General features: G+C 45.0%; 95 protein-coding genes and 2 tRNA genes (2 of these 97 running past the window's edge). 56 read left to right on the top strand and 41 right to left on the bottom strand.

The window, feature by feature from the left end; translation table 11 throughout:
* Together IQP38_RS25060 and IQP38_RS25055 are read right to left on the bottom strand one after the other, a co-directional pair.
* Nucleotides 1–658, bottom strand: partial view of an HlyC/CorC family transporter gene (locus tag IQP38_RS25060; RefSeq protein ID WP_005379948.1) — the 5' portion only. It extends 623 nt beyond the left edge of the window; 658 of the gene's 1,281 nt are visible here — the first part of the coding sequence; the start codon lies at nt 656–658; the stop codon falls past the left edge of the window.
* Between the two features lie 124 nt (nt 659–782).
* Nucleotides 783–1,577 (bottom strand): cytochrome C assembly family protein, encoded by a 795-nt coding sequence (locus IQP38_RS25055; RefSeq protein WP_005379950.1) that lies wholly within the window; start codon nt 1,575–1,577, stop codon nt 783–785.
* Nucleotides 1,578–1,801: 224 nt separating this feature from the next.
* On the opposite strand from IQP38_RS25055, the gene ffh reads away from it, so the two are divergent.
* The 5 genes from ffh to rplS all read left to right on the top strand — a co-directional run bounded on the left by ffh (nt 1,802) and on the right by rplS (nt 5,404).
* Nucleotides 1,802–3,184, top strand: coding sequence for a signal recognition particle protein (ffh, locus tag IQP38_RS25050; protein ID WP_005385423.1), 1,383 nt, complete (start codon nt 1,802–1,804; stop codon nt 3,182–3,184).
* Between the two features lie 209 nt (nt 3,185–3,393).
* Nucleotides 3,394–3,642 carry a 30S ribosomal protein S16 gene (gene rpsP / locus IQP38_RS25045; protein WP_005379962.1) on the top strand — a complete coding sequence of 83 codons (249 nt, stop codon included), beginning with the start codon at nt 3,394–3,396 and terminating at the stop codon, nt 3,640–3,642.
* A gap of 29 nt (nt 3,643–3,671) precedes the next feature.
* Entirely contained in the window at nt 3,672–4,220 is a 549-nt protein-coding gene (gene rimM, locus IQP38_RS25040) for a ribosome maturation factor RimM (RefSeq protein WP_005379964.1), read from the top strand.
* Between the two features lie 27 nt (nt 4,221–4,247).
* A complete protein-coding gene (trmD, locus tag IQP38_RS25035) occupies nt 4,248–5,009 on the top strand; it encodes a tRNA (guanosine(37)-N1)-methyltransferase TrmD (protein ID WP_017635923.1) in 762 nt (253 codons plus the stop codon).
* Nucleotides 5,010–5,050: 41 nt separating this feature from the next.
* Nucleotides 5,051–5,404: a 50S ribosomal protein L19 gene (gene rplS, locus IQP38_RS25030; protein WP_005379971.1), complete on the top strand. Its 354-nt coding sequence runs from the start codon at nt 5,051–5,053 to the stop codon at nt 5,402–5,404.
* 312 nt (nt 5,405–5,716) lie between these two features.
* Here the strand turns inward: rplS and yacG are convergent, their stop codons facing one another.
* The 8 genes from yacG to nadC form a co-directional block, all read right to left on the bottom strand.
* Nucleotides 5,717–5,911, bottom strand: coding sequence for a DNA gyrase inhibitor YacG (yacG, locus tag IQP38_RS25025; protein WP_017635922.1), 195 nt, complete (start codon nt 5,909–5,911; stop codon nt 5,717–5,719).
* Between the two features lie 158 nt (nt 5,912–6,069).
* Nucleotides 6,070–6,810, bottom strand: coding sequence for a cell division protein ZapD (zapD, locus tag IQP38_RS25020; protein WP_005373086.1), 741 nt, complete (start codon nt 6,808–6,810; stop codon nt 6,070–6,072).
* A gap of 27 nt (nt 6,811–6,837) precedes the next feature.
* Complete coding sequence (coaE, locus tag IQP38_RS25015) at nt 6,838–7,452, bottom strand: dephospho-CoA kinase (protein ID WP_193838127.1); 615 nt, start codon at nt 7,450–7,452, stop codon at nt 6,838–6,840.
* Nucleotides 7,453–8,322 (bottom strand): prepilin peptidase, encoded by an 870-nt coding sequence (locus IQP38_RS25010; RefSeq protein WP_193838126.1) that lies wholly within the window; start codon nt 8,320–8,322, stop codon nt 7,453–7,455.
* A gap of 64 nt (nt 8,323–8,386) precedes the next feature.
* Nucleotides 8,387–9,610 (bottom strand): type II secretion system F family protein, encoded by a 1,224-nt coding sequence (locus IQP38_RS25005; RefSeq protein ID WP_193838125.1) that lies wholly within the window; start codon nt 9,608–9,610, stop codon nt 8,387–8,389.
* Between the two features lie 23 nt (nt 9,611–9,633).
* Nucleotides 9,634–11,319, bottom strand: a complete 1,686-nt coding sequence (gene pilB / locus IQP38_RS25000; protein ID WP_064354290.1) for a type IV-A pilus assembly ATPase PilB — start codon at nt 11,317–11,319, stop codon at nt 9,634–9,636.
* Nucleotides 11,320–11,325: 6 nt separating this feature from the next.
* Nucleotides 11,326–11,769, bottom strand: a complete 444-nt coding sequence (locus IQP38_RS24995) for a pilin (RefSeq protein ID WP_064354289.1) — start codon at nt 11,767–11,769, stop codon at nt 11,326–11,328.
* A gap of 261 nt (nt 11,770–12,030) precedes the next feature.
* Nucleotides 12,031–12,918, bottom strand: coding sequence for a carboxylating nicotinate-nucleotide diphosphorylase (nadC, locus tag IQP38_RS24990; RefSeq protein ID WP_064354288.1), 888 nt, complete (start codon nt 12,916–12,918; stop codon nt 12,031–12,033).
* A gap of 92 nt (nt 12,919–13,010) precedes the next feature.
* Here nadC and ampD point away from each other — a divergent pair, with 92 nt between their 5' ends.
* The 5 genes from ampD to lpdA all read left to right on the top strand — a co-directional run bounded on the left by ampD (nt 13,011) and on the right by lpdA (nt 21,072).
* Nucleotides 13,011–13,562, top strand: coding sequence for a 1,6-anhydro-N-acetylmuramyl-L-alanine amidase AmpD (ampD, locus tag IQP38_RS24985; protein ID WP_042521337.1), 552 nt, complete (start codon nt 13,011–13,013; stop codon nt 13,560–13,562).
* Between the two features lie 405 nt (nt 13,563–13,967).
* Nucleotides 13,968–14,735 carry a pyruvate dehydrogenase complex transcriptional repressor PdhR gene (gene pdhR / locus IQP38_RS24980; protein WP_005379989.1) on the top strand — a complete coding sequence of 256 codons (768 nt, stop codon included), beginning with the start codon at nt 13,968–13,970 and terminating at the stop codon, nt 14,733–14,735.
* Nucleotides 14,736–14,783: 48 nt separating this feature from the next.
* The gene (gene aceE / locus IQP38_RS24975; RefSeq protein WP_005386612.1) at nt 14,784–17,447 is read left to right on the top strand and encodes a pyruvate dehydrogenase (acetyl-transferring), homodimeric type; all 2,664 of its coding nucleotides are present in this window, start codon (nt 14,784–14,786) and stop codon (nt 17,445–17,447) included.
* Between the two features lie 19 nt (nt 17,448–17,466).
* Nucleotides 17,467–19,377, top strand: a complete 1,911-nt coding sequence (aceF, locus tag IQP38_RS24970; protein WP_193838124.1) for a pyruvate dehydrogenase complex dihydrolipoyllysine-residue acetyltransferase — start codon at nt 17,467–17,469, stop codon at nt 19,375–19,377.
* 267 nt (nt 19,378–19,644) lie between these two features.
* Nucleotides 19,645–21,072 carry a dihydrolipoyl dehydrogenase gene (gene lpdA, locus IQP38_RS24965; protein ID WP_005379993.1) on the top strand — a complete coding sequence of 476 codons (1,428 nt, stop codon included), beginning with the start codon at nt 19,645–19,647 and terminating at the stop codon, nt 21,070–21,072.
* A 145-nt stretch (nt 21,073–21,217) separates the two neighbouring features.
* Here the strand turns inward: lpdA and opaR are convergent, their stop codons facing one another.
* Entirely contained in the window at nt 21,218–21,832 is a 615-nt protein-coding gene (gene opaR / locus IQP38_RS24960; RefSeq protein ID WP_005379994.1) for a transcriptional regulator OpaR, read from the bottom strand.
* A gap of 319 nt (nt 21,833–22,151) precedes the next feature.
* Between opaR and hpt the strand changes: the two genes are divergently transcribed.
* Nucleotides 22,152–22,682, top strand: a complete 531-nt coding sequence (gene hpt, locus IQP38_RS24955; protein ID WP_005379995.1) for a hypoxanthine phosphoribosyltransferase — start codon at nt 22,152–22,154, stop codon at nt 22,680–22,682.
* Between the two features lie 76 nt (nt 22,683–22,758).
* On the opposite strand, the gene can is transcribed toward hpt, so the two are convergent.
* Nucleotides 22,759–23,427 (bottom strand): carbonate dehydratase, encoded by a 669-nt coding sequence (can, locus tag IQP38_RS24950; RefSeq protein ID WP_005379996.1) that lies wholly within the window; start codon nt 23,425–23,427, stop codon nt 22,759–22,761.
* Between the two features lie 281 nt (nt 23,428–23,708).
* Here can and IQP38_RS24945 point away from each other — a divergent pair, with 281 nt between their 5' ends.
* The 4 genes from IQP38_RS24945 (at nt 23,709) to IQP38_RS24930 (ending at nt 28,375) form a co-directional block, all read left to right on the top strand.
* A complete protein-coding gene (locus tag IQP38_RS24945; protein WP_005379997.1) occupies nt 23,709–25,379 on the top strand; it encodes a SulP family inorganic anion transporter in 1,671 nt (556 codons plus the stop codon).
* 250 nt (nt 25,380–25,629) lie between these two features.
* A complete protein-coding gene (locus tag IQP38_RS24940) occupies nt 25,630–26,547 on the top strand; it encodes an ABC transporter ATP-binding protein (protein ID WP_005380000.1) in 918 nt (305 codons plus the stop codon).
* Nucleotides 26,548–27,318 (top strand): ABC transporter permease, encoded by a 771-nt coding sequence (locus tag IQP38_RS24935; protein ID WP_005386598.1) that lies wholly within the window; start codon nt 26,548–26,550, stop codon nt 27,316–27,318.
* Nucleotides 27,319–27,445: 127 nt separating this feature from the next.
* Nucleotides 27,446–28,375 carry a Kdo(2)-lipid IV(A) acyltransferase gene (locus IQP38_RS24930; RefSeq protein WP_047102654.1) on the top strand — a complete coding sequence of 310 codons (930 nt, stop codon included), beginning with the start codon at nt 27,446–27,448 and terminating at the stop codon, nt 28,373–28,375.
* Between the two features lie 53 nt (nt 28,376–28,428).
* Here IQP38_RS24930 and panC read toward each other — a convergent pair whose 3' ends face one another.
* From panC to sfsA, 7 genes are all read right to left on the bottom strand, one after another.
* Nucleotides 28,429–29,334 (bottom strand): pantoate--beta-alanine ligase, encoded by a 906-nt coding sequence (gene panC, locus IQP38_RS24925; protein ID WP_005380005.1) that lies wholly within the window; start codon nt 29,332–29,334, stop codon nt 28,429–28,431.
* A gap of 11 nt (nt 29,335–29,345) precedes the next feature.
* Nucleotides 29,346–30,140 (bottom strand): 3-methyl-2-oxobutanoate hydroxymethyltransferase, encoded by a 795-nt coding sequence (panB, locus tag IQP38_RS24920; protein ID WP_005386592.1) that lies wholly within the window; start codon nt 30,138–30,140, stop codon nt 29,346–29,348.
* Between the two features lie 24 nt (nt 30,141–30,164).
* The gene (folK, locus tag IQP38_RS24915) at nt 30,165–30,650 is read right to left on the bottom strand and encodes a 2-amino-4-hydroxy-6-hydroxymethyldihydropteridine diphosphokinase (protein ID WP_017635910.1); all 486 of its coding nucleotides are present in this window, start codon (nt 30,648–30,650) and stop codon (nt 30,165–30,167) included.
* The gene (pcnB, locus tag IQP38_RS24910; RefSeq protein ID WP_005386589.1) at nt 30,647–32,014 is read right to left on the bottom strand and encodes a polynucleotide adenylyltransferase PcnB; all 1,368 of its coding nucleotides are present in this window, start codon (nt 32,012–32,014) and stop codon (nt 30,647–30,649) included. Before pcnB ends, folK begins: the two co-directional genes overlap by 4 nt.
* 102 nt (nt 32,015–32,116) lie before the next feature.
* A complete protein-coding gene (gene gluQRS, locus IQP38_RS24905) occupies nt 32,117–32,980 on the bottom strand; it encodes a tRNA glutamyl-Q(34) synthetase GluQRS (protein ID WP_005386586.1) in 864 nt (287 codons plus the stop codon).
* Between the two features lie 95 nt (nt 32,981–33,075).
* On the bottom strand, nt 33,076–33,522 hold the full coding sequence (dksA, locus tag IQP38_RS24900; protein WP_005386584.1) for an RNA polymerase-binding protein DksA: 447 nt from the start codon (nt 33,520–33,522) through the stop codon (nt 33,076–33,078).
* Nucleotides 33,523–33,658: 136 nt separating this feature from the next.
* Nucleotides 33,659–34,375 (bottom strand): DNA/RNA nuclease SfsA, encoded by a 717-nt coding sequence (gene sfsA, locus IQP38_RS24895; protein WP_017635909.1) that lies wholly within the window; start codon nt 34,373–34,375, stop codon nt 33,659–33,661.
* 66 nt (nt 34,376–34,441) lie between these two features.
* Here sfsA and hrpB point away from each other — a divergent pair, with 66 nt between their 5' ends.
* From hrpB to IQP38_RS24845, 10 genes are all read left to right on the top strand, one after another.
* Nucleotides 34,442–36,910: an ATP-dependent helicase HrpB gene (gene hrpB / locus IQP38_RS24890; protein WP_193838123.1), complete on the top strand. Its 2,469-nt coding sequence runs from the start codon at nt 34,442–34,444 to the stop codon at nt 36,908–36,910.
* Nucleotides 36,903–39,275 (top strand): penicillin-binding protein 1B, encoded by a 2,373-nt coding sequence (gene mrcB / locus IQP38_RS24885; RefSeq protein ID WP_005380020.1) that lies wholly within the window; start codon nt 36,903–36,905, stop codon nt 39,273–39,275. The genes hrpB and mrcB overlap by 8 nt, the downstream gene beginning before the upstream one ends.
* Nucleotides 39,276–39,397: 122 nt before the next feature.
* Nucleotides 39,398–41,728 (top strand): patatin-like phospholipase family protein, encoded by a 2,331-nt coding sequence (locus tag IQP38_RS24880; RefSeq protein WP_064376528.1) that lies wholly within the window; start codon nt 39,398–39,400, stop codon nt 41,726–41,728.
* 268 nt (nt 41,729–41,996) lie between these two features.
* The gene (gene acnB, locus IQP38_RS24875) at nt 41,997–44,594 is read left to right on the top strand and encodes a bifunctional aconitate hydratase 2/2-methylisocitrate dehydratase (RefSeq protein WP_005380009.1); all 2,598 of its coding nucleotides are present in this window, start codon (nt 41,997–41,999) and stop codon (nt 44,592–44,594) included.
* Nucleotides 44,595–44,693: 99 nt separating this feature from the next.
* The gene (locus tag IQP38_RS24870; RefSeq protein ID WP_017635908.1) at nt 44,694–45,062 is read left to right on the top strand and encodes a YacL family protein; all 369 of its coding nucleotides are present in this window, start codon (nt 44,694–44,696) and stop codon (nt 45,060–45,062) included.
* Between the two features lie 188 nt (nt 45,063–45,250).
* Nucleotides 45,251–45,589 (top strand): P-II family nitrogen regulator, encoded by a 339-nt coding sequence (locus tag IQP38_RS24865; RefSeq protein WP_005386570.1) that lies wholly within the window; start codon nt 45,251–45,253, stop codon nt 45,587–45,589.
* A 27-nt stretch (nt 45,590–45,616) separates the two neighbouring features.
* Nucleotides 45,617–46,846 (top strand): ammonium transporter, encoded by a 1,230-nt coding sequence (locus IQP38_RS24860; RefSeq protein WP_047102648.1) that lies wholly within the window; start codon nt 45,617–45,619, stop codon nt 46,844–46,846.
* 152 nt (nt 46,847–46,998) lie between these two features.
* Nucleotides 46,999–48,012, top strand: a complete 1,014-nt coding sequence (locus tag IQP38_RS24855; protein ID WP_005386566.1) for a Fe(3+) ABC transporter substrate-binding protein — start codon at nt 46,999–47,001, stop codon at nt 48,010–48,012.
* Between the two features lie 99 nt (nt 48,013–48,111).
* A complete protein-coding gene (locus IQP38_RS24850; RefSeq protein ID WP_025768193.1) occupies nt 48,112–49,737 on the top strand; it encodes an ABC transporter permease in 1,626 nt (541 codons plus the stop codon).
* On the top strand, nt 49,737–50,768 hold the full coding sequence (locus IQP38_RS24845; RefSeq protein WP_193838122.1) for an ABC transporter ATP-binding protein: 1,032 nt from the start codon (nt 49,737–49,739) through the stop codon (nt 50,766–50,768). Before IQP38_RS24850 ends, IQP38_RS24845 begins: the two co-directional genes overlap by 1 nt.
* Nucleotides 50,769–50,925: 157 nt before the next feature.
* Here IQP38_RS24845 and IQP38_RS24840 read toward each other — a convergent pair whose 3' ends face one another.
* The 14 genes from IQP38_RS24840 to hemL all read right to left on the bottom strand — a co-directional run bounded on the left by IQP38_RS24840 (nt 50,926) and on the right by hemL (nt 73,700).
* On the bottom strand, nt 50,926–52,338 hold the full coding sequence (locus tag IQP38_RS24840; protein ID WP_005380053.1) for a phosphoglucomutase/phosphomannomutase family protein: 1,413 nt from the start codon (nt 52,336–52,338) through the stop codon (nt 50,926–50,928).
* Between the two features lie 125 nt (nt 52,339–52,463).
* A complete protein-coding gene (locus IQP38_RS24835; RefSeq protein WP_193838121.1) occupies nt 52,464–54,872 on the bottom strand; it encodes a GH36-type glycosyl hydrolase domain-containing protein in 2,409 nt (802 codons plus the stop codon).
* 84 nt (nt 54,873–54,956) lie between these two features.
* On the bottom strand, nt 54,957–56,876 hold the full coding sequence (locus tag IQP38_RS24830; protein WP_193838120.1) for a beta-N-acetylhexosaminidase: 1,920 nt from the start codon (nt 56,874–56,876) through the stop codon (nt 54,957–54,959).
* An 8-nt stretch (nt 56,877–56,884) separates the two neighbouring features.
* Nucleotides 56,885–57,775, bottom strand: a complete 891-nt coding sequence (locus IQP38_RS24825) for an N-acetylglucosamine kinase (protein WP_005380046.1) — start codon at nt 57,773–57,775, stop codon at nt 56,885–56,887.
* Between the two features lie 2 nt (nt 57,776–57,777).
* On the bottom strand, nt 57,778–59,517 hold the full coding sequence (locus IQP38_RS24820) for a glycoside hydrolase family 9 protein (protein ID WP_053349851.1): 1,740 nt from the start codon (nt 59,515–59,517) through the stop codon (nt 57,778–57,780).
* 63 nt (nt 59,518–59,580) lie between these two features.
* On the bottom strand, nt 59,581–60,576 hold the full coding sequence (locus tag IQP38_RS24815) for an ABC transporter ATP-binding protein (protein ID WP_053304111.1): 996 nt from the start codon (nt 60,574–60,576) through the stop codon (nt 59,581–59,583).
* Between the two features lie 47 nt (nt 60,577–60,623).
* Nucleotides 60,624–61,607, bottom strand: a complete 984-nt coding sequence (locus IQP38_RS24810) for an ABC transporter ATP-binding protein (RefSeq protein WP_005380040.1) — start codon at nt 61,605–61,607, stop codon at nt 60,624–60,626.
* Between the two features lie 2 nt (nt 61,608–61,609).
* A complete protein-coding gene (locus IQP38_RS24805) occupies nt 61,610–62,635 on the bottom strand; it encodes an ABC transporter permease (protein ID WP_025768199.1) in 1,026 nt (341 codons plus the stop codon).
* A gap of 2 nt (nt 62,636–62,637) precedes the next feature.
* Nucleotides 62,638–63,624 (bottom strand): ABC transporter permease, encoded by a 987-nt coding sequence (locus tag IQP38_RS24800; protein WP_005380038.1) that lies wholly within the window; start codon nt 63,622–63,624, stop codon nt 62,638–62,640.
* A gap of 170 nt (nt 63,625–63,794) precedes the next feature.
* Complete coding sequence (locus IQP38_RS24795; protein ID WP_005380037.1) at nt 63,795–65,477, bottom strand: ABC transporter substrate-binding protein; 1,683 nt, start codon at nt 65,475–65,477, stop codon at nt 63,795–63,797.
* 781 nt (nt 65,478–66,258) lie between these two features.
* Nucleotides 66,259–69,645 (bottom strand): response regulator, encoded by a 3,387-nt coding sequence (locus IQP38_RS24790; protein ID WP_005380036.1) that lies wholly within the window; start codon nt 69,643–69,645, stop codon nt 66,259–66,261.
* A 226-nt stretch (nt 69,646–69,871) separates the two neighbouring features.
* Entirely contained in the window at nt 69,872–70,897 is a 1,026-nt protein-coding gene (rsmC, locus tag IQP38_RS24785; RefSeq protein ID WP_005380034.1) for a 16S rRNA (guanine(1207)-N(2))-methyltransferase RsmC, read from the bottom strand.
* A 76-nt stretch (nt 70,898–70,973) separates the two neighbouring features.
* A complete protein-coding gene (locus IQP38_RS24780; protein ID WP_005386541.1) occupies nt 70,974–72,059 on the bottom strand; it encodes an AI-2E family transporter in 1,086 nt (361 codons plus the stop codon).
* A 345-nt stretch (nt 72,060–72,404) separates the two neighbouring features.
* The gene (gene hemL / locus IQP38_RS24775) at nt 72,405–73,700 is read right to left on the bottom strand and encodes a glutamate-1-semialdehyde 2,1-aminomutase (RefSeq protein WP_086047025.1); all 1,296 of its coding nucleotides are present in this window, start codon (nt 73,698–73,700) and stop codon (nt 72,405–72,407) included.
* Nucleotides 73,701–73,946: 246 nt separating this feature from the next.
* On the opposite strand from hemL, the gene erpA reads away from it, so the two are divergent.
* The 3 genes from erpA to vmeK all read left to right on the top strand — a co-directional run bounded on the left by erpA (nt 73,947) and on the right by vmeK (nt 78,623).
* Nucleotides 73,947–74,288 (top strand): iron-sulfur cluster insertion protein ErpA, encoded by a 342-nt coding sequence (gene erpA / locus IQP38_RS24770; RefSeq protein ID WP_005380031.1) that lies wholly within the window; start codon nt 73,947–73,949, stop codon nt 74,286–74,288.
* A gap of 105 nt (nt 74,289–74,393) precedes the next feature.
* The gene (locus IQP38_RS24765; RefSeq protein WP_193838119.1) at nt 74,394–75,509 is read left to right on the top strand and encodes an efflux RND transporter periplasmic adaptor subunit; all 1,116 of its coding nucleotides are present in this window, start codon (nt 74,394–74,396) and stop codon (nt 75,507–75,509) included.
* Between the two features lie 9 nt (nt 75,510–75,518).
* Entirely contained in the window at nt 75,519–78,623 is a 3,105-nt protein-coding gene (vmeK, locus tag IQP38_RS24760; RefSeq protein WP_042521357.1) for a multidrug efflux RND transporter permease subunit VmeK, read from the top strand.
* A gap of 64 nt (nt 78,624–78,687) precedes the next feature.
* Here the strand turns inward: vmeK and IQP38_RS24755 are convergent, their stop codons facing one another.
* Complete coding sequence (locus IQP38_RS24755) at nt 78,688–79,980, bottom strand: peptidoglycan DD-metalloendopeptidase family protein (protein ID WP_005386530.1); 1,293 nt, start codon at nt 79,978–79,980, stop codon at nt 78,688–78,690.
* A gap of 130 nt (nt 79,981–80,110) precedes the next feature.
* Between IQP38_RS24755 and tyrS the strand changes: the two genes are divergently transcribed.
* Nucleotides 80,111–81,298, top strand: a complete 1,188-nt coding sequence (gene tyrS / locus IQP38_RS24750; protein ID WP_193838118.1) for a tyrosine--tRNA ligase — start codon at nt 80,111–80,113, stop codon at nt 81,296–81,298.
* Nucleotides 81,299–81,716: 418 nt separating this feature from the next.
* Nucleotides 81,717–82,562: a magnesium transporter gene (locus tag IQP38_RS24745; protein ID WP_005380062.1), complete on the top strand. Its 846-nt coding sequence runs from the start codon at nt 81,717–81,719 to the stop codon at nt 82,560–82,562.
* Here IQP38_RS24745 and dacB read toward each other — a convergent pair.
* Nucleotides 82,541–83,962 carry a serine-type D-Ala-D-Ala carboxypeptidase gene (dacB, locus tag IQP38_RS24740; RefSeq protein WP_025768205.1) on the bottom strand — a complete coding sequence of 474 codons (1,422 nt, stop codon included), beginning with the start codon at nt 83,960–83,962 and terminating at the stop codon, nt 82,541–82,543. The genes IQP38_RS24745 and dacB overlap by 22 nt on opposite strands.
* Nucleotides 83,963–84,148: 186 nt before the next feature.
* Nucleotides 84,149–85,171 (bottom strand): porin, encoded by a 1,023-nt coding sequence (locus IQP38_RS24735; protein WP_005380064.1) that lies wholly within the window; start codon nt 85,169–85,171, stop codon nt 84,149–84,151.
* A gap of 545 nt (nt 85,172–85,716) precedes the next feature.
* On the opposite strand from IQP38_RS24735, the gene greA reads away from it, so the two are divergent.
* Nucleotides 85,717–86,190, top strand: coding sequence for a transcription elongation factor GreA (gene greA / locus IQP38_RS24730; protein WP_005380065.1), 474 nt, complete (start codon nt 85,717–85,719; stop codon nt 86,188–86,190).
* Nucleotides 86,191–86,274: 84 nt separating this feature from the next.
* Here greA and yhbY read toward each other — a convergent pair whose 3' ends face one another.
* Nucleotides 86,275–86,571 (bottom strand): ribosome assembly RNA-binding protein YhbY, encoded by a 297-nt coding sequence (yhbY, locus tag IQP38_RS24725; protein WP_005380066.1) that lies wholly within the window; start codon nt 86,569–86,571, stop codon nt 86,275–86,277.
* Between the two features lie 138 nt (nt 86,572–86,709).
* Here yhbY and rlmE point away from each other — a divergent pair, with 138 nt between their 5' ends.
* The 17 genes from rlmE (at nt 86,710) to IQP38_RS24640 (ending at nt 104,768) form a co-directional block, all read left to right on the top strand.
* Nucleotides 86,710–87,339, top strand: a complete 630-nt coding sequence (rlmE, locus tag IQP38_RS24720; protein ID WP_005388985.1) for a 23S rRNA (uridine(2552)-2'-O)-methyltransferase RlmE — start codon at nt 86,710–86,712, stop codon at nt 87,337–87,339.
* Between the two features lie 108 nt (nt 87,340–87,447).
* On the top strand, nt 87,448–89,421 hold the full coding sequence (ftsH, locus tag IQP38_RS24715; protein ID WP_017635895.1) for an ATP-dependent zinc metalloprotease FtsH: 1,974 nt from the start codon (nt 87,448–87,450) through the stop codon (nt 89,419–89,421).
* A 52-nt stretch (nt 89,422–89,473) separates the two neighbouring features.
* On the top strand, nt 89,474–90,304 hold the full coding sequence (gene folP, locus IQP38_RS24710; protein ID WP_017635894.1) for a dihydropteroate synthase: 831 nt from the start codon (nt 89,474–89,476) through the stop codon (nt 90,302–90,304).
* A 19-nt stretch (nt 90,305–90,323) separates the two neighbouring features.
* Complete coding sequence (gene glmM / locus IQP38_RS24705) at nt 90,324–91,664, top strand: phosphoglucosamine mutase (RefSeq protein WP_005388992.1); 1,341 nt, start codon at nt 90,324–90,326, stop codon at nt 91,662–91,664.
* Nucleotides 91,665–91,884: 220 nt separating this feature from the next.
* The gene (secG, locus tag IQP38_RS24700; protein ID WP_005380080.1) at nt 91,885–92,223 is read left to right on the top strand and encodes a preprotein translocase subunit SecG; all 339 of its coding nucleotides are present in this window, start codon (nt 91,885–91,887) and stop codon (nt 92,221–92,223) included.
* A gap of 16 nt (nt 92,224–92,239) precedes the next feature.
* A tRNA-Leu gene (locus IQP38_RS24695) sits at nt 92,240–92,323 on the top strand.
* Between the two features lie 56 nt (nt 92,324–92,379).
* Nucleotides 92,380–92,456, top strand: a tRNA-Met gene (locus tag IQP38_RS24690).
* Nucleotides 92,457–92,681: 225 nt separating this feature from the next.
* The gene (gene rimP / locus IQP38_RS24685; protein ID WP_005386424.1) at nt 92,682–93,137 is read left to right on the top strand and encodes a ribosome maturation factor RimP; all 456 of its coding nucleotides are present in this window, start codon (nt 92,682–92,684) and stop codon (nt 93,135–93,137) included.
* 36 nt (nt 93,138–93,173) lie between these two features.
* Nucleotides 93,174–94,661: a transcription termination factor NusA gene (gene nusA / locus IQP38_RS24680; protein WP_005380084.1), complete on the top strand. Its 1,488-nt coding sequence runs from the start codon at nt 93,174–93,176 to the stop codon at nt 94,659–94,661.
* A gap of 22 nt (nt 94,662–94,683) precedes the next feature.
* Nucleotides 94,684–97,395: a translation initiation factor IF-2 gene (gene infB, locus IQP38_RS24675; RefSeq protein WP_005380086.1), complete on the top strand. Its 2,712-nt coding sequence runs from the start codon at nt 94,684–94,686 to the stop codon at nt 97,393–97,395.
* A gap of 114 nt (nt 97,396–97,509) precedes the next feature.
* Nucleotides 97,510–97,905, top strand: a complete 396-nt coding sequence (gene rbfA / locus IQP38_RS24670) for a 30S ribosome-binding factor RbfA (protein WP_005380087.1) — start codon at nt 97,510–97,512, stop codon at nt 97,903–97,905.
* Nucleotides 97,905–98,858, top strand: coding sequence for a tRNA pseudouridine(55) synthase TruB (truB, locus tag IQP38_RS24665; RefSeq protein WP_017635892.1), 954 nt, complete (start codon nt 97,905–97,907; stop codon nt 98,856–98,858). Before rbfA ends, truB begins: the two co-directional genes overlap by 1 nt.
* A gap of 141 nt (nt 98,859–98,999) precedes the next feature.
* On the top strand, nt 99,000–99,269 hold the full coding sequence (gene rpsO, locus IQP38_RS24660; RefSeq protein ID WP_005380094.1) for a 30S ribosomal protein S15: 270 nt from the start codon (nt 99,000–99,002) through the stop codon (nt 99,267–99,269).
* 292 nt (nt 99,270–99,561) lie between these two features.
* Complete coding sequence (gene pnp / locus IQP38_RS24655) at nt 99,562–101,697, top strand: polyribonucleotide nucleotidyltransferase (protein ID WP_005380098.1); 2,136 nt, start codon at nt 99,562–99,564, stop codon at nt 101,695–101,697.
* A gap of 178 nt (nt 101,698–101,875) precedes the next feature.
* Entirely contained in the window at nt 101,876–102,796 is a 921-nt protein-coding gene (gene nlpI, locus IQP38_RS24650) for a lipoprotein NlpI (RefSeq protein WP_005380101.1), read from the top strand.
* Between the two features lie 99 nt (nt 102,797–102,895).
* The gene (locus IQP38_RS24645) at nt 102,896–103,318 is read left to right on the top strand and encodes a MarR family winged helix-turn-helix transcriptional regulator (protein WP_005380103.1); all 423 of its coding nucleotides are present in this window, start codon (nt 102,896–102,898) and stop codon (nt 103,316–103,318) included.
* Between the two features lie 103 nt (nt 103,319–103,421).
* A complete protein-coding gene (locus IQP38_RS24640; RefSeq protein ID WP_193838117.1) occupies nt 103,422–104,768 on the top strand; it encodes an MATE family efflux transporter in 1,347 nt (448 codons plus the stop codon).
* Between the two features lie 51 nt (nt 104,769–104,819).
* On the opposite strand, the gene IQP38_RS24635 is transcribed toward IQP38_RS24640, so the two are convergent.
* The 3 genes from IQP38_RS24635 to IQP38_RS24625 all read right to left on the bottom strand — a co-directional run bounded on the left by IQP38_RS24635 (nt 104,820) and on the right by IQP38_RS24625 (nt 108,905).
* Entirely contained in the window at nt 104,820–105,698 is an 879-nt protein-coding gene (locus IQP38_RS24635) for a U32 family peptidase (protein WP_193838130.1), read from the bottom strand.
* Nucleotides 105,699–105,718: 20 nt separating this feature from the next.
* A complete protein-coding gene (gene ubiU, locus IQP38_RS24630; protein ID WP_005386427.1) occupies nt 105,719–106,732 on the bottom strand; it encodes a ubiquinone anaerobic biosynthesis protein UbiU in 1,014 nt (337 codons plus the stop codon).
* 133 nt (nt 106,733–106,865) lie between these two features.
* Complete coding sequence (locus tag IQP38_RS24625) at nt 106,866–108,905, bottom strand: bifunctional diguanylate cyclase/phosphodiesterase (protein WP_005380112.1); 2,040 nt, start codon at nt 108,903–108,905, stop codon at nt 106,866–106,868.
* 363 nt (nt 108,906–109,268) lie between these two features.
* Between IQP38_RS24625 and ubiT the strand changes: the two genes are divergently transcribed.
* Nucleotides 109,269–109,796, top strand: a complete 528-nt coding sequence (ubiT, locus tag IQP38_RS24620; RefSeq protein WP_005394645.1) for a ubiquinone anaerobic biosynthesis accessory factor UbiT — start codon at nt 109,269–109,271, stop codon at nt 109,794–109,796.
* Entirely contained in the window at nt 109,780–110,283 is a 504-nt protein-coding gene (locus tag IQP38_RS24615) for a GNAT family N-acetyltransferase (protein ID WP_005380119.1), read from the top strand. The genes ubiT and IQP38_RS24615 overlap by 17 nt, the downstream gene beginning before the upstream one ends.
* A 62-nt stretch (nt 110,284–110,345) precedes the next feature.
* Here the strand turns inward: IQP38_RS24615 and IQP38_RS24610 are convergent, their stop codons facing one another.
* Nucleotides 110,346–110,792 carry a hypothetical protein gene (locus tag IQP38_RS24610; RefSeq protein ID WP_017635886.1) on the bottom strand — a complete coding sequence of 149 codons (447 nt, stop codon included), beginning with the start codon at nt 110,790–110,792 and terminating at the stop codon, nt 110,346–110,348.
* A 159-nt stretch (nt 110,793–110,951) separates the two neighbouring features.
* On the opposite strand from IQP38_RS24610, the gene IQP38_RS24605 reads away from it, so the two are divergent.
* The 6 genes from IQP38_RS24605 to IQP38_RS24580 all read left to right on the top strand — a co-directional run.
* Nucleotides 110,952–111,350: a DNA polymerase III subunit psi gene (locus IQP38_RS24605; protein ID WP_017635885.1), complete on the top strand. Its 399-nt coding sequence runs from the start codon at nt 110,952–110,954 to the stop codon at nt 111,348–111,350.
* 12 nt (nt 111,351–111,362) lie between these two features.
* Nucleotides 111,363–111,818, top strand: coding sequence for a ribosomal protein S18-alanine N-acetyltransferase (gene rimI / locus IQP38_RS24600; RefSeq protein WP_005386430.1), 456 nt, complete (start codon nt 111,363–111,365; stop codon nt 111,816–111,818).
* 285 nt (nt 111,819–112,103) lie between these two features.
* Entirely contained in the window at nt 112,104–113,693 is a 1,590-nt protein-coding gene (prfC, locus tag IQP38_RS24595; protein WP_005380123.1) for a peptide chain release factor 3, read from the top strand.
* A gap of 95 nt (nt 113,694–113,788) precedes the next feature.
* Nucleotides 113,789–113,986 carry a DUF5363 family protein gene (locus IQP38_RS24590; protein ID WP_017635884.1) on the top strand — a complete coding sequence of 66 codons (198 nt, stop codon included), beginning with the start codon at nt 113,789–113,791 and terminating at the stop codon, nt 113,984–113,986.
* Nucleotides 113,973–114,746, top strand: a complete 774-nt coding sequence (locus tag IQP38_RS24585) for a TatD family hydrolase (protein WP_193838116.1) — start codon at nt 113,973–113,975, stop codon at nt 114,744–114,746. The genes IQP38_RS24590 and IQP38_RS24585 overlap by 14 nt, the downstream gene beginning before the upstream one ends.
* 204 nt (nt 114,747–114,950) lie before the next feature.
* Nucleotides 114,951–115,343: the 5' portion of a NupC/NupG family nucleoside CNT transporter gene (locus IQP38_RS24580; RefSeq protein WP_005380131.1), read on the top strand. 891 nt of this gene lie beyond the right edge of the window; only the first 393 of its 1,284 coding nucleotides appear in the window; the start codon lies at nt 114,951–114,953; its stop codon lies beyond the right edge, outside the window.

Here is a 115,343-nt window from a genome sequence, read left to right as displayed (position 1 = left end):
TAATATCGATACCAGTAATTTCATTGCGTGGGACCATAATGTCGTTCACGGTGACGTGCTCAAGATCCAAAATAGACACTAGCATGTCTTGGTGTCGGCGAGGGATCAAACCGCCAGCTTCATTTACCACCGTACGCAGCTCATCGGAGCTAAGATGATCTTCTGCTGAGTGATCCGCTCTTACGCCAAGTAAGCGGATAAAGCCATTCGTAATAAAGTTAACAAGCATCACTAAAGGCGACAGTAACTTCATCAGTATGGTCAATAATATACTGCTCGCGTAGGACACACGTTCAGGGTAAAGCGCTGCAATTGTTTTAGGGGTAACCTCGGCAAAAACCAATACAACCATAGTTAGTGCACCGGTTGCGATAGCGACACCTAAATCACCATACAAACGCATACCAATAATGGTCGCGATAGCAGACGCGAGAATATTAACGAGGTTGTTGCCGATAAGAATAAGACCAATCAAACGATCTGGACGGTCTAATAGTCTTTCGACTCGCTTAGCACCCTTATGCCCGTTTTTGGCTAAGTGTTTTAAGCGATAACGATTCAGAGACATCATCCCTGTTTCTGAACCGGAAAAGTAACCTGATATGACGATAAGACACGCGAGTAGCGCAAACAAGATACCCGTAGAGATGTCGTCCAAAACGTTGCTGTTCCTTGTAAGTATTGGGTTATATAACGGTTGAGTAAGTCCGTTAAGTCAAAGAGTTAAGGCGTACTGTATTTTATCTAGCCTAAAATATAAAGGATAGGAGCCCTAGAGCTCCTTAATTCAAGATGATTTCTTTTACAAAGCGACTGCCAAAATATGCCAGAGTTAACAGTGTTGCTCCTGCAACAGCGAACCATGTGACTTTTCTACCACGCCAGCCTTTTTGATAGTGACCCCAAAGCAGTATTGAGTACACCACCCAAGCGATGAAAGAAAGAATGCCCTTATGTGCCTTACCTTGGGCAAACATATCCTGCACAAAGACAAAGCCAGTAATGAGCGTGGCAGTTAACAATAAGTTACCGATCAAAATAATTTTGAAGAGTTGACGCTCCACCATTAATAGAGGCGGCAGGTTTGGGTTAATCGCCAAAGATTTTTTTGCTTTCAGTTTGTGATCCAGCCAAGCCAACTGAAGCGCATAGAGTGCCCCGATAGTTAAAGTCGCGTATGAGAAGAGCGCAAATGAAATATGAATGAGTAGCTTAGGGTCATTCTCTAGGTGCTTTATAAACGTGCTTGGCAAAAATGTGGCTGCAGATAAATTGATGGCAGCAAAGCTATAAACGACAGGCAATAAAAACCACAGTCGGTTTTTCAACATAGCAAGGCTCATGACCAGAGAAATAATAAAACTGATCAAAGAAGCCACGTTGAGAATACTCAGGTTTTGACCTGAACCATCAAAGATCAGATCACTCAAAATCCACGCATGAAAAACAAGCGCACAGGCAGCACTAGCAAACACTGTTTTTGCTTTGATTCCTGACTGTTGTGAGAGTCCGGGTATGATGGTCGCAATCGCCAAGACATAAAGTATGGCGGCCGCGATGGCTATTAAGCTATCCATGAATCCTAAATATTATTGTGCACGATGGAGAAATTATACCTTGCATTACACTTTGGGGCTACGTTATATCCGACATCAATCGTGAGAGATGAGATATTGAAATTAATAAGTTACCGCACCATATATAAATAGAGACAAGAATAGGACAGCGGTACGGGTATGACTCAGACCTTGGCTAATGTATACTCACACTAATTAATCGCCATTTTAGCGAAGAGACAAAGATGTTTGAGAATTTAACGGATCGATTATCCAAAACGCTGAAAAATATCAGTGGTAAAGGTCGTCTGACCGAAGACAACATTAAAGAAACCCTACGTGAAGTCCGAATGGCTCTACTTGAAGCTGACGTTGCGCTTCCGGTCGTTCGTGAATTTGTGAACCGCGTTAAAGAAAAAGCGGTGGGCGTAGAAGTTTCTAAATCTCTGACTCCAGGTCAGGAATTTATCAAGATCGTTCAAACAGAACTTGAAGCCGTAATGGGTGAGTCGAATGAGGCGCTAAACCTTGCTGCTCAACCACCTGCTGTGCTTCTTATGGCTGGTCTACAAGGTGCGGGTAAAACCACATCGGTAGGTAAGTTATCTAAGCTTCTAAAAGAACGTGACAAGAAGAAAGTCTTGGTTGTGTCTGCCGACGTTTACCGTCCTGCGGCAATCAAGCAGCTTGAAACACTGGCATCAGACATCGGTGTTGACTTCTTCCCATCATCACCAGACCAAAAGCCTATTGATATCGCCAATGCAGCGATTGACCATGCGAAGAAAAAATTCTACGACGTATTGATTGTCGATACCGCAGGTCGTTTGGCAATTGATGAAGAGATGATGGGGGAGATCAAAGATCTTCACGCAGCTATCAACCCAGTAGAAACGCTATTTGTTGTTGACGCCATGACGGGTCAAGACGCAGCAAATACAGCAAAAGCCTTTGGCGATGCGCTACCTCTTACCGGTGTAGTTCTAACTAAGGTTGATGGTGATGCTCGTGGTGGTGCGGCACTTTCAGTACGCCATGTCACGGGCAAACCAATCAAATTCTTGGGTGTCGGTGAAAAAACTGACGCGCTAGAACCGTTCCACCCAGATCGTGTTGCTTCACGTATTCTTGGCATGGGTGACGTTCTGTCTTTGATTGAAGACCTACAACGCAACGTTGACCAAGAAAAGGCAGAAAAGTTAGCGAAGAAGTTCAAAGAGAAGAAAGGTTTCGACCTTGAAGATTTCCGTGAACAGCTAGGCCAGATGCAAAACATGGGCGGCATGATGGGGATGATGGATAAGCTTCCAGGAATGTCCCAGCTACCAGACAATGTGAAAGACAAAGTCGATGACAAGATGTTCAAACAGATGGAAGCGATCATCAGCTCCATGACAATGAAAGAACGTCAACGCCCAGAAATTATCAAGGGCTCGCGCAAGAAGCGTATCGCGGCTGGTTCTGGTGTGCAGGTTCAAGATGTAAACCGCTTACTAAAACAGTTCACCCAAATGCAGAAAATGATGAAAAAGATGCAAAAAGGTGGCATGAAAGGCATGATGCGCAACATGCAAGGCATGATGGGCGGCATGGGTGGCGGCGGTGGCTTCAACCCATTTGGTCGTTAATTAATCGATCACGCATAGATTCAGGGTGTTAGGTTCGTCACAAACTTTAAATTCAATTTATGTTGGTGAAAAAGTAACTAAACTCCTTGCATTGCTCCGGGAGAAGAGTAAAATTCCGGAGCTTTATTTTGGCACGAGACCCCAAACTGTTTAATTTCTTGAATGGTTTTTGGGGTTAATTTTATTTTTGAGAAAGCAAAGAGGACGACATGGTAACCATTCGTTTGGCACGTCACGGCGCTAAAAAGCGTCCATTTTATCAAATCGTAGTAGCGGACAGCCGCAACGCTGCAACTGGCCGTTTCATCGAGAAAGTTGGTTTCTTCAACCCAACTGCTAAAGGTCAAGAAGAAGGTCTACGTCTAGACCTAGACCGCGTTAACCACTGGGTTGGTCAAGGCGCGTCAGTATCTGACCGTGTTGCTAAGCTAGTTAAAGACGCTCAAAAAGCGGCTTAATTTTTTACTTGAAAAGTAGAAACTAGTTTATGTCGATGAAAGGTAAAGAAACAATGAGCAACGAAAAGATTGTTGTAGGCAAGTTTGGTGCTACTTACGGCATTCGTGGTTGGCTTAAGGTTTTTTCCTACACAGACAATGCTGAAAGCATTTTCGATTACAGCCCTTGGTACATTAACCAAAAGGGCAAGTGGGTTGAGTACAAAGTAGAAAGCTGGAAGCGCCATAACAAAGGTATGGTGGCTAAGCTGGAAGGCATGGATGTTCGTGAAGACGCGCATCTAATGACGAACTTTGAAATTGCTATTGACCCTGCGGTACTTCCTGAATTGTCAGAAGATGAGTTCTACTGGCGCGAATTGTTTGGGATGCAAGTTGTAACTACTAAAGGTTACGATCTAGGTGTTGTTACTGACATGCTAGAAACTGGCTCAAACGATGTTCTGGTTGTTAAAGCAAATCTTAAAGATGCTTTCGGGCAGAAGGAACGATTAATCCCGTTCCTTGAAGAGCAAGTGATCATTAATGTTGATCGCGAAGCTCAACGGATCGAAGTTGACTGGGATCCTGGATTCTAATCTCCAAAATTACAGAGCGAGATAAACATGTGGGTTGGCGTTATTAGCCTTTTTCCAGAAATGTTCCGTTCTGTTACTGATTTTGGAGTAACAGGTCAAGCGGTTAAAAAAGGTCTTTTGTCGATTGAAACTTGGAATCCTAGAGATTTCACTCACGACAAACATCGCACAGTCGATGACCGACCTTACGGTGGTGGCCCTGGTATGTTAATGATGGTTCAGCCTTTGCGCGATGCCATTCATACCGCGAAAGCAGCCTCACCGGGCAAGACGAAAGTCATCTACCTTTCTCCTCAAGGTCGCAAGCTCGACCAGAAAGGAGTGGAAGAACTGGCAACGAATGAGAACTTGCTTCTGATTTGTGGTCGTTATGAAGGGGTAGATGAGCGCATCATTCAATCTGAAGTCGACGAAGAATGGTCGATTGGTGATTTTGTGATGACGGGTGGTGAGATACCAGCCATGACGTTAATCGACGCTGTCTCTCGGTTTGTTCCGGGTGTACTAGGGGATTTCGCGTCAGCAGAAGAAGACTCTTTTGCAAATGGCTTGTTAGATTGCCCTCACTATACGCGTCCAGAAGTATTGGATGACAAAGAGGTACCAGCGGTACTGATGTCAGGCAATCACAAGGATATTCGTCAATGGCGACTCAAGCAGTCGTTGGGCCGTACTTGGCTAAGAAGACCAGAGCTCCTGGAAAACCTAGCTCTGACTGACGAACAGGAACAATTACTTGCTGAGTTTGTTAATGAGCATAAAGCCATTAAAGAACATAACGCAAAGTAACCTAATTTATTTAGTATCAGTTTATTCTAGGAATTTAAAAAATGAGTAACATCATCAAAGCTCTTGAAGAAGAGCAAATGAAATCAGACCTACCTAAATTTGCACCAGGTGACACTGTTGTAGTTCAAGTTAAGGTAAAAGAAGGTGACCGTGAGCGTCTACAGGCTTTCGAAGGCGTTGTAATCGCAATCCGTAACCGTGGTCTACACTCTGCTTTCACTGTACGTAAGATCTCTAACGGTGAAGGTGTTGAGCGTACGTTCCAAACACACTCTCCAATCGTTGATAGCATCGAAGTTAAACGCCGTGGTGCAGTACGTCGTGCCAAGTTGTACTACCTACGTGAGCGTTCTGGTAAGTCTGCTCGTATCAAAGAGAAACTTGCTAAGAAGTAATGCTATAACTAGCGTTCTCATCTTAAACGGAGTCCTTTTAGGGCTCCGTTTTTTTATTTGTGTAATTAGCTTGCTCGTTTCTTTTCTCCCGACCTGCACTGTCGATGCTCATGCACTGACGTACACTCCACGCCTCTACCTTGCTGTGAATAGATTCCTGATGCCGCTATGGCTCCTCGGAATGACAGGAAATGATGGTCAAAGATTATATAGCACTGAGGTTAAAATTCGTCATTCTGGACAGCGACGAAGGAGCGTGATTCAGATTCCCCAAGAAGGAACCTAGGGTATTCCTTTACCCTAGGTCTTAATTTAATACTGGTCTTCAGACCAGCCATCACTGTCGGACATATCGGGTGCGCCTGGGATGGTGTTTTCTTCATCTGCCCATTCACCAAAATCAATCATTTGGCATTGTTTACTGCAGAAAGGGCGATGAGGACTTTGTTCTCCCCATTCTACGTCGGCGCCACATTGTGGGCATTGAACGATGGTAACTTTAGACATAGTTGAGCGTCCCATTACTAATTGGTGTTAAAGGGTAGTATACCTAAACGAATTAAAGATGGCTTATTCAACGCGCTATTGCTGCTACGAAATTTTATCAAATATAAGCGCAATAAAGCGTTGAATTTTAGATTATGGAGGCGAGGCGTAGTGTCGTCTTAGCTGCAAACAGCAAGTTCAAATTCAATATCTTGTGTGCATGCTTGACCGTTTTCAAACGACATGAACTTGATCGCAAAGCGGTTTTTATGGCCTGAAATCATAGGATACACGCCATATTCCATTGGGATGTGAAGTCTTAGAATGTTGGCTTCATCAGCGTCACTTTGGAAGAAACCTGCACGACCGATTTGAGCTTTGAAATGTCCGGTCTCTCTAGTGAGCTTTAACCATAACGAAAGCGCATCAGATAAGGGCTTTAAGCTTGCTTGCCACTGTTGTGCATCACGCTTTTTACGTTCAATAGGTAGATGAAGCCAGTAGTGTAATGCTGGCAGATCAAAACAGCATGAACCACCCGGTAGATTAAAGCGTTGACGGATAGAGCTTAGGAAGCGATCTTCTTTTAATGCTTGGCCAAAACGTTCAGCACCCATTAGTTGGCTATGAACGACATCTATCTCTTGTAGTAGGGTATTTAATGCGTCTTGATCGACACCATCAACATTGAGCCAATGGCGGTACGACAGCCGCTGCTTCTCAAGATCTTTAGCCAGTTCACTTTTCAGTTGGATTTGTTCGAAGATCTCAACCATATCGAATAACGCACGGAAAAACAGTTGATACTGATGATTTTCGCTAAACCCAGAGGCCAAGTGAGCCTGACGCAGCAGAGACTCTACTCTTAGATAAATACGAGTTTTCTCATTTAACGGATGTTCAAATTTGTGCGTGGTCATCGACATAAGCCTTTGTGAGTTTCGTTCCTATTTTCGCAGATTTTTCTTACACATGGCTAGGTACTTTTCGTGCAAATCTGTGATTTGAAGCAAAAGATCAGGGTCACTTGGATTATTCTTAACCACATCGTCTGCAAGCGCGAGCCTTTGCTCTCTTGATGCTTGAGAGGCAAGGATGGCGCGAACTTGATCTTCACTCACATTGTCTCGTTTCATCGTGCGAGATATCTGTGTATTCGGTTCTACATCGACGACAAGAACGCGATCACACAAACTATCTAGCTTGTTTTCTACGAGCAACGGCACCACAAGTAACGCATACTCTGAAGTGACTTGCTGCAAATCTTCGATCATCTTTTCACGAATTATCGGGTGCAACAGTGCGTTGAGCCATGCTTTTTCATCTGAACTCGAAAAGATTTTTTCTCTCAGCTTTGCGCGATCTAAAGTTTGGTCTTCACGAACGATATCGTGACCAAAATGTTCAATAATCGCGTTTAGGCCGGGAGTACCTGGCTCGACAACTTCTCTTGCTACAATGTCGGCATCGACGATATCGATTTTAAATTGTTGTTTGAACAGATTCGCGACGGTTGTTTTTCCACTAGCGATACCACCTGTTAAACCAATAACCAAAGCCATTTACACTCCTAGAACTGAAGTAAAGTACCAGTTTAAAATCTGGTCGCCCCAAATTAAGCTTATCCAACCAGCAATTGCTAAGTAAGGACCGAAAGGGAAAGCTTTTTCAATTCCCTGCTTTTGCAAGCGTAGTTGAATGATGCCAAATACGATGCCAACCACAGAAGAAAGTAGAATGATCATCGGCAGTGACTGCCAACCTAGCCAAGCTCCTAGTGCCGCTAGTAGTTTAAAATCACCATACCCCATTCCTTCTTTACCAGTAAGTAACTTAAAGCCCCAGTAAACGGACCAGAGACATAGGTAACCAGCAATAGCACCAATGACAGAATCTTGTAGAGTAACAGGACTTATTTCGACTAATGCTAAGGCAATGCCAGCCCAAGTTAATGGTAATGTTAATTGGTCAGGTAACAACATAGTATCGAGATCGATAAATGTTGCGGCGATTAAGATAAAAGTGAAAAAGAGTAGTGCAACGGTAAAGTAACTAAAACCAAAGTAATAAGCGATAAAGCCTGAGCAGAATGCAGTGAGCAGTTCAATCAGTAGATAGCGTGCACTAATGGTTGCCTGACAGCTGTGACATTTACCTTTTAAGAGCAGCCAGCTAATCACAGGAATGTTGTCTCGAATACGTATCGATGTTGCGCATTTCTGGCAGGAGGAGCGTGGAACGCTCAAGGTCAGCACTTCTTTAGGAGGTTCTATTTTGTATTCAGGAAATGACTCGGCACATTCGCGTCGCCATTCTAGTTCCATGATTTTAGGTAGTCGATAAATAACCACATTGAGGAAGCTACCCACGATCAGACCGAAGATGGTGGCAAACACAACGAATAGCCAAGGGTAGTACTGGAATACTTCCATATTTGTCTCTTGAGCGATGAGTGAAATCAGCAAGATGCTGTTTTAAAGGAGTTAACAGCTCATTCTAGCCCAATACACTCATTAAGTTAAAGATTGGCAAGTACATTGCTGTCACTAATCCGCCAACAACGATACCTAAAAAAACGATAATTAGTGGCTCTAGAATTTTACTAAGGTTGTCGACGGTGTTATCGACTTCAAACTCGTAGATCGTTGCAACTTTATTGAGCATGTCGTCAAGTCGACCAGACTCTTCACCGATCATGACCATTTGTAACACTAATTCAGGGAACACATTACAGTTACGCATGGCAACATACATTGGCATACCTGCGGCGGTATCACGGTAAACTTCTTCTATGGCGAGTTGATAGTGTAAGTTTCCTGAGGTTTTTGATGTGGTTTTTAAACTGGTTAGAATTGGAATACCCGCTGTAAAGCTTGTGGCGAGTGTTCGACTAAATTTGGCGATAGCGGCTTTTGATAATACGGGCCCGAGGACAGGAAATTTAAGCACAGAGCGATTGAGCATTAAGCGAAAAGAATCTGAACGCTTAGAGAGGATTCTCGCTGAGATGAATAGACTGATAGAGCCTAGTGCTATAAATGGGCTCCAGTTTTGTGTCCAGGCGGAAAGATCTAACACTTGCCTGGTAAACCACGGTAAGTCAGCACCAAAACCAACAAACATTTTTTCAAACTCGGGAATGACTTTGGTGAGCATGATAAACGACACTCCTAACGCGACTAGCACTACCATGGCTGGGTAAATCAGTGCTTTGATCACTTTCGCACGAAGCTGCTCATTTTTTTCTCGGTAGGTGGCTAAGCGCTCGAACACTTCCGCTAAGTTACCGGATTGCTCACCTGTTGCGATAAGGTCGGTATAGAGTGGGTCAAAGTGTTCACTTGCAGTGCGCATTGCTTTTGACATGGGCGTCCCTGCTTCAACGGCGCGTGTCACACTCATCAAAATGGATTTCATCTCTGCTTTTTTGTGATTTTCTGATACCAATTTTAAAGCCTGAACTAAGGGTACACCGGTTATCAACATCGTCGAAATCTGACGGGTAAACACCGTGATGTCTCTGGCTTTCACGCGATGGCTGAGTTTAGTGAGAAACGAAATACTGCTTTTCTTTAACTTCTTGATCTTGATGTGCTGTGCGTCTAGACGCTCGCGTACTTCAATTTCTGTCATCGCGAGGGTTTGTCCAGACGTCTTTTTGCCAGAACTGTTGATGCCTTTCCAGCGGAAGTTTTTAAGTTGTGGTGTAGTGCTTTTCATGGATGTGACTGCTGATTAAAGGATTAAAAATAAAGTACGCGCTGTAGTTCACTAAAACTTGTGATTCCTTGTTTGAGTTTTTCTATGCCCGACATTTGTAACGTGCTCATACCATTTGCGATGGCGAGTTTTTCTAGTTCATGTACCGAGGCGCCTTTAATAAGCGCTTCGGAAAGAAATTCATCAAAGCGCATCACTTCATAAATCCCCGTTCGGCCGGAATAACCATGGGTACACTCATTACATCCATCGGGATTGGCTTTAAAAATGTTGTCGCTTGCTTGAATTCCAAGGTGTTGTAGCTGAACGGTAAGCTCTTGTGATTGTTTACAGTGCGAGCACAGTTTACGGGCCAAGCGCTGGGCAATAATCAAATTAAGAGATGAGGCCAAGTTAAAGCTTTCTACGCCCATGTTTGATAAACGAATAACCGTTTCAGCCGCAGAATTGGTATGCAAGGTTGAAAGTACTAAGTGACCGGTTTGCGATGCTTTTATAGCGATTTCGGCGGTGTCTAAGTCACGAATCTCACCGACCATTACCACATCCGGGTCTTGACGTAAGAAAGAGCGCAGGGCTTCGGCAAAACCAAAACCAATCTTAGGCTGAACTTGAACTTGGTTAATGCCCGATAAGTTAATTTCTACTGGGTCTTCTGCCGTGGAAATGTTGATTTCTGGCTTATTGAGGATACTTAGCCCAGTGTATAGAGAAACGGTTTTACCGCTCCCTGTTGGGCCTGTCATCAGAATCATGCCTTGTGGGCGACGCAGCGCATCCAAGTACAATTGTTTTTGTTGTTCGCTATAACCAAGCTTGTCGATATCCAATGACGCAGAGCTGCTGTCGAGCAGTCGTAGTACAATTTTCTCTCCGAATAGAGTCGGTAGCGTGGATACACGCATATCAATTGCGGTGTCTTGATTCAACTTGAGCTTAATACGCCCATCTTGTGGTAAACGTCGCTCTGCAATATCAAGTTTAGAGAGGATTTTGATACGAGCGGATAAGCGGCGACTTAAGTGGCTTGGTGGCTGCTGTGTTTCAATTAAGATGCCATCACAGCGTAGGCGCACGCGGTACATCTTTTCATAAGGCTCAAAGTGGATATCGGATGCGCCTTTGCGCACAGCGTCCAACAGAATTTGGTTGATGTAACGGCTAACAGGAGACTCATCTTGGCTCAAGTCTTCAATGTTGTCGATTTCATCTGCGCCCACGTCAACCAGATTGGCTAACTCTTCTTGGTTGATCTCTTTTAACCCGGACTTCTCATGACTCAATGAACGACCATACAAGCGTCGAATTGCCGCGCTGAGTTGACTAAAATCCCCCAAGACCAATTCAACCTGTAAACCAGTGGCAAAGCGAAAATCATCTTCTGCTTGTTGGTTGGTGGGGTCGGCAACGGCGAGTAATAACGTTGAAGACGTACGCTGGAGTGGGAGTGCGTTATGTCGTGTGATTAATTCACGTAGACCGAGTTGTTGACAAAGCGAAGCGTACTCGTACTGAGATAACTCGGGCTGATTTAAACCAAAGAGAGAACTTAAGTGATCAGCGAGCTCACTTGACGTGAAGAATCCAGAACTGAGTAAAGCTTCCGGCATCGAAATGCCAGAAGCTTTGACTTGCTCTATTAACGATTCTTCTTGGGAAAAGGTCAGTACTCCTTTTTGACGAAGAATGGTTGAGAGGTTTGTTAACATTAGGTTTTATCTACAAGCTTTTGGTACTTCATTGCTTGTTAATTTGCTATTAGTTGTAAATGTACATGCCCACCCACTATTTGACTTGGCAATTTCTACAAAGGCCGTGCTTATAGAAGAAGTATTACCAAATAGGAACTTAATGGTTCCATTTGCACCGCTGATACTCTCGAATGATAGAGTGCCAAGTTTGTTCATTCCTGACGTTGCACCAACAGCAGTAAAGCCCGCGGAATCATTAGTCGGGAAAGCACCGACTTCTTGAATATGCATATCTATATTAGTGATAAGAGATTTAGCGGTTGCTAACCCAGTAGCTGCTTCTGACTTTTTTACATAGTTTTGATAAGCAGGGATCGCGATAGCTGATAGCACCCCAATAATTGCTACCACAATCATCAATTCAATTAGCGTAAAACCTTGCTGTTTTTTCTGTTTACTGTTTTTCATTTTTAACCCTTTCCTAAAAATTAATAATGCTCTTGCATTGGCGAAAGATTATGGAGAGTTAAGGTGGGTTGAAAATGGGGAAGAGATGGGCTCTCGAGTGAGATAAAACTCTTTGGTGAAAAGTTGCATATCGCATGCAGGGTTTTGCGAGTAGTACTATTTTTTTAGTGGATAAAAAGAAAGGGCCAATTGGCCCTTTTAAATGATGAGTTACTCACAACTCACTGAGTTAGTTGAAGTAATTGAGATTTGTTGCTTTTATTATTTGAAGCGCATCGAAAGATCCATCGCTTTTAAATGCTTAGTCAACGCGCCTACCGAAATGTAATCGACACCGGTTTCTGCGTATTCTGCGATGGTCTCTAGCGTAATGTTGCCGGAGTTCTCTAAAGCGGCACGACCTGCGTTAATCGCTACGGCTTCACGCATCATTTCTTTTGTGAAGTTATCGAGCATGATGATGTCGGCACCAACCTCTATCGCTTGTTTCAACTCTTCTAAGCTTTCCGTTTCTACTTCTACCGGTTTGCCTGGGTTAAGCTCTTTCGCTTTTTGGATGGCTTGGGTGATGCCACCACAAGCAATAATGTGGTTTTCTTTAATGAGGTAAGCGTCGAACACGCCGATGCGATGGTTAAAGCCACCACCACACGTCACGGCGTATTTTAATGCGCTACGCAGACCAGGAATGGTTTTGCGTGTATCTAGTAGACGACACTCAGTATGCGCGATTTTTTCAGCGTACTCTGCGGTAACTGTTGCGCAGCCAGACAGCGTTTGGATGAAATTCATTGCGTTACGCTCACCAGTCAACAAGTCACGAGCAGGGCCTGTCAGCGTGCAAAGGGTTTGGTTAGGTTCGACTTTATCGCCGTCCTTCACGTGCCATTCAATGCTGACCTTACCACCGAGCTGTTTAAAAACTTCATCAGCCCATGCTTGACCACAGAACACACCATGCTCACGAGTAATAATCGTTGCGGTATTAACCGCCTCGGCAGGGATCAAAGATGCAGTAATGTCGTTATCTGCGTCTACACTGACACCTAGATCTTCTTTTAAGGTATCAGCGACAGAGCGAGTGATCTCTAAAGGGAGTTGTTGTTTAAGGTATTCTAGGCGTTCTTGAATGTTGTGTGTGTTCTTCATCGCAAATCTTGTCTTGAAAGGGAGATGGCAACGAATGATACTCTCCGGTGTCAATAATTTCAGCAGTTAATTTGCAAAGTAGAGAGGTTGATATGCGCCCAATTATCGAGAATGGCTGGCTGACACAAGCAAAGCATGTTCCGTCACCATTTTTTGATGCCCGCTCTGATATAAACGACATCTCTCTGCTGGTGGTACACAATATCAGTTTGCCTCCTGGGCAGTTTGGTGGACCATATATAGAGGACTTCTTCACTGGCAAGCTAGACCCAAATGAACATCCATTTTTTGAAGTCATTCACAAAATGGGCGTTTCTGCACATTGCTTGATTAAAAGAAACGGCGAGGTTGTTCAATTTGTTTCTTTTCTTGATAGAGCATGGCATGCCGGTCAATCCAGTTTCGCAGGCAGGGAGCGTTGTAATGACTATTCCATTGGTATCGAGCTTGAAGGGACAGAATTTACTGCCTACACAGAAGCGCAATATCAATCACTTGCAGAGATCACTGAGGTGATTATGCAGTCTTATCCTCAAATCACCCCGCCACGAATTACCGGTCATCAATATATTGCGCCCTTGAGAAAAAGCGATCCTGGTCTAAGCTTTGATTGGGTGAAATATAGACTGCTTATACAGCGTTGATTTGTAGCGAAAGTGTAAATTCAAAAAAGCGAAATAAATAAGGCATACGATCAGGTATGCCTTTTTTTGATACCAGAAATATTAATGATTGTTAAAAGTTAACTACATTTTTACGCTCGTACATGCCGTTTTGGTGAATAAATAGACTGATAATTTTGTCATTTTCTGTATTTCTTTTCCAAAACTGCTAGCACGTCGACTTCCCATTTGTATGCTTTATGTAATTGGTCATACCAATTCTATTGCTGTTTTAACAGTCGATTGTTATCAGAGTGTTGGAAGTAAGCTCGTTCTATGATTTAGGTCAATTTTCGGCTGGACAGTGGCGTTTTAATTATGTTAATTTCTGCACCAACTTAAAATTGGTATTACCAATTACCTGCAAGAGTAGAAGAACAATAAATTATGGCTTATCAAAGGATTCGTCAGCCAAAACTCTCTGATGTTATAGAACAAGAGTTAGAAAGGTTGATAGTGGAAGGAACATTGTCTCCGGGGCAACAACTGCCTCCAGAGCGTGAACTGGCAAAACAGTTCGATGTGTCTCGTCCTTCAGTCCGAGAAGCCATTCAACGCTTGGAAGCGAAGCGTTTGTTGACTCGTCGCCAAGGTGGCGGAACATTCGTAAGTGAGAATATCTGGAAGAGCTTTTCAGATCCCTTGTTGAATTTGTTGTCTAGTCATTCTGAAACCCAGCTTGATGTGCTTGAGTCTCGTCATGCAATGGAAGGAATTTCAGCTTACTTTGCAGCTTTACGTGGTACCGAAGAAGATTTTGCGCGTATTCAAGGTTGCCTTGAACGCATTAGCCAAGAGCAAGCAAACAACGATATCGAAGCTGAATCTGCGGAAGTGATGCAATTTTTGATCGCTTTGACAGAAGCCGCGCACAACGTGGTTTTGTTGCACATTGTTCGAAGCTTAGCACCTTTGCTTGAGCAAAATATTCTACAAAATTTTAAATTACTACGTCGCCGCCCAGAAGCGGTCGAGAAAGTCAGTAAACACCGAGCCAATATCGTGGATGCGATTGTTTCTGGTCAGCCTGAAAAGGCGCGAGAAATGTCCCACTCGCACTTGGCTTACATCGAAGAAACATTGTTGGATTTGACTCGAGAAGAGTCTCGACGAGAGCGTTCTCTACGTCGAATTCAGCAGGGTAATGACTCGTAAGAGCGTTACTTAAATAAGTAGATCCAACCAACAGAAGGATAGATCGCCATGTCTGATATGAAGCATGACGTAGATGCACTGGAAACTCAAGAATGGCTACAAGCGCTTGAGTCAGTTGTACGTGAAGAAGGTCTAGAGCGTGCTCAATTCCTATTAGAGCAAGTTCTAGATAAAGCACGTCTAGACGGTGTTGATATGCCAACAGGTATCACAACTAACTACATCAACACGATTCCTGCAGACCAAGAACCAGCATACCCAGGTGACACAACACTTGAGCGTCGTATTCGCTCAATTATTCGTTGGAACGCTATCATGATCGTTCTACGTGCATCTAAGAAAGACCTAGAGCTAGGCGGCCACATGGCGTCTTTCCAGTCTTCTGCTGCGTTCTACGAGACATGTTTCAACCACTTCTTCCGTGCACCAAACGAGAAGGATGGTGGCGACCTAGTTTACTACCAAGGTCACATTTCACCAGGTATCTACTCACGTGCATTCGTTGAAGGTCGTCTAACTGAAGAGCAGCTAGACAACTTCCGTCAAGAAGTAGACGGCAAAGGTATTCCTTCATACCCGCACCCTAAACTGATGCCTGAATTCTGGCAGTTCCCGACAGTATCGATGGGCCTAGGTCCAATCGCTTCTATCTACCAAGCTCGTTTCCTTAAGTACCTAGAAGGCCGTGGTCTTAAAGATACTTCAGAGCAGCGCGTTTACGCGTTCCTAGGTGACGGTGAGATGGATGAGCCAGAATCACGTGGTGCTATCTCTTTTGCTGCGCGTGAGAAACTAGATAACCTATGCTTCCTAATCAACTGTAACCTACAGCGTCTAGATGGCCCTGTAATGGGTAACGGTAAGATCATTCAAGAACTTGAAGGTCTGTTCAAAGGTGCTGGTTGGAACGTAGTGAAAGTAATCTGGGGTAACAACTGGGATTCACTACTAGCTAAAGATACGACTGGTAAGCTTCTACAGCTTATGAATGAAACGATCGACGGCGACTACCAAACATTCAAATCAAAAGATGGCGCGTACGTACGTGAGCACTTCTTTGGTAAGTACCCAGAGACAGCTGCACTTGTTGCTGACATGACTGATGACGAAATCTTCGCACTTAAGCGTGGTGGTCACGAGTCTTCTAAGCTATACGCGGCATACAAAAACGCGGCAGAAACTAAAGGTCGTCCAACAGTAATCCTAGCTAAGACTGTTAAAGGTTACGGCATGGGTGAAGCGGCTGAAGGTAAGAACATCGCGCACCAAGTTAAGAAGATGGACATGACTCACGTACTACACCTACGTGATCGTCTAGGTCTTCAAGACATCCTAACTGACGAAGCAGTGAAAGAACTTCCGTACCTGAAACTTGAAGAAGGTTCAAAAGAGTACGAATACCTACACGCTCGTCGTAAAGCGCTACACGGCTACACGCCACAGCGTCTACCAAAATTCACTCAAGAATTCATCGTTCCTGAGCTAGAAGAATTCAAGCCACTACTAGAAGAACAGAAGCGTGATATCTCTTCTACTATGGCATTCGTACGTGCACTAAACGTTCTACTTAAGAACAAGAACATTGGTAAGAACATCGTTCCTATCATTGCTGACGAAGCACGTACATTCGGTATGGAAGGTCTGTTCCGTCAAATCGGTATCTACAACCCGCACGGCCAAACATACACACCAGAAGACCGTGGCGTTGTTTCTTACTACAAAGAAGCGACTTCAGGTCAGGTTCTACAAGAAGGTATCAACGAGCTAGGTGCTATGTCTTCATGGGTTGCTGCTGCGACTTCATACTCGACAAACGACCTACCAATGATTCCGTTCTACATCTACTACTCAATGTTCGGCTTCCAACGTGTTGGCGACATGGCGTGGATGGCTGGTGACCAACAAGCACGTGGTTTCCTACTAGGTGCAACTGCGGGTCGTACAACGTTGAACGGTGAAGGTCTACAGCACGAAGACGGCCACTCGCACATTTTGGCGGGTACGGTTCCTAACTGTATTTCTTACGACCCAACGTTCGCGTACGAAGTAGCTGTAATCATGCAAGACGGTATCCGTCGCATGTACGGTCCAGAACAAGAAAACGTGTTCTACTACCTAACGCTAATGAACGAAAACTACGCAATGCCAGCAATGCCAGAAGGCGCTGAAGAAGGCATCCGTAAAGGTATCTACAAGCTAGAAACTTACACGGGCGACAAAGCGAAAGTTCAGCTAATGAGTTCTGGTACTATCATGAATGAAGTACGTAAAGCAGCTCAAATCCTAAGCGAAGATTACGGTGTTGCTTCTGATGTTTACTCTGTAACGTCATTCAACGAACTAACTCGCGATGGCCAAGATGCAGAGCGTTTCAACATGCTTCACCCAGAAGCGGAAGCGAAAGTACCTTACATCCAAACAGTAATGGGTACTGAACCTGCTATCGCAGCAACTGACTACATGAAGAACTACGCAGAGCAGGTTCGTGCATACATTCCTGCTGAGTCTTTCAAAGTTCTTGGTACTGATGGCTTCGGTCGTTCAGACAGCCGTGAAAACCTACGTCGTCACTTCGAAGTGAACGCAGGTTACGTAGTAGTAGCAGCGCTAACTGAACTAGCGAAACGTGGCGAAGTTGAGAAATCTGTAGTTGCAGAAGCAATTAAGAAATTCGACATCGACACAGAGAAAACAAACCCGCTATACGCTTAATTAAGAAGGTAGATAAGAAATGGCAATCGAAATTAATGTACCAGACATCGGTGCGGATGAGGTTGAAGTTACTGAGATTCTTGTAAGCGTTGGCGACAAGGTTGAAGAAGAGCAGTCTCTGATCACAGTTGAAGGCGATAAAGCTTCTATGGAAGTTCCTGCTTCTCAAGCGGGTATCGTTAAAGAAATCAAAGTTGCAGAAGGCGACAAGGTTTCTACTGGTTCTCTAATCATGATTTTCGAAGCCGAGGGTGCAGCTGACGCTGCACCTGCTCCTGCGGCAGAAGCAGCTCCAGCAGCAGCTCCAGCTCCAGCAGCAGCGGCAGAACTAAAAGAAGTTCACGTACCAGACATCGGTGGTGATGAAGTAGAAGTTACTGAAATCATGGTTGCCGTTGGCGACAGCATCGAAGAAGAGCAATCTCTTCTAACTGTTGAAGGCGACAAAGCTTCTATGGAAGTTCCAGCGCCATTCGCAGGTACTCTAAAAGAGATCAAAGTTGCAGCAGGCGATAAAGTATCGACTGGCTCACTTATCATGGTATTCGAAACAGCAGGTTCAGGCGCTCCAGCAGCACCAGCGGCAGCTGAAGCTCCTGCGGCAGCAGCTCCAGCAGCGTCTGCGGCAAAAGAAGTGAACGTTCCAGATATCGGCGGCGACGAAGTTGAAGTTACTGAGATCATGGTTGCGGTTGGCGACACAGTGGAAGAAGAGCAATCTCTAATCACTGTTGAAGGTGACAAAGCTTCTATGGAAGTTCCTGCACCATTCGCTGGCACAGTTAAAGAAATCAAGATTGCAGCTGGCGACAAAGTGTCTACTGGCTCACTAATCATGGTATTCGAAGTGGCGGGTGCAGCACCTGCTCCTGCAGCAGCTCCAGCTCCAGCTCCAGTTCCAGCTCAAGCGGCAGCACCTGCAGCTCCGGCTCCTAAAGCAGAAGCTCCGGCGGCAGCAGCTCCAGCAGCGACTGGCGATTTCAAAGAAAACGATGAGTACGCTCACGCGTCTCCAGTTGTTCGTCGTCTAGCGCGTGAATTTGGCGTTAATCTTTCTAAGGTTAAAGGTTCTGGTCGTAAGAGCCGTATCCTAAAAGAAGACGTTCAAGCTTACGTGAAAGATGCACTTAAGCGTCTTGAGTCTGGCGCAGGTGCAGCAGCATCTGGCAAAGGCGACGGCGCGGCTCTTGGTCTACTACCATGGCCAAAAGTGGACTTCAGCAAGTTTGGTGAGACAGAAGTTCAACCGCTATCTCGCATTAAGAAGATCTCTGGCGCAAACCTACACCGTAACTGGGTAATGATCCCGCACGTTACACAGTGGGATAACGCAGACATCACGGCTCTTGAAGCATTCCGTAAAGAGCAAAACGCGATTGAAGCGAAGAAAGACACTGGCATGAAGATCACACCACTTGTGTTCATCATGAAAGCGGTAGCTAAAGCGCTTGAAGCGTTCCCAGCGTTCAACTCTTCTCTATCAGAAGACGGTGAGAGCCTAATTCTGAAGAAATACGTGAATGTTGGTATCGCGGTAGATACACCAAACGGTCTAGTTGTTCCTGTATTTAAAGACGTGAACAAGAAAGGCATCTACGAGCTATCTGAAGAGCTAATGGCGGTTTCTAAGAAAGCACGTGCTGGTAAGCTAACTGCGGCTGACATGCAAGGTGGCTGTTTCACTATCTCTAGCCTAGGCGGTATCGGCGGTACAGCGTTTACTCCAATCGTAAACGCACCAGAAGTTGGTATCCTAGGTGTGTCTAAGTCAGAAATGAAACCGGTATGGAACGGTAAAGAGTTCGAACCGCGTCTACAACTTCCACTGTCTCTATCATACGACCACCGTGTGATCGATGGTGCTGAAGGTGCGCGCTTCATCACTTACCTAAACTCATGTCTATCTGACATTCGTCGTCTAGTTCTGTAATAGAAATTAGATGAATGAGAGGCGGCAACTTAGCCGCCTCTGCTAATCATAATTACCGACAATTTGGTTATCAGCCTTGCTTCGTTCAGGGTTTTCACAATCGAATTGTTGTCTAGCTCACAGGCTAAATTGATTTACTTTTCACACCATTAACATCTCTGTAAACTGTTAGCGGTCTGAAAATAACTGTTTAAAACAAATCTCTCTTAAACATAAAAAATCGATACCCACTCAGCCTGTTAGGGATAATGACTACAAGAGGTCAAAATGAGCAAAGAAATTAAAGCCCAAGTTGTTGTACTTGGTTCTGGTCCTGCTGGTTACTCCGCTGCATTCCGTTGTGCGGACTTAGGTCTTGAAACTGTACTAGTTGAACGTTACAGCACGCTTGGCGGTGTATGTCTGAACGTGGGTTGTATCCCATCTAAAGCACTGCTTCACGTTTCTAAAGTAATTGAAGAAGCGAAAGCGATGGCTGACCACGGCGTTGTGTTCGGTGAGCCTCAAACAGACATCAGCAAAATCCGCATCTGGAAAGAAAAAGTTGTTAACCAACTAACTGGCGGCCTAAGCGGTATGGCTAAGATGCGTAACGTAACAGTAGTTAACGGTTACGGTAAGTTCACTGGCCCTAACTCTATCCTTGTAGAAGGCGAAGGTGAGCCAACAGTTGTTAACTTTGACAACGCAATCGTTGCGGCTGGTTCTCGTCCAATCAAACTGCCATTTATCCCGCATGAAGACCCACGTATTTGGGACTCTACTGACGCTCTTGAACTAAAAGAAGTGCCAGAAAAACTGCTTATCATGGGCGGTGGTATCATCGGTCTAGAAATGGGTACGGTTTACCACTCTCTAGGTTCTAAAGTTGAAGTTGTTGAAATGTTTGACCAGGTAATTCCTGCAGCAGACAAAGATATCGTGAAAGTATTTACTAAGCGTATCAAAGACAAGTTCAAGCTAATGCTAGAAACGAAAGTAACAGCAGTTGAAGCAAAAGAAGACGGTATCTACGTTTCAATGGAAGGCAAGAAAGCGCCAGCTGAAGCTGAGCGTTACGATGCGGTTCTAGTTGCTATCGGTCGTGTACCAAATGGTAAGCTAATCGACGGTGAAAAAGCGGGTCTAGAAATTGACGAGCGCGGCTTCATCAACGTTGATAAGCAAATGCGTACTAACGTTCCTCACATCTTCGCGATCGGTGATATCGTTGGTCAACCAATGCTTGCTCACAAAGGTGTGCATGAAGGTCACGTAGCTGCTGAAGTTATCTCTGGTAAGAAGCACTACTTCGACCCTAAAGTTATCCCTTCAATTGCGTACACTGAGCCAGAAGTGGCTTGGGTTGGTAAGACTGAAAAAGAAGCGAAAGAAGAAGGCATCAAGTACGAAGTAGCAACATTCCCATGGGCAGCATCAGGTCGTGCAATCGCATCTGACTGTGCAGACGGTATGACTAAGCTAATCTTCGACAAAGAAACTCACCGCGTAATCGGTGGTGCTATCGTTGGTACTAACGGTGGTGAACTACTTGGTGAAATCGGCCTTGCAATTGAGATGGGCTGTGATGCAGAAGATATCGCTCTGACTATCCACGCTCACCCAACTCTACACGAGTCTGTAGGTCTGGCTGCTGAAGTATTTGAAGGTTCAATCACTGACCTGCCAAACAAAAAAGCAGTTAAGAAGAAGTAAGCTTTTTCTGACTGAATGATAGAAGCCGCTGCATTGCAGCGGTTTTTTTATGCTTGTTATATAGAAATATAAATGTGTGCTTAGCTGACAGCAGACAATAAAAAGCCCACCAAACGGTGGGCTGACATATATTACGAGCTAAGCTTTAGTGTTCACGGTTGTAAATGCAAAGCATATCTAAGTATGAATTCACTAGATGTTTCAGCTCCGCTTCACCTTTAGCGCGGTTCGCTTGGACAAACAGTGAGTAACAAATACCGTGGAACAGGTTTGCCAAGTGTTCTGAATCGTGCTGGTCACACACTTCGCCACGTTCAATTGCTTTAATGAACATGTTTTGTACCAGCAACTGGTTAGTACGGTTAGTTGAAACAAACAATGGCCATACTTCGTCACGTGTTGAAGCACTCCACTCGAACCATACTTTTAGCCAGTGACAATCTTGGCTGACAAGCTCGATCATCGCATTAGTAATATTGGCGATGTTTTCACGTGCATGTAAGTCTAGGTCTATGTTATCCGATAGGAAGTTTGAGAACTGACGTACGACGTGATTGAGAACTTCATCCACCAAGTCTTCGCGTGTAGGGAAGTAGTTAAAAACAGTCGCTACAGAAACTTGAGCAATTTCTGCGATATCTGCGTGACCACCACGACCGATGCCGCGGCGCGCAAATACTTCCAATGCGATTTCCATTAACTGTTGCTTACGCTTAATTGGAGAAAGCCTAGTTCTAGGTCTCTTTGCAATTGAGTCCATATCCATTTTCCTTGCCATTTGAGTTGATATTGGGGGTAACCCCCTAATTGATTATTTTAATAGTTGCTTAAAGCAGTGATGAGTGTAATGGTGCATATGCACAAGGTCAACATCTGTAGAACAATTTATATACAGTAATGTCATTATTATTGATAAATTTAGCTATGAACTTTATAAAACTAAGACCTTCTTCCAAGATTTTTTGGCAACAGGATGCGACTTTCAACCCAATGAACGTGGTGATACACTACACGCCGTAAGATTAGGTGATCGTTTGCGTGCGACTTACCTCAACCCACAAATTTAGATTGAGCACAGTATGAAACATACAATAGAAGTCATGATTTCTGAGCAAGAAGTTCAGGAGCGAGTTCGTGAATTAGGCAAACAAATTACAGAGCGTTATCAAGGTAGTGAAGATCTTGTGTTGGTAGGCTTATTGCGTGGCTCATTTGTATTTATGGCAGACTTGGCACGTGCTATCGAACTGACTCACCAAGTTGATTTTATGACTGCGTCAAGCTACGGCAATACGATGGAAAGCTCACGTGACGTTCGTATCTTGAAAGATTTGGATGATGACATCAAAGGTAAAGACATTCTGCTTGTTGAAGACATCATTGACACTGGTAACACACTAAATAAAATCCGTGAGATTCTTTCGCTACGTGAGCCGAAGTCTATCGCTATTTGTACGCTCCTAGATAAGCCATCTCGTCGTGAAGTGAATGTTCCTGTGGATTGGATTGGTTTCGAAATTCCAGATGAATTTGTCGTTGGGGTGGGTATTGATTACGCGCAGAAATACCGCCACTTACCATACATCGGTAAAGTTGTACCTCAAGAATAATCATTGAGTTCAGCATTAAAAATATAAAAAACGCCCATCTAAGATGGGCGTTTTTCGTTCAACTTTTAGATATGACTTAGCGACAAAGGAGCTTGTTGTCTGTATTTAGAATCGTCGAAAGAGCTTTCTGGTAAGACGCTTCTACGGTTTCCTTAGAGTTAGAACGAATGCCTAAGTACTCTAAGCGACCATCTTCAATTCCGTATACCACACCATGAATTTCAACATCTTGCCCACGCTCCCAAGCGTTTTGCAGGATGGTTGAGTTACCCAAGTTGTACACTTGCTCTGCAACATTAAGCTCGCCTAGTTTATCCGCTCGATCTTGTTGCGGCATTTGATCTAGGTATGTGCGGTGTTTGAAATAGATATCTCTGATATGTAACAGCCAATTATTAATAAGACCTAGCTTAGGGTTATCAATGGCTGCATTTACGCCACCACATCCATAGTGTCCACAGACAATGATGTGTTTAACCTTAAGAACGTCTACGGCGTACTGGACGACAGATAGACAGTTGAGATCAGTATGGATAACTTGGTTTGCAACATTCCGATGAACAAAGAGTTCACCTGAGTATAGCCCGGTTAGTCGCTCGGCAGGAACGCGGCTATCAGAGCAGCCAATCCAAAGAAAATCAGGCTTTTGCCCCTCAGCGAGTTTTGCGAAGTATTCAGGTCGATCAGATTTGATCTCTTGAGACCATTTCGAATTGTTTTCAAATAACTGTTTTATTTCCGGCATTTTGCAAACTACTTCCCTTAAAAGACAAAATCGCTGCTGCTGTTTGTGTGCACATGCAAGCGATCAGTGTTGTAACTATACACAATGTTACAATTTCGATCTCGTTAAATATTCGTCAGATAGGACTCATCTGACTAGTTTTCATTAAGAAAAAAGTAAAATCTGGTGAAACTATTTGTGGTGTGAATTTAGCCTTAATCTATTTATGGTTTAAATTTTCGCCTAGCTCGTTAAAGTAGTGATATTTTACTTTTTAAAATTGAATGCAGGGAAAATCAGCAGTGTTCGGTAGTCGTTTTGAAGATATCAATTTCAAAGGGGATGTATTTGGCGGGGTAACCACGGCGATTATCTCTCTCCCTCTGGCGTTAGCGTTTGGTGTTGCATCCGGAGCCGGGGCTGAGGCCGGCCTTTGGGGGGCAATAATGGTCGGTTTGTTTGCCTCGTTATTTGGTGGTTCTAATACGTTAATATCAGAACCGACAGGGCCAATGACGGTAATCATGACCGCAGTATTAACCAGTATGATGGCGAAATACCCAGAAACGGGCATGGCTATGACTTTCACGGTTGTCATGATGGCTGGCGCGTTCCAAATCCTATTGGGGACATTAAAACTGGGTAAATACGTTACCTTGATGCCTTACAGCGTTATTTCCGGTTTTATGTCTGGCATAGGTGTGATTCTTATCATTCTGCAGTTATCGCCTTTGATGGGGCATGCTGCGCCTTCAGGGGGAGTACTCGGAACGTTATCTGCTTTGCCGGAGACCATTTCTAACCTTAAGTTCAGTGAGTTGTTTTTGGGACTACTGACTTTGGGGATTCTTTTTTTCTTCCCTAAGCAATATCGTAAATACGTTCCTGCACAGCTCGTGGCATTGGTCGCGGTGACTTTATTGTCTGTGATTCTCTTTGATACAGAAGATATTCGTCGTATCGGTGAAATTCCTGCTGGGTTACCTTCTCTCGTCGCCCCTTATATTGACACAGATATGTTTGTCGAGATGGTCATTGATGCATTAGTGCTAGGCACATTAGGTTGTATTGATACTTTGTTAACGGCGGTTATCGGTGACTCATTAACTCGTAAAGAACACGACTCAGATAAAGAGCTGCGAGGTCAAGGGTTAGCTAACATGATCTCAGGCTTGTTTGGTGCGCTGCCGGGGGCGGGGGCTACCATGGGGACGGTAACGAATATCCAAGTTGGGGCTCGTTCGCCATTATCTGGTGTGATTCGTGCACTAATGTTGGCGTTGGTTGTACTGGTTGCTGGCGGATTAACAGAGCCAATCCCGATGGCTGTGTTAGCAGGCATTGCGGTGTATGTTGGCTTTAACATCCTAGACTGGAGCTTTATTCAGAGGGCACATAAGGTAAGCTTTTCCGGAATGGCGGTGATGTATGGCGTTATGTTGCTTACAGTATTCGTTGATCTTATCGTTGCGGTGGGTTTAGGCGTCTTTATCTCGAACATTATCATCATCGAGCGTTTGAGCCGAGAGCAGGCGCGACAAGTAAAAGCGATCAGCGACGCGGATGAAGATGATGTGCCGCTGACTGACAGCGAGCGTGGTTTGTTGGATCGTGCTAATGGTAAAGTGCTGTTCTTTTATCTTTCCGGTCCGATGATCTTTAGTGTTTCTAAAGCCATTTCACGTCAGCACTCTAGTATTTCGGACTATGACGTGATGATTCTCGATCTTACGGATGTACCAATGATTGATGTAACCGTCGGTTTGGCGTTAGAGAATGCGATTAAGGATGCTCTCGATGCCAATTGTGCCGTGTATTTATTATGCCCGAATGAGCGAACACGAGAACAGCTAGAGAAATTCCATGTGATTGACCTTGTCCCGGATGAAAATATGTACCAATTCCGTTACGAAGCATTGAATGCGGCGGTGGCACATGTTGAGGCAGACCAGTATCAGCGCATAACGGCGTAATCATTCTGACAGTTAAAAACGCAACAGTTTCCTGTTGCGTTTTTTTATGCTCTATTTTGTCTTACTTAGAGATAACCTTTACGAGGTAAGGGTTATATTTCCAATATTATCGAAAGGTTTATTTGTAATCATCGTTATTCAACGATAAACTGATGGACCTCCAGTACGATACCCAAGGCGATTTTGTAGTAAACCGCTGCTAAATATGAGTCGGTATTAGTAATCACAAACAAACGGCAATCAAGACCTTATGTACGCATTAGAAATTGAACAATTGCGCAAGACGTATGCAGGTGGCTTTGAGGCGTTAAAAGGTATAAGTCTCCAAGTGAAAAAGGGTGACTTCTACGCGCTTCTGGGTCCCAATGGTGCAGGAAAATCGACCACGATTGGCATCATTTCCTCCTTAGTGAATAAAACCTCCGGAACGACGAAAGTTTTCGGTTATGACATTGATACCGACCTCGAATTGGCCAAGCAGAATTTAGGCTTGGTGCCACAGGAGTTCAACTTCAACCAGTTTGAAACCGTTGAGCAAATTGTGATGCAGCAAGCTGGCTATTACGGTGTGTCTAAAGTATTAGCCAAAGAAAGAGCAGAAAAATACCTGAAAAAATTGGATTTATGGGAAAAACGCCAAGAGCGTGCTCGTAACCTATCCGGTGGGATGAAGCGTCGTTTAATGATCGCAAGAGCTTTGATGCACGAGCCGCAATTACTCATTTTAGATGAACCAACGGCTGGAGTGGATATTGAACTACGCCGCTCAATGTGGGGGTTTCTGAAAGAGATCAACCAAGAGCAAGGAATTACGATTATTTTAACGACACACTACCTAGAAGAAGCGGAGATGCTGTGTCGAAATATCGGCATTATTAATCGTGGTGAGCTGATTGAAAATACCACCATGAAGGCGTTACTAGGTAAGCTAAGCGTCGAGACATTTATCTTGGATATTGAGTCAGAAGTCGAGGTGCCTGAGCTTGAAGGTGTTAATCGACAAAGTATTGTTGATGGCTCTTTAGAGATAGAACTAGATAAGAGCCAAGGATTGAATTCGGTATTCAGTCAGTTAACAGAGCATGGCATTAAAGTTCTCTCAATGCGTAACAAAGCCAACCGACTTGAAGAGTTGTTTGTCAGCATTGTAAGAGAGGGGAGTAATTAAATGTACGGTTTATATTGGACGGCATTTCGCAGCTTGCTGAGCAAAGAAGTCACTCGTTTTACACGTATTTGGGTGCAAACCTTAGTGCCGCCAGCCATTACGATGACGTTGTACTTCATCATTTTCGGCAATCTTATTGGCTCTCGAATTGGTGAGATGAGCGGCTTTAGTTACATGGAGTACATTGTTCCAGGTTTGATCATGATGTCGGTGATCACTAACTCATACTCGAACGTGGCGTCGTCATTCTTTAGTGCAAAGCTACAGAAGAATATTGAAGAACTGCTGGTGGCACCGGTACCAAACTATGTGATTATTGCTGGCTATGTGATGGGCGGCGTGACTCGAGGTTTGTTGGTCGGTGCAATTGTTACTTGTGTGTCACTTTTGTTCGTTGATTTGCAAGTGGAGCACTGGGGCATTATTGTCGCGACTGTCTTCATGACGTCGGTTGTATTTGCTCTCGGTGGCTTGATCAATGCGGTTTACGCAAAAACGTTTGATGATATTTCGATCATCCCTACGTTTGTATTGACTCCTTTAACTTACTTGGGAGGAGTCTTTTATTCGATCAGTCTGCTGCCTGAATTTTGGCAAGGCGTTTCTAAGATCAACCCAATCGTCTACATGGTGAATGCGTTCCGCTACGGCTTTTTAGGTGTCTCGGATGTGGGCATTGTCACTTCATTTAGTGTACTTGCAGTGTTTGTTGTTGCACTGTATGCCATTGCGCATTATCTAGTAACCAAAGGGATTGGGCTAAGAAGCTAAGCCATTCTCATAAAGCAAAGAGCGGCGATTCACGCTGCTCTTTCGCGTGCATAACAATACATACCCATACAATTTTTCGGTTTTTATCATGGTAGGTTTCAATCATTTGTAATAAATGAGTGATCCTATGAATATTGTCCCGCCGCCGCCTTTCTCCTATCAGTTACTTAAGCCCAAATATTGGTCTGTATGGCTGGCATTTGGATCTTTAGCGATTCTTGTTAATGTACTGCCATACGTAGTATTGCGAATCTTAGGTAGAATCATCGGCTGTATTGCGATGCATGTAATGAAGCGCCGACACAAGATCGCTCTGCGTAATCTCCAGCTGTGTTTCCCTGATTTTACGGATTGGCAATGTAAGGACGTAGTACGAAAAAACTTTCAATATACTGGAATGGCGATCATCGAAACCGGTATCGCTTGGTTTTGGCCAGATTGGCGGATACGTCGGATAACCTCTATTGTTGGAAAAGATCGTTTACTCGCTGAGGAAAAGAATGGACGTGGTGTGTTGGTGGTGTGCAGTCACCATTTAAACTTGGAGATAACCGCTCGTATTTTTAGCCAGTTTGCCCAAGGTTATGGCGTTTATCGCCCAAATTCGAATCCTGCTTATGAGTTTATTCAACATCGAGGTCGAACTCGTTTTGGACATCAAATGATTGATCGAAAAGACGTGAAATCAATGCTCAAAGTTCTGAAGAATGGTCATCGACTTTGGTATTTACCCGACCATGATTATGGCGTTAGCCATTCTGTTTTTGCGCCGTTTTTTGCTGTTGAACAAGCGGCGAGTACCGTCGGGTCTAGTGTTCTCATTGATGCAACAAAGTGCGCGGTTATATCTGGCGTTACAGTGAGTAAAAATCACCATTACACGCTGTACATTGGAAAAGACATTAGCGAGCGTTTCGAGAGACGTAATGCGGTTAAAGCGGCAAGCATCTTGAACCAAGAGCTTGAGAAAATGATAAAACGTGATATTCCAGCGTGGATGTGGCTGCACAAGCGGTTTAAAACTCGCCCTGAAGGGTTAGATTGCGTCTATACGTAGAGTATAAAAAAGGTCGACTAAGAGTCGACCTTTTTACTTTTATGACTCAGAGCTTACTCTGCGCTCTCTGAGTTTGTATTGTTAGATTCAGCTTCTTCCTTCGCTTCGACAACCATATCTACCGTTTGGTTATCGATAAGACGAGCTTTGCCTAGGAACGCAGACATCAGAATGACAGCTTGTGTCGTTTCTGGTGTGATCACTTGTAATGTACGAGCATCACGAATGAAGATCTCATCAGGGTGCAGACCTGCAGCTCGAAGTTGGTCGCTTGCATCTTCGATGATCGATGCGTAGTCATCGCGGCCACCGCGAATGGCACTGCTGATCCAACGCATTGTACGAGCAAGTACAGGTGCACGTTGACGCTCGTCCAGCGTAAGCAAGCCATTGCGTGAACTCATTGCTAAACCGTCCATTTCACGTACGGTTGGTACACCGATGATTTCAATGTCCATTGCTAGGTCATCAACCATCTTGCGGATAACAGCAAGTTGTTGGAAGTCCTTCTCGCCGAAGCACGCGACATCCGGTTGTACGATGTTAAACAGCTTATTCACAATCGTCGTCACGCCACGGAAATGACCTGGTCGAGACGCGCCTTCGAGAATTGTTGATAGGCCAGGGACATCGACGAAGGTTTGCTTATCCAGACCTTCAGGGTAGATAACTTCTGGTGTTGGCGTAAATACCACATCGACCCCTTCAGAGGTTAACTTGCTTAAGTCTTCCTCTAGCGTGCGTGGGTAATTATTTAAATCGTCTGCACGATCAAACTGCATCGGATTAACAAAGATGCTTACGACAACGATATCAGCGTATTCGCGTGCTTTACGCACTAAAGTTAAGTGGCCTTCGTGAAGGTTGCCCATGGTAGGGACAAACGCCACTTTACGACCTTCACGTTTAAAGGTTTTAAGGTGTTCACGAACTGCTGAGATTTCCGCAAAAGTTTGCATGCATTTATCCTCTAGGCAATGGTATGAGCGTCGTCTGGGAATACACCGTTGGCTACATCTTCAATGTATTTAGTAACGGCTTTGCGCATATCACCTGTTTCAGCAAGAAAGTTTTTGGAGAATTTCGGCATGTAGTTGGCAGAAATACCAAACATATCATGCATTACGAGAATTTGACCATCTGTTACGTTACCTGCACCAATACCGATAACAGGAACGTCAAGCACTTGCGTAATACGTTCAGCAAGCTCAGCTGGTACGCATTCTAGTAAGACGATTTGAGCGCCTGCTTCTTGCAGCGCTAATGCGTCTTTTACCATGCGGTCTGCTTTTTCTTGATCGCGACCTTGGATTTTGTAACCACCAAAAATATTAACAGCTTGAGGAGTTAAACCAAGATGAGCACAAACTGGAACTGATCGTTCAGTGAGCATTTTCACCGTGTCGACAAGCCAGTCACCACCTTCAATTTTTACCATATTGGCACCAGCACGCATCAGTTTAGCCGCATTTTCGCAAGCTTGCTCTGGGGTGGTGTAGCTCATGAATGGCATGTCTGCCATCAACAAACAATTTGGGCTACCAGCGCGTACGCAACGAGTATGGTAAGCGATATCATCGACCGTTACTGGCAGAGTATCGTTGTGACCTTGCAAAACCATACCTAGAGAATCACCAACAAGAAGTACTGGCATTTCTTGGCTTTCAAACAGTTGGGCAAAGCTCGCATCATAAGCGGTTGAAGTAGCAAATTTACGACCTTCTTGCTTCCACTTGATTAGGTCGTTGATGGTCATTTTTTTCATGGTTTTATCCTTACTAGGAGTTGGCTATGACTGCCAGATACTGAGGCCGTTTCTATCTACTTGTTCCAGTAGTTCAGAGACCTCGGTCCCATCAGGGAGTTGTAAACTTGGTGCAATTTCCGCAAGAGGGTAGAGTACGAATTCACGCTCTTTCATTCCATAATGAGGAACGATCAGCCTCTCGGAATTAATCACCTCATTGCCATAAAGCACAATGTCGAGGTCCAAGGTTCTTGGCCCCCAGCGTTCGTCTTTACGGACACGCCCTTGTTCTTGCTCTATAGCTTGTGTGCAATTGAGCAATTCAATAGGCGTCAAACTGGTGTTAATAGACACAACCGCATTGATGTAATCCGGTTGGTTTTGTGGCCCCATTGGCGTGCTGCTGTATAGCGAAGAAGCTTGAACAAACTCTGATTTAGGCAGCGTTTTTAATGCTTCAATCGCTTGCTTCGCTTGGCTGACAGGATCAGCCAAGTTACTGCCTACCGCAATGTACGCTGTAATCATGATTTGGGCTTACTCTTTTTCTTGCGATAAGTTTTACGGCGGCGCTGGCCTGTTTTCGGTGATTGACCGTCTAAGTCGGCAGCCATTGCTTGACGCATTTCTCGGCCTGCATTTTGAAAAGTTTCCCACCACTTGGCAAGCTTCTGAGTGTCACCACCTTCAATTTCACCGCGCATTTCAAGAAAATCAAAGCCAGCTCTAAATTTATTGAGCTCCATAAGACGGAATGCACGTTTACCGTTACGTCGTGGAAGACGAAGCTGTAACTGCCAAATCTCGCGAATGGTTGCGGTGTGGCGTCTTGGAATGGCAATTGTGCGAACTTGCTCGTCAAGAATGATGTTGCTCGCTTCCATAATGGCGTCGTAATGGCCTAAGTTGCGCTCTTCCATCAGTTCATCGGCTTTCGCACACAGTGGGTACCACAGCATTGCAGCAAACATAAATGCTGGATTGATGCGTTTCCCATCTTCGATGCGCATGTCGGTAGAATCTAGGACAAGATCCAACATCTGCTCAGTGTGAGAGGAGTAATCTTCTGTAAAGTGCGCTGCAATCGTCGGGAATAGTTGCTGGAATAGGTTGTACTCACGCAGTAGGTGGTAGGTTTCTAAGCCATGACCGGATTGCAATAATTTGAGTGACTCTTCAAAAAGACGCGCTGACGGAATGTCACCGAGCAACGGTGCCATGTGTTCGATTGGCGCTGCGGTGTCTTCTTCAATATCAAAGTCTAGTTTTACCGCGAAACGAACCGCACGCAGCATGCGTACAGGGTCTTCACGGTAGCGTGTTTCTGGATCACCAATCAGTCGAATTAGGCGATCTTCTAAATCTTCAATACCACGTGCGTAGTCGTGAATCGAGTAATCTGCGATGTTGTAGTACATCGAGTTAATCGTGAAATCACGGCGCTCAGCATCTTCATCGATGGTGCCGTAGACGTTGTCACGCAGCAGCATACCCTCTTTTGATTGCTGAGAAATGCTCTTATTCTTTTGCTCTTGGTGGTGACCACGGAATGTCGCAACCTCAATGATGTCTCGGCCAAACATAATATGAGCCAAGCGGAAGCGGCGACCAATCAAACGGCAGTTACGAAATAGCTGTTTGATCTGTTCCGGCGTTGCGTTGGTCGCAATGTCAAAATCTTTTGGTTTTTGTCCAAGCAGTAAGTCTCGAACCCCGCCACCCACAAGAAAAGCATCGAAACCAGCACCATTTAGGCGGTACAGTACCTTCAGCGCATTATCACTGATCTGCTTACGCGAAATGTTGTGCTCTTCACGAGTTATTACATTGAGAGCGAGCTCTGGAATTGTGGCAGGTTCGCTTGGTGTATAGTCGTTTGTATTCATGTGCATCTGGCAATCACTGGGTTTAATCCAATCTTGCTTTGGTTAGTTTTATACGCCTCTAGGGCCTAATTTGCGGCTAATGATAGCCTACACAATGCCATTTGAGAATCACGGTGTGATCTCGATCTCTGCTGGAAGCTGTTCCAACCGCCAGTTTTCGCAGCCCCAACGAAGAATATCTTCTATGTTGGCCGCCCTTACGGTTTCAGGTATCTCGAAACCTAAAAATGTCATGGCGCGCAATAGAGTAGGTTTTGGTGTATCTATATCAATAGCCGTCGCGTGATTTTGTTTCGACAATTTATTGCCGTTGTTGTCCATCGCCAATGGTAAATGTAAGTAGCTAACTTCAGGCTGACCAAGTATTTGGTACAGGCTAATTTGACGCCCTGTCGGCTCGATTAAGTCTGCACCTCGCACGACTTCTGTGACGCCTTGGTCGATGTCGTCCAATACTACCGCAAGATTATAAGCAAATAATCCATCTCGACGTTTAATAATGAAATCTTCATTAACGAGTTGCTCTGGAATCGTAATGGTTCCCCGCTTTTGGTCGAGGAAATGAGCGACAGGCTTGGTCATTTTTAGGCGAATCGCGCCGTCTTTCAAGTTTTTATCGCGGCAAGTGCCAGGATAAAAACCGCCATGCTCTTTAATTTGCTTACGAGTACATTGGCAATAATAGGCTTCCCCATTTTCGAGCCATTTGTTTATTTGAGCTTGGTAAAGGTCGTGACGTTCGCTCTGGTATACCACTTCTCCATCCCAATGCAGCTGATAGGCCTTGAGTGCCTCTAGGATAAGTTGCGCTGCACCTGGCATTTCTCTTGGTGGGTCTAAGTCCTCAATACGTACTAACCAAGCTCCGTTTTGTGCTTTCGCTTGAAAATAACTGCCAAGAGCGGCAATCAGTGAACCAAAATGCAGTGGACCAGAAGGAGATGGGGCGAATCGACCTACATAGCGTGTCATGCGTGTATCTCGAATTTAGTAAACAAATAGGGTGCGAAGATAGCCAAAACAAAAAGGGAGCCTGAGCTCCCTTCAACAATCATAATGCTGGGTGATTAACCTTGCATTTGCTTCTCTTTGATTTCTGCAAGTGTTTTACAGTCAATACAAAGGTCAGCGGTTGGACGTGCTTCAAGACGGCGAACGCCAATCTCTACGCCACAAGACTCACAGAAGCCAAAATCGTCTTCTTTGATTTTATCCAAAGTCTTTTCAATCTTCTTGATCAAACGGCGTTCGCGGTCACGGTTACGCAGTTCTAGGCTGAACTCTTCCTCTTGAGAGGCGCGGTCAACTGGATCTGGGAAGTTTGCTGCTTCGTCCTGCATGTGGTGAACAGTACGATCCACTTCAGCTCTTAGCTGGTCGCGCCAAGCTGTTAAGATTTTCGTAAAGTGTTCAACCTGCTCTGGTGACATGTACTCTTCACCAGGTTTTTCCTGATATGGCTCCACGCCGGCAATGGCTAGGATGCCTATCGTTTTCTTCTTTGATTCTGGCATACAGCATCTCCTACTTACACCTAGTCAACTGCTACGCAGTCAATTTAAGGCGGGTATCTATAGCAAAAAGAGGCGGTGCAAGCAAATACTGAATCGCAAAGTTATCGTCAATGTGAAGACGACATCATTTTTTCTCTTAATTGATAAAATCAATAGCGGAAATCAGCTTCATTCCAGTATCGCTCAGTTCAGCTTTGTAGCAGAGAACTTCCACTCCAGCGTCTTGTGCTTGTTTGAGTAATAGTGAATATTTCGCGTCTATATGGTGCGCCGCGGATACTTTTTCAATACCTGAATGTAAAACAGTGAATAAAAGTATGGCTCTACTTCCATTTTGTGCCATTTCTGTGAGCTCTCTCAGGTGTTTTTGTCCCCGAGTCGTGACCGCATCTGGGAAGTATCCTTGTCCAGTAGAGTCGGTCTCATCAAGAAGAGTGACGCTTTTCACTTCTATATAGCACTTTGGCTTGTCGTCTGCGCTGAGCAAGATATCAATTCGGCTATTTTCATTGCCGTATTTCACCTCAGTTTGAAGTGTGTCATAACCACAAAGCTCTGAAATGACATTATTTTCAATAGCCTCTACGGCTAATTGATTGGCACGCGCGGTGTTGATACAAATACGGTGGCCTTGTTCGGTCTCACTCAACTCCCAACTATTGGGGTATTTTCGTTTCGGGTTGTCGGAAGTAGAAAACCAAACCTTGTTTCCGGGCGTTGCACAACCCGTCATTGCACCTGTATTTGCGCAGTGGATTGTACGGATTTCACCAGTATCGAGCTCGATATCGGCAAGAAAGCGTTTATAACGTTTGAGTAGAGTGGCGGACTCTAAAGCGGGTGTGAAATGCATTTGCTTATTTAGACAAAAAATTTTTTATGTACAATGTTGCCACCATTACACCATAAGGTATTTCCTTTGTCACAATTGCCGATTGAAGCCGTGATGCCTGAGTTGCTGACGGCGGTCAAAAATCAACATCAAGTGATCTTAAAAGCGGCGCCTGGTGCCGGTAAGTCGACTTACTTCCCTTTGCAGTTACTCTTAAATCATTCGGTTGCTGGAAAAATCATCATGCTTGAGCCAAGACGACTCGCGGCGCGTAACATTGCCCGTTATCTTGCTGAGCAATTGGGAGAACAAGTTGGTCAACGCGTGGGTTATCGAGTTCGTGGCGAGGCAAAGGTAAGTTCTGCAACGCAGCTGGAGATCGTGACCGAAGGGATCATGACCAGGATGATCCAAACTGACCCTGAACTGGATGGGGTTGATCTACTGATCTTTGATGAGTTTCATGAACGCAGCATTCATGCCGATACCGCTTTGGCATTCAGTTTAGAAGTTCAAGAGGCATTGCGAGACGATCTCAAGCTGGTGGTAATGTCGGCAACGCTTGACCAACAAGCATTACAATCGTTGTTGCCAGAAGCCAGTTACATTGAATCTGAAGGGCGCAGCTTTGATGTGGCAATGCGCTACCAGCCGTTAGGTGTGAACGAGCATTTACCTACGAGTATGGCAAAAACAATAGAAAGTCTTATGAACAAAGAGTCTGGATCTTTGTTAGCTTTCCTACCGGGTGTTGGTGCCATAAAACAAGTTGAAGAGCGGTTGTCTCATTTAGCGGATGATATCGACGTATGCCCACTTTATGGTCAACTGAGCTTTGCAGATCAACAAAAAGCGATTACGCCAGCAGAACAAGGTAAGCGTAAAGTCGTTCTAGCGACCAACATTGCAGAAACTTCACTAACGATTGAAGGCATTCGCCTCGTCGTTGATTCTGGGTTAGAGCGTGTTGCCCGCTTTGATTTGAAAAACGGTTTAACACGCTTAGAGCAAACACGCATTGCACAGTCTTCAGCGATTCAGCGTGCAGGACGAGCGGGACGAATAGAAGAGGGCATTTGTGTTCGTCTTTATTCTGAAAGCCAGTTCAAGCAGCAACCGCTGGTTCCCCAACCCGAAATTTTGCATTCCGATTTGGCTAGTTTAGTTATGGAGCTTGCCTTTTGGGGAGCGAGTGATATCCACGATCTAAAGTGGCTTGATGTTCCAGCTAATGCGTCATTGGAACAAGCGAAGCAGCTATTGGTGTCATTGGGACTACTGACGGAAAAAGGGCAATTAACGTCCGAAGGAAAACAGGCGCATGAACTAGGCGTTGAGCCTCGTGCGGCTGCGATGCTAATTAAAGCGCAATCTTACAGTGATAAGATGTTAAATGCTGCTTTGGCGGCGGTCGCACTGATTGAAGAGCCAGAGAGGAGTGTTACCAATATCGCTCATAGCTTGCATCGTTGGCTTGTTGGTACTCATCCAAAAAAGTCGATGTTGTTCAAGCGTGCTCAATCTCTAGCGTACAAATTGGATACGGTATTTGACCTGAAAGGCGTGGATGAAGATGCATTACCGCTGGTGTTAAGTTTGGCATTTCCAGATCGCATTGCGCAGCAGCGCACAAATCAATTTGGGCGATTTACTTTGGCTAATGGTCATGGTGCAGAATGTCATCAGGAAGACATGCTAGGTGGCTGTGAGTATTTGGTTGCCGTTGACTTAATGCGTTCTCATTCTAATTCAAGTCAAATTCATTCGGCATGTGAATTGGATGTCAATATATTGCGAACGACCTTTGATACGCTATTTTCGTCTGAAGAAGTAGTGGACTGGGATGAAAAAAGAGGCCGTCTAATAGCTGAGCGACAAACAAAACTCGGTCTGCTGGTCGTTGAACGCGAGCCGTTGCCAAGCCCGGGCAAAGAAAAAATGACACAAGCTTTACTCACGTATGTCCGCCGCCAGGGCTTACAGAGTCTAAACTGGACACCGGCAGCGGAGAGCTTGTTGGCTCGGATTCGTTGTGCGGTGGAATGGTTACCTGAGCAGTCATGGCCAGTGTTTGATGAAGCCAGTTTGCTGGATTCATTAGAGGAGTGGTTAGAACCATACATGACGTCTGTCAGCTCGGTTAAAGACCTGAGCAAGATAAACTTGGTCGAAGCGCTTAATGCTCTATTAGGTTGGCCACTCAATCAACAACTGGATGAATGGTTACCTGAGCATTACCAACTACCCACAGGTTCAAAGAAGCGTATCCGTTACCAATATGGCCACGAGCCGATATTATCGGTGCGTATGCAAGAAGTATTTGGGGAGAGTGGTTCCCCAACGGTAGCTCTTGGCCGCAAGCGTTTGGTGCTTGAACTGCTTTCACCGGCACAACGTCCATTGCAAGTAACGTCGGACTTGGCGGCTTTCTGGAACGGAAGCTACAAAGACGTTCAAAAAGAGATGAAAGGGCGCTACCCAAAACACGTTTGGCCAGATGATCCTGCCAATCATGTAGCAACAACGAAAACAAAAAGACAATTGAATAATGACTGACAGCAAGAAGCCTAGCGCGAAAAAAGCGCCAGCGAAGAAAAGTACAACCAATAAAGGAACCGCAAAACAGACTCGACGTACGCCGAGTAAAAAGCCGACTAACGAGAAACGTTCGTGGTTGAAAGTTCTGTGGTCGTTTAGCTGGAAAGCTGGCGTTGCACTTGCCGCTGTTTTGCTGTTTGTTGGGATTTACTTAGATAGTGTGGTGAAAGAACGCTTTGAAGGTCAGCTGTTTGAGCTGCCAACGGTGGTTTATGCCCGTATCTTGAATCTAAGCCCTGGTGAGAATATCACCATCCAAGAACTGCGCAACGAGCTAGATGTGTTGAATTACCGTAAAGTGAGTCAACCTCGTTACCCAGGCGAATATTCCTCTTCTTCCACTCGGATTGAATTGATTCGTCGTCCATTCGAGTTTGCCGATGGTCCCGAGCCGGATCGTCACATTATGCTGCATTTCTCTGATTCCGGCTTGCAACGTATTCAGTCTTTAGAATCTCGAGGAGACCTTGGTTACTTGCGCTTAGAACCGAAGATGTTGGGCATGCTGGAGAAAGACCGTGATGAACAGCGCCTTTTCTTACGTCGTGATCAGTTCCCTGAAATTTTGGTGGATGCACTGCTTGCGACCGAAGACCGGGATTTTTATCAACATGACGGGGTGTCACCGCTCGCGATTGCACGTGCATTGGTTGCGAACATTAAGGCGGGTCGTACTGTTCAAGGTGGTAGTACGCTGACTCAGCAATTGGCAAAAAACCTGTTTTTGACTCGTGATAAAACACTGTGGCGTAAAGTTCGAGAAGCGTATATCGCGCTAATTTTGGATTACCGTTACAGCAAAGATCGTATCTTAGAAGCCTACCTAAACGAAGTGTACCTAGGTCAAAGTGGAGGTGAAGCGATCCACGGGTTTGGCTTGGCGTCGCGTTACTATTTTGGGCAGCCAATTCAGGAGTTGCGAATCGATCAGCTGGCGATGTTAGTTGGGATGGTAAAAGGACCGTCTTACTACAACCCAATTCGTTACCCTGAGAGAACGAAAGAGCGTCGTGATCTCGTTCTGCGCCTGTTAATGCAGCAAAACATGTTGACTTCAGAGCAGTATGAACAAGCTGTAAGTCGTCCACTCGATACGCAAAGCAAGCCACGTATTGCGAGCCGTCAGCCAGCTTATTTCCAACAATTGAGTATTGAATTAAAAGAAAAAGTTGGGGAGCGATTTAAGGCAGAGACCGGACTGCGCGTATTTACGTCTCTGGACCCAGTATCGCAAAGCAAAATGGAACAAGCTATCGCGAAAAAGATCCCAGAACTAGCTAAACGGGGTGGTAAAGAGTTAGAAGCCGCTGCTGTGGCCGTTGATCGCCATAGTGGTGAAATCCGTGCGATGGTTGGTGGTAAACGTGTCGGTTATGAAGGCTTTAACCGAGCGCTCAATGCCAGTCGTCCAATTGGTTCTTTAGTGAAACCAGCGATTTACTTAACGGCTCTAGAACAACCGGATAAATACAACCTAGGCACGACGCTACACGACACGCCGTTAAGTCTGAAGAGCAGTAAAGGTAACGTGTGGACGCCGCGCAACTACGATAGAAAATATCGTGGTGATGTGCCACTTTACATTGCTTTAGCGAAATCACTTAACGTACCAACCGTGCGCTTAGGTATGGCACTTGGCATTCCTGAAGTGTCCAATACTTTAGAGCGTTTGGGCGTGAACAAAGACGAAATTCGCCCAGTGCCTTCGATGTTTTTGGGTTCGTTTTCTTTGACGCCATTCGAAGTTGCACAGATGTATCAGACTCTGACGAATTCAGGTAAGCGTGCAAAACTGACCGCTCTGCGCTCAGTCATGGATATGGAAGGTAATGTGCTGTATCAATCCTTGCCTCGTTCATCAAGAGCCGTGGATGAACAAGCTGCATGGCTAACGACCTACGCGATGAAACAAGGGGTTGCTCAAGGCACTGGCCGCTTCTTACAAAGCCAGTTTGGTTGGGCTGCATTGGCAGGAAAAACGGGTACCAGTAATGACAACCGCGATAGTTGGTTTGTCGGTGTTGATGGTCGTGAGGTGACGACAATTTGGCTAGGCCGCGACGATAATAAACCCGTGAATCTAACGGGGTCGAGTGGTGCATTACGAGTGTACGCAGAGTACTTGAAGCAGCGTATTCCTGAGCGCTTAGAGCTCCCATGGCCAAGAGAAATCACCACATTAGGGTTCAAGCCTACATCTGATGGAGGTTTAGAAATGAACTGCCGTAGTGATTACAAACTGCCGGTTTGGGATAAAACCGGTCAGATAAAGCAACAGTGTGAGAAGAAATCAAACTGGTTAAATAGCATATTTGATTGGTAGCATCGCCAAATCAACAACATTAGCTTGTTTATCTGATTAATTCTTAGTACATATTAGGGCGTGTTAGTACAGTACTGCTAGCACGCCCTACTTGATCAGATATTCAATAAAGGAAGAAGTGAATGTTCAAAAAGCTGTTATCAAGCCCATCGGTTCGCAACTTTGCGCTTTGGGTTAGTACCTTTTTGATGATCACTCCTTCTGTTTCCCTCGCAAACTCTCTAACAAAAACGGATGACTTGGAACCTCGACCAAAGGTGGCGGTTGTGCTCGCTGGTGGAGGAGCGAAAGGGGCGGCACACATTGGGGTTTTAAAAGCATTGGAAGAAATGCAGATCCCTGTCGATATTGTGACCGGTACCAGTATGGGCGCCTATGTGGGTGGGCTTTATGCCACGGGTATGAGTGCTGATGAAATCGAGAGTTTTATCTACACCGTCGATTGGGGCAGCGGTTATCGAGATCGTGTTGACCGTAGCCAACGTCGAGTTCGTGACAAAGAGTATGAAGACCGCTATCAAATTAATACCGATCTCGGCTTAAGGTTCGGTGAGGTACGAGCACCAACGGGTGTGGTGCAAGGCCAGAACATGTTGCGAGTATTGCGTGAGACTACAGGGAACTTAGGGCGATTCGATTCTTTTGATGATCTTGCCATTCCTTATCGTTCTGTTGCGACTGATATTCTTGCCCTAGAAGAAGTCGTACTGGGCAATGGTTACCTTGTGGACGCCATGATGGCTAGCATGTCTGTACCAGGAGCGCTTCCTCCCTATAAGCTCAATGGCCATATGCTTGTTGATGGCGGCGTCGTCAATAACATGCCTGTCGATGTGGCTCGCGCCATGGGGGCTGATGTCGTTATTGCCGTCGATATTAGCACCGACTACAAAACCGAAGATGAATTTACGGGGCTGTTTACTGTCGCGGACCAACTCTCTAACTATCTCGTTCGTCGTAGTACACAACAGCAAGTGGACGAGCTTGAACCTCAAGATATCTATATTCGTCCCAATGTGGGCACCATGGAAACCGTCGAGTTCGACAAAATGCCTTGGGCTTTTCAAGCTGGGTACGATATTACCAAGCAATTAAAAGACAAGCTGAAAGAGTTACGCTTGTCCAACGCGGACTATCAAAAATACATCGACCGCAAACAAGAAGTTCGTAAAACTCTGATTTATGGCGATCAGCGTGTGGTTGATGACATTGTGATTGTAAATAACACGCACTACAGCGATGTGTTGTTGACGAATCGTATTGAATTAGAAACCGGACGTCGTATTTCAACGGCCGAAATTGAGAAAGCCGTTGAAAACCTCTACGCGTTAGATCGGTTCGAGCTCATCACTTATCACTTTGAAGAGGTTGATGGTGAGACATTGTTGGTTTTTGATGTTAACGAGAAGTCGTGGGGGCCTAATTATCTCAACTTCCGATTTTTTCTTGAAGATGACTTCGATACAGATAGCCAGTACGGCATAGGGATATCAACCAACTTTACCAACTTGAACTCTCATGGCGCGGAGTTGGCGTTCAACGTAGAAATGGGCACGGATAAGCTGATTGAAGCTGAGTTGTATTCCCCTGTTTTATCTAGCCAAGAACTTTTTGTATCGGGGCGTATTTCCTATGGCAGTGAGAGCCGAAACTTACCTTTAACAGAGCCTCAAGCACCAGATTTAGAGTCAGTAAATGACTTTTTTCCGGTCACTTACGATGATTTTACAACAGAGGTAGCGATAGGTATCCAACCCACATTGTGGCAAGAACTTCGATTTGGCGCTCGCTACTCAACCGGAGATATTGAGCTTTCTACTTTGGCTTCTGCTGGTAAATTGGATTTTGAACGTCGTGGCCTGTTTGCCAATTATCGCCTAGATACACTCGATGATTTCGCATTTCCGACTCGTGGGCTTTTAGTCGATCTCGAATATTTAGTGTCTCATGATCAAAGTCCTCAGGGCGTTAGCCTTTTAGAAACTGACAAAATTATTGAAGATACCGTTTATGAAATCTCTGCACGATTTAAAGGTGCAGTGAGTCATCAGCGTCATACTTTAGTCGGACATGCTGAATATAGTTTTGTAGAGAGTAAAAACTCATCTTTACCGCTTGATCCCAGAGAGTTGGGCGGCTTTTTAAGTCTATCTGGAATCCCAAGAAATAGCCTGATCGGACAGAACTTATTTTTCAGCAGTTTGGTGTACCGATATAAGTGGTTTGATAATGATTTCGGATTGTTTGAAGCTCCAGTCTACCTGGGCGCATCGGTCGAATATGGCGGTGTTTGGTCTGATAATGATCTGAAACTAAACGAAGCGCCGCTTTACAATGCTGGCTCCATCTTCTTTGGTGTTGACTCACCAATAGGACCAATAATGTTGGCATACGGTCGTACCGAGCAAGATTTGGATGCAGTGTATTTGATCGTAGGAACATCGTTTAATTAATCGGGTATGAGAAAGCAAAAACTTGGCATATTTGGTCAAAATTAGCAGAACTTTAGTCGTAAGTTGCTATGTTGGTCAAAATGATAAGATTTTAATTTAAGGTTAAATTTGCTATTATTTTGCCCACAGTTTGGCCTCTACGGCGCTGTTTCTCAATCATAATTGAATGAAAACAAGGGCAATGGAGAGCCAAGTTTCCAAGGATGTTCACTCCTTTACTTTAACAATAGTAATAATAGAGGAGGAACCGCAATGAGAGGAAAAAGTCGTGCTTGAAGCCTACCGTAAACACGTCGAAGAGCGTGCTGCTGAAGGAGTTGTTCCTAAACCGCTAGACGCAGAACAAGTTGCTGGACTTGTAGAACTTCTGAAAAATCCCCCGCAAGGTGAAGAAGAAGTCATTCTTGACCTACTTGAAAACCGTATCCCTCCAGGTGTTGATGAAGCTGCTTATGTAAAAGCGGGTTTCCTAACAGCAGTAGCAAAAGGTGAAGTTAAATCACCATTAGTGAGTCGTGAAAAAGCGGCTGAACTGCTAGGCACTATGCAAGGTGGTTACAACATCGAACCGCTAGTTGAGCTATTGGATGATGAAGCACTGGCAGAGATCGCAGTAAAAGCGCTGTCTCATACGCTGCTGATGTTTGATGCTTTCTATGACGTAGAAGAGAAAGCGAAAGCAGGCAATGCGCATGCACAGAAAGTACTTCAATCATGGGCTGATGCTGAGTGGTTCCTTTCTAAGCCTAAGCTTGAAGAAAAAGTCACTCTAACCGTATTTAAAGTAACAGGTGAAACGAACACGGATGACCTTTCACCTGCACCTGACGCTTGGTCTCGCCCTGATATTCCAGTACACGCACTGGCGATGCTTAAAAACGAGCGTGAAGGAATAAACCCTGATCAACCGGGTACTATTGGCCCGATCAAGCAAATTGAAGAGTTAAAAGACAAAGGTCATCAATTGGTTTACGTTGGTGATGTTGTTGGTACTGGCTCTTCACGTAAATCGGCAACCAACTCAGTGCTTTGGTTTATGGGTGATGATATCCCTTACGTTCCAAACAAACGAGCTGGTGGGTATGTGCTTGGTGGCAAAATTGCCCCTATCTTCTTTAACACAATGGAAGATGCTGGCGCACTACCAATTGAAGTTGACGTAACTAAGCTCAACATGGGCGATGTTATCGATGTTTACCCATATGAAGGTAAAGTTTGCAACCACGAAACTGGTGAGGTTCTAGCTGAGTTCTCGCTAAAAACAGAAGTACTGATTGATGAAGTTCGTGCTGGTGGTCGTATCCCATTGATCATCGGTCGTGGTTTGACAGACAAAGCGCGCCAGTCTCTAGGTCTTGAGCCTTCGGACGTATTCCGTAAACCTGGTGAAATCGCAGATTCTGGCAAGGGTTACACGCTTGCACAGAAAATGGTTGGTAAAGCGTGTGGCGTAGAAGGCATTCGCCCTGGTACCTACTGTGAGCCGAAAATGACGACAGTAGGTTCGCAAGATACTACTGGCCCTATGACTCGTGATGAACTTAAAGACTTGGCGTGTCTCGGCTTCTCTGCTGATCTTGTCATGCAGTCTTTCTGTCACACATCGGCTTATCCAAAACCAGTAGACGTTAACACTCACCATACACTTCCGGACTTTATTATGAACCGCGGTGGTGTATCTCTTCGTCCTGGTGACGGTATTATCCACTCATGGCTGAACCGTATGCTACTGCCGGATACTGTTGGTACGGGTGGTGACTCACATACTCGTTTCCCTCTGGGTATTTCATTCCCAGCTGGCTCGGGCTTGGTTGCCTTTGCAGCTGCGACAGGCGTTATGCCGCTAGACATGCCAGAGTCAATCTTGGTTCGTTTTAAAGGTGAAATGCAACCGGGTATTACACTGCGTGATCTTGTTCATGCCATCCCTTACTACGCGATTCAGCAAGGGCTACTAACGGTAGAAAAAGCGGGCAAGATCAACGAATTTTCTGGCCGTATCCTTGAGATTGAAGGCTTAGAAACGCTAACGGTTGAGCAAGCATTTGAGCTTTCTGATGCATCTGCAGAGCGTTCTGCGGCAGGTTGTACTGTGAAATTGTCTCAAGAGTCGATCGAAGAGTACTTAAACTCTAACATCGTGATGCTGAAGTGGATGATCTCTGAAGGCTACGGTGATCGCCGTACTATCGAGCGCCGCATTACTGCAATGCAAGAGTGGCTAGCAAACCCTGAGCTGATGCAAGCAGATAAAGACGCTGAATACGCACATGTGATTGAAATCGATATGGCTGAAATCAATGAGCCAGTACTATGTGCACCGAATGACCCAGATGACGCTCGTTTGTTGTCTGAAGTACAAGGCACAGCGATTGATGAAGTGTTCATCGGCTCTTGTATGACGAACATCGGTCACTTCCGCGCAGCAGGTAAATTGCTTGATAAGTTCAATGGCCAGTTAGCAACGCGCCTTTGGGTAGCGCCACCAACAAAGATGGATAAAGACCAACTGATTGAAGAAGGCTACTACGGTATCTTCGGACGTGCAGGGGTGCGTATTGAAACGCCAGGGTGTTCACTTTGTATGGGTAACCAAGCGCGTGTTGCAGATAAATCAACAGTAATGTCGACTTCAACGCGTAACTTCCCGAACCGTCTGGGTACTGGTGCGAATGTTTACCTGTCGTCAGCTGAGCTAGCTGCAGTAGGTGCAATTCTAGGTAAGATTCCAACCAAAGAAGAATACCTAGAATACGCGAAGCAAATCGACGCTACGGCAACGGATACATACCGCTACTTGAACTTCCATAAAATGGATCAATACACCAAGAAAGCGGACGAAGTGATCTTCCAAGAACCGGCATAATCAGAAATGCACAATTCGAAAGCACCTCATATGAGGTGCTTTTTTTATGGGAGCAATTCGCTATACTCGCACCAAATTGATACGAAATAGGCAATCTCGGTGGAATTTGAATTCATTCGTAACACGTTGATGGGCGAGTACTACGTAAAATGTAGCATGGGACATGAGATTGTAGGGCGCTGGTTGCAAGAAGAAATTGGCAAAGATCCGATGAAGATTGCACAGGTTGAAAAGCTAATTGAGCGGTCATTTTCAGCGCCTTCTCAGGAGCATAACCTAACAGGCACGGAAATTAGCTTGATGATTCAGGGCGACGAAGTTCTTGTACAAGAAAACGCATTAGCCCATGAATATGATGTCGAGATGGAAAGTGAGTTCGACTTCTACAATGCAGAAAGTACAGCAAGTTGTGGGATAGAGGATTTCATGGCACTTATCGAACAGTGGAAAGACTTTTTGAACATTTAATGCACAGTTTTGGGTAACTTCTCTGCCGTTGCTTTAAATTTGTGAAAAGGGCGCACCGATATGGTGCGCCCTTTTTGTTTATAGATATGTAAATTGAGGTTAGTTTTTATTATTCAATAACTTAAAAACTTGGCACGTAGATTGGATTATAAGAAGTGTTTCAGGATGAAAGCTTCGGAGATAACTCAATGAAAATAATCAATGCCATTATTAAGCCGTTTAAATTAGACGATGTACGAGAAGCATTGGCTGATGTCGGTATCGAAGGGATGACAGTATCAGAAGTTAAAGGGTTCGGTCGTCAAAAAGGTCACACGGAATTGTATCGCGGTGCAGAGTATCAAGTCGATTTTCTACCAAAGGTGAAAATTGAAATCGCGACTCACGCAGACAATGTAGATCGCGTTGTTGAAGCAATTACAAAAGCTGCGCAAACCGGAAAAATCGGCGACGGTAAAATTTTTGTTTACGATCTGAACCAAGCGGTGCGTATCCGAACTGGCGAAATGGACGCAGAAGCACTTTAAGAATTCAAAGGATTGGAGATACTTATTATGGAATTAGCAACAACAGTAACCGAGTTACGTTACGCACTTGACACCTTTTTCTTCCTCATTTCCGGTGCGTTGGTAATGTGGATGGCAGCAGGCTTTGCGATGCTAGAGGCTGGCCTTGTGCGCTCTAAAAACACAACAGAAATTCTTACGAAGAACATCTGTTTGTACGCCATCGCATGTACGATGTTTTTGATTGTCGGTTATAACATCATGTATGTCGATAATGGAGAAGGAGGCTGGTTACCTTCATTTGGTACGCTAATTGGTACTCAAGGTGAAGGGGCCGACCACTCTTTAGAGTCTGACTTCTTCTTCCAAGTTGTCTTCGTTGCAACTGCTATGTCCGTCGTTTCTGGTGCGGTAGCTGAGCGCATGAAGCTTTGGTCTTTCTTGATTTTCTCTGCGATTTTAACTGCGTTTATCTATCCAATGGAAGGTTACTGGACATGGGGTGGAGGCTTCCTAGCAGAAGCTGGATTTAGTGACTTTGCGGGGTCTGGTATCGTACATATGGCAGGTGCTTCTGCTGCTCTTGCTGGTGTGTTACTGCTTGGCGCGCGTAAGGGTAAGTACGGTAAAAATGGTGAAATCTATCCGATTCCAGGTTCTAACATGCCTTTGGCAACGTTGGGTACTTTTATCCTTTGGTTTGGCTGGTTTGGATTTAACGGTGGTTCTCAGTTGATGGTTTCAGATTTTGAGAATGCTACAGCGGTAGGTCAGATCTTTCTAAACACTAACGCAGCAGCGGCTGCTGGTGCAATTGCGGCGCTATTCGTTTGTAAAACTACTTGGGGTAAAGCCGATTTAACGATGATCCTCAATGGCGCGCTAGCTGGCTTGGTTGCCATCACTGCAGACCCTCTATCGCCATCACCACTGTACGCGGTTGCGATTGGTGCGGTGTCGGGTGCACTAGTAGTATTCAGTATCATTGCTCTAGATAAACTTAAAATTGACGATCCAGTAGGTGCTATCTCAGTTCACGGTGTGTGTGGTTTCTTCGGCCTAATGGTAGTGCCACTGAGCAACGGTGATGCAACGTTTGGTGCACAGCTTTTAGGTGCCGTAGTTATCTTTGCTTGGGTATTTGGTGCTAGCCTAGTTGTGTGGGCAATCTTGAAAGCGACCGTTGGGATTCGCGTTACAGAAGATGAAGAAATGGAAGGTATGGACATGCATGATTGTGGTGTTGGTGCTTACCCAGAGTTTGTTACGGTGAAATAATCATTAGCTTGTAATAAATGGTTACACACTTAACACAATAAAACCTGCTCCGATGAGCAGGTTTTTTAATATTCGTCATTGTCTTCTTATTGAACATACATATAATAACGCAACTGATAAACGTTATCATTAGCATGGTAAAGGATTAAACAATGAAAAAACTGCTAACTCTTTCAGCACTAACTTGCGCTACTCTAGCTCCAACAGCAATGGCTGCTGAAGAAGTGAACGTCTACTCTTACCGTCAACCTTTCCTAGTTGAACCTATGTTCAATGAGTTCACTAAAGAAACTGGTATCAAAGTAAACGTAAAATTTGCTAAAAAAGGCTTAGCAGAAAAGCTAGCTCAAGAAGGTGAGTACAGCCCTGCTGACGTTATTCTTACGACAGACATCAGCCGTCTAGCTGAACTGACAAACAAAGGTTTAGTTCAGAAAGTCGATAGCAAAATCATTGAAGAAAACGTACCTGCTCAATACCAAGATAAAGAGAATGAGTGGTTTGCTCTAACTCTACGTTCTCGTAGCGTTTATTCATCACGTGATCGCGTAGGTAAACTAGGCGCAGATTTCAACTACGCAGACTTAGCTAAGCCAGAGTTCAAAGGTAAAATTTGTACTCGTAGCGGTAAGCACCCGTACAACGTTTCTCTAGTTTCAGCAATGATTGCTCACAATGGCGAAGCAGAAACCAAAGAGTGGTTAGAAGGCGTGAAAGCAAACCTTGCTCGCAAACCACAAGGCAACGATCGTGCACAAGTTAAAGCGATCAAAGAAGGCCTATGTGATGTTTCTCTAGGTAACAGCTACTACCTAGGTAAAATGGTTAACGACAAAGAGCAAAAAGCTTGGGCTGATGCAGTTTACATCAACTTCCCTAACCAAGAGACTACAGGCACTCACGTGAATATCTCTGGTATGGCGATGGCTAAGTACTCTCCAAACAAAGACAATGCTGTGAAGCTAATGGAATTCCTAACGGGTGACAAAGCGCAGCAAATGTACGCAGAAGTTAACTACGAGTACCCAGTTAAAGAAGGCGTGAAGCGTTCTGAGCTTGTGGAATCTTGGGGTGACTTTAAAGCAGACAAGCTTTCTCTAGACGATATTGCAGCCAACCACGAAGCGGCAATTAAGCTATTAGATGAAGTGAAATTTGACCTTTAATTCCTTGTGGGGGTATAACAGTACCCCCATTTGATTAAAGGATATGAGATGTATTTGCAACAGCATTTGTATTTCATACAGCCTTGCAGTAATTAGGCGATGAAAGATAAACACTCTTTATGGAAAACCAGTAGTGGGGTAATAACTCTGCTACTGGTTTTGCCGATCTTAGCGATCTTCTACACCGCAATTGGTGAAACGGATGATTTGTTTGCTCATTTAATGGCAACGGTCATGCCGACTTATATTTTTAACACGGTTGCGCTAACTGTTGGCGTAATGGTGCTGTCCTTAATTCTTGGTATTCCAAGCGCTTGGATAATGGCCATGTGTAAACTGCCGACCGAAAAATGGTTGCAGTGGGCATTGGTGCTACCTCTTGCAATGCCAGGTTATATCATTGGTTATATTTTTACTGATTGGTTTGATTTTGCAGGCCCGATTCAGATCTTTTTGCGTGATGTAACCGGATGGGGACCTGGCGAGTATTGGTTCCCTGACATTCGTACGTTGCCTGGTGCGACCTTTGTGTTGGCTTTGGTGTTGTATCCTTACGTGTATTTATTGTGCCGGGCTGCGTTTATGGAGCAAAATGTATCTTTATTGCAAAGCGCGCGTTTGCTCAAGTGCTCTCCATGGGAAAGCTTTTGGCGCATCTCGATGCCGTTAGTAAGACCCTCTATCGCAGTAGGTTTATCATTGGTCGCAATGGAGACCATCGGTGACTTTGGTACGGTAAGTTACTTCGCGGTGAATACGTTAACCACAGCGGTCTACGATACTTGGTTGGGGTACTCTAATCTTAATGCGGCAGCCAAGATTTCTGCCATGATGCTCGTCATTGTAGTACTGCTTCTTAGTGCCGAACGATACAGCCGCCGTAAACAAAAGCTTTTTCAAAGCCAATTTAACAGTCACGAAGATTTTCGTTACGAGTTGACGGGCTGGAAAAAGTGGACCGCACTGGTTTGGTGTTGGGGCTTGGTTTCAGTCGCTTTTATTTTGCCGCTACTACAGCTGATTGATTATGCGATCACTTATTTTGCGCAGAGTTGGACCTCAGAGTTTCGTGAATACGCATGGAATAGCTTAGTTGTGTCTGTTATTGCTGCGATTATTGGTGTTGCTGTCGCACTGATCGTTAACTTTACCCATCGAGTCAGTGGTAAACGAGAAAGCTTGGCATTTATGCGTCTTTCTTCTATGGGCTATGCAGTACCAGGAACGGTACTAGCCATCGGTGTGATGGTCGCTGTGCTGTTTATGGATCATCGTGTCAACGATGTTGCTAAAGCCATGGAGTGGGGAAGGCCGGGACTTATCTTTTCTGGTTCCATGTTCGCACTAGTATTTGCCATGGTTGTGCGCTTTTCCGCGGTAGCGATTGGTAGTATCGAAAGTAATTTAAATAAAATTTCTCCGTCGTTAGATATGGCATCGCGCACTATGGGTTGTAAGCCCAATGCCATGCTGTGGCGCGTGCACTTTCCGCTGGTTAAGCGCGGTGCACTGATTGCGGCTTTATTAGTGTTTATCGAGTCGATGAAAGAGCTTAATGCGGCTTTGTTACTTCGTCCGTTTAACTTTGAAACACTAGCCACATACGTTTATAACTTCGCCTCGGATGAGCATTTAGAATTGGCCGCTTTGCCAGCGGTTCTGTTGGTTCTTGTTGGGTTGATCCCGCTTGTTGTTGTTAACCGTTCACTGGAGCAAAATCACTGATGAGCTGTGCATTATCAATTAAAAACCTAACGTGCCAATATGACGATCAAACTGTACTCGAATCATTGTCTCTTGAGGTAGAACAAGGGCAGATTGTCTGTTTGCTAGGAGCCAGTGGCTGTGGGAAAACAACACTATTAAAGGCCGTTGCGGGATTATTGCCGTTAACGTCAGGCGAAATGAGTCTAAATTGCGTCACAATTGATGATGGGGAAAACTGGTTGCCGCCAGAACAGCGTAATATCGGGATGATTTTCCAAGATTACGCACTTTTTCCTCACTTGACGGTGGAGCAAAACATTGCCTTTGGCTTAAAGCAGTGCTCGACAAAAGAGAAAAATGCCAAAGTTCAAGAGATGTTAGAACTCGTGCATCTTCAAGGTTATGGCGATCGTTATCCTCATCAATTGTCTGGTGGACAGCAGCAGCGTGTTGCGATTGCTCGCTCATTAGCTTACAGCCCAGACTTATTGTTACTTGATGAACCGTTTTCTAATATTGATACGCAAGTTCGCCATGAGTTGATAAGTGAGATCCGTAAGATTTTTAAGGCCCAAGGTGTGACTGCCATTTTTGTTACGCATAGCCGTGAAGAGGCTTTTGCTTTCGCCGATAAAATGGCAGTGATGAACAATGGAGTCATCGAGCAATATGGCACAGCATCTGAGCTTTACTACCAGCCTTCAAGTAAATTTGTCGCTGATTTCTTAGGTGGTGGCAGTTACCTTGCTGCTAAACGGGTTTCGAATTCAGAATATGAAACCCACTTGGGCGTGGTTGACGCCACGGCTCAACAAGATATTCCAGTACAGGCGGAGTGCTCTTTACTGCTAAGACCGCAGCATGTGCAAATTCAATCCGATGAAGATAGTTCGGTAACCGTATTGGAACAGCATTTTATGGGTGATCACTGCCGTTATGTGATTAACGCGAATGGTGACCGTTTGTTAGCTACAGCTTCGCAAGCATTAAATATAGGTGAGTCCGTCGCGGTGAAAATTGAAACGCAAGGCGTCCTGGCATTTGCTTAACGCTCCTGAGTATCTTTTCTATCTCGTTTACGACTTCCCAACATACAATAAAAAAGCCCGGCTGTGGAGCCGGGCAAGTGCTCTTCTCCTGTTGATGAGCGCCTTTTCAGACAGCGTTGACTCTCATCATAGTGCTCGAAGCGGGCACAAGGTTCAGTTATAAAGACAAGAAGTCTTTAAACTGTTGAAGAACACGTTCCGCAGTGTCCTTATCTTGCATCTCTGCAAAAATTCGTAGCAGTGGCTCAGTGCCAGAGAAGCGAGCGATGATCCAACCGCCGTTCTTGAAGTAGACTTTCGCACCATCTTCATAGCTGACTTTTTCGATTTCAAACTCAAACTCAGGCAACTGCTTTTCAACATAAATCTTGTTGAACAGTACGTCTTTTTGCGCTGGTTTGAACTTGCAATCGCCTTCTGCCATGTAGGCATAGCCGTACTTGCCGTAGATTTCATCCAGCAACTCAGACAGCTTCTTGCCGGTTACTGAAATCATTTCTACCAATAGGCTTGATGCGAATACGCCGTCTTTACCTTTGATGTGGCCGCGAATGGTTAGGCCACCAGAGCTTTCCCCGCCAATCAGTGAGTCATCCGCTTCCATTTGGGAGCTGATGTGCTTAAAGCCTACAGGAACCTCAAAGCATTTCTCGCCATGATCTTCGGCGACTTTATCGAGAAGGTGGGTGGTTGCGATGTTACGTACCACGGAGCCTTTCCAGCCTTTGTATTCAAGTAGGTAGTAGTAAAGCAGCAGTAGCACTTCATTTGGATGAATGAAGTTACCTTTTTCGTCGATAATACCAAGACGGTCCGCATCGCCATCAGTACCGATGCCAATATCGTAACCTTGCTCTTTCACTAGGTGCATCAAACGGTAGAGTGTTGCAGCGCTTGGCGAAGGCATTAACCCACCGAAGTCTGGGTTTTTGCCATCGTTAATCACATCAACGTCACAGCGGCCGTTGATTAATACGGTTTGCAGTGCGTTTTTCGCGACACCAAACATTGGGTCGATCAAAACACGTAAATTCGCCTTCTTGATCGCTCCGATGTCGATAAAGTCGATGATTGAGTCAACGAATTCGTTCATCGGATTGATGATTTCAATCAGCTTATCTTCAACCGCTTGTTCAAAGTCGACGCTTTTTACATCTTGCGCAGTGAGCGCGTCTATTTGTGATTCGATTTTTTGGGTGATGATTTCATCTGCGTCACGACCACCTTCAATGAAGACTTTAATGCCGTTGTAATCGGCAGGGTTGTGTGATGCGGTAATACATGCCGAGTATGCGCAGCCCATTTCTTTCGCTTTAAACATTACGATAGGTGTTGGGACAAATTTGTCGATAAAGCTAACCATAATGCCGTTTGCTGCTAGAACTTCAGCGAACCAACGACCTGCTTTATCGGAAAGAAAACGACGGTCATAGCCAATCACAAAACCGCGATCAGCAACCGATTCGTTATTCGTGATGTTTGCAACTGCTTGGGCAACCAAGCGTACGTTATCTTTGGTGAACTCCTCACCAATAAATGCACGCCAACCGCCTGTACCAAATTTGATCATGATTCGATCCTCGATAAGAGCGGCATCCCACCGCGTCTTAAATCTTTGCTAGCGAACCGATGCACTTGTAAAACATAAATGCACCGGATAAATCAAAAGGGGAGAAGGACTCCCCCAAAAGATGATTAACCTAGAGTAACGATAACTTCGTTTACTGAACCTTCCGCTTGAACTGGTACAGATGCACCATTTACAGCTTCACCGTTCACGGTAATCGACTTAACGCCTTTGCTTACTGAGTCTGGGTTAACGACTTTGATGTTGTACGTTGCTCCTAGCCATTGGCGAGTCACTTCGAAACCAGGCCAGTTCGTTGGGATACATGGATCGATAGTTAGGCCATCGAAGCCTGTACGCACACCAAGAATAAAGTTGGTAACAGCGAAGTAAGCCCAGCCTGACGTACCTGTTAACCATGGGTGGTTTGCACGACCGTGGTCTTGGTGGTCACGACCCATGATGAACTGAACGTATGAGTATGGTTCTGCAATACGTTTTTCGATGATGTCGTTCTGGTTGTATGGGTTTAGCGCATCGTAGAACTTCATTGCACGATCACCACGACCCAGTTTCGCTTCAGCTACCCAAGCCCATGGGTTTGGATGCGAGAATATCGCACCGTTCTCTTTTACGCCTTGGTAAACACGAGTTACGAAGCCGATATCATCATTCGGTGTTGCAAAAGATGGTGAGTTTAGGTGAAGGCCGTATTCAGAGAACAGGTTCTCATCGACAGCGTCCATCGCTTTTTCGCCGCGCTCTTGAGATACCGCACCAGAAAGTACCGCAAGTGTGTTTGACTCTAGGTGTACTCGGCCTTCCGCTTGTTGCGCAGTACCGATCTTGTCGCCATTCTTCGTCAGACCACGGATGTACCAACCGCCTTCGTCATCCCAAAGGTGGGTTTCACACGCTTCACGAACGTTTGCTGCCATCACCGTGTATTTTTCAACGTCGGCTTGTTTACCTAGGTATTTCGCTAGGTCGATGAACTCCTGCAGTGCCCAGAAATGTAGGAACGACACCATTGACGATTCGCCGCCACCTAGGTTCAGACAGTCGTTCCAGTCTGCACGCAGACCTTTACAGATACCGGTTTGACCTACGTATTCAGCCGAGAAGTCTAGCGCGGCTTTCATGTGGTCATAAACCGTTGCATCGCCACCGTCGGCGTAAGGGATCACTTCGTCGAAGAAGCTGTGCTCACCGGTTTCCATCACGTACTTACAGATGGTTGGAACTAGCCATAGATGGTCATCGGAACAAGTGTCTTCGATGCCGTGAATTTTGTCTTCATCAGAAGGTGTTGGAACTACGGTTGGAGACTTCGATGGTTTAACATCAGCTTTTTCTGGATCAAACCAATCTGGATCGAATAGGTGTAGACCGTAGCCCGCTTTTACTTGGCCACGCAGTAGGTCAACGATACGTTTGCGCGTCATTGCTGGGTTAGCGTGAGGAACTGAGATTGCATCTTGCGCTGTATCGCGGTAACCAAGACCAGTACGGCCTCCCACCTCGATGAATGAAGCAAAGCGAGACCACACCACACACGTTTCCGCTTGGTATAACGTCCAAGCGTTGATCATGGTATCTAGACCTTCGTTTGGTGATTTCACTTGGAACTTGCCACAACGCTCATCCCAGTGTGCTTTGATACCCGCAAATGCGTTGTCGACTTCTGCAAGGTCTTGGTACTTAGCACGCAGACGCTCTCCGTTGCCTTTACCGATACCGAGAATGTAAGCAAAGCGAACTTCTTCACCCGGCTGAATAGTAAATTGCTTATGCAAAGAGCCACAGTGGTTGTAACAAGTTTGCGCTGTATTGAAACACTTACCTTGTTCTACCGCTAACGGGTTTGCTTCGTCACGGTATAGGCCTAGGAAGCTGTCACGTTGGCCGTCGTATGAATCTGGGGCAAATGTTGAAGCTAGGTAGTAGAAGCCTTCGAAATCGTTGGTGTTGTAGTACAGGTCGTACTCTATCACGCCTTCGTTGTAAGCCGTACCTGCCGAGTACAGAGACATCTGATGGTTTTGGTTATCAGATTGAATGTGGCTGAATGAGAACTCAACAAATGAGAATGCACTGATCGTACGTGGTTTGTCAGAGGTGTTTTTAATCACTACATCCCAGATTTCAGCGTCTTCGCCTTTTGGCACGAACAGAGTTTTTGTTGCGGTAATACCGCTGTATTCACATTTGAACTTAGAGTAAGACAAGCCGTGACGAACTTCGTAGTTTGCTTCGTCTAGGCTCTTCGCAACTGGTTGCCAAGAGATTGACCAGTAATCACCTGTCTCATCATCACGCAAGTAAACGTAGTGTCCTGGGCGATCGAATGTCGCATTTGGACGGAATTTAGTAACACGGTTGTATTCTGGAGAGTTGTAGAACGAGTAGCCACCCGCGTTGTGCGAGATAACCGTACAGAACTTCTCAGTACCTAGGTAGTTGGTCCATGGTGCTGGTACGTCAGGGCGAGTGATGACGTATTCGCGATTCTCGTTATCGAAATAGCCGTATTTCATTTGTGTCTTTCCTTTTTACGAAGCTGCATCAGCAGCCAAAATTTAAAAACTCTTCAAGCGTGATGTTTCGACATCAGTTTTGTATTACTTCCACGGTTTACGGTAATTCACTCCCTGCAAATCAAGCAGAGGTAGATGGCCTTTCAAGCGTGATAAATAGTCGGTCCAATCTCGGTGTTGTTTGTCTGTCCAACATGCTTCTGCCATTGCAGTTAAACGAGGGAAGATCATGTAGTCCATGCGAGGTTGGTTATTGATAATTTCGCACCATAATGCTGTTTGAATGCCCCAAATGCGCTTACGTATTGGGTCGTCAGCAGGCACTTCAGCGAGCGGCTCGTAGTTGTAAGCTTTTTCTAGTGGCAGTGGGTTTGCCCAGTCCACGCCCGGTTCTTCAGGTGCGTAGTCTTGGGTCATATCTAGGTAAGTGGTTTGTGCTGGTTGCAGCACCACATCAAAGCCTTGGCGAGCACAGTTCAAGGCCGCTTCTTCGCTTAGCCATGAGTAGATCACCGTATCTTTACTGACTTTGTCGCCGTGTTGAGCTTCTTCCCAGCCCAGCATGCGTTTGCCCAATTTACGAAGTTTGTCTTCGGCATAACGCAAGAAGTGTCCTTGCAAATCTTTGTAGTCGCTGTAACCCAGTTGTTCCATTAGTGCTTGGCATGCTGGGCTTTTTGACCATACGCCGTTAGGTACTTCGTCGGCACCAATATGAACGTAAGGCGCAGGAAAAAGCGCAGAGACTTCTTCTAGCACTTTGTCGATAAATTCATAGCTCCCCGGCAGAGCTGGGTTAATGACGTTGTCGTTGTAATGCTGAATACTGCGGTATTCGGTGGTATCTTCCGCTTCTACCAATAGGTGTGGTAACGACTTGATGGCGGCTCGGCAATGACCAGGTACATCAATTTCAGGAATGATGGTGATGCCGCGTTGCGATGCAAATTCGATAACGTCTTTGATGTCTTCTTGTGTGTAGAAGCCGCCGTAACGTTCATCAAAGTGCGTGTACTGTGGTTCATTGATCTCATCCAATCCGCGCCAAGCACCAATATCGGTCAGTTGAGGCAGTGATTTGATTTCAATTCGCCAACCCTCATCGTCGGTAAGATGCCAATGGAACGTATTGAACTTGTAATGAGCCAGTTGGTTGATCAAGCGTTTGACTTGCTTAACGGAGTGAAAATGACGAGCACAATCCAGCATCATACCGCGGTAACGAAAACGTGGCCTGTCCTTGATTGAACAGCAAACTACTTCCATTGAGTTAGGTTGATCGCCAACTTTGACTAGTTGTAATAACGTTGCACAAGCATGGGTAAAACCAGACGAAGATCCTGCTTCAATTTTGATTGACTCTTCGGCTACTTTCAGTTTGTAAGCGCCTTCATCCAAGGTTGGGTTGCCTTTGAAGATGATCTGACTGCCATTGTCTGATGCGAACTCAAATTGGTGAATGCGCTTAAGCTCTTCAAGTAGCCATTCTTTAGCTGAATTGGCCAGGCTTGAATAAACCGCGACGCCAGCATGATGATCAAAGCTAAAATAGTGATCGCTGACCTCAATATGGTTTGGTTTTGGCAGCAAGGGCTGTGCATGGGTTAAACTTGCCGGAATCTCACTGCGTTCACGGTATGGTGAAGCTAATACGATAGGCGTGACATCCACTTGTGCGCGCTGTGGGTTTCCATCAACGACAAAGTTGATCATCGCTTCGTTAAAGCCATCCGAGTAATAACGGAATGGGTTCGAACCAATACTGAATTCACAGTAATAGTGATGGTTGGCAGCCAGTACCACCCCTTCTGGTTTAAGTGTGCAAAAACTACCAATTTGAGTCAGTTGACCATTTGAAACGCTGTCTGGAAGAATGTAACGATCGAAAGCGAAAGTTAAGCTCCAGCTGTTTAGGTCTTGGTCGCTCAAGTTATGAAAGGTGAGGCCAAAGCGGCAGTTTTGTTTCTGCTCAGAAAGGACTACGAGATCAACACGATATTCCATATCTACTCCTACGCCGCACTGAGCGAGTAAAGGTTATGTTCTGGTTTGCCAGCAAACATAATTGCGCCTTCAATCGCGTCAAACTGTGGCTCAACAATCCATTGCTGAACTGGTGGTGAAAGCCAACGTACAATGCGTTCAGCTATGCTGCCCATTAAACAAATACGTGTTGCGCCGCGCTTGTTTAATGCCACGAGAAACATTTCTATATCCGCTGCGGTTTGCTTCAGCATTTCAATGGCCAGTGCATCGCCTTGTTCCGCATGTTGGAAAATAGCCGGAGAAAACTGCCCATAATCACGAGGAAGCGCCTGTTTTGACCACGCCACCACGTTGTCGACCTCATTTTCGAAATGCGTCATAACGTGTTGTGCTAGGGGCGTTTTTTCTCTGATGCCATCTTCAGCTAACAAAACTTGCTGAACTAGGCGTAGCCCCATCACTGCGCCGCCACCTTGATCCGAAATAGGGAACTCACGACCACCGACAACGTGTTGCTCCAATCCGTTAAGGTAGATGCCACAAGAACCGGTTCCCGCAATCATGATTGCGCCATCTTCGCCATTGTGCGCACCAACGCACGCACCGTAGGCATCGGTATTCAGAGTCATACTGGCAAATGGATGAGGAAGAGACATGAAGGCTTGCCAAGATGCTTTGTGCTCTGCGCCAGCAAGGGCTAAGCCGACGTGCATCGACGCGAAATCTTGTTGTGTCAGACCGCCTTGCTCGGTAGCCGAAGTGATGGATTCAAGAATCGAAGCCATTGCTATTTCAGCACCTAGCATGATGTTGGCACTGCCGCTTTTGGCCTCGCCAAGAAAATTACCTTGTGAATCTTTAATCCTGGCTCGACATGACGTGCCGCCACCATCGATACCGACAAAATACATTCCCATGATTATTCTTCCTTCATATTTTTAGAGGTCGCCAACTGAGAAACATGCTGAGCTTGACTCATTATCGCGAGTAAGTACCAAGCGCCATGCGGGATCCACTGTTCGCCCCAGCGCCAGTTTTGTAACACGTCTTCTTTTTGTGCTGGTGGGTTAAATGCAATGTCTTCCTCGTCTTCAAAGCCGCCAGTGATTCCGTTACACACGCCACCTTTTGCGTTGAAGAAACCATATTGAGGGAGGTAATCAGGGTTGTTACGACCATGGCCATCTAGCATGCACATGTCGTATGGGTTTAAGCCTACAATCCAGTTCAATGCATCTTGAGCAAACACAGAAAGTTGTTGCTGTACTTCTTGCGACGCTATATGCGGTTGAGCAAGGTACGCCATGGTCGCGAGTGAGCCCAGTCGAGCATTCTCGCCTTGCCACCAATAGCCAGATTCATTGTTGTGTGCGACAAAAAATGCCTCGCGTTTTGACTCATTTACGCCTTTAACATATTGGCGAGGGTAACCGAATGGGTTGATCACTTTATTCGAGATTGTGATCTCAAACTCACACGCTAGGTTGACGATACGTTTTACCGATTCCGCTCGTGCTGAGTCGTCTTCAATTGATAGATATTCGCATAGGGCAATAACTGGTAGACCAGCTTCGGCTGCGTGAAAATATGGACGGCTGCCGTCTTGGTTTGCTGACCAAAAGTGTTGAATCTGCTCGTCGCTCATTTGGCGTGCAACTAAACGTTGCGCCCACAAACGGCTCTCTTCCAAGTAGCGAGTTTCTTTGGTTGCTTTAAACAGTTCTACACAAGCCAGTAGCGCACAGTATTCGTCGATAATGTTTTCTTCCCCATCATTGAGGTACTGCGTATTGTGCTCTTTTAAGTGCCAGTAACCATTTTCGGCAGCGTTGCGGTATTTTTGTTGATCGTATTCACCGTGAACACTTAAACGCGATGCTGCCGCTAGCGCTGCAATGGCGACACCGCCACCTTGTCGAAAGCCTGCTTGATAGTCGTCAAATTTGTGACCAAGTTGAGTTTCGTACGCGCAAATCTCGCGTTGCGCAGTATCTTTGCTCCACTTGTCAAAGACCGTCATGTAGAAAAAGCCTTTTTCGTTTTGCATACGCACAAGAAAGTCTGCACCGAACAGGGCTTCTTCAATCAGACGTGTACGTGTGAAAGCTGCAATGTCTTCGCTTCCTTCAAGCAACGAAACCCCTTTTAGGATGTTCCAAACCACCATTGGGGTTTGTTGAGGATTCAAATAATTCGCGTATGAAAGGTGACTTAAATACTTGCTAACGTCTCCTGATGCGTCGTACCAGCCGCCGTGTACATCAACCTTTTTATTGGAGTTTAGTACTGGAAGTTGTCGATCTTGTTGATCGAAGATCCCGCCGCAACGTTGCGATTTGAAGTAGTGGATCACATCTGACAAAGTTTGATCCAACAGAATGTGTTCGCCAACGATGAAAGAGGAAGAGCGCGTATCTTCTACTTGCAAGAAATAGTCACCTGACGTTGTGAAAGAGGAAAAGTCGATGAGGTAGAAATAGCCCTGATGCCAGTTCGCCACTTTACCTTGTTCTTCAACCGCAAAAGTTGCCACGGTTTGCTCGCTAGTGGCACAAATCAATTGAGCAGTGTAAGAAGACAAGTGTGGTTGTTCGGTCTGGATAATGGCTTTCTTTGGGCCCAGACGTTCATAACCAATGTGGTTAGTCAGTAGCAGCATTCAATGTCTCCGGGAAACGATAAAAACAGGAATGGGTCAGGCTGAACCTGACCCTCGTTATGATTAATCTTCAAATAAGTAACAGCGGACAAAGTGGTTGTCGGACAGTTGAGTGACGCCTGGTAGTCGTTCACGACATTTGTCGGTAGCGTGTACACAACGTCCAGCAAATGGACAGCCGACAGATTCTGGTGTCCAAAGTGGGATTTCCCCTTTGTTGCCTTTCAGTTTCTCGTGAATAGACTTCGATGGATCTGGAACCGCAGATACCAACAGTTGCGTATATGGGTGTTGAGGGTCGTGAATGATTTCTTCAGTATCGCCCCATTCAACCATGTGACCTACGTACATGACCGCAAGATCTTCAGCAATGTAACGCGCTGTTGCGATGTCGTGAGTGATGTAAAGCAGAGACATTTGTTTCTCGAACTTCATCTCTTCCATCAAGTTCAGAACACCGGCACGGATTGATACATCGAGCATCGATGTTGGCTCATCCGCCAATACCACTTCTGCACCAACTGCGATGTTACGAGCTAGGTTTACACGTTGACGCTGACCGCCAGATAGCTGGTGCGGGAACTTTTGCGCCGTTTCTTTTGGTGGAATAAGACCAACTTGTTCAAGTAGGTCGTACACACGCTCTTCCAGTTCTTTCTTGTTGCACGGTGCTACTTTCTTATGAATCAGCAGCGGGCGCGCAATATGGTGGAAGATATTGTGCGTTGGGTTTAGCGAGCCAAACGGGTCTTGCCACACCATTTGTACACCTTCACGGTAGGTCATTAAATCGTGACGAGAGGTGATGTCTTGGATATCACGACCTTTGTATTCAATGATGCCATCGGTTGGTGCGTACATTTTTGCAATCATTTTGGCAGTAGTAGACTTACCTGAACCAGATTCACCTACCACTGACAAGCCGCGGCTCTTGTACATTTTGAAAGAGACGTCGTTGATTGCGCGCATCTTAGATTGTTTGATTGAGTTACTGTTTAAAGGGAAGTCCTTAACGACATTTTTACCCTCAATCAGCAGTTCGCCGAATTGTTTGCTCATAATTCTCTCCAGTGTAATTTTTGTTCTTAGCTGGCGTTTTTTTGTTGTTAAACCTTAGCTTGAGCAATGGTGTCGCCGTACAAATGGCAATTTGAGAGGCGACCTGGTTCAATTTGACGTAATTGGGTTGGTACACGTGTACATGCTTCATGTACGCGATCGCAACGAGCTTGGAAGCGGCAGCCCCGTGGTACTTCTAGCAAGTTCAACGGGTTACCTGGAATGCCAGTCAATTTGGTCTTTGGTCCAGTTAGTGGAGGGAAAGAGCTACCCAAACCTTTGGTGTAAGGGTGGTAAGGACTTTCCAGAATTTGCTTAGAAGGCGCGACTTCAATCAACTCACCTGAGTACATGATGCCGATACGATCCGAGAACTCGACCATCAATGACAAGTCATGTGTGATGAACAGAATTGAGAAACCAAACTCTTCTTTAAGCGCGTAAATTTTTTGTAGAATTTCACGTTGAACCACTACATCCAATGCGGTAGTCGGTTCGTCCATGATGATCATTTTTGGGTTCAGAGCCAAAGCGATTGCGATTACTAGACGTTGACGCATACCACCAGAGAACTGGTGCGGGTAATCACTCAATCGGCTAGGGTGGATATCAACGATTTCCAGCAGACCTTCAGCGCGTGTTTTTGCTTGAGCGCGAGTCATATTGGTATGACGCATGATGACGTCACAGAACTGCTCTTCCATGGTTAGAACAGGGTTCAAAGCGTTCATCGCACTCTGGAATACCATCGACATTTCACTCCAGCGAAACGCTTGCATGCGATCATCGCTGTACTGAAGGATATCTTCACCGTTGAAGATAACCTCACCACCTGTGATAAACGCTGGTGGCTTATGAAGGCGCATTAGTGAGAAGGCAACAGTGGATTTGCCACAGCCAGATTCACCAGCCAGACCGAATACTTCACCTGGTGCAATGTCGAAGCTCACGTTGTTACAGGCGCGGACATCGCCCGCGTCTGTGATGTAGTCTACGCATAGGTTACGGATGGAAATTAGTGGTGCAGTCATGATTATTTATCTCCGCTCCATAGTGCATTTTGTGGTGCCAGTTCAGGCTCACGCTCTTTCTTGTCTTTTGCTGCTAGTTTTTTCCAGCGTTTCATGCCTTTGTGAGAACGAAGTTGAGGGTTCGCAATTTCGTCAACGGCAAAGTTCAACAGAGCAAGACCAGTAACCAGTAGTGTTAGGGCAATACAAGGTGCTAGTACTTCCCACCATGCGCCAATCAGCATGGCTGATGAGGTTTGCACGTTGTAAAGCATGATGCCCCAACTGATCGTGTTGGCATCACCCAAACCTAGGAACGAAATGACCGCTTCAGTGTTGATCGCCAGCATTACTGAGCCAATGAAGCTCGCACCGACAATTGGGATAAGGTTTGGTAAAATCTCAACGAAGATGATGCGGAATGAAGACTCTCCCAATACTTCGGCAGCTTTAACGAACTCTTTCTCGCGTAGTGCCATAGTTTGAGAGCGGACAACACGTGCACCCCATGCCCAAGAAGTACCAGCGATAATCAAGGCAATGGTGAGTGGGCCTGCTTCACCGATAAAGGCCGCCAACACGAATAGCAATGGATACTGCGGGATTACTAACATGATGTTCATCGCGGCACTCAATACGTCATCCACTTTGCCGCCGAAGTAACCTGCCGATATACCAATGACTGTTGCTAAGAAGCACACGATGATGCCAGCGCCAAAGCCTACACCCAGTGATACTCGTGCACCGTAAGCCACTTGCGACCAGATATCGCGACCCATTCGGCTAGTACCTAATACGTGGTCGGCCTTTTTAGACATAATCAGCGTACGACGATCGTCTGCTAGGTTTTTAGCGACCCAACCATCAGGATTGTTTTGTGCCTGTTTTACAACAAAGCTTGGGTATTCGTGCGGGTTACCGGTTCGCTTGTCTGGCGCATGCTTTGTAAGTAAAGGAGCGGCAATCGCAACGAACACGAACAGCGTAACAATGCCAAGACCAATGCGAGCGAATGCGTTACCTAAAATAAGTTTGAATAGTTCTTTCATGATTATTTGCCTCCCGTACGTAGGCGAGGGTCTAGAATCATGTACAGCATGTCAGCCATTAAGTTGAAGCACAGCATGAACATCGTCATGATAATTAACTGACCTTGAAGTACTTGGTAGTCACGAGCGTGAATTGCGTTCAATAGAACAGTACCTAGGCCTGGGTAGTTGAAAATCATCTCGATGATTAATTGACCTCCAATGGCCATACCTAAAGACATAGACAGTGCGGTAACACTTGGAAGTAGTGCGTTACGTGCGGCGTAATTAAAGACGACGCGGTTTTCACTCAGCCCTTTACCTTTAGCCATCGTGATATAGTCTTCGGCGAGAAGGTTGATCATGTTGTTACGCATGTTAACTAGGAAGCCACCAATTTGAACGATGGTTGCACAGAATAGAGGTAATACAGCGTGGTAACCCACGTTCTTGATGAACTCCCAGCTTGTCCAATCAGGAATAGTACCTGGCGTGTAAGCATAGCCAGATGGGAACCATTTCAGGCCAATCGCAAAGGTAAACAGCGCTAACATTGCGATAACCATTTGTGGAATAGCTTGAATGATCAATGTACCAGGCGTTACGAATGCATCGTACTTACTACCGCGCTTCCAGGCGGCAAAAATACCAAGGACAGAAGCGATGGAGAAAGAAAGTACAACCGCAGTACCAGCTAGAAATAGTGACCAGCCAAATGCACTACCTAGTAAAGAATTAACTGAAAGTGGGTAGAACTGGATTGAGGTGCCCAATTCCCAACTTAGAATGTTTTTAATGTACGAGAAGTACTGAATGTAAATTGGCCCATCAACGAAACCGAGCAGTTCTTTCATTGCTGCGATTCGTTCTGGAGTCACCTGTACTGAAGCATTAGCAAACATCATGGTAACTGGGTCACCAGGCATTGCTCGCGGAATAATAAAGTTTAACGTCGCTGCAACTAAGAGCGCGACAAGATAGAACGACAAACGTCTTAAAAAATAACCCATAACTCACACCTTACTCACCCAGATTTTTTCCCTGTTTCTGGTTTCAGGTCGCTCCTAGCGAAATTTAGAGCGAAAAATCCCCTGACGACGAGCGCCACATATTGGTTTCGTTAACAAGGGATTTTTATAGGCGGCACACGGGATGTATGCCGCTTGAAATGAACTTCTACTTATTTAACTGGTTTTAGGTCCAGTACGTGAAGTAGACGCTCTGGGATACCTGCCCAAATGTTTGGACGGCCCTTAGGGTTTTCTTCGTTCCACCAACCAGTGAAGCGAGTTGTGTTGTATTGGTACATGTACGCGCCAGATAGCACAGGAATAGTTACTTGGTCCTGAGCAATGATCTTCTGAATGCCATGAGCGATCTCTAGCTGTTCTTGCTTATCTGCTGTCTTGTAGAAGCTGTTAAGAAGACCGTCTAGCTTATCGTTCTTGTAGAAGTGCATTGCAAAGCGAGGCATGCCGTCACCAGCTTGTAGCTTCGAGTTGTAGCCACTATCCCAGTACAAGTGTGGATCTGCACCGTGGAAGTAGTTGGTGTAAGCAACGTCGTAAGTACCTTCTAGCATTGCTTGGTTGTATACCGAGAAGTCCGGTGTACGAGCACGAGCTTTAATGCCCACTTCTGCTAGTTGCTCAACGGCTAGTTGTACTGTGTTGTTGAAGTCAGTCCAACCGTTTGGTGATTGAATTAGAAGCTCGAAAGACTTGCCAGATGGTGTATCCACAAAGCCATCTTTGTTTACATCTTTGAAGCCAGCTTTAGCTAGAAGCTTTTTCGCACCTTCCGCGTTGTATGTGTTGTAGCCTTTGTACTTGTTGTGCGTCTCTTCATCAGACCAAGCTTCGAATGCGTAGCCAAGGCCAGATGCGAAGTCGTTCACTGTACCGCCGCCGTAGAAAGCGATATCAATAATAGTTTGACGGTCTAGCGCCATAGAGAACGCACGACGGAAGTCAACGTTAGTTAGCGCTTCGTTTTTCGCAGCGTCTGGGTTTTTGAAGTTCACTACAAATGCTTGAGTACCCGCTGGTGGGTACCAGTAGTGGTGATTCGGACTTGCTGCAGCGTACGTACGGTCGATGTCTGGTACGAATGAAGACGTCCAGTCCATTTCGCCGTTAACGATTTTGCCCAAGAATTGGTCGTTGTTCGCGATTTGCGGCACACGCAGACAGTCTACATCTAGGTTGTCTGCATCCCAATAATTCGGGTTCTCACACTGGATATATAGCTGCGGTGTGAAAGTGTCGATTTCGGTAAATGGACCACTGCCTACTGGATTTTCGTTTGTGAATGTTGCTGGATCTTTTACTTTGCTCCATACGTGCTTAGGTACGACGGGTACTTTCGCAATTTCGTAAGGAACGTTTGAGTTTGCTTCGCTTAGACGGAATTTAACTTGGTAGTCGTTAACTTTTTCTACGCCAGTCACCCAAGAGTTGATACCAGATTGGTCTAGCTCTGGCTTCTCTTTAACTAGGTTGAAAGAGTAAACAACATCATCAGCGGTAAACGCTTTGCCATCAGACCATTTTACGCCCTTACGGATATCGAAGGTTACGCTCATCAGGTCATCAGCCATGGTAAAGTTTTCTGCTAGACGAAATACAGGCGTGTTACCGTGCATTTCGTTAAAAACAACGAGCGGCTCGTAAATAAAGTCGGTTGTTGTGTGCAGGTTAGTTGCACCCAAGAAAGGGTTAAAGTTACGAACGAAAGTTGTAAACTCTTTAGGGTGGATAGTCAGTTCACTGCGTTCAGCCGCAGTAGCTACCGATGCAAAACCTGTAGTAGCCGTTGCAATAATTGCTGTTGCTAGTGCTGTTTTTTTAATATTGGCAAGCATAGCTGTTCCTTACTATTTGCTTTCATTTCACTAAATGGAATTGAATGTCATCAATTGATAAACACTCTCTAAGACCTACCTCTTGTACATGCCTTACTCATTACAACATTGAGTTTCGCCAAGAGTGGCCTGTAGGCCTTAGGCAGGAGTAAGAAAACACCTTATCCATAAAATAATCAAACTTGATTCCCGTTAAAAACGTTAAAATCTCTGAGCTCTCCGTTATAAACGTTATTTTGGCTAATTTTAACCAGTAGAGGGACAAAAAATAAACGTTGATATGCGTCGCAGTTTATATCCTTGTTAATAATGAGTGTTGGTGATTACTAACCTGGTGATCCATTTAAAATATACGTTTCTTGCTTGGTTTCTAGGTTCGGAGATCTCGCTCACATGCAGAAATGGTGTTAATTAATCAGCTAAAAATTAATCTGCCGTTCTGTTGTGATTAAGTTCGCAATCTCTATCAATAGTTCGTCAAAATCCGCTTGTTATCTGAAAAATGGCCTTTTTTATCGACAGTTTTCTTCCGTTTGTCGTCCTTTTTTTATTGTATGAATGAAGTTTTTTGGTTGCTCGAACTTACCTAATTAAGGCCAGTTAAATGGATAAGATCGTACGTTTTGAAGACCAACAATAGATAGCGATGTCTAACCGAATGTTCGTTATTGGAAATATGTTAATGGGGTAGGAAGAGGCGGTCTCTTTTATCTCTAGGAAGGGAATACTCGAATAACAAAAAAGCCCAGCATGCACGCTGGGCTAGTTTTTTTGATAAATATTAGCTGGTCAATAGTCGCTGTAGTTTATCTCGTTGTGCTTCTATGTATGCTCTCTCGGGGCTCTGTTCTTTGCAGTGTTCGAGGATGAACTCTATCGAGCTTAGCACCGTTCTCCAACGTGGTGTTTTGGGTAATGTTTCTATACGCATGTATTTATCTAAAGTGCGTGTTTGCAAAGTACTACGGTCTAGATAAACGCGCCACAAGCCACTTTGCTCTGCAAATGCGAACTTACTTTCACCCGTTACAGATTCCCAATACTCTAAAGCATGTGTCATTGCGTCTACTAGAACTTCTCGCATAAGTTCTTGCTTGTCTTTTTTATTACCGAGCGCTTTGTCTGCAAGGCGCGTAAATTCTCCGCCAAGCTCTTTTAGCTTTTGCAATTGGTCTTTGTCACCATCAAATGCATAACTTGAAAGCACTTCTACGGCGGTTTCTAGATTATGTATGCGAGCGGCACTGGCTCCACCGCCGACATTAAAGATGTACATGATATCTAACCCTGAACCTTCAGGGAGCTTAAGAATGTCTGCTTCGATGTTCTGACGAATATCTTCAATATAGATATCAATCTTGCCACAGTAATGAGGTTGTTTGACGGTTAGATATTTAGGGGCAATCAGCTCATCAGCAGATGAGCGCTTTAGCTGTTCTAAGCTGCGCTTGAATAGCTTACAAGCAGCTTCGTTAGCAAAGCGAATACGCTTGTCTTCACGTAGACAGATGATAGCTTCAGGAGCCGATTCTAGCTGTTCCAACAAACGACCTTGAGTCTCAAGTAAGCTTGCTTCAACGACTGCACGCTGTCTAAGTTCAGACTCTAGCACTTTGTTTTCCATATGGCGCATTTCTGCTTTACTTGCCGTTAAATGCGCTTGGATACGTGCCGCCAACTCTTGTTTATTAAATGGTTTCGATAAATAGTCGTTGGCTCCTGCTTCAAAACCTCTTACACGATCTTCTGTTTGACTGAGTGCGGTGAGCATAATGATTGGCAACTCGGCATGATCATAGGTTTCACGTAGTTCACTACAAACTTGGTAGCCGCTCATGCCTGGCATCATGATATCCAATAACAGAAGTTCCGGCTTCTCTTGCTCGACGAGCGCTAACGTTTCTGGCCCATCGGAGACGGTACGCACACGATAGCCCTCTAAACGTAAAAAGCTTTCAAGCACGCGTAAGTTTACTGGTTCATCGTCAGCAACATACAGTAACGGGCCGTCTGGGTTCTCTGGAAGTGATAAGTCTTCACTGTTCTCTACATTAACTTCAGGGATTTGGAAGTGTCCGTGCGCAGCTAGAGTCTGGGTTGCTTGGATTTCTTCTTCACTGGCGAGCGGTAAAGTGAAACTGAAGGTAGTTCCGACCATTGGTTGGCTACTGACGTATAACGAGCCTCCCATTAATTCGATCAATTGACGGCTAATGGAGAGCCCAAGCCCTGCACCTTGACGATAACGGCTCGCGTCTTGCCCTGCTTGGATAAGTGGTTCAAAAATATGTTCAAGTTGTTCTGCGGGAATTCCTTGTCCAGTATCCACGACTTGTACGCGTACATGATCATCTACCACATTAGCGGAGATAACAATTTTACCTTCTGAGGTGTATTTAATCGCATTGCCAATCAGGTTATATAGCACTTGTTCAAGGCGTTGCGGGTCAGCTGACACTGCTTTTAAATCCGCTGGGACTTGGTTGATGATGCGGATGGTTTTACTTCCGAGTAAATGGCTAGAAAGCTCTAAAACCAATCGTGTTGCACTGCCCAAACTCACTGCTGATTTCTGGATATCCATGCTTCCATAACGCATTTTATGATAATCCAACAAGTCATCGACTAGATTAGCGAGACGCTGACCACTTTTAATGATGATATCAAGCTGATATTTCTGGCTAGCGGGGATCGCGCCATTGGCGCCGGACGCTAAGGTTTCAGCAATCCCGACCATGCCGTGTAACGGTGTACGAAGTTCATGAGAAGTCGTGGCTAAGAACTCATCTTTTAATTTATCGGCCAATTGCAGTTCTTCATTCTGTTTCTGAATGATCTGTATGTTGCTTTCTAGTTCTTCATTTTGCTTCTTAATGGTTTGAATCTTCTCTCGAATAGAGCGTTGCATTCGTTCAAAGCTTAACGCAAGCCGACCAATTTCATCTTTACGAACCGTATTAAAAGACGTGTCATCAAGATCCCCTGCAGAGACCTTTTCGGCAACCCAAGTCAATTTCAGCAACGGAGAAGTGATAAAGTTTGATAAATAGTGAGAAGCGATCACCACAAGGATAATGGCGATCAACATAGCGATAACGAATAGTTTTTCGAGTTGATGTATACGAGCGAAAGCTTCGTTTTCTGGTAACTGTACGACGAGCGCCCAAATCACACCACGAGTTTCAATCGGTGCATAAGCCGCGATGATCTCTTCACCTAAACCGTTTGTGTAAGTGCCGACACCAAATGCACCAGAGAGTGCTTTATCGATCACTTCTAAACTGTTCTTAATGTCGTCTTGTTTCGTGTTAATTGTGCGAGGTTGGTGATCATTTCCAACCAGCAAGGTGTTAATTGATGACTCTCGGTTGGCGTCTGCGGCTAACTTAGTGATGCCATTATTTGGCAAGCGGAACATGGCATAGCTGTGTAGATAACCTTGCTGAACAATTGGTGCACCTAGCCAAGCGACTGATTTCCCCCCTTCCAGCTCGAAGTCAGACACAATCACAGGAGTGTAGTCTTCGTTTACTTTTCGACGTTCAGTCACATCATCGGCGAGACGCTTGAAAGTTTTGCCAAGTGCCGAGTCTTTGTAGGGGCCTGATAACAAGTTCGTTCCGTAGTTATCGTCTTTGTTGATCGAGTAGGTGACGTTACCATTGATGTCTACCAGCAAAATGTCATTAAAATCAGAGCGCTTGAGGAGCTCTAAGTAGGCCCAATGATAGCGTTTATGTAAAAGCCGGTAACGTTCACTTCCTACATAGTTGGATGACTCGGGTAACGTTGAGGTTTTGATTTGGTCTCCGCTGCCCTCGATGTAGCGCTGTTGGGCGTTTTTACGAGACTCTTCAATATCATTGCCTAAACGACTAAAAGCATTGACGAGACCGTAGAATCGGCCACCACTGGCGTAAGCCAACTCTGAGCGCACAAAGCCCATGACTTCGGTTTCTCGTGCCTCAAAGTAGTCGATGATTTGCTGCTGTTTTGTATCTCGAACAGACAGTAAGTGCGAGGTGCTTTGTTCTTGCAGATCTTTACTGTGGGACTGCAAGAAAAAGATCGCAGTAATGGTAAGAGGTGTGATACTGAGCACCAGAAATGCGGTCATCAGTGTACTCTGAAGGCGCTTAAATTTCTGTTTTTTGTAGAATTTAAACATGGATAAGATTACAACTCATAATGGGCAGTTCTAAAACATAATTCGCTGCCGAGGTTCTCGTTAAAAACGGATAAGATGTTCAACTAGATAGAATTAACAAAATTAACGAGTTTTTTTTCTTTGACAAGAAAGTTAGTTGTAAAGCGTGCAGGGTGACGCAGTTTTTCTTATGAGTGTTGAATTTATGAGAAAAAATCGCGCAGGTTTGTGCCTGCGCGGAGGGAAGTTATGATTTTTTCGCGTAGTAGATAGAAAATTTATTGGTCTTATTTAGCGTCTCGCAATTATTAAACGCCCGCTCGATAATTGGTGGGTATTTTAAGAAGCTATTCGCGACAATCACCATTTCGCCGTCTTTGGTTAGGTATTGTGGCGCCTGACCCAACAAGGTTTCCGCTGCGTTGTAATTTGTGTCTAGACCACTGTGGAATGGCGGGTTGCTGACGATAAAGCGGTAGTCTTTTTCGGTATCCGAGTATATATCTGATGCAAATACGCGTCCGGATAAACCATTCGCTTCTAATGTGGCTTGGCTAGAAGTGATCGCATAAGCATTAATGTCACACATCTCAATCGCGATCTCTGGATTCGCTTTCGCCATAAACGCACCGAGTACACCTGCACCACAACCAAAGTCGAGCACTTTGCCCGACAGCTTAGGTAAGGTTTCAAGCAGCAATCGGCTACCTAAGTCGAACTCGCCATGGCTGAATACGCCAGGTAGGCTCTTAACCGCTAGCGACTGCTCACCGAGTGTAACAGTGTAAGACTTAAACCAATCTGCTTGGTTGAAAGGTTTTGGTTCATTGAGGCAATTACCCCAGTAAAATGAGCAGCGACGAGCAGAGTCGTACTTGTTCACAGGGCCGTATTCTTGGAACATCTTCTCGATGCTCTTGATGCCGGAGCGGTTTTCACCAACGATGACGATTTCGGTGTTAATGCCCAGTTTCGCCATCAACATCGCCAGCAAGTATTCTGCTTCGGCTTTTGCTTTTGGCCAGTATAAAAGGACCATGTCTGCTTTTGTTTCAACATCAAACACAGAGCCAAAATGACTTTTCACTTTGTCAGAGGTTTGAATTTGGCGGTAGTAGCTATAGTTGGAAGTAAACACTTCAACAGACTCACAATGAGCCACTAACTCAAGAGGAAATAGGTCTTCAACTTCACCAGCGACTAAAACGTGTTTTCCATTGAAGTATTCAAGTTGGCGCTGAGCTATTTGGCTAGGAGCGATATAAGCAGACATAAATTTGGTTCATCAGAAATAATTTGGGGCAGATTTTCGCACAATCTGCCCCAAGCTTGAAGTGATTAAGCGGTGACTAGCTGTTGTCTTGTTGGTTAAGGAAGTCTTTGAATTCTTCCTCGTAGATATTAAACAGTACCATGGTCACGGCAAAAATAAGTGGGCCGTAGATAAGACCAATCAAACCAAACAGATGCAGACCACCCAGTAATGAGAAGAAAATCATAAGGGTATTCATGCCGGCGCTGCCTTGCATTAGCAACGGACGCAATAGGTTATCTATAGAGCCAACGACGACTACACTCCACACCGTCAAGAAGATAGCCCAAGTCATATCGCCTGTTAAGAACAAGTACGCTGCTGCAGGAATCCAGATTAGCGCGGTTCCTACCACTGGAATGAATGATGCAAAGCCCATCATCGTTCCCCAAAATAGCCCAGGGAAGCCAGCTAGCCACATACCGATGCCGCCAGCCAAACCTTGAGCAATCGCTGTCATGAATGAGCCCATCACGGCTGATTTAGAAACTTGCTCTATCTCTGTCAATATGCGGTCTTCTTGGCTACGTGAGAGTGGCAGGATATGACGAATCGCAGAGATAATTTTGTCGTGGTCACGAAGCAGAAAAAACAGCACAAACAGCATCAGGAAGAAGTTCATTAGGAAGTTGGTTGCGTCTCCTAAAATCTTTGCGCTGATAGCAACTAAGTTAGAGCCAAACGATGTAGCAAATTGACCAATTTTCTCAGCAATGGCTTTGGGCTCGATTTTATCAAAAGGTAAGTACTCATTAACAATCGCTAAGCCTTTGATAACGAAAGGATGTTGGAATATATCTTGGATGCCACCATTGGTAACCCAATTATATGTATTTTGTGAGAAAACAGAGCCTTGCTGAACAATGGCTGCAAACACAAATAAAAGCGGGATAACAATAATAAACGTCAAGACGACACATGACAGCAGTGCTGCCATATTTGGGTGCTTGGGAATTTTCTGCTCAAACCATTCGTGTATCGGAAACATGAGCAAAGAAATGATAAAAGCCATCACAATGGAATTGATATATGGCTCAACCAATAAGTAGCAAGCAAAAGCAGCGGCGAGTAAAGCAACCATTAGTACTCGGTGACTCGACGTTATTTTTACATTATTTGGCATGGTATTAGTCCAACTTACAGGTGACGTTTACGGTTTATGCCTTCAATGATGGCGTGTAACCTTTATTACTTTGCACTCTTAACTCTTTCAAGCTTATGACAATGCCGAATTAGAGCAGGGCGATGTACCTTGCTATAATGACTACAAATCAGTCGGTTATCAATCAAGAGATGAGCTATGGGTTGTTGCAACGGTGATAAAAAGTGTCAAACCGAGAAAAAAGCTAAGCGAATACCGTGGTTTGGCATTGTCGTTGGGGTATTAGCGATATTGGTTATTTTGAATTGGCAATAAAAAAGGACCGTTACGGTCCTTTTCTAAATGCGTTATCGCCGTTTTTAGCGATTACTTCGCTTCTTCTGCAAGAACAGCAAAACAGCGGTCAGCAGCTTCTAGTGTGGCATCAATCTCTTTTGAACCATGAGCGAGTGAAGTAAAGCTCGCTTCAAACGCAGATGGCGCAAGGTAGACACCGTGTTTTAGCATTAAGTGGAAGAAACGCTTGAAGCGTTCTACATCGCACTTCGTTACGTCTTCGTAGCAAGTTACTTTTTCTTGGTCAGTGAAGAAGAAGCCGAACATACCGCCCACTTGGTTAACAACTAGCGGAATACCGTGTTTTTCTGCTAGAGACTTAAAACCTTCAGCAAGTTGTTTCGTTTTAGAAGCTAGGCGCTTTTCGTTGCCTTCTTCTTTTAGAAGGTTCAAACATGCGTAGCCTGCTGCCATTGCGACAGGGTTACCGGAAAGGGTACCAGCTTGGTAAACTGGGCCTGTAGGTGCAACGTATTGCATCACTTCTTTACGGCCACCGAAAGCACCTACTGGCATACCGCCACCAATCACTTTACCCAGTGTCGTTAGGTCGGGTTTGATGTTGTAGTGTGCTTGCGCGCCGCCTAGAGCAACACGGAAGCCTGTCATTACTTCATCAAAAATTAGTAGCGCGCCTTCTTGATCACAGATTTCACGTAGCCCTTCGTGGAAGCCTTCCACTGGTGGAATACAGTTCATGTTGCCTGCTACTGGCTCAACGATGATACAAGCAATTTCGCCTTTGTTAGCAGCAAATAGCTCGCGTACAGAATCTAGGTCGTTGAATGTTGCTGTTAGCGTGTGTTTAGCAAAATCTGCAGGAACGCCAGGAGAGCTTGGTTGGCCTAGAGTTAGTGCACCAGAACCTGCTTTTACTAGCAAGCTATCAGCGTGGCCGTGGTAACAACCTTCAAATTTCATGATCTTATCGCGACCGGTGAAGCCACGTGCAAGGCGAATCGCGCTCATAGTAGCTTCAGTACCAGAACTTACCATGCGGACTTGCTCCATTGATGGAACAAGCTCAGAAACTAATTCTGCCATCGCGATTTCAAGTTCTGTTGGCGCACCGAAGCTAAGACCGCGTTGCGCTGCATCAATTACTGCTTCGCGGATAACCGCGTGGTTGTGGCCAAGAATCATTGGACCCCAAGAGCCAACGTAATCAATATACGCTTTACCATCGGCATCAAAAATCAGTGGACCGTCTGCTCGTTCGATAAATAGCGGAGAGCCGCCAACGCCGTTGAATGCACGAACTGGTGAATTGACACCGCCAGGGATGGTTTGCTGAGCTTTTTGATACAGCTCTGATGATTTGGTCATGGGGTTATCCTCTTTTGATTGCTCGGACCAAGTGGAGCGCATTGTACCTAGCTATAATCAAGTTAGAAACGTTTTGCTTAATTTATGTGTTGTTTCGCAGTGTAATCTTATATATCCGCATCTGTTATAAAGAATCGGCGGCGAATACTTGAACGAGTTTGTCAGGTATTGGATAATCGTCTCAATTAGCACAAATTTGACGTCTTGCTTCAGGCTTGACGCATTACACGAGTGAGAGAGGTCTTCGTGAGCGAAGTAAACGTACCATTATCTTTTTCTGACGCAGCAGCATCTCGCGTTAAAGCATTGATTGCTGAAGAAGAAAACCCAGCATTGAAACTGCGCGTATACATTACTGGCGGCGGCTGCAGCGGCTTCCAATACGGCTTTACTTTTGATGAAAATGTAAACGAAGGCGATACAACAATCGTAAACAGTGGTGTAACACTGGTTGTAGACCCTATGAGTCTGCAATATCTCGTTGGCGGTATTGTTGACTACACAGAAGGGTTGGAAGGAGCGCGCTTCTTCGTAAATAACCCCAATGCAACGACAACATGTGGTTGTGGTGCATCGTTCAGTGTGTAATTAACACCTAACAGGCAGCTAATGGCTGCCTGTGCTTTATGTAGAAGGATGTCACGTAAAGCACACGCTCGCAGATATGCAGAGAAATAATAAAAAGGACTTTATATGTCTGGACTTTCTTTTGGACGCCGAATTGTCGAGCGCCCTTGGCTAGTATCTCTTATCCTCGTCTTACTTCTTGTTGCATGGCTAACCATCGGCCAACTCAAAGCACAAGATGATAATCCTAACTCTTCAACATCCACGAACACGACACCACTTGCAAAGGTGATGTTTGATACTTTTCTTGCCGAACCTACCAGTAAAACCATTGAATTGTATGGACGAACAGCGCCCAATCGTCAAGCGCGTCTTGGCGCCGAAGTTGCCGGTAAAATAGTCAGTCTTAACATAAAGAAAGGCCAAGCGGTCAAACAGGGACAAGTGATCGCAAACATCGATAAGCGCGACCTTGGCATTCAACTTAAACGGGCCCAGGCGATGCTGTTGGTTAAAGAGAAAGAGTTTAATGCAGCTAAATCGCTAAAAAGTCGTGGACTGCAAGGTGAGGTTGCATTTGCGACAGCGCAAGCAGCGTTGGTAGATGCACGTGCGAATTTGAGTAACGTGCAAACGGCTTTAAGAAATACTGAGGTTAAAGCGCCATTTGATGGCATCGTAGATCACCACTTTGTTGAGTTAGGTGATTTTGTCGGGATTGGCGATCCTATTGCGACGGTCATTGATTTGGATACTTTAGTGATTGAAGCCGATGTCAGTGAACGGCATATACAATACCTTAAGGAAGGCCTAGAAGCCGACGTAAGAACCATTAACCAACAGCATCATCAAGGTCGTGTGCGCTACATTGGACGTGTTTCTTCTGCTTCTACTAATACATTTCCAATTGAAATCGAAATTGATAATCAAGACGCAAGAATTCCTGCCGGTATGAGCGCAGAAGTACAGCTGCCTTTGAGTGAAGTGTTAGCGGTAAAGATTACGGCTGCCATGTTAGCACTAGATGAAGAAGGTAACTTAGGTGTCAAGACACTGCGTAATGAGCATGTTGAGTTTGTTCCAATTCAACTCGTTAAGGCCGAGGATGATGGTGTGTGGCTCTCTGGGTTAGGAGAGCGTGTAGACATTATCGTGCTGGGACAAGGTTTTGTGCGAGATGGTGATCAAGTACTGGCCAATAAAGTTGATGACCTAGTTCTTGAAGCAGCTAATGAGCAGTAAGGAGCACCTATGTACACTCTGATTGATGCTGCGTTATCTCGCGCTCGCACTATGCTGACATTATTGGTGATGATATTAATTGCAGGTGTCATTACTTACGTCACAATCCCCAAGGAATCGAGCCCTGATATTACCATTCCGATCATTTATGTTTCTGTTGGACATCAAGGTATTTCTCCTGTCGATGCCGAGCGTTTATTGGTTCGCCCAATAGAGCAAGAGCTGCGTTCAATTGAAGGCGTAAAAGAGATGACCTCTGTGGCATCAGAAGGTCATGCTTCGGTGACGCTGGAATTTAGTGTCGGAGTGGATCTTGATAAAGCGATGGCAGATGTGCGTGATGCGGTTGATCTTGCGAAGCCAAAGTTACCAGAGGACAGTGATGAGCCAACGGTAAACGAAGTCACGTTTGCATCTGAAGAGCCTGTGTTGACCGTTGTGCTCTATGGCACCGTACCAGAGCGAACCATTGTTCAGATTGCCAGAACGTTACGTGATCGTTTGGAAAGTTTCCGTCAGATTCTTGAGGTTGAAATCGCAGGAGATCGCGAAGACATCGTGGAGATAGTTGTCGATCCGCTATTGATGGAAAGCTACGGTCTCGATCAAGCGGATATCTATAATTTAATCGCCTTGAATAACCGAGTTGTGGCAGCGGGGTTTGTCGATACTGGGTATGGACGCTTTTCGGTAAAAGTCCCATCGGTTTTTGATTCACTGAAAGATGTGCTTGAATTACCGATCAAGGTGAATGGCAAAGAGGTGATCACTTTTGGCGATGTGGCGACAGTACGGCGTGCATTTCGCGATCCTGAAAGTTTTGCTCGTTTAGATGGCGAATCTGCCATCGTTTTGGACGTAAAAAAACGGGCAGGGGAAAACATCATTGAAACGGTTGAGCTGGTAAAAGAAGTACTGGCTCAGGGACAGAAGCGCGCTGAGTGGCCCGACAATTTGCAAGTTAAATACACTTGGGATCAATCCGACGATGTCAAATTGATGCTCAGTGATCTACAAAACAATATCTTATCCGCAATTATCCTCGTAGTTATCGTCATTATTGCCATATTGGGGGTTAGGACCGCGCTTCTCGTGGGGATTTCTATTCCAGGATCGTTCTTGACTGGGTTGTTGGTGTTATCGGTATTTGGGCTGACGGTCAATATCGTCGTACTGTTTGCTTTAATTATGGCAGTAGGCATGTTGGTGGATGGTGCCATTGTGGTGACAGAGTTTGCAGATCGGCGCATGCAAGAAGGAACGCCACGTAAAGAAGCCTATCGAGATGCCGCAAAGCGAATGGCCTGGCCTATTACCGCATCTACAGCAACCACATTGGCTGCGTTTGCTCCATTACTTTTCTGGCCAGACATCACTGGTGAGTTCATGAAGTACTTACCACTTACTTTAATTGCTACTTTGGCCGCTTCTCTGATGATGGCTTTATTGTTCGTTCCTGTCATCGGCGGGATCATTGGCAAGCCTCAAGTAGTCAATCAGAAAGCTCAGCGAGAAATGGTGGAGCTGCATAACGGCAACTTTGAAAAAGCGACAGGCATTACCAAGCTTTATTACCAGACTCTGTCGGTAGCGATTCGTCATCCATGGAAGGTCTTACTCAGCGCGATACTGCTAGCGGCAGGTGTCGGCTTCACTTACAACAAAGCTGGCTTGGGTGCAGAGTTTTTCCCTGAGGTGGACCCTGCCTTTTTTACCGTTAAAGTTCGTTCTTATGGTGACTTGTCTATTCACGAAAAAGATGTTGTTATGCGCGAAATCGAGAAGGTGATGCTCGGTCATGACGAGTTTGAAAGTGTCTACACGCGCACAGGATCTAGCGATAATGGGGACGAGATTGGCCAGATTCAAATAACGCCTGTGGATTGGCAGTATCGACGCAAAGTGAAAACCATTATTGAGGAACTAAAAGAGACGACAGATCGCTTTTATGGTGTTGAACTTGAGTATAAATTCCCGGACGCAGGACCGCCTGTCGAGCATGATCTCGTGATTGAAGTATCATCACGAAACTTGAGTGTTAGTGCGTTAGATGAAGCGGCCAAAAAAGTACGACATTGGGCTGATGGTAATCCTGCACTGACCAACTTGAGTGATACCACTAATAAGGAAGGGATTGATTGGCAAATTGATATCCAGCGAGATGACGCCTCTCGCTTTGCAGCGGATGCTACTTTAGTCGGGAATACCGTCCAGTTTGTTACGAACGGCTTGAAAATAGGCGATTATTTGCCCGATGATGCGGATGAAGAAGTCGATATTTTGGTACGCTATCCGCAAGATAAGCGCGACATAGGTCGATTTGATCAACTGAGAGTGAAAACGGCAGCTGGTCTGGTACCGATTACGAATTTTGCTCAAATCAAACCAGATCATAAGCAAGACACTATTCGTCGGGTCGACGGTCATCGAGTTATCAATATTAAAGCGGATATGGTGGAAGGTTACAATTTGGCGCTTGAGTTACCTAAGATTGCCGCTGGAATGGAACAGCTCGACTTACCGGAAGGCATTGAATATAAGATTCGGGGTCAAAATGAAGAGCAGGAAAACTCATCAGCATTCTTGCAAAATGCTTTTATTGTCGCGCTTGGTGTGATGGCTTTGATTTTAATTACGCAGTTTAATAGCTTTTATCAAGCTTTCTTAATCCTTAGTGCAGTGCTGTTTTCTACCGTTGGTGTCTTCGCCGGGTTACTTATTTTCCAAAAGCCATTTGGCATCATTATGTCGGGAATTGGAGTGATTGCGTTGGCTGGTATCGTGGTAAACAACAATATTGTTTTAATCGATACTTATAATCAGATGCGTAAACGTGGCTTAGAAAAATCTGAGGCTATTTTGCGTACGGGTGTGCAGCGTTTAAGACCCGTTTTACTTACGACGGTGACCACCATATTAGGCTTATTGCCAATGGTGTTAGAAATGAACATCGACTTAGTTAATCAGAAAGTGGAGTTTGGCGCACCAAGCACTCAATGGTGGTCTCAGCTTGCGACCGCTGTCGCGGGTGGTTTGGCGTTTGCGACTTTGCTAACGTTAGTTCTGACACCGTGTTTGCTTATGCTCGGGAGAGAGCATCACTCCGAACAGTAAGCTTTATCGTGATGATATCGACAAAACAAAAAGGGCAGCTTCGCTGCCCTTTTCAATACCTGGCTTACTTCATTGCTAGCAGTTTGCTGTAGCGTTCAAGCTTGTCCATGCTAATTTTCGCGTTTGCCATGAAAGTTTGTCTCGCTTTGCCTGTCAGGGATTTAGATTGTGGCAAATTCACCGTGCGCGGGTTTTTATGGACACCATTCACAAGGAACTCATAGTGCAGGTGAGGGCCAGTTACACGGCCAGTTCCGCCAAGCGTACCAATGGTTTGGCCTTGCTTAACGCGTTGACCAGCTCGTACAGTACGTTTGGTTAAGTGCAGGTACTTGGTAATGTAAGTATTGCTATGTTTAATGAAAACGTAGTTACCATTAAATTTGTTGTAAGACGATTTTTGAACAACGCCATCACCAGCCGCCCAAATCGGGGTGCCCACTGGTGCCGCATAGTCCGTGCCTCTATGAGGACGAACGCGTCCCGTCACTGGATGTAAGCGGCGTGGGTTGAAATTAGACGAAACTCGACGGAAATCCAACGGCGCGCGTAAGAATGCTTTTTTCATTGCACGCCCATTTTCGTCGTAATACTTGCCACTTTTCTGATCCAATATTGCGGTAAAGGTATCGCCTTGGTTTTTAAAGATCGCAGCAATGATTTTTCCACGGCCGATTACTTCACCTTCTACCACTTCCTCTTGGTAAAGTACTCGGAAGCTGTCGTTTTTACGAATATCTAAAGCAAAGTCGATGTCCCAACCAAATATGCCAGCCAGTTCCATGATTTGGTTACCATTTAATCCAGAAGATATTCCTGCATTCCAAAAGTTTGATTTGATGGTGGCTTCAGCGTAGTTGTACTGGAAGTCGACTTCTTTTTTATCAACTTCAGAAACGTACTTGCCGTCTTTTAATGTGATACGAAAAGTCTCGAACGCGCTTAGTGTCCTTCTTAGCTGCACCAAGTCGTTATTTTCGTCAAAGCCAAATTGCAATCGGTCACCAGGTCGAAGCCGAGTTAACTGTTTTTCTACTTCTTTGTCTGATGACACCAGTTCATGTAATAGACGAGCAGAAAGCCCTACGCGACTAAATAAGATGGCAGCACTCTCGCCATTTTTTACCTTGTATGTCTCCCAGCGCAGCACGGCGGGAACCGCAGGCGATGAACTATTTAGTGCACTGAGTTCGAGGGAAACTGGCACAGGATAATGTTGACCAACTTTTAATCGGCTCTGCTGCGGGTCTAGGTCTTGCGGATCAGGTAAAAAGAAGAGCGCGAAGATAATCAGCGCACTAAAAAAACCGATCAATACTTTGTGCAAGAGTGGAAGTCGGACAAAAATCGAATGCATGAGGTACTTGATTGCTAAATTAAACGGAAAAAGTGACAACTACCTAGTCTAACGTGTTTCAAAATGCATCGCTATTCAAGTAATATGTTCAGCTATTATATTTTTGCCAAATCTGTGGGAGTGAACAAGAATGGCGAGCATTGAAGCTGCACTAGCCGAGATTAAGCGCGGTGTTGAAGAGCTGATTCCAGAAGAAGAGCTAATCGCAAAACTAAAAGAAGACCGTCCTCTACGTATTAAATTGGGCGCTGATCCAACAGCACCTGACATTCACCTAGGCCATACGGTTATTTTCAATAAGCTTCGCTTGTTCCAAGAACTAGGTCATGAAGTGACGTTCCTAATCGGTGACTTCACTGCAATGGTTGGTGACCCAACAGGTAAAAACACAACTCGTCCACCGCTAAGTCGCGAAGACGTATTGCGTAACGCTGAAACGTACAAAGAGCAAGTGTTCAAAATTCTCGATCCTGCAAAGACTAAAATTCAGTTTAACTCTGAGTGGCTGTCTGAACTGGGCGCAGAAGGTATGATTCGCCTTGCGGCAAACCAAACCGTTGCTCGTATGCTAGAGCGTGACGACTTTAAAAAGCGTTACGCGGGTGGTCAGCCAATTGCTATTCATGAGTTCATGTACCCACTTCTACAAGGCTGGGACTCAGTAGCAATGGAAACGGATGTTGAATTAGGTGGTACAGACCAGAAGTTCAACCTTCTAATGGGTCGTGAACTGCAAAAGTCTCACGGTCAAAAACCTCAGGTTGTACTGATGATGCCGCTTCTAGTGGGCCTTGATGGCGAGAAGAAGATGTCTAAGTCAGCAAACAACTACATCGGTATCAGCGAAGCGCCAAGCGAAATGTTTGGTAAAATCATGTCTATTTCTGATGACCTAATGTGGAGCTACTACGAGCTGCTCTCTTTCCGTCCTCTGGAAGAGATTGCTCAATTCAAAGCTGATGTAGAAGCGGGCAAAAACCCTCGTGACATCAAAGTATTGCTAGCAAAAGAAATTATTACTCGTTTCCACAGTGAAGCCGATGCCGATGCAGCAGAGCAAGAATTCGTAAACCGTTTTGCGAAGAACCAAATTCCTGATGAAATGCCAGAGTTTGACTTTGACGCAGGTCGCCCAGTGAGTAATCTGTTGAAAGAAGCAGGTTTATGTCCATCATCGTCAGATGCGATGCGCATGGTTAAGCAGGGCGCTGTGAAGATTGATGGTGAAAAAATTGCGGACAGCAAATTTGCTCCAGAAGCGGGTACTTACGTGTTCCAAGTAGGTAAACGTAAATTTGCTCGTATTACTATTCAGTAATCCATAATGACTGCAAATGAAAGCGTCCGAAGGGCGCTTTTTTTGTATGAAAATTTAGCAAAAACGGCAAAGTAAAACTTCCATACCTGATGAACTTTGCTACTATACTTGCGCTGCCAATAATGGCAGCGCTATCGGAGATTTACATGAACAATACCGACCATCCTCCCAGTCGTTGGGTGAGTAAGATTAAGGGAGCGAAATAACCCGCTTCGGTATTGGCGATCTCCGCCTTACCTAAGTGGTGAGGCATCTTTTCTAATTTTTTTCTCGTTATTTCCTTCATACATTCTGAATAGACAGTGCATTCGCATTGGTTTTCTCTGTGCATCTTATTTGTTGTCTGACTTTTAGCGTGCAAGAGTGGCTTTTCATGCTTTGTCGATGGTCGTTACCAATGCCAATCGGGAGATTCGCCATGACGGTAATGAACAACACTTTTATTGAAACAACACCAAACTTTTCTGAAGTAGAAATTGGTGCAGCTCGCAATGCATTCTTGCAGTACGAGCAAGAGCAACAAGTCCATTTGCTTACGGTTATGCCGATTGATGAGGCTGTAGGTATTTTACAGCATTGCTCTGTCGGCTATGTGAATAGTCTTATTGCTCAACTTGAGCAAGCAGGCCATGACAAACGCGCACGTCATTATGCTCACCAATTAGGTCTGCATATGTCTGAAGTTGATACACCTGATGGTTATTTATCGACTAGTGTTTTGGGGCACGTGAAGCAGCGTATTGGGTGGATCATTGCACTGGCTCTTTTAGGGATAGTGTCAGGCTTGATCATTGCTCAGTATGAGGACACCCTTAGTCAGCTTGTTTTACTTGCAGTGTACATGCCAGTGATTGCAGCTGCTGGTGGTAACACAGGAACACAAGCAGCAACTTTAGTGATTCGTGCTCTTGCTACTGGAGAGTTAAAAAAACGCCAATGGTTAGAAGTTTTGTGGAAAGAGAGCCGAGTCGCTCTATTTATTGCGCTAGCGATCGCTATCGTGATGATTGGACGCATTATGTTATTTAGTGCAGGACAATCAACAGGAGGCTTTGAACTGACCGATATCGCACTGGCAATAGCAGTTGCGCTGTTCATTCAAGTCACCATTTCTACAACATTGGGCGGGCTGTTGCCAATTATTGCACGAGCTTGCAAGTTGGACCCAGCCGTATTGGTGAGTCCAGTTCTTGCGTCTATCGTCGATATTTCAGGAATGTGGATTTACTTTAACGTGGTGAACTATTTCTTAGGTATTGCCTGACTAAAGTTCACAATGTCATTGTAAAAAAGCTGCTCAAAATGTGTAATCGGGGCGATGACAGGTGTGTTGTCGTCCCGTTTTTCTGGGAAGTAGTCTGAAACAAACTGAACAAAAATGGTGTTAGGTTGACCATTTTTATCCAAGCCATATCCAGCCATATTGTAAGTCCCGTAGATAGAGCCACTTTTCGCTATCAGCTGTCCTTTAATTGGAAGTTTTCGCATACTTTGTCGGTACTTTAATGTGCCGGATTCACCTGATTTCGGCATGATGGCAATCAATTTGAGTTCGTTTTCATGCTTCCAAATATAGCGCAGCATTTCAGCCATCTTGGTCGCGGAGATCCGGTTATTTCGCGAAAGTCCTGAGCCGTCTTCTAGGCGCGCATTACGAATATCAATACCAGTGTTGGCGAAAATGATCTGCTTGATCGCTTCTGTACCGTTAGTAAAACTGCCTGGCTGAACGAAAAATTTAGCACCAAGTGTTTTAGTTAATGTGTCGGCAATCAAGTTGTCAGAGTTTTTGAGCATATCTTCAAGAATGTCTGGTAAGGCCTTTGATTGATGCATTGCGATGAGCTTTCGCTGCTTTTCTGGCGCCGTACCGACCCTAATCTTTCCTGATACCCCAATGTTGAGCTCCTTGAGCAAAGTCGCCAACCTTTGACTGGTGTAACGCTCAGGGTCTTGAACCGCAAATTTCAGTGGCAATGGTTTGTCTCTTTCAACCAAGCACCCTGTTAGCTTGTAGTTGTTATCGGGATTTGCAACTAAACCTAAGTCACAATGACGACTTTTCTTAATGGTTTTAGAAACTGTTTCTACGGTACTTGTGACACGAATAGGTTGATGCTCTGGTACGTAGACCCGCGTTCCACCATCTTTTTGTGTATAGATAGAGGCTTGTACACAGTTGTTATTGAGTGTGATGGTCGATGCCGGAGCGCTGTAGCAAACTCCCAAGATATCCCACGGCCAGCCCACCGCACGGTTATAACCAGTGAATGCGCTGTTATCGAGCCATAGGTCACCGTTAATCCGTTTTAAGCCATTTTTCTTAGCTAGAGTGAGAAGTGATTTTAAGTCGTTGGTTTGGAGTGTTGGGTCGCCGACAAAGTAAATCACTGCATCTGAGTTCGACGTTTCCAGCTTGGTTCGAAACCGGAAATTATCACCCAGTTCTAGCTTTGCGGCTAATGCGGTGACGATTTTTAATGTACTCGCTGGTGGGAACAGTTGTTCGGTAGGATGAACACCGTCAAGCTCAGCATTTTCACTGAGTTTCTCCGCAACTAAACTGATGCGGGCGCCTTCAGGCAACACCTCTTGATGAGGGTACGCTTGTGAAAAAGCAGAAAGTAATGAAGAGAATATGAGCAAGAGCCAACGTAAACACATAATGATACTTTCTAAGGTGAGTTATGTGATTGAGTATACGCAAGTCCTTTCAATATGCTAGGTAACTAAAGAAATGCTTCAAATGTCTTCATGAATGAGACACGAGAGAAAGGCGCGCTGCTTAAAATGAAGTATAAAAAATGCCCGCTTAAAGCGGGCATTCGATATTCTAGTCAAAGACCGGAATTAGAAGTCGTAACGTAGACCTAGAGCTAGCTCGTCTTCAGCATCGATCTTAGTTGCAACTGTTTTGCTAGTGTCAGTTGAACCAAACTTGTCACCTGCATCAATCAGGTTGAAGTTGTAAGAAATGTAACCACGGAAGTTAGGCTTGAAGTAGTAAGAAGCATCAACAGCGAAGTTGTTTGCAGAAGTTTCGTTGTTAGTTTCTGCATTGTTGTATGATGTTGTAAATACTGTTTGGCCTAGAGTGTAAGCACCCGCTAGCTCGTAACCAGTGTAATCAACTGTGTTACTGTTGTTTGAATCTTCCATTTTCTCGCCGTCAGTGAATACACCAGCGAAGTAAAGATCAGACATTGTGTAAGATGCAGCTAGCATGTACTCGTTAGCTTTGTCTTGATCTGCGTAACCAGCACCTAGCTCAAGACCAGTGTCAGCTAGAGCGTAGATTGCAGATAGAGAGTAACCGTCTTGTTTGTTGTCGTAGTACTCACCAGTGTTTTTGTTTTCCATACGATCAGCGAAGCGGTAGCTTGCTTTTACGCTTAGGTTTTCAAACTGGCCTTTGTAAGCCATCATGTTGTCTGTACGGTCTGATACAGCTAGTTTGTCTGCTGCAGAGTTACCGTGGTAAGCCATGATATCTGTGAAGTCAGTGATAACGCCTAGTGCACCTTCAGTTTTACCGTATGCGAACTCACCGTAAGCACCGCCAAGACCAGCGTAAGCAAGACGAGTTTCTAGATCGCTCTTGTCGTCGCCGTCTACAGTACCGTTTTGAGCAGTCTCAAACTCACCTTCCCAGAAACCAACACCGTATAGGTTGTCATTGATTTCTTGTTTACCAAGGAAGTTTAGACGGATGCGAGATTTGTCTTGAGCGTCGCCATCTTTCATAGATAGACGTGCTTCAGCACGGCCGCCCATTTCTAGAGAAGTACCGTCTTGGTTGTAAAGTTCAGCTGCGTTTACGCCAGTTGCCATAGCTGCTGCAGATACAGAAAGAGCAATTAGAGTCTTTTTCATCTTATTTGTCCTAGTTAGCTGTCCATAATCATTGTTGTATGGGGGAGAGGTGATCTCTCACAAGTTGTTGGTCCAAAATTGGCTAATTGAGCGATATAGTTCGCACTTGTAAGCCATTGATCTAACAACTCGCTGGACATGTTTTACTGCTAAAGTTTCCGTATGAGTTAGTAAAATGATATAAATCCCACTGATGAACACTGTTCAATTATGCGTTGTTTTTATTTAAATTACTGTTTTTGATTGAAATTATTGGCAATGACATTGGCCTGACATTGATTAGTTTTTATCTTTTTTGAGGTTTTTGGTGTAATGAACAGTGTTGTTTTTCAATAAATTGAGAAGGTGATTCGCCCTAGAACCGCTCTAAAAGTGAGTTATATCATTATGCCGAAAAGGCATAGTCTTGCTGTCTTTCGAATTAAGATGATTTCGTCCGGGAGTTTGTTTACACTAAACGAAATACATCTTTAAGCGCACTACCCAGTCCTATGACAGGGTGGGCTTTTTTTGTCCAAAGACCCATTTGGGCTTGAGGTTATAAAATGGAAAAAGTTCCAATGACACTACGTGGCGAGCAAAAGCTACGTGCAGAACTCGATCGTCTACTTAAACTACGTCCTCAGATCTCAGAGGCAATTGCTGAAGCTCGTGAGCTAGGTGATTTAAAAGAGAATGCTGAATATCACGCCGCTCGTGAAGAGCAGGGCATTTGTGAAGCACAAATCCGTGACATTGAATACAAACTGTCAGTTGCTCAAGTTATTGATGTAACGAAGATGGAGAACACGGGTAAAGTTATTTTTGGTTCAACCGTAACCTTGATTGATATCGACACCGAAGAAGAAAAAACGTACCAAATCGTTGGTGATGACGAAGCCGATATCAAAGCAGGTCGCATTTCAGTGAGCTCACCTATTGCTCGTGGCCTGATTGGTAAGATGGAAGGCGATGAAGTTGCTATTCAAACTCCGGGTGGCGCGAAAGACTTCGAAATTGACCGAGTAGAATATATCTAAGTCGTTTGGAGTAGCATTACTACTCTGATAAAACGCAAAAAGGTCGCCTCAGGCGACCTTTTTTCTTCAGCAACGTAAGTAGAGTTACTTACGAGGGATTTCGATTTTACGCTCTTCAGACTGGCGGTATAGCACAAGCACTTTACCAATAGTCTGAACTTTTTCAGCGCCCGTCTCACGTACGATAGCGTCGATGATTAGCTGTTTTGTTTCACGATCTTCCGAAGCAACTTTTACTTTGATAAGTTCGTGATGGTTAAGAGCGATTTCAATTTCTGCTAGCACGGCTTCTGTAAGTCCATTTGCGCCCATTAGCACAACAGGTTTTAAACTGTGAGCTAGGCCTTTAAGGTGCTGCTTTTGTTTGGTGCTTAGGTTCATTACGCGGCCAATTTTCTTTAAAATAAGGGTTGAAAAAAGCTATTTTAACGCCATCTATTGCTGAAGACTATAATTTATTGAGTAATAGGTAGCGCCTATTAAAACAATAGCTCCAATTTGTGCCTTGTTGGGATTAAAATGAGTAAACAAAAACATTCGGCTAGTTCTGGTCGTTGGTTGAAAGAACACTTTGATGATAAATACGCGAATGAAGCCCGAAAAAAAGGCTACCGCTCACGTGCTTATTTCAAGATCGATGAGATTCAAACGAAAGATAAATTGTTAAAGCCTGGAATGACAGTCGTCGACTTGGGGGCCGCGCCGGGCGGATGGTCTCAATATGCTGCTAAGATAGTAGGGGACAGTGGTCAGATCATTGCGTGTGACTTGCTTCCTATGGACCCGATTGCTGGCGTTAGCTTTTTACAAGGCGACTTTCGTGATGATGCGGTATTGGAAGCTTTGCTAGAAAGGATCCAACCTTCCATGGTAGACGTAGTAATGTCTGATATGGCGCCTAACATCGCGGGAAACAATTCTGTTGATCAACCTCGCGCTATGTATTTAGTTGAATTAGCTTTAGATATGTGTCGACAAGTTCTAGCGCCTAATGGTAGCTTTGTCGTAAAGGTTTTCCAAGGGGAAGGCTTCGATCAGTATGTGAAAGAAGTCCGAGACATGTTTAAAGCCGTAAAAATTAGAAAACCAGACTCATCGCGAGCTCGCTCTCGAGAGGTCTTCGTCGTAGCCACTGGTTACAAAGGTTAACCATTTTGCTCTCTTGAGAGCGTGTTAACACTATAGCTACAGTTAATGAACTGTAGTACCCTACCTTTAATTACAATTAGTTATCGAGAGGCTTACACCTTGAGTGACATGGCAAAAAATTTAATTCTGTGGCTTGTTATCGCCGTCGTATTGATGTCGGTATTCCAGAGCTTTGGCCCTGGAGAAAGCAATGGCAGAACCGTGGATTACACCACGTTTGTACAGGAAGTTGGCCAAGGCCAGATTCAAGAAGCAACTTTTAAAGACGGTGAAATTAGCTTTGTTCGTCGTGGCGGCGGTGCCAAAATGGTCACTTACATGCCAGTGTATGACCAAAAGCTTCTAGATGACCTAATTAACCAAAACGTGAAAGTACAAGGCACGCCTCCAGAAGAGCAAAGCTTGCTTGGTACTATCTTCATCTCTTGGTTCCCAATGATCTTACTAATTGGTGTATGGATTTTCTTCATGCGTCAAATGCAAGGCGGCGGTGGTAAAGGCGCCATGTCTTTTGGTAAGAGCAAAGCTCGAATGATGAGCGAAGAACAAATCAAGACAACTTTTGCTGACGTTGCTGGCTGTGACGAAGCAAAAGAAGACGTGAAAGAGCTGGTGGACTACCTACGCGATCCAAGCCGCTTCCAAAAACTGGGCGGTAAGATTCCAACGGGTGTTCTAATGGTTGGTCCTCCTGGTACGGGTAAAACGCTTCTAGCGAAAGCCATTGCCGGTGAGGCGAAAGTACCATTCTTTACTATCTCTGGTTCTGATTTCGTAGAAATGTTCGTTGGTGTTGGTGCATCTCGTGTGCGTGACATGTTTGAACAAGCAAAGAAAGCTGCACCTTGTATCATCTTTATCGATGAGATCGATGCGGTAGGTCGTCAACGTGGCGCAGGTGTTGGTGGTGGTCATGATGAACGTGAACAAACACTAAACCAAATGCTCGTTGAGATGGATGGTTTCGAAGGTAACGAAGGTATTATCGTTATCGCTGCGACTAACCGTCCGGACGTGCTAGACCCTGCGCTACTGCGTCCTGGTCGTTTTGACCGTCAAGTGGTAGTTGGTCTTCCAGATGTACGTGGCCGTGAACAGATCCTAAAAGTTCACATGCGTAAGGTCCCTCTAGCGGGTGATGTAGAGCCTTCTCTCATCGCACGTGGTACTCCAGGCTTCTCTGGTGCTGACCTAGCAAACTTAGTTAACGAAGCAGCCCTGTTTGCTGCGCGCGGTAACAAGCGCAACGTTTCTATGGTTGAGTTTGAACTGGCGAAAGACAAAATCATGATGGGTGCTGAGCGCCGTTCAATGGTGATGTCTGAGGAAGTGAAAGAGTCAACCGCATACCACGAAGCGGGTCACGCGATTGTTGGTCGCTTGGTTCCTGAACACGATCCAGTGTACAAAGTGTCTATCATTCCACGTGGTCGTGCGTTGGGTGTAACAATGTACCTTCCAGAGCAGGACCGCGTGAGTATGTCTCGCCAACACCTAGAATCAATGATTTCTAGCTTGTACGGTGGTCGTTTAGCAGAAGAACTTATCTACGGTGCTGACAAAGTATCAACCGGTGCTTCTAATGATATCGAGCGCGCAACAGATATTGCTCGTAAGATGGTTACTCAATGGGGTTTCTCTGAAAAGCTTGGCCCTCTGCTGTATGCAGAAGATGAAGGCGAAGTGTTCTTAGGGCGTAGTGTAACTCAGACTAAACATGTGTCTGACGATACAGCGAAGTTGATTGATGACGAAGTTCGTCAGATCATTGACCGCAACTACGATCGTGCGAAGAAGATTCTTCAAGAGAACATGGATATCATGCATGCGATGAAAGATGCGCTGATGAAGTATGAAACCATTGATGCTCGCCAGATTGATGACTTAATGGAGCGCAAAGCTGAAATTCGTGAGCCTGCGGGCTGGAGTGATAACTCAGCAAGCAAACCAGAAGACAGCGACAAGCCTCAAGCAAAGCAAGAAGTTAAAGAAGAAGCAACGGAGACTGCGAAAGATGCAGAACAGCCTAGCTCTTCTGAAACAACTTCTAACGAAGCGCCTGAAAAGAAAGACTCTGAATAAAGAGTATCGATAATATTAAACCCCGAGTTATCTCGGGGTTTTTGTGTTTATGATGATGATTACAGCAAATAACAAATCTTTGGACCTTTCGCGTCCACATGTCATGGCCATTCTAAATGTGACACCGGATTCCTTTTCGGATGGCGGTAAATACAACTCAATTGAACTTGCTCTTGCTCAAGTTGATAAAATGATAAAGGCTGGTGTAAGTATTGTTGATGTTGGTGGTGAATCAACAAGACCTGGTGCACCGGATGTGTCTTTGGAAGAAGAGCTTAGGCGTGTTGTCCCAGTAATCAAAGCCATTCGTGAAAAATATGATGTATGGATTTCCGTTGACACCAGTAAAGCAGAAGTGATGCGTCAAGCAATTGATGCTGGGGCTGATTTGATCAATGACATCCGTTCGCTGCAAGAGCCAGGTGCTCTGGAAGTCGCAGCAGAAGCAAGCCTTCCAATTTGTCTGATGCATATGAAAGGTCAGCCTAGGACCATGCAAGTTGACCCTCATTATGATGATTTAATGGGGGACGTGTCGGCTTTTCTAGAAGAACGTATCGCGGCGTGTGAAGCAGCAGGGATTGATAAATCTCAACTGATTCTCGATCCTGGGTTTGGCTTTGGCAAAACAATCGAACACAATTATCATATGCTTGCTCATCTTGAAAAGCTTCATGAATTCGGCCTGCCTATTTTGGCTGGCATGTCTCGTAAATCCATGATCTTCAAACTGTTAGACAAGCCAGCGGCAGAGTGTACGAACGCAAGTGTCGTTTGTGCTACGATTGCCGCGATGAAAGGCGCGCAGATCATTCGCGTGCATGACTTTGAAGAGACAATCGAAGCGATGAAAGTTGTTGAGATGACGAAAAACAATATTTAAAAATAATAAAGGAAAGTTTATGTCGAATGAAAGACGTTACTTTGGTACTGACGGTGTGCGCGGTAAAGTAGGACAATACCCAATCACTCCAGACTTCGTACTTAAGCTTGGCTGGGCTGCTGGTCGTGTACTAGCGAAACAAGGCACAAAGAAAGTTATCATAGGTAAAGATACACGCATTTCAGGTTATATGCTTGAATCTGCACTAGAGGCTGGCCTTGCAGCTGCGGGACTTAAAGCAACATTTACTGGTCCCATGCCAACTCCAGCTGTGGCATATTTAACTCAGACTTTCCGTGCCGAGGCTGGTATTGTGATTTCTGCATCACATAACCCATATTACGACAACGGCATTAAATTCTTTTCTTCTGAGGGTACTAAGCTACCTGACGATATCGAATTGGCGATCGAAGCTGAGTTAGATAAAGAAATTGAATGTGTGGAGTCGGCTGAGCTTGGTAAAGCAACCCGCCTAAATGATGCAGCTGGTCGTTACATCGAGTTCTGTAAGAGTACTTTCCCATCTGAGTTGAGCCTTGCGAACTTTAAGATCGTAGTAGACTGTGCGCACGGTGCAACGTACCACATCGCTCCAAATGTTTTCAAAGAACTTGGGGCAGAAGTTATCGCTATGGGCGTAGAGCCTAACGGCATCAACATTAATGAAAAAGTGGGCGCAACAGACGTACGAGCTCTTCAACAGCGTGTTGTTGAAGAGCAAGCGCATCTTGGTCTCGCATTTGATGGTGATGGTGACCGCATCATTATGGTCGACCACCTAGGTAACAAAGTTGATGGTGACCAAATTGCTTATATCATCGCTCGTGATGCACTTCGTCGTGGTGAGCTAAAGGGTGGTGTTGTTGGTACACTAATGACTAACTTGGGTATGGAAAATGGTTTAAAGCAGCTAGGCATTCCGTTTGTACGTGCTGCTGTTGGTGACCGTTATGTCATGGAGCAACTGCTAGAAAAAGGTTGGAAAATTGGTGCTGAAAACTCAGGCCATGTGATCTTATTAGATAAAGTCACAACCGGCGATGCGATTGTTGCTGCACTTCAAGTACTTGCTTCTGTAATTGGCAGCGATATGTCTTTATATGAACTATCGCAAGGAATGACATTATATCCTCAGGTTTTAGAAAATGTCCGTTTCTCAGGAGAAAGTAACCCTCTTGAAGCTACAGCTGTATTAAACGCTGTCGCTGAAGTAGAGGCGACACTTGGTGATAAAGGGCGTGTACTGCTGCGTAAGTCTGGCACTGAGCCTTTGATCCGCGTTATGGTGGAAGGCGAAGATGGTGAACTAGTTCAACACTCAGCATTGAAAATCGCTGAGGCTGTTAAAGCAAGTTGTTAATCATTGCGTTAAAGCATGTCTTGAATGAAAAGGGCATCTTTTGCCCTTTTTTTGAGCGCTTAACGCATTGGCATTGATTTTTTACTAATTTTCCCTTGTCAGCGTTACTGGCTTTCGCTAGTATTGCTCCGCCTCCCGTTAGGAGGTCGCTAGCCTTGTTCATTATGATTTGTTCTTTTGAACGGCGCTGGCTCAACAATTTGGAACATAGGTGGAAAAAATGTTTTCAGTTCTACTTGTGATTTACCTGTTGGCAGCGCTTGGTGTGATTGGCCTTGTGTTGATTCAACAAGGTAAAGGCGCAGATATGGGAGCCTCGTTCGGTGCTGGTGCTTCAAACACAGTGTTTGGTGCTGGCGGCTCAGGTAATTTCTTAACCCGAACAACTGCTATTTTAGCAACCGTATTCTTTATCGTTAGCTTGTTACTTGGTCGTATGTCTACGCACCAGACTGAATCACAATGGGTAGACCCAACGTTAGGTCAACCAGTTGTTGAACAAGTTAAGGATGCAGCGAGTGAAGTTCCTGCCCCTGCGGGTGATGAAATTCCTCAATAAGCTGTAAGGTTTTGATGCCGAGATGGTGAAATTGGTAGACACGCTAGCATGAGGTGCTAGTGCCTTAGGTGTGAGGGTTCGAGTCCCTCTCTCGGCACCATGTATTTACAAACTTGTAAATCACTTGTTTGCGAGTATAATGCTCAGCAAGTCGGACGCGGGGTGGAGCAGCTTGGTAGCTCGTCGGGCTCATAACCCGAAGGTCGTCGGTTCAAATCCGGCCCCCGCAACCAATCTCTTTCTTTAAAAGGAAATCGTAGATTGGCAAGTTTGCGTAGTGCTAACCACACTACGAGTTAAGAAAAGCAATTGTTGGCTATTCTTAACGTATCAGGGTCCAGCAGCATAAAACCCCGACTATCGGGGTTTTTTGTTATCTGAGCTTTTTGAAATAGCTCAGATACTGCTTGGTTTTTTGATTGGGCTCTGAGCCCTTTTTTTGTTTCTGGAGTGGTTAAATGACTGGTTTAGAAAGACAACTTACTGAAATGCTTGACGCGCCAGTAGCGGCATCAGGTTATGAGTTAGTTGGATTAGAATTCATTCGTGCAGGCGCGCACTCAACGTTACGTATCTACATTGACCATGAAAATGGTATTAACGTAGACGACTGTGCAGAAGTTAGCCACCAAGTTAGTGCAGTTTTAGACGTTGAAGATCCAATTTCTGTTGCTTACAGCCTAGAAGTGTCTTCTCCAGGTTTAGAAAGACCACTTTTTAAAGCAGCACATTACGAGCAATTTATTGGTCACGAGGTCAGCATCGTATTGAAAATGGCTGTAGCAAACCGTCGTAAGTGGAAAGGTATTATCCACGGTGTTGATGGCGAAACAGTGACAATTACTGTAGACGGTCAGCAAGAAGAGTTTGCTCTAAGTAACATTTCCAAAGCTAACCTGATCCCTAAATTTTAGTTCCCTAAAAAAGTTTAAGCTTAGAGGCTAAATATAATGAGTAAAGAAATTTTAGCGGTAGCAGAAGCGGTATCGAACGAAAAAGCGGTACCTCGTGAGCGTATCTTTGAGGCTCTTGAGATTGCTCTAGCAACTTCTACAAAGAAAAAATACGAAATCGAAATCGACGTACGTGTTGCCATTGACCGTAAAACCGGTGAGTTTGTCACTTACCGCCGTTGGTTAGTTGTTGATGACGTTGAGAACCCTACAAAAGAGATCTCACTAGAAGCAGCGCAATACGAAGATGACTCAATCGAGCTTGGCGACTACGTAGAAGACGAAATCGAATCAGTAACGTTTGACCGTATTACGACTCAAACTGCTAAGCAAGTTATCGTTCAAAAAGTTCGTGAAGCTGAGCGCGCACAAATCGTTGAACAGTTCATCGACAATGAAGGTGATCTAATCACTGGTGTCGTGAAAAAAGTAAACCGTGACACAATCGTGCTTGATCTTGGTAATAACGCTGAAGCGGTAATCCTGCGTGATGACCAACTTCCTCGTGAAAACTTCCGTCCAGGCGACCGCGTACGTGGCCTTCTTTACAAAGTCGCGCCTGAAGCACGTGGTTTCCAATTGTTCATCACTCGTTCTAAGCCAGAAATGTTGGCAGAACTGTTCCGTGTTGAAGTGCCTGAAATCGCAGAAGATATTATCGAGCTTAAAGGCGCAGCACGTGATCCTGGTTCTCGCGCTAAGATCGCTGTCAAAACAAATGACAAACGTATCGACCCTGTAGGTGCGTGTGTTGGTATGCGTGGTGCACGTGTACAAGCTGTTTCTGGCGAACTTGGTGGTGAGCGTATCGATATCGTTCTTTGGGATGATAACCCAGCTCAATTCGTTATCAACGCAATGGCGCCAGCTGATGTTGCTTCTATCATCGTTGATGAGGATGCACACTCAATGGACATCGCAGTTGAAGCTGACAACCTAGCGCAAGCTATCGGTCGTAACGGTCAAAACGTGCGTCTAGCATCTCAACTAACAGGTTGGGAACTGAATGTTATGACAGTTGCTGATCTTCAGAAGAAACACGCTGAAGAATCACAAGCATCTATTGAAAACTTCATGAAGTACCTAGATATTGAAGAAGACTTCGCTCAACTTCTTGTTGAAGAAGGTTTCTCAACGCTAGAAGAAATCGCATACGTGCCAGTTAACGAGCTACTAGAAATCGATGGTTTGAATGAAGAACTAATCGAAGAGCTTCGTGGACGTGCAAAAGATGCACTAACGACGATCGCACTAGCACAAGAAGAGTCTTTTGAAGGTCTAGAACCAGCTGAGGACCTACTTGCACTTGAAGGTCTTGAGCGTGAGATGGCATTTAAATTGGCAGCGAAAGGTGTAGCGACACTGGAAGATCTTGCTGACCAAGGTATTGACGATTTAGAAGGTATCGAAGGCCTGACCGAAGAACGTGCAGGTGAGCTAATTATGGCCGCACGTAACATCTGTTGGTTCGGCGAAGAAGCATAATTTTCGGCAAGGAGGAAGCGGCATGACACAATTAACAGTTAAAGCACTGAGTGATGAGATTGGTACGCCAGTCGACCGCTTGATTGAACAACTTGCTGACGCTGGCATTAAAAAGGCGAGCTCTGACAATGTTACTGATGAAGAGAAGCAGAAGCTTCTCTCTCATTTAAAGAAAGAACACGGTGATAAATCAGGTGATTCAGAGCCGACTCGCCTTACGCTTCAGCGTAAAACTCGTAGTACACTTAGTGTGAACGCGGGTGGTGGTAAGAGTAAGAATGTTCAGGTTGAGGTGCGCAAAAAACGTACATACGTGAAGCGCAGCACAATTGAAGATGAAGCGAAACGTGAAGCTGAAGAAGCAGCACAACGTGAAGCAGAAGAAGCAGCAAAACGTGCAGCAGAAGAAGCTGCAAAACGTGAAGCTGAAGAAGCTGCGAAACGTGAAGCTGAAGAAGCTGCAAAACGTGAAGCGGAAGAAAAAGCGAAACGTGAAGCTGAAGAAAAAGCGAAGCGAGACGTAGATACGAATGCACAACGTAATGCTGAAGAAAAAGCAAAGCGTGATGCTGAAGAGAAAATTAAGCAAGAAGCAGCGCGAAAAGAGGCCGACGAGCTTAAACGTCGTCAGGAAGAAGAAGCTAAGCGTAAGGCTGAAGAGGAAAGTCAGCGCAAGCTTGAAGAAGCTCGCGAATTGGCTGAAAAGAATAAAGAGCGTTGGTCTGCTGCAGAAGAGAAAAAGGGTGATATGGAAGATACAGATTACCATGTAACGACTTCACAATACGCACGTGAAGCCGAAGATGAAGCAGATCGCAAAGTAGAAGGCGGTCGTCGTAAGAAGAAAAAAGCAGCTTCGGGTAAAGACGACCAAGCTCGCGGTGGCCGTAACAACCAACGTGGCGGTAGAGGTCGTAAGGGCAAACTTGCTAAGCCGACTTCAATGCAGCACGGGTTTGATAAGTCAGCAACGGTTGCTAAGCAAGACGTTGTAATTGGCGAAACGATCGTTCTATCAGAACTTGCTAACAAGATGTCGGTTAAAGCGACAGAAGTTATCAAAGTAATGATGAAGATGGGCGCTATGGCGACTATCAACCAAGTGATCGACCAAGAAACAGCACAACTTGTTGCTGAAGAAATGGGCCATAAAGTAGTTCTTCGTAAAGAGAACGAACTGGAAGAAGCGGTACTATCTGACCGTGACACTAACGCGGAAGCAGTTCCACGTGCTCCAGTTGTTACTATCATGGGTCACGTTGACCACGGCAAAACGTCAACACTTGACTACATCCGTCGCACACACGTTGCTTCTGGCGAAGCGGGTGGTATTACTCAGCACATTGGTGCGTACCACGTTGAAACAGACAACGGCATGATCACGTTCCTTGATACTCCTGGACACGCAGCGTTTACTGCAATGCGTGCTCGTGGTGCTCAAGCGACAGATATCGTTGTTCTTGTAGTTGCAGCAGACGATGGTGTAATGCCACAAACAGTAGAAGCGATTCAGCACGCGAAAGCGGCAGGCGTTCCTCTAATTGTTGCTGTGAACAAGATCGATAAAGAAGACGCGAACCCAGATAACGTTAAGAACGAGCTTGCTCAATACGACGTTATTCCTGAAGAGTGGGGCGGTGAGAACATGTTCGTTCACATCTCTGCTAAACAGGGTACAAACATCGATGGTCTTCTAGAAGCTATCCTTCTTCAGTCTGAAGTTCTTGAACTTACAGCTGTAGCTGAAGGCATGGCATCTGGTGTTGTTGTTGAATCTCGCCTAGATAAAGGTCGTGGTCCAGTTGCAACAGTACTTGTTCAATCAGGTACACTAAACAAAGGCGACATCGTTCTTTGTGGTCAAGAATACGGCCGTGTTCGTGCAATGCGTGATGAGCTAGGTAAAGAAATTACTTCGGCTGGCCCATCTATCCCTGTAGAGATCCTAGGTCTTTCAGGTGTACCATCTTCAGGTGATGAAGCAACAGTAGTTCGTGACGAGCGTAAAGCGCGTGAAGTAGCTAACTACCGTGCTGGTAAGTTCCGTGAAGTGAAACTTGCTCGTCAGCAGAAATCTAAACTAGAGAACATGTTCTCTAACATGACTGCTGGTGAAGTTGCTGAACTTAACGTTGTACTTAAAGCAGACGTTCAAGGTTCTGTAGAAGCAATCGCTGACTCACTAGTTAAGCTATCTACTGACGAAGTTAAAGTGAACATCGTTGGTTCTGGTGTAGGTGGTATTACGGAAACTGACGTAGTACTAGCGGAAGCTTCAAACGCAATCATCCTTGGCTTTAACGTTCGTGCAGATGCTTCTGCTCGCCGTGCTGTTGAAGCCGCAGCTGTTGACTTACGTTACTACTCAATCATTTACCAATTGATTGATGAAGTGAAACAAGCAATGGGCGGTATGCTTGCTCCAGAATTCAAGCAAGAGATCATTGGTCTTGCTGAAGTTCGTGACGTGTTTAAGTCACCGAAACTGGGCGCTATCGCTGGTTGTATGGTTACAGAAGGTGTGATCAAGCGTAACAACCCAATCCGTGTACTACGTGATAACGTTGTTATTTACGAAGGTGAACTAGAGTCACTACGTCGTTTCAAAGATGACGTTCAAGAAGTTAAGAATGGCTACGAATGTGGTATCGGCGTTAAGAACTACAATGATGTTCGCGTTGGTGACCAAATCGAAGTCTTCGAAATCGTTGAAATTAAACGTACTCTAGACTAATTGACTAAAATTACTAATATTGTCTTTGAAAGATAAGTAGTAATTGGTTGTTGAATACACCATGGGGGGCTGGCTTTGACCAACCCCCCATTCTTTCTATATAAGAGTAAAGATATGTCAAAAGAATTTAGCCGCACGCAGCGCGTTGCACAGCAGCTGCAAAAAGAACTAGCGATGATCCTTCAACGTGAAGTTCGTGACTCTCGCCTTGGCATGGTGACGATCTCAGACGTAGAAGTCTCTCGTGACCTAGCTTACGCAAAAGTATTTGTGACCTTCCTGTGTGTGGGTGAGCAAACACCAGAATCATGTCTAGCAGCGCTACGTGAGCACGAAGTGCACATTCGCATGATGTTAGGTAAGCGTATTCGTCTACGTTTAACGCCAGAAATCCGCTTCCACTATGACAATACGCTGGTTGAAGGTATGCGTATGTCTAACCTAGTGTCTGAAGTCGTTAGTTCAGACAAACAAAAGCAAAAAGATTCTGGTCGTGAGGACGAAGAATAATGGCTCGTCGTCGTAAAGGTCGTCCAATTAATGGTGTTATACTGTTGGACAAACCAACAGGTATCTCTTCCAATGATGCACTGCAAAAAGTAAAGCGAATCTACTTTGCTGAGAAAGCAGGCCACACTGGAGCCTTGGACCCATTAGCGACAGGCATGCTTCCAATTTGCTTGGGTGAAGCGACAAAATTTTCTCAGTTTCTTCTTGATTCTGATAAACGCTACCGCGTGATCGCAAAGCTGGGTGAACGTACCAATACGTCTGACTCGGATGGTGAAGTTGTAGAGACGCGTCCAGTCGATGTTACGTTAGACAAGCTAGAAGCGTGCATCGATCAGTTCCGTGGTGAATCTGATCAAGTGCCTTCCATGTTCTCTGCGTTGAAGTATCAAGGTAAACCCTTGTATGAATACGCTCGTAAAGGCATCGAAGTTCCGCGTGAATCTCGTAAGATCACGGTATATGAGATTGTTCTTCACTGTTTTGAAGGCGATGAAGTAGAGATGGAAGTGCACTGCTCTAAAGGTACCTATATTCGTACTATCGTTGATGATCTGGGCGAAATGTTAGGTTGTGGTGCGCACGTAACTATGCTTCGTCGTACTGGTGTTGCTAAATACCCTTACGAGAATATGGTAACACTTGAGCAACTAAATGAGTTGCTAGAGCAAGCTCACCGCGAGGAACGAGCGCCTCGAGAGCTACTGGACCCACTTCTTTTGCCAATGGATACAGCGGTAGAAGACTTACCAGAAGTCAACTTGGTGCCTGAACTGGCGAATATGGTCCAACATGGGCAGCCCGTTCAAGTATTTGGTGCTCCGACTGAGGGCTCACTTCGCCTTACTATGGGTGAAGAACGCTTGTTTATTGGCGTTGGCGAAATGAACGAAGATGGCAAAATCGCTCCTAAGCGATTGGTCGTGTTCCGAGATGACGTTGCATCCAAGTAAATGATTGAAAATACCGACCTGAGTGTCGGTATTTTTATATTGCACGAGATAGGAAATTTCCCTATAATCCGCGCTTCGCGTAGCGGCTGAATCAGAGATTGGCTGCTACAACTTTAAACCTACTCTTATTAGGAGAGAATTATGTCTCTGAATGCAGAAACTAAAGCAGCAATCGTTGCAGAATACGCACAAGGCGAAGGCGACACTGGTTCACCAGAAGTTCAAGTAGCTCTACTTACAGCTTCTATCAACCACCTACAAGGTCACTTCAAAGCGCACAAAGGCGATCACCACAGCCGTCGTGGTCTTCTACGCATGGTTTCTCGTCGTCGTAAGCTTCTAGATTACCTAAAAGGTAAAAACCTAGCTCGCTACCAAGACCTAATCAAACGTCTAGGCCTACGTCGCTAATCAGCGACTGCATAGCAGTTTGTCTAAAAAGGGGCTTTATGCCCCTTTTTTGTTGCCTAAATTTAGCCAAATTAGACTTATGCCGTTATAATACTGGCGGCTAAACCTTGTAAGAGGTTTTCTCAAAAGCTCATAGCATTACAGTCAACCACGTCGACCAAAAGGTCGCGACTATTCAAAAGGAATTTCCGAGTTTCTTTTTACTAGTCGCGATTCGTAATGCCTTGAGTGTCAATTAACACATCTAAGATTTCTTTAAGCACTAAAGGAAGATTAGAAACAAGGAATAACAATGTTCGAAAAACCAGTTGTTAAAACGTTCCAGTACGGTAACCACACAGTTACTTTAGAAACTGGCGTTATTGCACGTCAAGCTACAGCAGCAGTTATGGTCACAATGGATGATACGTCTGTATTCGTATCTGTTGTAGGTAAAAAAGAAGCCGTTGCAGGTCAAGACTTCTTCCCACTAACGGTTAACTACCAAGAGCGTACTTACGCTGCGGGTAAAATTCCAGGCGGCTTCTTCAAACGTGAAGGTCGTCCTTCTGAAGGCGAAACGCTAACAGCTCGTCTAATCGACCGTCCAATCCGTCCGCTATTCCCAGACGCGTTTAAAAACGAAGTTCAGGTTATCGCGACAGTAATGTCTGTAAACCCAGATGTTCAGCCAGATATCGTTACAATGATCGGTACTTCTGCTGCTCTTGCTATCTCTGGCATTCCATTCAACGGCCCTATCGGTGCGGCGCGTGTTGGTCATATCGATGGTCAGCTTGTACTTAACCCTAGCCAAACTGAACTAGAAACTTCTAAGCTTGACCTTGTTGTTGCAGGTACAGAGTCAGCAGTACTGATGGTTGAGTCAGAAGCGGACAACCTAACTGAAGAAGAAATGCTAGCGGCGGTTGTTTATGGTCATGACCAACAACAAGTTGCTATTCAAGCTATCAACGAATTCAAAGCAGAAGTTGCAACTCCTGCTTGGGATTGGGTTGCTCCTGAAGAGAACACAGCGCTTAAAAATAAGATTGCTGATCTAGCAGAAGCTAAACTTGTTGAAGCTTACCAAATTACTGAGAAAATGGCTCGTTACGACCGCATCCATGAGATCGCTGCGGAAGTAAATGAAGTTCTTCTTGCTGAAGATCCTGAAGCAGACACAAAAGAAATCCACACTATCTTCCATGATCTAGAGAAGACAGTAGTACGTAGCCGTATTATTGCAGGTAACCCTCGTATCGATGGCCGTGAAAAAGACATGGTTCGTGCACTAGATGTACGTACTGGTGTTCTTCCTCGTACTCACGGTAGCGCGCTATTCACTCGTGGTGAAACTCAGGCGATCGTTACGGCAACGCTAGGTACTCAGCGTGATGCTCAAATCATCGATGAGCTAACTGGTGAGCGTAAAGATCACTTCCTACTGCACTACAACTTCCCTCCATACTGTGTAGGTGAAACTGGTTTTGTAGGTTCTCCTAAGCGTCGTGAAATCGGCCACGGTAAACTGGCGAAGCGTGGTATTGCTGCAGTAATGCCTTCTGTTGATGAGTTCCCATACACAGTACGTGTTGTATCGGAAATCACTGAATCTAACGGTTCATCTTCAATGGCTTCAGTATGTGGTACTTCTCTTGCGCTTATGGACGCAGGTGTACCAATCAAAGCATCTGTTGCTGGTATTGCAATGGGTCTTGTTAAAGAAGGTGACGATTTCGTTGTACTTTCTGACATCCTTGGCGATGAAGACCACCTAGGTGACATGGACTTTAAAGTAGCAGGTACTAACACTGGTATCACTGCACTTCAAATGGACATCAAGATCGAAGGCATCACTAAAGAAATCATGCAAATTGCGCTTAACCAAGCTCAAGGCGCACGTAAGCACATCCTATCTGTAATGGATGAAGCAATCTCTGGTGCTCGTGAAGACATCTCTGAATTTGCTCCGCGTATTCACACGATGAAGATCAGCGCTGAGAAGATCAAAGACGTTATCGGTAAAGGTGGTGCAGTTATCCGTGCTCTAACTGAAGAGACTGGTACAACTATCGAAATCGAAGACGACGGTACTATCAAGATTGCGGCAACTGAAGGCACTGCTGCGAAAGAAGCTATCCGCCGTATCGAAGAGATCACTGCTGAAGTTGAAGTGGGCCGTATCTACACAGGTAAAGTTGCACGTCTAGCAGACTTCGGTGCATTCGTAACGGTTCTTCCAGGCAAAGATGGTCTTGTACACATTTCTCAAATCGCAGAAAAACGCGTAGAGAAAGTGTCTGACTACCTAGCTGAAGGTCAAGAAGTTCAAGTTAAAGTTCTTGAAATCGACCGCCAAGGCCGTGTACGTCTAAGCATGAAAGAAGCGGTAGAAAAGCCAGCTGAAGAAGCTGCTGCTGAAGCACCAGCTGCTAAAGACGAGTAAGACAAAATGAGACTTTCAGCCTTTTATTAGATTAAGGGCCTGAAAGCATGTTATAAAAGGGGAGCATTTTCGCTCCCCTTTTTTGGTTTGTTTCGATGTATTAACCTCAAACGAGGTTATCGCCTATATTGCATTAAGAGAAATAAATCTTGAGCGGTCCAAACAGGAGTATCAATTAGTGAAATGGTTTCAAACCGCAATTTTATGTGTTGCTATCGCGCTGACCGGTTGTGCAAATACTTCTCAACAATCAGCACAAAAGTGGTTATATCCACCGATGGCGGTGCCACTTCAGCCTAGTGTTCAACAAGAAGTACAAATCGCGCGTCTCTCGCAGTTGCTACAACGTCCCGACCTTAGTGATGAAGTGCGCGCTAAAATGCATTATGAGCGCGGTAGCTACTACGACAGCGTTGGTTTACGTGATCTTGCCCGTTTGGACTTTAACCAGTCTTTGCAGTTGAATCCTGCTCAGCCGGACATCTTCAATCTTTTGGGAGTATACTTTACCCAAGTAGGAGAGTTTGATGCGGCATATGAAGCGTTTGACTCGACCATAGAGTTGGCTCCTGATAATACCTATGCTGAGCGCAACCGTGCGATTGCACTGTATTATGGTGGCCGAATCGATCTCGCTTTAGAAGATATGACCAAGCATTATCAAGAAATGCCAACGGATCCTTTTCGTTCATTATGGCTGTACATCATCGAAGCTGAGCAAAATCCAGAGCAAGCAAAAGCCAATCTTCAACAGCGTTATTTACGAGATCGTAGTGAAGAGTGGGGGTGGGTTCTTGTTGCTATCATGCTGCGAGACGTCTCGGACGAAGACGCGCTTAAAGCAATTATGGATGGAACGAGAGAGAACTATCGCCTAGCTGAACGATTGACGGAAACGTATTTCTACCTTGGAAAGCGTAATCAGCTTGAAGGTGATATCGCAAGTGCCATCTCACTTTATAAGCTCGCGATTTCGTTCAACGTTTACGATTATGTTGAGCATCGCTATTCTTTCTTGGAGTTGGCGCAAATTTACGATCAATTACAGCAAGATAGATTGGCCAAGTTAAAGGCTGCCAAGAAGCTGGAAATTGAATGATTTAGAGCCGCTCGATGAGAGCGGCTTTTTTTATGATTGAACTTGATGAGTGACTCATTTAAAATAGTTAGTCTTGCTAACTAAGTGGTGGTGGCTTTTATGGCATTAGAAGAAAGCTTGATTGATTTAGAGCGTTTTTGCGCCAAAGCTTGGCGTGTCTATGCCAAAGAAGATCCATTATCACATCTAAGCTTTAATGAGTTCGATTATTTACGTGTGATTCAGGTTTACCCTGAGGGTGTGCGAATAACCGATCTTGCAGAAGAGCTGCAAGTGACTAAGCCTTCCGCATCGACAATGGTTGTGCGTTTGGAAAAAAAGGGTTTGGTGAAACGCATCGCATGTAATGAGGATGCTCGTGCTAAGCGTGTGTTGCTTACGGAAGAAGTCGCAGAAAAAATGTCTTTGGAGCAGGTAGTGTACAAAGATATCTCTGACCAAATGATGCAACAATTAAATCAGCAAGAAGCTGAACAGTTACAAGCTTTATTGAATAAAGCATTGAGTAATAAGTCATTTTAAACTGAAGCAAAGGCCTCAGCTGTATGGTTTAGTTTTTGTTGTTTCATCTTTCTTTTATTTAATTTAACCATTTAGTTAGCCTTGCTAACTACTGGTGACAGTCATGCAAAACTCAATTTATAGACAGTTTTGGAAATATACGATTCCAACCGTCGCAGCAATGCTCGTAAACGGTTTGTATCAAATAGTTGATGGCATTTTTATTGGCCGTTATGTTGGCGCTGACGGATTAGCTGGGATCAATGTTGCGTGGCCTATTATCGGTTCGATCCTCGGTATAGGAATGATGATTGGGGTGGGGACTGGCGCGCTGACTTCGATCAAGCAAGGAGAGAACGATCATGAAGGCGCTAAGCGAATCCTAACGACCGGATTGACGTTGTTAGCGGCATTGATGCCGATCGTTGCTACAATATTGTTCTTGTTTTCGGATGAATTTATTCGCTGGCAAGGTGCGGAAGGGCGAGTGTTTGAACTTGCGCTGCAATATTTGCATATTCTGATTGTCGCGTGCGTATTCACGTTGGGTTCTATCGCAGTTCCGTTTTTATTACGCAATGACGACAGCCCGAACTTAGCAACGATTTTGATGGTCATCGGTGCCGTTATTAACATTGTATTAGACTACGTATTTATTGCTTGGTTGGAGTGGGAGTTAACCGGAGCCGCTATTGCCACTGCACTTGCACAATTAGTGGTCACTGTGCTCGGTATTGGTTACTTCTTTACTTCAAAAGCAACATTACGCCTTCGTATCCGCGACTTCAAAGTTCAGGTTGATGCTGCACCAAAGATTATCATGATAGGTACATCAAGTTTCTTTATGTACGCCTACGGCTCTGTGATGGTGGCACTGCACAACGCGTTATTTGCTCAATACGGAAGTGCAATGTTGATCGGAGCGTACGCCATTTTGGGGTACATCGTGACGGTTTACTATCTGATAGCAGAAGGAATTGCGAATGGTATGCAGCCTTTAGTGAGCTTCAACCACGGTGCACGTAATCAGGAGAACATCAGAAAGTTATTAAAGGTCGCGATGGGGACATCTGTGCTTGGTGGGGTGGCGTTCGTTGTTTTGATGAACCTTTTCCCGTACGAACTGGTTGCGGTGTTTAATAATGCTGACCAACAGTTGATTGATAGCACCGTGATCGGGATTCGTTTACACATGTTTGCGTTGTTCTTAGATGGTTTTTTAGTTGTGGCGGCCGCGTACTATCAATCAGTAAACAAAGGCAGCAAAGCTATGTTTGTAACACTAGGCAACATGCTGGTCCAGTTGCCATTCTTATTCATTATGCCGAAACTTTTCGACGTGACAGGTATTTGGTTAGCTTTCCCATTGTCTAACATTGCATTGAGTTTGGTCGTGATCAGTATGTTGTGGCGAGATGTGAAAAAGCTGCTTAATGAGAGTTCTGTCGAACCAAGGGTGCAAGCCTGCTAACAAAAGCTAACAGATAAAAGCGAGGCTAGGCCTCGCTTTTATCTTTAAGGATTAAATGGTTTTTACTTCTAAGCCCGCTAGTTGATGCCAATAGCCATTGCATTGGCGGCTTTCGAGCTTTTCAGGATTATCGCCGTATTCGTTTGAGCGAAAACGCTCTAACTCTGAAAAAGTGTCGATACCAAGAGGGCTTAACCGGACCACATCAACCAGCCCTTTCATAGTAGGTAAGTCATTGATGAGGTTGTAGCAATACCCTGACTGTGTTTGAATGCCGTTAAGGTTAAAGACTTCTTGCCCTTCTTGGCTTCTGACCTGGATACCCGTAGGGTATTTGATACAGCAGGTTTCGCAATCGTCTTTCGCTCGGTTTTCAGCTCGGGCTGTGAAACAGCGAGCGGAATACGCTAAAGGCAAATAACCGTGGCTAAATACCTCAACTTCAAACTTGTTACGAATACCAAGCTCGTCACACTGAACTAAAGTATCGTTTAACCATTCGCGAGATAGCTCGACAGGCATGCACCAACGCATCATACCTTGTTTCAAAAATAAGTTGAGCGTGTGTGCGTTATAAGTATTGATTGCAGGGCCAACGACGAAAGGCACTTTATGCTCTGATGCCAATTGAACAGCAGATACGTCATTTGCTTCAATCGCGAAGTCACCGTTGTCGATGTACTTCTTCATTATGTTTACTTCACTCGGAGCTTCTAGTAGTGCCATTGTTGATAGCACCACTTGCTTGCCAGATGCAGACAGCTCTTTTGCGATTTCAAGCCAATGCGAAGGCTTCATTTCTCGACGTTTTGAACATACGGTTTCCCCAAGATAGATGATGTCCGCGGAGCTTGATTTCGCTTGTTCATAAAACGCTTCGATATCTTGTTTTGGCCAGAAGTACAACAGCGTACCAAGCGCGTATTTCATTGAATTATCCATCTTAACCTCTACTGCCATTTGCGGTGATAAGCACCAAGTGTGGTCTGCGTACCTTCAGACACGTTTGCCAATGCGGCATCCCAAGCCGCTTCGACTTGATAAGCTTCTGGGTTTGCTTGGTAACGGTCAATCGCGGCTCGCCATGTTCGAGTGACTTGTTCTACGTAAGCTGGGCTACGTTGGCGACCTTCAATTTTTACAGACGCCACATTTGCAGCAAATAGTTCTGGCAGCATAGAGAGGGTGTTCAAACTGGTTGGTTCTTCCAGTGCGTGGTAGCGTTTTTTCTCGCCTTCGATTTCTGCTTCGAAACGACCTTTACACAAGGTAGGGTAGCCCGCATTTTCACCGGCGCTGTAGCGATCGATCAAAATGTCGTTAAGGCGGGATTCCAGACCATTTTCTGTTTCTTGCCAGCGAACGTACTTAGCTGGAGAGCATGCTCCCACAGTGTTTGGAGACTCGCCTGTCATATATGACGATAGGTAGCAGCGACCTTCAGACATGATGCAAAGGCTACCAAAAGCAAAGACTTCTAACTCGACATCGCTAGTGATGTTGCGTGAAAGCTGTTTGACCTGATGAATCGATAAAACGCGAGGTAATACTACCCGTTTTACGTTGAAGTTTTGTTTGTAAAAATCAATGGCTGCGACGTTGGTCGCTGATGCTTGCACTGAAAGGTGTAGTTCTAGATCGGGATATTTGCGAGCCGCGTACTCCAGCACTGCAATGTCTGCAACAATCAGCGCGTCTACACCCAGTGCCGCTGCATTGTCTACTGCGTTCGTCCAGCGCTCGAAGCCATTGGGATGAGCGAAGGTATTCAACGCGACATGAATTTTTTTATTGCGGTCATGAACGTATTGCACCGCTTTTTCTAACTTTTTGCCGTTAAAGTTGAGGCCAGCAAAGTGACGGGCGTTGGTATCATCTTTGAAACCAATGTAGACGGCATCGGCACCGCAATCAATCGCAGTTTTTAACGCAGGCAGGTTACCCGCGGGACACAAGAGTTCCATATGCTCACAATCATTGAGAATAAAAAGGTGTCCGCATTTTATGAAGAATTATGAATAGCGAAATTGACCTAAGTTAGGTTTAGCTCAATAAAGTCGATATTTACCCCTTGCGAGTAAGGGTATCGGGTCGGGGTTAGTTCTTGTGACGACGATTCTGTACAAACAGCTCTTCAATTTCATGTTTTGGCTGCGGGCGATAAAAATGGAATCCTTGAATCGCATTACATTGAAGGTTAGAGAGCAGGGTCGCTTGCTGGTGGGTTTCCACCCCCTCGGCAACGACAGTTAAGTCGAGCGACTTACCCAGATTAATGATGTTTTCAATCACAGTGACTTGTTTCGGTAGTGTGTCGATATCATTAATAAAAGCGCGGTCGATTTTTAGCTCGTCAATAGGAAAACGCGCTAAGTAGGAAAGAGAAGAGTAGCCGGTACCAAAGTCATCGATAGAGAGAGCGAAGCCAAGCTTTTTAATCGCATTCAACATTTGCAGTGTATGTTCGCTATCACTCATCACGGCACTTTCGGTTAGCTCGAAGGTAATGCAGCTTGGATCAAGCTCGGTAGTGCGAAGCAGCTTTTCCATAAAGTCGATCAGCTGTGGGTTGCCAAATTGCTCGGGAGAGAGGTTGATGGCGACACGGCCTGGCAGTATGCCTTGTTGCTTCCAACGTTTTACCGTATTGAAAACATCACGCATCACGACACGTCCAAGGTGTTCTATTAACCCAGCGCGCTCGGCGACAGGAATGAATGAGCCAGGACTAATGTACCCTTCGACTGGATGCTTCCAACGAACGAGCGCTTCTGCGCCGTTGATACTGAAGTCTCGCGCGTTAACCTTAGGTTGATACCACACTTCCAAACCGTTCTGCTGCAATGCTTTTTGCAGTTCAATTTCAAGCCACAAACGCATACGCGCTTCTTTGTTCATTTGATCGTTAAATTTGATCAGACGATTTCTACCACGATCTTTGGCTTCATACATCGCAGTATCGGCATTTTGTAGTAGGATTCGCGCATCTTGTCCGTCTTCAGGGTATCGAACGCTACCAATTGAACACGCAAGGCGTTTACTGAAGTGGTGCAAGTCGAAAGGTTGGTTGATCAACGAGATAATGCGATCGGACAAAATTTCAGCCATGCGGGTGTTTTCTGGCTCCGGCAGAATGACGCCAAACTCATCGCCACCCAAATGACCAATAATCGCTTGGTTTGGCAGTAACCGTTTAAGACGGGCCGATACCTCTTGAATCACTTTATCGCCAATATGATGACCAAGTGAGTCATTAATGTTTTTGAAGTTATCGATATCCAAATAGAACACCAGAAGCGGTGTTTGCTTTTTGATCAGCTGTTCCAAACGTTTGGTGAAGCCAAAGCGGTTGTAGAGTTTGGTGAGCGAGTCAATGTGTATGTCTTCATTCGATGCAGAAGACAGGTTTTTGGGCGCATCATCAGCATCTTGGATTAGGATAATTTGAGATTCGCTACCTAATATCGCCGTGGAATCCGCGTGTAGCTGAACTTTCCGTTCAAAGCCGCATCTTGCACTGGTTAAGCAGACAAAAGGTTTGTCAGAAATTAATGTACTCAATCGATGACTAAATACCTTTTTACTGTTTTCATCGATGAATAAACGACTTAGCTCTTCGCCCAACAATTCATGAGGAGAGTTAAGTCCGAGAAGGCGCGCTGATGCGGGGTTCGCAGAGATGACAATATCATCTTCGATAAGCAGTAAGCCGTCTGGTAGCAGTTGTGTTAACTTCGCAAACTTACTTTCGGACTCTTCTAAGGAGCGAACGAGTATCTGCTTTTCTGAAGTATCGACAGCGTGAAAAACAACAAAGCGAATGTCGTTACCTTCAAAAACTGGCGAAAGACTAAAGTGAAGACTGGTTTCAAGGTCGGTTTCATCGAGCGTGATTTCGGCTTCGACATGTGCCCCTTTGAACGCGCGCTGATAGTATGGTGCAAGCTTCTTATAAAACTGTTCACCCAGCACTTGGCAATCGTTTAAGCCGACGATTTCCTCATGACTTAAACCTGCGATATCGCAGTAACGGTCACTTACCATTCGATAATTGTGTTTTTTATCAAGAATGGCAAAGAAGAAAGGGCTATTTGAGGTTAGCGTGGCAAACCAATGTTTTAATTGCTGGGAAGGCATTAGGGTATTACCGATCTCCAATGAGCCAGATTATTCGTCCGTGTATAAAAAGCGACACCCTGATAAGCCTGCGGCGATCTACCACCAAGCCAAAGTGTTACTTGCCATTAAAGGGCTCGCGGTTTTAGCTGTGCAGTCGACAATCACATGGATACGCTCAGATAACTATAACTTTGAAAATACGGTTGTAAAAGTGTTTATCCACCTGTTCGCATCAATAATACACGTAAGTTCAAAAAAAGAAGCGTTAGTGAGCAATAAACCACCAATCTAAAATAAGCACTTTATTGATACATAACAGTAATCTCATCGCCACGATTGCTTAATATAAGCAACCTAATGACAAAGTAACGGATAATGAACGTGTTAAACAAGATTCGCAGTCAACTAGTAAAGAACGCAGCTAATATTTTGCGTTCTCCAGTCCAGTTATTACCACAGCCAATTCAGCAAAAAGCGTTGCTAGAAGGGCTAAAAATGGTGTTTAAAGAAGCCTTGGAAGATGGTGACTTTGAGTTCCTTGAAGACAAGTGGTTAAAAGTTGCGATTAAAGACTTGAACTTAGCATGGTACATCAGCTATCAAGACGAAAAATTGGTGGTAGCTGAAAAACCAGTTCAGGAAGATGTGAGTTTTAGTGGTAATCTAAACGACCTAGTACTGATTGCTGGTCGTAAAGAAGACCCTGACACACTGTTCTTCCAACGTCGCCTTTCAATTGAAGGTGATACTGAGCTTGGCTTAGAAGTGAAAAACTTAATGGACAGTGTCGACTTAGAGCAGTTACCGAAAGCAATGCAAGTCGCTTTGAATCAATTGGCTGATTTTGTTCAGAAAGGAGTTCAAGCGCCTGCACAACCAACCGGAGTAGCGAATGCTTATTCGAACTGAAGCCCCAGCGGACATTCTTACCATTGACCGCTTATTGAAACACGCCTTCCCGACGGAAGCTGAAGCTGAGCTTGTGATGCGTTTGCGCGAAAACAGCAAATTCACGCTTTCCTTAGTCGCGTGTACAGATGAGGGAGAGGTGATAGGCCATGCTTTATTTAGCCCTGTGACCTTAAATGGTGAAGATTTGTCATGGCAAGGGCTAGCGCCATTAGCTGTTCATGAAGATTACCGTCGCCAAGGCATCGCTGCAGAGTTGATCAAAGAAGGTTTTGATTCACTGCGTGATTTTGGTTACCCAGTGTGTGTGGTGTTGGGCGATCCTGATTATTACGCGCGCCAGGGTTTTCAATCATGCGACGAGATGGGCTTTGAATGTGCTTGGGATGTCCCTAAAGGTGCATTTCGAGTCGCAGAGTTGGTCGAAGGTCAATGTGCTGGACGCTCCGGACGCATAGACTATGCGCCAGAGTTCTCTGAACTGTAAATGAAAGAAGCCCACGACTAAGTGGGCTTCTTTCTTATTCACTGAAAACTGAGATAGGGAGGTTAGGATGACTGGTTACTTTTCTTTTTGCCCCAGACCTCTATTTTCGCTTTTTTACTTACCCCTAGCAGGCTAAGTTTTGTGCTTCCCCAGCTACTGTAAGTCATTTCAATCCGTTTTAGCTTGGCTTCTTTTGTACCTGGAAGGCTCCAGGCACGAGTCGACAATCCGCTTGTTAGTACGCCCATAGAGGAAAGCTTTTTCTCACTACCATCTGTCATGACGACTTTTAAACCATTCATGTCTACCGTTCCTTGCACACATTTTAGTTTTATTTTACTGAAGCTTCGGTTTCGGAATAGGCTATTTGGTGTCACGGTATCTGTTTCTGTGTGAAAGTTAACGGTTTTCGTTGCAATCAGCTCCCACTCATCGCTGTTATTAGCAAAAACACTCATGCTGGTGGCGGCTACCAGTGTGCAAAGTAGTAGCGTATTTAAGAATTTCATAATGTACCTTATATGTCATACCCAATGTGTGGCCGTTGGCAAAACGCTATGTTAAGGAATATCCAAATCATCTCATTGTGTTCAGGTGTTCCTTGAAGTCCTTTAGGTATAATCGCGATAATTTGATAGGATTGCCCTCGTTCAAATAGGTGACGGAAAATGTCAATTAACGAGAAACAGTATTTACGTGAAATGGGGATCAGCACATGGGAGCTGGTACACCCTGAAAGACTGGAAGGCTATCAATCGCCATTATTGGATTTGCAAAGTTCATGTAAACTCCTATTGGTATCGCCAATATGTCCAGAAAACGAGACGGCATTGATGTTTGAGCGCGTATTAAAAAGCATTAAGCTCACGCTTGATGATGCGCTACACCTAGAGCCTGAGCGCTTATCCATGCTGGGTGAACATCAGCTAGAGTGGGTGTGGTTTGCAGGCTGTGAGGCTGATAAAAGCATCAAGGCAAAGCACCTGACCTCGCCACTATTACAAGATATTGATGGTAATAACGAACAGCGCCGCGCATTGTGGCAACAAATCTGTTCGTACTCTTAACGGAGCTAATGCGTGACAATTGAAATTACGCCGATGCGTGCAGAGCACCTCGACCAAGTTTGGCAAATCGAGCAGCAAGCACATTCTCACCCTTGGGCCGAATCTTTGGTTCGTGACTTATCCAGTCGCGGTGCTTGCCACCATGTGATGCTGGAAGGCTCTCAAGTGGTTGGTTACTTCTATGGACAGAATATTGTTGGAGAAGTGACACTATTAAATATTGCAGTAGCGCCTTCTCAACAGGGCAGAGGGCTAGGGCAAAAATTGCTGGACGCGTTTATTGAACACTGTGAACAAGCCAAAGCAGAGAGTGCTTGGTTAGAAGTGCGTGAAAGTAATCACCCAGCTATCCATATTTATGAGCAAGCAGGTTTTAATGAAGTGGACCGTCGTTACAACTATTACCCAGCTAAATCGGGAAATGGTAAGGAAGACGCCATTATCATGAGTTACTTATTTTTGAGTTAGTTTTAGGCCGTTACTAATTACCTCATCAACACTTATGCTTTAAATGCGTATCCGGATTCGAGGCTTTTGAATATGTAATAATAATTTTTTGAATTTTTACATCTCTTTGTGTGGAGCTGGCTTTCCCTCGTTAGTTGCAGGTAAAGGCTGGTGAGCCGAGTAAATTCAGTTCATGTCTTTCCAGTTTGCTAGCACAGCGATAATAAGCGAGAATACCGCACAATATCGAATAGTAGATATGCTTGCCTATTTTGTGAGCATGAAAGTAATTTAGAAGATTAACTAATGTCAAATCCCCTTTTTTTAGGCGAAGTGTCTAAGCGCAGAACGTTCGCTATTATTTCTCACCCGGATGCGGGTAAAACCACCATTACTGAAAAAGTCCTTTTATTCGGAAACGCGATCCAAAAAGCAGGTACGGTTAAAGGTCGTGGTAACGCACAGCACGCAAAATCAGACTGGATGGAAATGGAAAAAGAACGTGGTATCTCGGTAACCACTTCTGTAATGCAGTTCCCTTACAATGACTGTCTGGTAAACCTACTTGATACGCCTGGACACGAAGACTTCTCGGAAGATACATACCGTACGTTAACGGCAGTAGACTCGTGTTTGATGGTTATCGATGCGGCGAAAGGTGTCGAGGATCGTACACGTAAGCTGATGGAAGTAACGCGTCTGCGTGACACGCCAATCGTAACCTTCATGAACAAACTTGACCGTGACGTTCGTGATCCAATGGAAGTATTGGACGAGGTAGAAAACGAGTTGGGCATGATGTGTGCACCAATTACATGGCCAATCGGCTGTGGTAAAGAATTTAAAGGTGTGTACCACATTCACCGTGATGAAACGATTTTATACGAATCAGGTCACGGTCATGAGATTCAAGAAGTTCGAATCATCAAAGGTCTCGATAACCCAGAGCTTGATGAAAAAGTTGGTGCAGGCCTTGCGGAAAGTGTTCGAGAAGAGCTTGAGCTTGTCATGGGTGCTTGCCCTGAGTTTGATTTGGAAATGTTCCTAACCGGTGATCTTACGCCAGTTTACTTCGGTACTGCATTAGGTAACTTTGGTGTGGATCATATGCTAGACGGTCTAACTGAATGGGCTCCAGCGCCGAAAACTCGTCAAGCGGTTGAACGTGAAGTTGAAGCGACTGAAGAGAAGTTCTCTGGTTTCGTATTTAAGATCCAAGCGAATATGGACCCAAAACACCGCGACCGTATCGCATTCATGCGTATTGTATCGGGCACTTACACGCAAGGTATGAAGATGAACCACGTTCGTCTTGGCAAGCAAGTGAGTATCTCTGATGCAGTAACCTTTATGGCTGGTGACCGTGCACGTGCAGAACACGCTTACGCCGGTGACATCATTGGTCTACATAACCACGGCACTATTCAGATTGGTGATACCTTTACTCAAGGTGAATCACTGAAGTTCTCTGGTATTCCGAACTTCGCTCCGGAATTATTCCGTCGTATTCGCCTGAAAGATCCACTAAAGCAGAAGCAGCTTCTCAAAGGTTTGGTTCAGCTATCAGAAGAAGGTGCGGTACAGGTATTCCGTCCTCTACAGAACAACGATCTGATCGTTGGTGCCGTTGGTGTACTTCAGTTTGATGTTGTTGTGGCTCGTTTGAAGTCTGAGTATAACGTTGAAGCGATTTATGAAGGCATTAACGTTGCAACTGCGCGTTGGGTTGAGTGTGGTGATGCGAAGAAACTGGATGAGTTCCAACGCAAGAATCAAGCGAACTTAGCATTGGATGGTGGTGATAACCTAACGTATATCGCTCCAACAATGGTTAACTTAAACTTAGCGAAAGAGCGTTTCCCTGACGTTGATTTCCGTGCGACGCGTGAGCACTAATTTGGCGCGGTTAGGGTAAGCCGTAACGCAAACTAGATTTTAAAACGCCCTTGGCTATAAACTTAGCCAAGGGCGTTTTTATATAAGGATAAGATATGAATTGGTTTAAACGTGGGCTAAAGCGTTACGACAACTGGTGTAAAGAGATGGGGCTAACTCCCGATCAGAAACGCAGTTGTGTCCCATATCGAAAAGACCCTGCCCATCAAACTGAAGAGAAGAGTGAAGCCCAACGATCTCCTGATTTTCTGCCCGCAGATACAGATAAAAAGCGTCAAGATGAAGCTCTTTGATACGCACTGCCACTTTGATTTTGATGTGTTTCAAGATGACTTTGCGCATCAACTTGAGCTTGCTCAAACGCAAGGCGTCGCAAGAATTTTGATTCCTTCCGTCGGTCCGCAAAACTGGGCTCGTATTCAAACTTTGGCAGAGCAACATGCCAATTTGTATTATGCGCTCGGCTTTCATCCGTATTTTCTTGAAGATAACTTTGAGCTGCACCTTACAGAACTAGAAGGCTATCTAAATCAAAAAGGGCCACAGTGCGTGGCAATAGGAGAGTGTGGTTTAGATTTTGCCATTGATGTTGACCCACAGTTGCAAGAAAAGACACTTGAAGTTCAATTTGAGCTGGCTAGACGCTTCGAGCTCCCAGTTATTTTACATAGCCGAAAAGCGCACAATCGCCTCATTCAAATGGTGAAAGCGGCGAATCTCCCTAGAGGAGGTGTGCTACACGCTTTTTCTGGGAGTTATCAGCAAGCCATGGAGTGGGTCAAATTAGGTTTTTTTATCGGTGTAGGAGGAACGATTACCTACCCAAGAGCTAAGAAAACACGCGACGCAATTCAAAAATTACCACTCGAAAACCTAGTAATCGAAACAGACGCACCAGATATGCCTATACTTGGATATCAAGGGGAGTCAAATCACCCAGCCAAACTCATTCACGTCTTTAATGAGCTCGTAGAGTTGCATAACGGCCGAAAGCAATCGATTGCCTCTCAACTGTGGAAAAATAGCAATTTTGCTTTCTCGATATGTGAATAAAATCTAAAGATGTGGTTTGAAATCGAAAACGTTTTCCTGCTTATTGTGAATTAACTCACAAAGCTGGTTGAATCAATCATGAATCTTATAGGAAAGTGTGAGGCTGGCATTACTTTAATTGATTCTGCATGAGTATAATTGCCCCCGCTTTATAGCTCCATTTTGTAACACGCCAATAAATAACTTATAAGGAAGTCATAAACTATGAGCCTGTTTATGAGCCTAATCGGTATGGTAGTGCTTCTTGCGATTGCAGTGGCATTTTCTAACAACCGAAAAGCTATCAACTTTAGAACTGTGGGTGGCGCATTCGCTATCCAATTCGCATTAGGTGCATTTGTTCTGTATGTACCTTGGGGCCGTGATCTACTAAACGGTTTCTCTTCAGGTGTTTCTAACGTTATCAACTACGGTAACGATGGTTCATCATTCCTGTTCGGTGGTCTTGTTTCTGACAAGATGTTCGAAGTATTCGGCGGCGGCGGTTTCATCTTCGCATTCCGTGTTCTTCCTACACTGATCTTCTTCTCTGCACTGATTTCAGTTCTTTACTACATTGGCGTTATGCAATGGGTTATCAAGATTCTTGGTGGCGCA

The sequence above is a fragment of the Vibrio sp. OPT41 genome, from assembly GCF_015163595.1.
Taxonomy (GTDB): domain Bacteria; phylum Pseudomonadota; class Gammaproteobacteria; order Enterobacterales; family Vibrionaceae; genus Vibrio; species Vibrio alginolyticus.
The sequence above is the reverse complement of the archived record's forward strand: the minus strand, read 5'-3'. Positions and strand labels throughout refer to the sequence as shown.

Excerpts from the sequence above, each read along its gene's own strand:
- ubiU (WP_005386427.1), bottom strand. The coding sequence starts at position 106,732 with ATGGAACTCTTGTGTCCCGCGGGTAACCTGCCTGCGTTAAAAACTGCG.
- ftsH (WP_017635895.1), top strand. The coding sequence starts at position 87,448 with ATGGCAAAAAATTTAATTCTGTGGCTTGTTATCGCCGTCGTATTGATG.
- pnp (WP_005380098.1), top strand. The coding sequence starts at position 99,562 with ATGTTCGAAAAACCAGTTGTTAAAACGTTCCAGTACGGTAACCACACA.
- gluQRS (WP_005386586.1), bottom strand. The coding sequence starts at position 32,980 with ATGACACGCTATGTAGGTCGATTCGCCCCATCTCCTTCTGGTCCACTG.
- IQP38_RS24940 (WP_005380000.1), top strand. The coding sequence starts at position 25,630 with ATGTACGCATTAGAAATTGAACAATTGCGCAAGACGTATGCAGGTGGC.
- folK (WP_017635910.1), bottom strand. The coding sequence starts at position 30,650 with ATGATTACAGCGTACATTGCGGTAGGCAGTAACTTGGCTGATCCTGTC.
- rsmC (WP_005380034.1), bottom strand. The coding sequence starts at position 70,897 with ATGTCTGCTTATATCGCTCCTAGCCAAATAGCTCAGCGCCAACTTGAA.
- rpsO (WP_005380094.1), top strand. The coding sequence starts at position 99,000 with ATGTCTCTGAATGCAGAAACTAAAGCAGCAATCGTTGCAGAATACGCA.
- aceF (WP_193838124.1), top strand. The coding sequence starts at position 17,467 with ATGGCAATCGAAATTAATGTACCAGACATCGGTGCGGATGAGGTTGAA.
- trmD (WP_017635923.1), top strand. The coding sequence starts at position 4,248 with ATGTGGGTTGGCGTTATTAGCCTTTTTCCAGAAATGTTCCGTTCTGTT.
- IQP38_RS24765 (WP_193838119.1), top strand. The coding sequence starts at position 74,394 with ATGTCTGGACTTTCTTTTGGACGCCGAATTGTCGAGCGCCCTTGGCTA.
- IQP38_RS24795 (WP_005380037.1), bottom strand. The coding sequence starts at position 65,477 with ATGCTTGCCAATATTAAAAAAACAGCACTAGCAACAGCAATTATTGCA.
- opaR (WP_005379994.1), bottom strand. The coding sequence starts at position 21,832 with ATGGACTCAATTGCAAAGAGACCTAGAACTAGGCTTTCTCCAATTAAG.
- IQP38_RS24815 (WP_053304111.1), bottom strand. The coding sequence starts at position 60,576 with ATGAGCAAACAATTCGGCGAACTGCTGATTGAGGGTAAAAATGTCGTT.
- panB (WP_005386592.1), bottom strand. The coding sequence starts at position 30,140 with ATGAAAAAAATGACCATCAACGACCTAATCAAGTGGAAGCAAGAAGGT.
- IQP38_RS25055 (WP_005379950.1), bottom strand. The coding sequence starts at position 1,577 with ATGGATAGCTTAATAGCCATCGCGGCCGCCATACTTTATGTCTTGGCG.
- IQP38_RS24930 (WP_047102654.1), top strand. The coding sequence starts at position 27,446 with ATGAATATTGTCCCGCCGCCGCCTTTCTCCTATCAGTTACTTAAGCCC.
- IQP38_RS24640 (WP_193838117.1), top strand. The coding sequence starts at position 103,422 with ATGCAAAACTCAATTTATAGACAGTTTTGGAAATATACGATTCCAACC.
- rbfA (WP_005380087.1), top strand. The coding sequence starts at position 97,510 with ATGTCAAAAGAATTTAGCCGCACGCAGCGCGTTGCACAGCAGCTGCAA.
- nusA (WP_005380084.1), top strand. The coding sequence starts at position 93,174 with ATGAGTAAAGAAATTTTAGCGGTAGCAGAAGCGGTATCGAACGAAAAA.
- IQP38_RS24995 (WP_064354289.1), bottom strand. The coding sequence starts at position 11,769 with ATGAAAAACAGTAAACAGAAAAAACAGCAAGGTTTTACGCTAATTGAA.
- vmeK (WP_042521357.1), top strand. The coding sequence starts at position 75,519 with ATGTACACTCTGATTGATGCTGCGTTATCTCGCGCTCGCACTATGCTG.
- secG (WP_005380080.1), top strand. The coding sequence starts at position 91,885 with ATGTTTTCAGTTCTACTTGTGATTTACCTGTTGGCAGCGCTTGGTGTG.
- lpdA (WP_005379993.1), top strand. The coding sequence starts at position 19,645 with ATGAGCAAAGAAATTAAAGCCCAAGTTGTTGTACTTGGTTCTGGTCCT.
- IQP38_RS24735 (WP_005380064.1), bottom strand. The coding sequence starts at position 85,171 with ATGAAAAAGACTCTAATTGCTCTTTCTGTATCTGCAGCAGCTATGGCA.
- IQP38_RS24865 (WP_005386570.1), top strand. The coding sequence starts at position 45,251 with ATGAAAATAATCAATGCCATTATTAAGCCGTTTAAATTAGACGATGTA.
- IQP38_RS24860 (WP_047102648.1), top strand. The coding sequence starts at position 45,617 with ATGGAATTAGCAACAACAGTAACCGAGTTACGTTACGCACTTGACACC.
- tyrS (WP_193838118.1), top strand. The coding sequence starts at position 80,111 with ATGGCGAGCATTGAAGCTGCACTAGCCGAGATTAAGCGCGGTGTTGAA.
- prfC (WP_005380123.1), top strand. The coding sequence starts at position 112,104 with ATGTCAAATCCCCTTTTTTTAGGCGAAGTGTCTAAGCGCAGAACGTTC.
- IQP38_RS24625 (WP_005380112.1), bottom strand. The coding sequence starts at position 108,905 with ATGCCTTCCCAGCAATTAAAACATTGGTTTGCCACGCTAACCTCAAAT.
- pilB (WP_064354290.1), bottom strand. The coding sequence starts at position 11,319 with ATGTTAACAAACCTCTCAACCATTCTTCGTCAAAAAGGAGTACTGACC.
- rplS (WP_005379971.1), top strand. The coding sequence starts at position 5,051 with ATGAGTAACATCATCAAAGCTCTTGAAGAAGAGCAAATGAAATCAGAC.
- IQP38_RS24810 (WP_005380040.1), bottom strand. The coding sequence starts at position 61,607 with ATGACTGCACCACTAATTTCCATCCGTAACCTATGCGTAGACTACATC.
- IQP38_RS24830 (WP_193838120.1), bottom strand. The coding sequence starts at position 56,876 with ATGGAATATCGTGTTGATCTCGTAGTCCTTTCTGAGCAGAAACAAAAC.
- zapD (WP_005373086.1), bottom strand. The coding sequence starts at position 6,810 with ATGACCACGCACAAATTTGAACATCCGTTAAATGAGAAAACTCGTATT.
- IQP38_RS24855 (WP_005386566.1), top strand. The coding sequence starts at position 46,999 with ATGAAAAAACTGCTAACTCTTTCAGCACTAACTTGCGCTACTCTAGCT.
- IQP38_RS24805 (WP_025768199.1), bottom strand. The coding sequence starts at position 62,635 with ATGAAAGAACTATTCAAACTTATTTTAGGTAACGCATTCGCTCGCATT.
- IQP38_RS24825 (WP_005380046.1), bottom strand. The coding sequence starts at position 57,775 with ATGGGAATGTATTTTGTCGGTATCGATGGTGGCGGCACGTCATGTCGA.
- IQP38_RS24585 (WP_193838116.1), top strand. The coding sequence starts at position 113,973 with ATGAAGCTCTTTGATACGCACTGCCACTTTGATTTTGATGTGTTTCAA.
- rpsP (WP_005379962.1), top strand. The coding sequence starts at position 3,394 with ATGGTAACCATTCGTTTGGCACGTCACGGCGCTAAAAAGCGTCCATTT.
- IQP38_RS24850 (WP_025768193.1), top strand. The coding sequence starts at position 48,112 with ATGAAAGATAAACACTCTTTATGGAAAACCAGTAGTGGGGTAATAACT.
- hpt (WP_005379995.1), top strand. The coding sequence starts at position 22,152 with ATGAAACATACAATAGAAGTCATGATTTCTGAGCAAGAAGTTCAGGAG.
- IQP38_RS24840 (WP_005380053.1), bottom strand. The coding sequence starts at position 52,338 with ATGATCAAATTTGGTACAGGCGGTTGGCGTGCATTTATTGGTGAGGAG.
- IQP38_RS24800 (WP_005380038.1), bottom strand. The coding sequence starts at position 63,624 with ATGGGTTATTTTTTAAGACGTTTGTCGTTCTATCTTGTCGCGCTCTTA.
- IQP38_RS24935 (WP_005386598.1), top strand. The coding sequence starts at position 26,548 with ATGTACGGTTTATATTGGACGGCATTTCGCAGCTTGCTGAGCAAAGAA.
- rimP (WP_005386424.1), top strand. The coding sequence starts at position 92,682 with ATGACTGGTTTAGAAAGACAACTTACTGAAATGCTTGACGCGCCAGTA.
- sfsA (WP_017635909.1), bottom strand. The coding sequence starts at position 34,375 with ATGCATTTCACACCCGCTTTAGAGTCCGCCACTCTACTCAAACGTTAT.
- IQP38_RS24635 (WP_193838130.1), bottom strand. The coding sequence starts at position 105,698 with ATGAAATACGCGCTTGGTACGCTGTTGTACTTCTGGCCAAAACAAGAT.
- greA (WP_005380065.1), top strand. The coding sequence starts at position 85,717 with ATGGAAAAAGTTCCAATGACACTACGTGGCGAGCAAAAGCTACGTGCA.
- pdhR (WP_005379989.1), top strand. The coding sequence starts at position 13,968 with ATGGCTTATCAAAGGATTCGTCAGCCAAAACTCTCTGATGTTATAGAA.
- IQP38_RS25005 (WP_193838125.1), bottom strand. The coding sequence starts at position 9,610 with ATGAAAAGCACTACACCACAACTTAAAAACTTCCGCTGGAAAGGCATC.
- rlmE (WP_005388985.1), top strand. The coding sequence starts at position 86,710 with ATGAGTAAACAAAAACATTCGGCTAGTTCTGGTCGTTGGTTGAAAGAA.
- pcnB (WP_005386589.1), bottom strand. The coding sequence starts at position 32,014 with ATGCACATGAATACAAACGACTATACACCAAGCGAACCTGCCACAATT.
- rimM (WP_005379964.1), top strand. The coding sequence starts at position 3,672 with ATGTCGATGAAAGGTAAAGAAACAATGAGCAACGAAAAGATTGTTGTA.
- IQP38_RS24780 (WP_005386541.1), bottom strand. The coding sequence starts at position 72,059 with ATGCCAAATAATGTAAAAATAACGTCGAGTCACCGAGTACTAATGGTT.
- truB (WP_017635892.1), top strand. The coding sequence starts at position 97,905 with ATGGCTCGTCGTCGTAAAGGTCGTCCAATTAATGGTGTTATACTGTTG.
- folP (WP_017635894.1), top strand. The coding sequence starts at position 89,474 with ATGATGATTACAGCAAATAACAAATCTTTGGACCTTTCGCGTCCACAT.
- IQP38_RS24745 (WP_005380062.1), top strand. The coding sequence starts at position 81,717 with ATGACGGTAATGAACAACACTTTTATTGAAACAACACCAAACTTTTCT.
- ffh (WP_005385423.1), top strand. The coding sequence starts at position 1,802 with ATGTTTGAGAATTTAACGGATCGATTATCCAAAACGCTGAAAAATATC.
- IQP38_RS24835 (WP_193838121.1), bottom strand. The coding sequence starts at position 54,872 with ATGAAATACGGCTATTTCGATAACGAGAATCGCGAATACGTCATCACT.
- IQP38_RS24790 (WP_005380036.1), bottom strand. The coding sequence starts at position 69,645 with ATGTTTAAATTCTACAAAAAACAGAAATTTAAGCGCCTTCAGAGTACA.
- mrcB (WP_005380020.1), top strand. The coding sequence starts at position 36,903 with ATGACTGACAGCAAGAAGCCTAGCGCGAAAAAAGCGCCAGCGAAGAAA.
- dacB (WP_025768205.1), bottom strand. The coding sequence starts at position 83,962 with ATGTGTTTACGTTGGCTCTTGCTCATATTCTCTTCATTACTTTCTGCT.
- hemL (WP_086047025.1), bottom strand. The coding sequence starts at position 73,700 with ATGACCAAATCATCAGAGCTGTATCAAAAAGCTCAGCAAACCATCCCT.
- panC (WP_005380005.1), bottom strand. The coding sequence starts at position 29,334 with ATGCAAACTTTTGCGGAAATCTCAGCAGTTCGTGAACACCTTAAAACC.
- infB (WP_005380086.1), top strand. The coding sequence starts at position 94,684 with ATGACACAATTAACAGTTAAAGCACTGAGTGATGAGATTGGTACGCCA.
- aceE (WP_005386612.1), top strand. The coding sequence starts at position 14,784 with ATGTCTGATATGAAGCATGACGTAGATGCACTGGAAACTCAAGAATGG.
- IQP38_RS24590 (WP_017635884.1), top strand. The coding sequence starts at position 113,789 with ATGAATTGGTTTAAACGTGGGCTAAAGCGTTACGACAACTGGTGTAAA.
- yacG (WP_017635922.1), bottom strand. The coding sequence starts at position 5,911 with ATGTCTAAAGTTACCATCGTTCAATGCCCACAATGTGGCGCCGACGTA.
- ampD (WP_042521337.1), top strand. The coding sequence starts at position 13,011 with ATGCGCCCAATTATCGAGAATGGCTGGCTGACACAAGCAAAGCATGTT.
- IQP38_RS24615 (WP_005380119.1), top strand. The coding sequence starts at position 109,780 with ATGCTTATTCGAACTGAAGCCCCAGCGGACATTCTTACCATTGACCGC.
- IQP38_RS24755 (WP_005386530.1), bottom strand. The coding sequence starts at position 79,980 with ATGCATTCGATTTTTGTCCGACTTCCACTCTTGCACAAAGTATTGATC.
- IQP38_RS24610 (WP_017635886.1), bottom strand. The coding sequence starts at position 110,792 with ATGAAATTCTTAAATACGCTACTACTTTGCACACTGGTAGCCGCCACC.
- glmM (WP_005388992.1), top strand. The coding sequence starts at position 90,324 with ATGTCGAATGAAAGACGTTACTTTGGTACTGACGGTGTGCGCGGTAAA.
- IQP38_RS24605 (WP_017635885.1), top strand. The coding sequence starts at position 110,952 with ATGTCAATTAACGAGAAACAGTATTTACGTGAAATGGGGATCAGCACA.
- IQP38_RS24845 (WP_193838122.1), top strand. The coding sequence starts at position 49,737 with ATGAGCTGTGCATTATCAATTAAAAACCTAACGTGCCAATATGACGAT.
- can (WP_005379996.1), bottom strand. The coding sequence starts at position 23,427 with ATGCCGGAAATAAAACAGTTATTTGAAAACAATTCGAAATGGTCTCAA.
- dksA (WP_005386584.1), bottom strand. The coding sequence starts at position 33,522 with ATGCCAGAATCAAAGAAGAAAACGATAGGCATCCTAGCCATTGCCGGC.
- nadC (WP_064354288.1), bottom strand. The coding sequence starts at position 12,918 with ATGAAGAACACACACAACATTCAAGAACGCCTAGAATACCTTAAACAA.
- IQP38_RS24880 (WP_064376528.1), top strand. The coding sequence starts at position 39,398 with ATGTTCAAAAAGCTGTTATCAAGCCCATCGGTTCGCAACTTTGCGCTT.
- IQP38_RS24820 (WP_053349851.1), bottom strand. The coding sequence starts at position 59,517 with ATGCTGCTACTGACTAACCACATTGGTTATGAACGTCTGGGCCCAAAG.
- coaE (WP_193838127.1), bottom strand. The coding sequence starts at position 7,452 with ATGGCTTTGGTTATTGGTTTAACAGGTGGTATCGCTAGTGGAAAAACA.
- IQP38_RS25010 (WP_193838126.1), bottom strand. The coding sequence starts at position 8,322 with ATGGAAGTATTCCAGTACTACCCTTGGCTATTCGTTGTGTTTGCCACC.
- yhbY (WP_005380066.1), bottom strand. The coding sequence starts at position 86,571 with ATGAACCTAAGCACCAAACAAAAGCAGCACCTTAAAGGCCTAGCTCAC.
- IQP38_RS24645 (WP_005380103.1), top strand. The coding sequence starts at position 102,896 with ATGGCATTAGAAGAAAGCTTGATTGATTTAGAGCGTTTTTGCGCCAAA.